Consider the following 115343-nt stretch of genomic DNA (forward strand, 5'->3'; position numbering starts at 1 on the left):
CCCACAAAATGAGGCCAACCAGTCCGGGGTAATAAATCAATTTGGCACTGGCTTATCAAGCACCCTGTTGAGTTCTCAAAGAACAACCACACACCATCCGACAAACCCCCAACAAGAGGGCCCGTCATCCGGGGCATTTCGCTCCGCGTCCCGCCGCTCCCGCGCCGGGCACTCTTACTACGTTACCCGCCGATTTCCGCACTGTCAAACCGCTGTAACCCGGTTTCACACGCTTCCACCCATAACGCGGGCACCCCCGAATCCACCGGCTACCGCCGCCTTCATCAAAGGAATTCAGCAGACCGGCCGCCACGGTCACCCGCAAGCTCGCCCGGCACCCTGCCGACCGTCGACCATACCCGGCCGGTTCCGCCCCACCAAATCCGCCCTACAGCGAACCCGGGGCACCGCCCAGATTTTGAATCAGCGAAGCTCAGCCCCGCCGACCCGAAGGTCTCCGCCACGCTCCGGCCTCCAGGACTTTCGCCCCGTTTCGTCCGTTCCGCGCTGGCAGAGAGAAAGTTACGCGTCCCGCGGACCGATCGTCAAATCCGCGGGACGCGTCGCGCGTCACACCGTCGACAAACGACTATCGCCGCAGCTCAACGCCGGCGAAGGAGCGCTTGCCCCGGCGCAGCACCAGGTACCGACCATGCAGGAGGTCCTCCGTCGACACCGTGGCGTCCACCTCGGTCACCCGGTTGTTGTTGACGTACGCACCGCCCTCGGCGATCACCCGGCGGGCTTCCTTCATGCTCGGTACCAGCCCCGACTCCTTGAGCAGGCCGGCGACGTCCGGCAGTTCGTCGAGATGGACCAGCCCAGCCTCGGTGAGCGCGGCGCGCAGGGTCTCCGGCGAGAGTTCATCGAGCGCGCCCCGACCGAAGAGCGCCTGGCTGGCCGCCACCGCCTGGGCCATCTCCCGCTCCCCGTGCACCAGCGTGGTGAGCTCCTCGGCGAGTGCCCGCTGGGCCAGCCGGGCCTGCGGGCGCTCGGCGGTGGCCTTCTCCAGCTCCTCCAGCTCCTCGCGGGAGCGGAAGCTGAAGTAGCGCAGGTAGCGGGTCACGTCGCGGTCGTCGGCATTGAGCCAGAACTGGTAGAAGGCGTACGGGCTGGTCATCTCCGGGTCGAGCCAGACCGCGCCGGACTCGCTCTTACCGAACTTGGTGCCGTCGGACTTGGTGACGAGGGGCGTGGTGAAGGCCTCCACCGGTCCGGCGCCGCGGCGTCGGATGTAGTCCACGCCGGCGGTGATGTTGCCCCACTGGTCGGAGCCGCCGTACTGGAGTTGGCAGCCGTGCCGGCGGTGCAGCTCGAAGAAGTCGTTCGCCTGAAGCAGCTGGTAGCTGAACTCGGTGAAGCTGATGCCGGTCTCCAGCCGAGCCTTGACCACCTCGCGGGCCAGCATCTTGTTCACCGGGAAGTGCTTGCCGACGTCCCGGAGGAACTCCACCACGGACATCTCGCCGGTCCAGTCCAGGTTGTTGACCAACCGGGCCGCGTTCTCCCCCTCGTAGGAGACGAAGGGCGACAGCTGGTCACGAATGCGCTGAACCCAGCCGGCGATCACCTCCGGCGGGTTCAGGTTGCGCTCGGCGCTCTCCTTCGGGTCGCCGATCTGGCCGGTGGCGCCGCCCACCAGCAACAGCGGCCGGTGCCCGGCCAGCTGGAGCCGACGGCCCATCACGACCTGCATCAGGTTGCCGACGTGCAGACTGGGCGCCGTCGGGTCGAAGCCCACATAGAAGGTGGTGCTCCCGCCGTCGAGCAGCTCACGCAGCTCGTCGAGGCCGGTCGAGTCCTGGATCAGGCCCCGCCACAGCAGGTCGTCGGTCAGGGAGTCCCGCCCGTGCGGGAGGTTGCTGTCGGTCACGGTCACCAATTCTCCCCCATCTCCGGCCCTGGCCCGTACCGGGTTTGGCGAGGCTCGCGGAGACTAGGCTGGCGCTCCAACGAAGGTGAGAAGGAGGCGCCGTGGAGATGCCGGATCCAACCGGGGGCTTCGTCGCCCTGCTCGGCCTCAAGTTCGATGAGGTCAGCGGCGACCGGGTGGTCATCCGCTGGCAGGTCCGCCCCGAGCTGCACCAGCCATTCGGCATCCAGCACGGCGGGGTCTACTGCTCGGTGGTGGAGACCGCGGCGAGCGTGGGCGCCGCTGTCTGGCTGGCCGACCGGGGCACCGTGGTGGGGGTGTCGAACCAGACCGACTTCCTGCGCGCGGTACGCGACGGCGAGCTGACCGCGGTCGGCACCCCGATCCACCGGGGCCGCAGCCAGCAGCTCTGGCAGGTGGAGATCACCGACGGCGATGAGCGCCTCGTCGCGCGCGGCCAGGTCCGGTTGCAGAATCTCGCCCCCGCCGCCTGACCTCGAGTCAGCCGCGTGCGCCGTCGAGGAGCGGCTGCGCGTCGGGCACGTCCGCGGCCGGATCGGCACGGCGGCGCAGCCGTACCTCCGTGATGGCCCGGTGGTCGATGCGAGCGACCTCCAGTCGCCAGGCGTCGACCGTGACGTCCTCACCCGTGGCCGTGGGAATGTGCCCGAGACAGGCGAGGACCAGCCCAGCGATCGTGGTGTAGTCGCCGGCCGGGCGGCCCGGCAGCTCGACGCCGACGGCGGGCAGGTCGTGTACCGGAAAGGTGCCGGGCAGGCGCAGCGCGCCGTCCGGATCGGTGCGCACCGCGCGTACGTCCCGATCCGTCTCGTCGTAGATCTCCCCGACGATCTCCTCCAGGATGTCCTCGAGGGTGACGATGCCGTCGACCGCGCCGCGTTCGTCCACCACCAGCGCGATGTGCTGGCGTTCGGCCTTGAACTGGCGCAGCGCGTCGACCACGGGCAGCGAGTCGGGCAGCAGCATCGGGGGGCGTACGCACTCGTCGACCGGCCGGTCCGCCGGCACACCGACGAGGTCCCGCAGGTGGATCACGCCCACCGCGTCGTCCAGCCCGCCGTGACGGACGACCGGCGCGCGGGAGTGGCCGGTGGCGGCCAGGACCAGCCGGGCGGCCTCCGCGGTCGTCCCGCTGTCCAGGCAGAAGACCTGCAACCGGGGCACCAGCACGGCCCGCAACCGCCGGTCGGCGATCTCCACGGCGCCGGCGATGATGGTCTGCTGCTCCTTCGTGAAGCCGTGGTTGCCGGAGACGATGTCCCGCAGTTCGTCCGGGCTGATCTCGTCGCGCTGCGGGCTCGGGTCGAGCCCGACCAGCCGTACGACGAGGTCGCTGGTGGCACCGAGCGCCCAGACGGCCGGGCGGGTGAGGCCGGCGAGCAGGTCCAGGGGACGGGCCACCAGCAGCGCCCACCGTTCGGCGGACTGCATGGCGATCCGCTTCGGGGCCAGCTCGCCGAAGACCAGGGTGACGAAGGTCAGCGCGAGGGTGACCACCACGATGGCGACCGGCTCGGCCGCCGCGCCGAGCGGCCCGAGCAGCGGGATCAGCGGGCGTGCCAGCGAGACGGCCGCGGCGGCCGAGGCGAGGAAGCCGGCGAGCGTGATCCCGATCTGGATCGTGGCCAGGAAGCGGTTCGGGTCGGTGGCGAGCCGGGCCAGCACGCGCCCGGCTCGGCTGGCGCGTTCCAGCCGCTGGATCTGGCTGTCCCGCAGCGAGACCAGGGCCATCTCACTGCCGGCGAAGGCGGCGTTCAGCACGACAAGGACCCCGACCAAGGCCAGTTGGCCCCAGTAGCTCTGCACGCCCGGCTCTCCCTCGCGCGACCGCGCCGGACTCCACCGGCGCCACCGCCCGGCGGACCCGGTCGGCGTACGCGCATCTGTGCCCAGCGGGCGGGGCCGTGAATCCTCGCCGGGCGGGTACGGATCCGGGCGACCGGCGGCTCAGGAGCCGACCGGCAGGTCGAGGACGTACGCGTCGCCGGTGCGGCGGAAGCCGAGCCGGTGGTAGTACGGGGCGACCATGCCGGGCGGGCTGACCACCCGGCGGAAACCCCGGTCGGTGAAGAGGCGGCTCTGCCGGTACACGAACTCTCCCGGCGTGAAGTCGCGGAACCGCTGGGTGACGTAGTCCAGGTCGATCTGGGCGACGTCGTGCGCCTCGGCGTGTGCCAGCACCACACCGACCACCTCGTCGGCGCGGACCACCAGGAACGCCGATCGCTCCGCCGTGCCGGTCGGCCGGTCGTCGCCGGCCGGCCAGCGGAAGCCGGGGTTGAACTTCGCGATGTCCACAGCGTGCACCCGCAGGGTGTGGGCCAGGAACTGGTCGTGGACGCCGACCTCGACGACCTGGTAGGTCGTCTCGTCGTGCCGGGTGGCGAGCATCCGGCGCAGGTACCAGACGTTGATCACGGCGAGTACGACGTTGAGCCCGACCATGGGCCATACCCGGAGGGCGGCGTTGTAACCGATCAGGATCAGACAACCGATCAGGTTCAACGCACGCAACCGCAGGACGCTCGTCTGCAGCAGGGACCAGACCAGCACCGCGGAGCCGACCCAGCCGAAGAGTTCCAGCCAGTTCACCCCGCGAGGGTAGTGGTCCTCCAGCTGCGGGTGTCCGGCGGGCGCGCCGCCGTCAGGCGTTCAGTTCCAGCACGTACTCCTCGACGTCGCCGCCACGGCCGGCGGCGTAGGCGTGGTCCTCGCCCCGGATGACGAACCCGCACTTGCGCAGCACCGCGAGGGAGCCCAGGTTGTCCTTGGCGGCGCGGGCGTGCACCGGACGCTGTGGCAGCTCGCGCAGCAGGCTGCCGAGCGCGCGGGTGGCGTACCCCTGGCCCCAGTGCCGCCTGTCGATCCAATAGCTGACCTCCGTCTGCTCGCCGACGGGGAAGGCGAGCACGTGACCGACCACCTGCCCGTCGACGGTGACCGTCCGCGAGACGATCCCGGGGTCGGTACGCACCCGGCGCCAGTGGTCGGCGAAGGCTCGCCGGTCGGCGGGGTCGTCGGCCGTGAAGGCCGCCATCCGGATCGCCTCTGGATCCAGTTGGTGGCGGTAGAACTCCGGCAGGTCGTCGTCGCGCACGGGACGCAGGCGCAGCTCAGCGGTCACGCGGAGAGGATAGGCCCGCGGCCGGGAACCCGGGGCGCGGGTGCCGTGGGCACGCCGGCGGCGGCCGTGGCCGGCCGGGCGGGTGGTGATCCCCTCATTCGACCGCAGCGGGCGCCTCCGGGGACAGGATGTTGGACCGGGGTCACACGGACGCGACGCCCGAGCTGTGGTGGTCGGGTGCGGCGGTACCTTCGGGCGGTCGCGCAGCAGCACGGCGACCAGACGCGTAATGCGTGAGGACAGCGGGCCGAGCCGGGTGATCCGGGACCAACGGCCCGCGATCCGGGACGAGCTGCCCTGACCGACCGTCGGCCGGCGAGGAAAGCTCGAACCGGACGAAGGAGGTAGGCATGACCATCAACACCGGAGCCCCCGTCGTGGTGGGTGTGGACGGTTCCGACGCTGCCCTGGACGCGGTCCGGGTGGCCGCCCGGGAGGCCGAACACCGGCACCGTCCGCTGCGGATCGTCCACGCGTTCAGCTGGCCGCTCACCGTTGCCGATCTCGGCCCCGCGCCGTTCGCCGCGGAGACCGCCGGACTGCGCGATGAGGCGGAGAAGTTCGTCGCCCAGGCCGTGGCCGAGGCCGGCAAGGTGACCCCGGACGTTCCGGTCACCGGCGCCGTGGTCGACGGAGCGGCGACCCCGGTTCTGCTCGACGAGGCCCGCGACGCCGCGCTCGTGGTGCTCGGGCACCGTGGCCTGGGCGGTTTCGCCGGTCTGCTGATCGGGTCGGTCACCGTCCAGGTGTCCGCCCGGGCGCAGTGCCCGGTGCTCGTCGTACGGGGTGAGCCTCGCGCCGACGGCCCGGTAGTGGTGGGCGTGGACGGGTCCGAACTGTCCATCGAGGCGGTCGACTTCGCGTTCGAGGAGGCGGCTCGCCGGGGCACCTCGCTGGTCGCCGTGCACGCCTGGCTGGACCCGGTCGTGCTGTTCCCGGGAGCTGTGGTTCCGCCGGCGACCGACCTGGCGGCGTACGCGGACGACGAGCGACGGGTGCTCGCCGAGTCCGTGGCCGGTCACGCCGAGCGCTACCCGGAGGTGTCGGTCCGGCACGAGCTGGTTCACGGCTCCCCTGCGCAGGCGCTCATCGAGCAGTCCCGCGACGCCCAGCTGGTGGTCGTCGGCGCGCACGGTCGCGGCGCGCTCGGCGGCCTGCTGCTCGGCTCGGTCAGCCACGCGGTCCTGCACCACACGCAGTCGCCGGTGGCGATCGTGCGGCACGCGCGTACCGGCGAGGGGTCCTGACGCGGGTGGCGGCAGGTACCGCCGACCGTTCCTGACTGCGGCCGCGCCGACCGGTTTCCCGGTCGGCACGGCCGCTCGTCGTCGTGGCGTGCGCGCGACGTGCGATGGCCGGCCACCGTGGCCTGGTCTCGGCGGGTCGGTGCAGGTCTGGCGTGTCGCGGGTGCGACTTGGGCGGCAGCGGCGCCGGGCGGGTGGGAAACGCCCCGGGCGGGTACGCCGACGCCGACAATGACCTGGTCGAGCGTTGGGAGGCCCGCATGAACCGACCCGTCGTGGTGGGGGTGGACGGCTCCCCGGCGAGCCTCGTCGCGGCCGAGGAGGCGGCCCGTGCGGCGGTGCGACGGCAGCTTCCGCTGCACCTGGTGCACGGCTACCTGCATCCGCTCGGGTACGGGGCACCGCTCAACCCGTACGACCTGGGTGTGCCGGCGCCGACCGAGGCCGCCCAGCAGATGTTGGAGCAGACGGCGGCGGAGCTGGCCGGCGACCAGCCGGGGCTGCACGTCGAGGTACGGCAGGTGGCCGGTGGCCCCGGCGCGGCTCTCGTCGAGGAGTCGCACCGCGCGGAACTGGTGGTGGTGGGCAGCCGGGGTCTGGGCGGCTTCACCGGTCTGCTGCTCGGCTCGGTGGGCACGCAGGTCGTCGCGCACGCGCACTGCCCGGTGCTGGTGGTACGCCCGGCCGACGGGCCGGTGCCCGTGCTGGGACCGGTGCTCGTCGGCGTCGACGGATCCGAGTCCGCGTCGTTGGCGGTCCGCTACGGCGCCGACGAGGCCGTCCGGCGCGGCGCCGAGCTCGTGCTCGTACACGTCACGGGAGACGATCACACCGATGCCGTGCGGGCGCAGGTCCCGCGGGCGGGCGGGGCGACGCACCCGGAAGATGAACCGTTGCTCGCCACCGCCGTCGCCGCGGCCCGGGTCGAGCACCCCGACCTGACCGTCACGGGCCGGGCGGTCCGCGCGCCGTCAGCCGAGCAGGCGCTGATCGAGGCGAGCCGGGACGCGGCGCTGGTGGTGGTGGGCACCCGGGGCCGGGGCGGCTTCGTCGGCATGCTGCTCGGCTCGGTGAGCCAGGCGCTGGTGCAGCACGCCCACTGCCCGGTGCTCGTCGCCCACCCGTAGGGTCGGGCGGGCTGACGAGCGTTGCGCGGTCGCCCTCGACGTACCCGTCGGCGGCGCGGCCCCGCTCAGGACTCGCGCCGGTTGAGCAACTCCTCGAAGCTGGTCGTCAGCGCGAACGGGTCGGACGGCCCGGTGGACACCGGCCGCCGGTGCATCTGTTCGGCGAGTTCGGCGGCGGCCCGCTCGATCCGGGATCGCAGCGCGGCGTCGGCCGTCCCGCTCGCCCAGTCCTCCGGGGCGGCGAAGACCGACGTCGGCACCACCACCGCGTGCAGGTAGGCGAAGAGCGGTCGCATCGCGTGCTCCATGGCCAGCGAGTGACGGGCCGTGCCACCGGTCGCGGCGATCAGCACCGGCCGGTCCGTCAGCGCGTCCGCCTCGATCAGGTCGAAGAAGGACTTGAACAGCCCGTTGTAGGACGCGTTGAAGATGGGCGTGACCGCGATCACCCCGTCGGCGCCGGTCACCGTGTCGAGCACGGCGCGCAGCGACTCGGCGGCGAAACCGGTGATCAGATTGTTGGCCACGTCGTGGGCGTGCTCGCGCAGGACGACGTGACGCAGCTCGACGGTCTCTCCCCGGCCGGCCAGCTCGTCGCGCGTGGCGGCGGCGAGCTGGTCGGCGAGCAGGCGGGTGGAGGACGGCTGGCTGAGGCCGGCCGAGACCACCGCGAGGGTGCGCTGGGTCATCGGTTCGCCTCCGGCGCCTTGCCGGTCACGTCGTCGACGGCGTGGACGGTGGTGTCCTTGGCTCCGCCCGCCTTGGCGACGAGCGAGGCGTGGGTCGGCGCCACCGGCACGTGCGCCGGACGCAGCGAGTCGAACTCCTTACGCAGCACGGGGATGACCTCCTCGCCGAGGATGTCGAGCTGCTCCAGCACGGTCTTGAGCGGCAGCCCGGCGTGGTCGATGAGGAAGAGCTGACGCTGGTAGTCGCCCACGTAGTCGCGGAACGACAGGGTGCGTTCGATGACCTGCTGCGGGCTGCCGACGGTCAGCGGGGTCTCCGTGGTGAACTCCTCGAGCGACGGCCCGTGCCCGTAGACCGGGGCGTTGTCGAAGTACGGCCGGAACTCACGCACCGCGTCCTGCGAGTTCTTCCGCATGAAGACCTGCCCGCCGAGGCCGACGATGGCCTGGTCGGCGGAGCCGTGGCCGTAGTGCTCGAAGCGCTGCCGGTAGAGGTTGACCAACCGCTGGGTGTGCTCCTTCGGCCAGAAGATGTGGTTGTGGAAGAAGCCGTCACCGTAGTACGCGGCCTGCTCGGCGATCTCGGGGCTGCGGATGGAGCCGTGCCACACGAACGGCGGTACGCCGTCCAGCGGACGCGGCGTGGAGGTGAACGACTGCAGCGGGGTGCGGAACCGTCCCTTCCAGTCGACCACGTCCTCCCGCCACAGCCGGTGCAGCAGGTCGTAGTTCTCAATGGCGAGCGGGACGCCGTTGCGGATGTCCTGACCGAACCACGGGTAGACCGGGCCGGTGTTACCGCGCCCCATCATCAGGTCGACCCGCCCGTTGGACAGGTGCTGCAGCATCGCGTAGTCCTCCGCGATCTTCACCGGGTCGTTGGTGGTGATCAGCGTGGTCGCGGTGGAGAGCAGCAGCCGCTCGGTACGTGCCGCGATGTAACCGAGCATGGTCGTCGGCGACGAGGGCACGAACGGCGGGTTGTGGTGCTCGCCCGTGGCGAACACGTCGAGCCCGACCTCCTCGGCCTTCAACGCGATGGCCACCATCGCCTTGATCCGCTCACTCTCGGTCGGCTCCCGACCGTTGGTCGGATCGACAGTCACGTCACCGACGCTGAAGACTCCGAACTGCATGACATGCTCCTCGGGTTGTTGGCCGCGGCCCGGCGGCCGTTACGCACCCGACAACATACTTGACGACTCAATAATTCCAACAATGGACCACCATCGTGGCGGCCGTCACCCCACCGGTCGCGGACCCTTCCGGGCCAGGGACTACCCCGCCCGAAGCCGTCCACGCGGCCCGCCCAGCACCGCCGGAGGCCGGGCTCCTCTTCCCCCGGTACCCTTGCCCCACGATGACGTACCCCTGGCTTCAGGCACCCGCCGCACAGGTCGCGACGACCGCCCGAACCCTGCTCGGCTGGACCGTGTCGGCCAACGGCGTCCGGATCCGGCTCACCGAGGTCGAGGCGTACGCCGGCACCGGGGAGGACCCCGCCTCACACGCCCATCGAGGGCCGACTCCGCGCAACGAGGTCATGTTCGGACCGGCGGGACACATCTACGTGTACTTCGTGTTCGGTATGCACTGGTGCATGAACATCGTGTGCGGCCGCGAGGGTGAGGCCGCGGCCGTCCTGCTGCGCGCCGGAGCCGTGACCGATGGGCTGGAGATCGCCCGGGAGCGCCGCGGCAATGCCCCGGATCGCGACCTCGCTCGCGGGCCGGCACGGCTCGTCACGGCGCTCGGACTCGGCCGCGACGCCAACGGCACGTCAGCCCTGGACGGCTCCGGGCCGATGCTCCTGACCCCGCCGCCGGCACCCGTCGACCCGTCCCTGATCGCCGCCGGACCGCGCGTCGGTGTCGCCGCGGCGCACGACACGCCCTGGCGGTTCTGGCTGGTGGGCGAGGAGAGTGTGAGCCCGTACCGCCGCCACGTCCCGCGCCGCCGCCCGTCCACCCTGCCGGTCTGACCTGCGGACCGCTGCGACCGGAGGCGTGCCGGCCGGAGTCGGACCGGCACACCCGTCGTACCCGGCATCGCCGACACGTCCACGCCGCGCCGCCCGCGGTGCGGGTGGTGGCCGCGCGCCCGGCCACCACCTCGCCCGTCAGTGCACCGGCTCGGGCTGGCCGGCCGGACCGAGGGGGGCGCGACCGACGCCCTGCCGCGGAGCCGCGCCCGCCGGCGGGGCGGTGAGCAGCTCCGCCGCCAGGGCGGACGCGGTGCGTCCCCGCCGCTGCGCCTCCACCTCCGGCGACACCTCGAAGGGCGCCCGGAACGGAAGGTACGCGGAGAGGAAGTCCGCCAGCATCGCCTGCTGCTCGGAGTGCAGGACCTCGCTCGAGTCGGTGTCGTTCAGGCAGAACACGTCGCAGTGCCGTCGGGACAGCAGCGCGGCCAGCTTCACCGGAGTGGAGGGGTGCGCCAGGTCGGCGTAGGTGTACCGGATGGAGCCGGGAACCGAGGTGCCGGAGAGGTACGACCAGTAGTGCTGCAGCGAGGACGGGATGGACAGGTCCTTCGGGTGCCGGAACTGGTGCTCGGCGGTGGCCAGCACCTCGTCCGGCAACTGCCGCTCGATGTCCTCCAGCACACTGCGGCGCAGCGGGTACGGCACGTGCCGCATCTTCTGCGAGATGGTGCGCCCGAAGCGCTCCTCGATGTGCCGGCGGTTGTTCTTACCGGCGGCCGTGACCGGGGCGTCGTGCACGGTGGCCGGGCCGACGTCGAGCTGGGCGGGTGAGGGGAAGAACTTGGCGATCCCGTTGGCGTGGAAGAACGCCGTCGGCACCAACGGCCGGCCGAAGAACATGTCGTCGTTGACGTAGATGAAGTGCTCACTGAGCCCGGGGATGCGGTGCAACCGGGACTCGATGGCGTGCGAGTTGAAGGTCGGCAGCCGCCCGGTGTCGGCGAAGATCTCCCGGTGCCGCACCACCCGGACCATCGGGTGCGTGACGTCCAGCCACGGCGGGACCTGATCGTCCGTGACCAGGTAGACCTGCCGGACCCAGGGCGCGTACGCGACAAGCGACCGCATGGAGTAGCGCAACTCGTCGCGGCTGACGTAGCGCGCGTCGTTCGCGGCGACCTCGTTCATCTCGGCCGCACCGTGCTCACGCAGTGCGCGGTTCTTGCGCTCGCGCCAGTCGCTGTCGTCGCCGTCGACCCAGGTGTAGACCACGTCGATGGGGAAAGTGACCTCGTCGTAGGAGAGACCGGCGAACTCGGCCCGGCTCCGGCAGGTGGTGTCGTCACCGGCGAAGCGGCTCAGCCGCCGGGTCGGCACGGCGACGGTGGCGCCGGCCGTCGGCAGGGCCGCGGCGATCCGGTTGGGACGTGGCGCCACGATGTGCGGGATCGGGTACTCCTCGGCCGGCGCGTCCGGCCAGAACTCCACGTCGCAGGCGAAGGCGCGACCGAGGACGGTACGGCCGAACGGGTCGGTGACCGCGGCGAAGACCTGCGCGACACCCCCCTGCCGGCCCGGCCGTGCGCGATCGGGGAGGCGGACCGTCACGCCGTCCTTCGCGCTCACCGTGGCCAGCGCCCGCAGCGCCGCGTCCCGATCCTGCTCCCGTACGGCGACCGCACTTCGGCGCTCGTTCAGCGTCGGCACCGCGAAGTACGAGACCCCGGCCTCGTCGAACGCCGCGGTCACCAGGTCGAGGTTGTGTAGCCACCGCTCGGCGGGCGTCGCCGCCGCGACCACCCGCGCCTGGACCTGCCCCGCGCCATCGCGTACCGTGCGCAGCTTGCCCAGTGGGGTGCGCGTCCCGCGCGAGGAGATCCGGGTCAGTCGACGCACCAGCCAGAGCTGCCGCTGCGGCGGCAGGACCTGGAGCATCCGGAGCCGGTGTTCCTTCGGCAGCATCCGGTAGACACGTAGCGCTATCAACGCACGGCCTCCCGTCGCAAGCAGGCCGTAACCGGCCGGCCGGCGCCGCGACCGATCACCGGTCGCCTGCTGAGGTGCCTGTGGTTCACCTTGCCCCCGTCTCCCTCTGCCGCCCGACAACCGGGTCGGCGTGCGGTGGAAATTCCTGCCCGGCCTGCGGCTCGTCGTCCTGCGGGCGGCCGGACGGTCGGGTATCCACGAAAGTAACAACTAATTCAGCTGTTGGCTGCCATCCGATCACCGGGTGTTTCCGGCCGGATGGCGGACAGATTACCCAGCCTGGTCCGGACAGACCCGTCCCGCTTCGGTGACCTGGTAGATCCGGATGTCGTCGACCCGGTGCACCAGCGTCAAGCGGTCGCTCCGGTCCAGACGCGACTGTCGATAGTGCGCCCGCCAGCCCGGGTAGTTCCCGCTGCCGACGATCACGTACCCGATGGCGAGCCGGCGAACGGCACAGCCGGCGGCTGGCGCGTCGGCGTTGTTGACCAACCAGCGCCAGGCACGCCAGCGGTCCTCCCAGTTGTCCGCGACCGCCTTCTCCAGCGGCGGGATACCGAAGAGCAACGGCGTGCCGTAGTCGGCGTACGACCACGTCATGAACTGCCGGTGCCGGTCGTAGGCGACGACCTGGCCGGGCTGCACCCGGCCGTCGAGCCACTCGAACGCGCGGCTGTAGGAGTCGCCGACCGGGGCCCGTCGCTTCACCTCACCGCGCAGCGGGTGCCAGGTGCCCGGCACCGCGGCGAGCAGCGCCAGGCTCAGCACCACCGCGGCGGCGACAGCGGCGCCGGGCGTCAGGTTGCGGATGGGCCGCCGCAACGCCGTCACCCGCCCGCCGAGCAGGGCGAGCAGACGACGCAGGCCGAGCCCGAGCACCACGGCGCCGGCCACCGTCGCCACCCCGTACACCGGGAAGATCATCGACCAGGGGCGTGCGGGATCGCCGTACCAGAGGGCGGCCAGACTCTGCACGAGCGCGGCGTTCGAACTGATGGTGACGATGCCGACCAGCGTGAAGACCAACCCTGCCACCAGCCACGGCCGTGCCCAACGCAGCGACCGGAGTACCAGGGCCAGCGGCGAGGCGAGCAGGCACGCGACGGTGATCCAGAGACCTATCCGGACGCTCAACGGCCAGGGCGCGACGTGCTCGGTGCCCGGCGTCGGGAAGCCCAGCAGGACGTACCGCTGCGGATCCGTCAACCAGAACTGGACAGCCTCGCCCCACCGGCCGAGCAGCTGCGGCTTCTCGGTCAGGCGCTCGCCGCCCGCGCCGACGATCGTGCCCAGCAGGGGCGCGAGCGTGCCGGCCCCGGCGACCACCATCGCGACGGCGGCCGCCCCGACGGTCCGCCACCGCAGGCGTTCTCGCAACGCCACGGCCAGGCCGAGCGCGAGCACGCCGATGAAGAGCACGTCGTAGGAGTGCATCATGACGACCCCGGCACCGCCCAGGCCGGCGAGCAGACCCATCCGCACCGGATGCCGGCCTCGCAAGGCCAACGCGATCAGCAGCGCCAGCCCGCCGGCCAGGCACGGCGCCGCCTGCTCGGTGATCCGGCCGGAGAGCAACGACACCCACATCGGGCCGATGAACACCGGCGCGGTGGCGGCGGCCGCCGCGACGACCGGGCGCCCACCCAGCGCCCGGACGCAGGCGTAGATGCCGGCGGCCAGAGCGAACGGCCCGACCAGCAGTGCCCAGGTGGTCATCACGGTGCTCATGCGACCGCCGGAGAGCTGTGTCGCCTGGGCCCAGGCCACGTTGGCGGCCAGCGGATAGAACTCGCAGGAGGTCACGGTGTCGGTCGAGCCGGAACTGCACGCGGCGGTGATCGCGGTGGTGCCGGTGTCCAGGATGCGACGGCTCAGGTAACCGTGGTTCATCGCGTCCCACCCGGGCGGGGCGGCGAGCCGGCCGACGATCAGCCAGCCGTAGCCGGCGGCGATCACCGCCGGCACGGCCAACCCGACGACGTCGGCCAGACGTGGGCGGACCGACGGCAGCCGGAAGCGGGCCCACCGGGACCGCGCACCGCGGTCGGCGCCGTCCTCGACGAGGCCGCGACCGAGCAGCCGCGACAGCGTGATCGCCGCGCCCGCCAGCACGAGCTCGGCGACGAGTACGGCCGCGGCGCTGTCGGGCAGGCCGAGGGGCCGTAGCCAGGCCATGGCCACGGAGATCAGGCCGAGGGTGAGCGCCGGGGACGCCGCCCAGGCCGCCCAGCGGTACCGCCCCGGCGGCAGGGCGAACCCCAACAGGGCTCCCGGTACGACGGCGACCAAGAGCGCAACGAGGCTGGTCAACTGCGGTGCCCTCCCCCGTTTGAACAAGCGCCGCGCAAAAGCCCGGTAAGCATAGGGGAAACGATCGGTTAATGCGGCCCCACCACCCTGCCTGCTCGGTCCCGGCCCGTCCCGCCGTCCCGATCTTCAACAATCTGTTGACAAGGAAGTGTTAAAGGGGTTCCAATGGACGACATGGCCACGCTGAACAACGATCCGTTCACCGCTCCGGACGCTGCCCAGGCTCGCGCGCACCGCAACTACGCGGCGCTGCTGCGAATCGCGGAACGGCACGCGGGCACCGACGCCAGCCGCCGGCGGTACGCCCACCCCGACGTCCCGGACGCCTACGAGGCGGCGACCCTGGTGATGGCTCTCGCTGGCGGTGCGGAGCTGGAACCGGGTGAGGAACCGGTCGACCAGGCCGACCTGATGGCCGCGCTCACCCTGATCCCGCACGTTCGAACAGAGGTGGACGTGCTGGAGACCGGCCTGTTGCAGGCGGCCCGCGGCCGCGGAATGACCTGGCAGGCCATCGCCTTCGGGCTCGGCCTGGGCAGCGCGCAGGCCGCGCAGCAGCGCTACGACCGCCTCACCGCACGCACCGCCGACTAGTTACATACGCCCGGAGCTTCAGCCGGCACTTTCAGGCCAGGTTCCATCGAGCCCGCAGTGGGATCAACAGTGGGAGCCGACCCGACGGGAGAGCGTGATGCGACGCGAGGAGATGCTGGCGTACTGCCTGGCGAAGCCCGGTGCGTGGCTGGACCAGCCGTGGGAGGACGACGAGGTGGTCAAGGTGGGCAGCCGGATCTTCGCGTTCCTCGGCTCCCCCAGCACCGACCCCACCTTGGGCGTGAAGTGCGGCCCGAGCCGGGAGGTGGCCGACGAGTGGCTGCACCGGCACCCGGCGGACGCCCGGGTGATGCCCTACATCGGACGGTCCGGCTGGAACACCCTCCGGCTCGACGGCGGGATCGACGACGAGGAGCTGATCGAGGCGGTCGACGCGTCGTATGACGCGGTGGTGGCGAAGCTGCCGAAGCGGGAACGGCCGACCGGCTGAACGGCCCCGGCACCGAGCGGATTCAGGGAAGCTGCCGCCCCGGCGAACGCTGGGGGCGGCAGCTTCCCTGATGTCATGCGGATCCGGGCAGCCGGGCTCAGCGGGGAACGACCCGCTCGGCGGCCCACTCCCGCCAGCCGGCCAGCTTGTCGGCAGCGGTGGCGAGCTGGTCGGCCACCGGCCCTGGGCCGGTGGAGCCGGGCGTGGTCCGGGCCGCGAGCGCCGAACGGACCGAGAGCACGTCACGCACCGACGGGTCGAGGTGCTCGCTGACCGCGGCCAGGTCGGCGTCCGAAACCTCGTCCAGCGCGCAGTCGCGGGCCACACAGAGCGCGACCAGCCGCCCGGTGATCTCATGCGCGTCGCGGAACGGCACACCCCTGCGGACGAGCCAGTCGGCGACCTCGGTGGCCAGCGAATACCCCACCGGAGCGGCGGCGACCAGCCGGTCGACCCGTACCGTCATCGTGGAGATCATCCCCGCGAGGGCCGGCAGCAGCAGCTCAAGCGTGTCGACCGCGTCGAAGGCCGGCTCCTTGTCCTCCTGCATGTCCCGGTCGTAGGTCATCGGCAGGCCCTTGAGCATGGTGAGCACGCTCATCAGCCCGCCGACCAGCCGGCCGGACTTACCGCGGGCCAGCTCGGCGATGTCCGCGTTCTTCTTCTGCGGCATGATCGAGGAGCCGGTGGCGAACGCGTCGTCCAGCTCCACCCAGCCGAACTCCTGCGACGTCCAGAGCACCACCTCCTCGCCGAGGCGGGACAGGTGCACCCCGATCATCGCGGTGACGAAGAGAAACTCGGCGACGAAGTCCCGGTCGGCCACCGCGTCCATCGAGTTGGCGAACGACGTGCGGAAGCCAAGCTCCTTGGAGACCGCCACCGGATCCAGCGGCAGCCCCGAGCCGGCGAGCGCGCCCGCGCCGAGCGGGCTGATCGCGGCCCGCTCGTCCCAGTCCCGCATCCGCTCCAGGTCCCGCAGCAGCGGCTGGACGTGGGCGAGCAGCCAGTGCCCGAAGGTGACCGGCTGCGCGTGCTGAAGGTGCGTCATGCCCGGAGCGGCCGTGTCCACGTGCCGCTCGGCCTGCTCGACCAACGCCTCCGCCAGCTCCACCAGCCGGGCGGCCACGCCCCGCGCGTGGTCGCGCAGGTAGAGCCGCAGGTCGGTGGCGACCTGGTCGTTGCGCGACCGGCCGGCGCGAAGCTTCCCACCCAGGCTGCCGAGCCGCTCCAAGAGGCCGCGCTCCAGCGCCGTGTGCACGTCCTCGTCGTCCACCGTCGGGCGGAACTGCCCCGAGGCGCAGGCCGCCTCCAGGTCGTCCAGCGCCGCGAGGATCTTCCCCAACTCCTCCGGGTCGAGCAGGCCGGCGCCGGCCAGGACCCGGGCGTGCGCCCGCGAGCCGGCGATGTCGTACGGGGCCAGCCGCCAGTCGAACTGCACGCTCACCGACAGCCGGGCCAGAGCCTCCGCGGGGCCGCCGGCGAACCGGCCGCCCCACAGGCTCGTCCGATTCGTGGCCGCGCTGTTCTCGGTCAGGCTCTTGTCGTCCACCGGACCCATTGTGGCAGTGCTCACCTTTCGCTCCCGACTGCGGGGCTCACTCGCTGCGCTCGCTCACTCCTCGCGCTCGCAACGCTCACCTTTCGCCGAGCCGGGCGTCCCGGGCCGCGGCCATCCGGCTGGGCAGACCCCACAGCTGCACGAAGCCCTTTGCGAGGGACTGGTCGAACGTGTCGCCGGTGTCGTAGGTGGCCATGCCGAAGTCGTAGAGGCTGGCCTCGGAGCGCCGGCCGGTGACGGTGGCCCGACCGCCGTGCAGAGTCAGCCGCACCTCGCCGGAGACGTGCCGCTGGGCGTCGTCGATGAACGCGTCCAGCGACCGCTTCAGCGGCGAGAACCAGAGGCCGTCGTAGACGAGCTCGCCCCAGCGCTGGTCGACACCGCGCTTGAACCGGGCCAGGTCCCGCTCGACCGTCACGTTCTCCAGCTCCTGGTGGGCCGTGATCAGCGCGATCGCGCCGGGCGCCTCGTACACCTCGCGGCTCTTGATGCCCACGAGCCGGTCCTCGACCATGTCGAGGCGGCCGACACCCTGCTCTCCGGCGCGACGGTTCAGTTCGAGGATCGCCTGGTACGGCGTGACCGTCTCGCCGTCCACCGCGACCGGCACGCCCGCGTCGAACGTGATGACCACCTCGTCGGCGTCGCGGGGCTCACTCGGGTCGGCCGTGTAGGAGTACAGGTCCTCGATCGGCCCGTTCCAGATGTCCTCCAGGAAGCCGGTCTCCACCGCACGGCCGAACAGGTTCTGGTCGATGGAGTACGGCGACTTGGCCGACACGTCGATCGGCAGGCCCTTCTCCTCCGCGAACGCGATCGCCTTGTCCCGGGTCCAGGCGAAGTCCCGGGCCGGGGCGATGATCTTCAGGTCAGGCGCGAGCGCGCCCAGGCCGACCTCGAAGCGCACCTGGTCGTTGCCCTTGCCGGTGCAGCCGTGCGACACGATCGTGCCGCCGTACTTGCGCGCCGCGGTGACCAGGTGCTTGACGATCAGCGGCCGGGACAGCGCGGACACCAGCGGGTAGCGGTCCATGTAGAGGGCGTTGGCGCGGATCGCCGGCAGGCAGTACTCGGCGGCGAACTCGTCGCGCGCGTCGACCACCTCGGACTCCACGGCGCCGCAGTCCAGGGCGCGCTGCCGGATGACGTTCATGTCCTCGCCGCCCTGGCCGACGTCGACCGCGACCGCGATCACCTCGGCGCCGGTCTGCTCGGCCAGGTACGGAATGGCGACGGAGGTGTCCAACCCCCCGGAGTACGCCAGGACGACCCGCTCGGTCATGGTGTGTTGCTCCCTTCAACGTTCTCTTCGCGGCGGGCCCAGCCGGCGAGCTTCTCGCCGAGCGTGGCCCCACCGTCGGCCTCGCGGGCCACGACGAGGATGGTGTCGTCGCCGGCGATCGTGCCGACGACCTCGGGCAGGCCCGCTCGGTCCAACGCGCTGGCCAGGTAGTGCGCTGCGCCCGGCGGGGTCCGCAGCACGGCGATGTTGCCGCTGGAGTCGACCCCGTTGAGCAGCTCGTGCAGCAGCCGCACCAGGCGGGCCGGGGCAGCCTCGGCGTCCCGAAGCGGCCGGTGGCCGTCCTCCGGGATCATGTAGACGCCGCGTCCGTCGCCGCCGCGCACGGTCGCCGCGCCGAGCTCCTTCAGGTCCCGGGAGAGGGTCGCCTGGGTGACCTGGATCCCGTCGCCGGCGAGCAGGTCGGCCAGCTCGGGCTGCGAGTGGATCGCCTTGTCCCGGATCAGCTCGACGATGCGGGCGTGCCGGGCGGCGCGGGTCAGCGGGGCGGTCATGTGGTCTCCCTGGTCACGGTGGCGTCGGGCGCCGCCGCGTCCGGGGCCAGGGTCGTGGCCTCGATGAGGAACGTGAGCAGCGCCTTCTGGGCGTGCAGCCGATTCTCCGCCTGATCGAAGACCGCGCTCTGCGGGCCGTCGAGCACCTCGTCGGTGATCTCCTCGCCCCGGTGCGCGGGCAGGCAGTGCAGCACGATCGCGCCCGGCGCCGCCTGGGCGAGCAGCTCGGCGTTGACCTGGTACGGCAGGAACGGCGTGATGCGGTCCAGCCCGTCGTCCTCCTGCCCCATCGAGGTCCAGGTGTCGGTGGCGATCACGTCGGCCCCCTTGACCGCCTCGGCCGGGTCGGTCAGCACACTCACCGAACCGCCGGTGCCGACCGCGATCTCCGCGGCCCGGGCCACCACCACGGGGTCGGCGGAGAACCCGACGGGCCCGGCCACCCGTACGTGCATGCCGGCGGTCGCTCCGGCGAGCAGGTACGAGTTGGCCATGTTGTTGGCCGCGTCGCCGACGTACGCGAGGGTCCGGCCGGCGGTGCCGCCGAAGCGTTCCCGGACGGTGAGCAGGTCGGCCAGGAGCTGGCACGGGTGGTAGCCGTCGGTGAGCGCGTTGACCACCGGCACGCTCGCCCCGGTGGCGAGCTCGGCGATGCGATCGTCGCCGTAGGTACGCAGCACGATCGCGGCGACGTAGCGGGAGAGCGCCCGCGCGGCGTCGGCGAGGGTCTCGCCCCGGCCGAAGTGGGTGCCCTGCGTGTCCACGATGAGCGGGTGACCGCCCAGCTCGGCGATGCCGACGTCGAAGGAGGTCCGGGTACGCAGGCTCTGCTTGTCGAAGAGCACCGCCACCGAACGGGGCCCGGTCAGCGGCTGGTACCGGAACCGGTCCGCCTTCATCCGGGCGGCGAGCTCCAGCACCGTCGCCTGCTCGGCGGGGCTCAGGTCGTCGTCACGCAGGAAGTGCCGGATCATGCGGTCGTCTCCGGGGCGGTCGTGGTGGTCATCGGGGAGACCGTCGAGGGGGCGAACCCGGACGGAGAACGGTCCGCAGCGGCGGCGGGCGCGGTGGTGTCGAGGGCGGCGGGAAGGGCCGCCAGGAACGCGTCCACCTGCTCCGCGGTGAGGATCAGCGGCGGGGCGAGACGGACCACGTCCGGCTGCACCGGGTTCACCAGGAAGCCGGCCTCGCGCAGCGCCTCGGCGAGCACCCGCGACACCGGCGCGGTGAGCACCACGCCGAGCAGCAGGCCGGCTCCGCGTACACCGGAGACGAGCGGGTGACCGAGCGCCTCGACACCCCGGCGCAATCGTTCGCCGACCCGCTTGACGTGGTCGAGCAGGCCCTCGTGCGCGATGGTGCTCACCACCGCGAGCGCGGCGGCGCAGCTGACCGGATTGCCGCCGAACGTGGTGCCGTGCGAGCCGGGAGTGAGCAGCTCGGCCGCGCGGCCGAAGGCCAGCGTCGCGCCGAGCGGCAGCCCGCCGCCGAGCCCCTTGGCGAGCGTGACCAGGTCCGGTTCCACGCTGTCGGCCTGGTGGGCGAACCAGTGCCCGGTACGCCCGATGCCGGTCTGCACCTCGTCGAGCACCAGCAGCGCGCCGTGCCGAGCGGTGATCCGCCGGGCTGCGGCGAGGTAGCCGGCCGGCGGCACGACGACCCCGTTCTCACCCTGGATGGGCTCCAGGATCACCATCGCGGTGGCGTCGGTGACGGCCGCCTCCAGCGCGGCCACGTCGCCGTACCCGACATGGGTGACCTCGCCGGGCAGCGGGCGGAACGGGTCGGACTTGGCCGGCTGTCCGGTGAGCGCGAGCGCACCCATGGTCCGGCCGTGGAAGCCGCCCGACGTGGCGACCACATGGGTACGACCGGTCAGCCGGGAGATCTTGAACGCCGCCTCGTTGGCCTCCGCGCCCGAGTTGGCGAAGAAGACCCGGCCGGGGCGCCCGGCGAGCGCGAGCAGCAGCTCGGCCAGGGCGACCGGTGGCTCGGCGACGTAGAGGTTGGAGACGTGGCCGAGCGTCGCGACCTGCTTCGACACGGCGGCCACCACGGCGGGGTGGGCGTGACCGAGGGCGTTGACCGCGATACCGCCGACCAGGTCGACGTACTCCCGGCCGTCCTCGTCGACCACGACGGCGCCGGAGCCGGCGACCAGGGCCAGCGGCGGAGTGCCGTAGTTGTCCATCATGGACTGACTCCACCGCTGCACCAGCGCGCTCATGACTCGATCACCATCGTTCCGAACCCTTCCGACGTGAAGACCTCCAGCAGCGTGGAGTGGGCGACCCTGCCGTCGACGACGTGCGCGGCGGGCACTCCCCCGCGCACCGCCCGCAGGCACGCCTCCATCTTGGGCACCATCCCCGACTCGAGCGTGGGCAGCAGCTTCGCCAGGTCGTCGGCCTCGATCTCGGAGATCAGGCTCGTGGTGTCCGGCCAGTTCGCGTAGAGGCCGGCGACGTCGGTGAGCACGACCAGCTTGCGGGCCTCCAGCGCGACCGCGAGCGCGGCGGCGGCGGTGTCCGCGTTGAGGTTGTGCAGCACCCCGTCGGCGTCCGGCGCGACGGTCGAGATCACCGGGATCCGCCCGGCCGCGATGAGGTCGGTGACCGCGGAGACGTCGACCGACTCCACGTCACCCACCTGGCCGACGTCGACCGGTTCGCCGTCCACGTACGCCGGGCGGCGCACCGCCGTGAACAGCCCCGCGTCCTCGCCGGAGAGGCCGACCGCGAACGGACCGTGCGCGTTGATCAGCCCGACCAGTTCCCGCCCGACCTGACCGACCAGCACCATCCGGACGACCTGCATCGCCTCGGGGGTGGTGACCCGCAGTCCGCCGCGGAACTCGCTGACGATGCCGAGCCGGCCGAGCATGGCCGAGATCTGCGGTCCGCCACCGTGCACGACGACCGGCTTCAGGCCGACGTAACGCAGGAAGACCATGTCGGCCGCGAACGCGCGCTGCAGTTCGGGATCGACCATGGCGTTGCCGCCGTACTTGATCACGACGGTGGCGCCGGAGAAGCGGGCCAGCCACGGCAGCGCCTCGATCAGCGTGGCGGCCTTGGCCTGGGAACGGGTGAGGTCGGCGGAGAGGGTCATGCTCCTACCCGCCTTCCGTTCGCGACTGCCTGGCTCTTCGCTGCGTTCCTCGCGCTCACGACGAGTAGGCCGAGTTCTCGTGGACGTACGCGTGGGAGAGGTCGTTGGTCCAGACGGTGGCCGCGGCGGTCCCGGAGCGCAGGTCGATCCGGATGGTCACGTCCCGCCCGGTGAGGTCGACCTTCGACCGGTCCTCGGCGGCGGCGCCGTCCCGGCACACCCAGACCCCGTTCACCGCGACGTCGATGCTGTCCGGCTCGAACGCGGCCGCGGTGGTGCCGACGGCGGCGAGGATCCGTCCCCAGTTCGGGTCGTTGCCGAACAGCGCGGTCTTGACCAGGTTGTTGCGGGCCACCGCGCGGCCCACCTCGACCGCGTCGTCCTCGCTCGCCGCGCCGAGCACCTCGATGGCGATCTGCTTGGTGGCGCCCTCCGCGTCGGCGATGAGCTGCTGTGCCAGGTCGTGGCAGGCGGCGGTGACCGCGGCGGCCAGCTCACCCGGAGCGGGCGTGACACCCGACGCACCGCTGGCCAGCAGCAACACGGTGTCGTTGGTGGACATGCAGCCGTCGGAGTCGATCCGGTCGAACGTCACCCGGCAGGCCTCGCGCAGCGCGGCGGTCAGCGTCTCGGAGTCGGCGACCGCGTCGGTGGTGACGACGCACAACATGGTCGCCAGGGCCGGCGCGAGCATGCCCGCGCCCTTGGCCATGCCTCCGACGGTCCATCCGGCGCCCTGCGTCACTGTCGTCTTCGGCCGGGTGTCCGTCGTCATGATCGCCTCGGCGGCGGGGGCACCGCCGGCCGGCGACAGCGTTCGCACGGCGTCGTCCACGCCGGCGAGCAGCGCGGTCATCGGCAGCCGCTCACCGATCAGGCCGGTCGAGCAGACCGCCACCTCACCCGCCCCGAGGTCCAGGGCCGGATCGGCGGCCGCGAGGGCGGCGGCGACGTGCTCGGCGGTGGCGTGCGTGTCCTGGAACCCGGCCGGGCCGGTGCAGGCGTTCGCGCCACCCGAGTTGAGCACGACGGCGCGGACGGCCCCGCCGTGTACGACCTGCTGGGTCCAGAGCACCGGCGCGGCCTTCACCCGGTTGGCGGTGAAGACACCGGCCACGGCCGCGTCCGGGCCGTCGTTGACCACCAGCGCCACGTCCGCGGCGCCGCCGGCCTTGAGCCCGGCGGCGACGCCCGCCGCCCGGAATCCCTGCGGAACGGTCACGCTCATGGGGTCACCCCGTACACCGACAGGCCGGCGGTCTCCGGCAGGCCGAACATCAGGTTGGCGTTCTGCACGGCCTGACCGGCCGCGCCCTTGCCGAGGTTGTCGAGCGCGCTCACCACGATCAGGCGGCGGGAGTCGACGTCGACGGTGGCCTGCAGGTGGCAGGAGTTGGAGCCGAGCGTGGCGGCCGTGTGCGGCCAGCGCCCCTCGGGCAGCACGTGCACGAACGGCGCGTCGGCGTACGCCTCGGCGAGCACCGTCTGCGGGTCGACCCCTTGGGCGGGCAGCGCGGTGACCGTGGCGAGGATGCCACGCGGCATCGGGGCGAGCACCGGGGTGAGGGAGAGGCCCGTCGCGCGGGTCGCCTGCTTGATCTCGGGCACGTGCTGGTGGGTGCCGACCCGGTAGGGCGACAGGTCGCCCATCACCTCGCTGGCCAGCAGGTGCGCCTTGGCACCCCGACCCGCGCCGGAGGTGCCCGAGGCGGCGACCACGACCACGTCGTCCGGCCGGGCGGCGCCGGCGGCGATCAGCGGGGCGAGCGCCAGGCTGATGGCGGCGGCGTAGCAGCCGGTGTTCGCCACCCGCGTCGAGGAGGCGATTAGCTCGCGCTGCCCGGGCAGTTCCGGCAGGCCGTAGGTCCACTGGCCCGCGTGCGTGCCGCCGTAGTACTGCGCCCACTGGTACGGGTCGGCGAGTCGGTGGTCGGCGCCGAGGTCGACGATGCGCACCTCGGCCGGCAGTTGGGCGGCGAGCGCGGCCGACTCGCCGTGCGGCAGGGCCAGGAAGACCAGGTCCGCGTCCGCGAGGGCTTCCGGCCCCGACGCGCCGAGCACCAGGTCGAGCCCGGCCAGCTGCGGATGCACCACGTCGACCCGGTGCCCGGCCTGGCTGTGCGCGGTGGCGGCGACCAGCTCGAACTCCGGGTGCCCGGCGATCAGGCGCAGCAGCTCGCCGCCGGCGTAGCCGCTCGCTCCCCCGACCGCAACTCGGATCCCCATACTCACCTCCGCATGACTATGCACTCAACCTAGCAGCGGTGATCGGTGGCCGCAAGTTCATGCAGTCTATTGCATGAGAATTACCCACCGGGACTGCGGGCGAACGACAGCGAGACCGACAACCGATACATCGACTGCCATAATTGGATCGGCGTGGTGCGGGGCCCGGAGCCGAGCCCTCGGGGGTGCGCAGCGGAGGTCGCATGGGGCTGATGTTCAAGATCCTCGGTCCGATCCGGGCACTGCGTGACGGTCGCCCGCTGCGGCTTCCCGGCGGCCGCCCCACCGCGCTCCTGGTCACCCTGCTGCTGCACACCGGGGCGGTGGTGCCCGTCGAACGGCTACGCCAGGAGCTGTGGGGCGGTCGGGCCCCCGCCTCGGCGGTGGCCAACCTGCGTACCCACGCCAGCCAGTTGCGTCAACTGCTCGCCGCACCGGACGAGTCGCCCCGGCTACACGGCGGACACGGTGGCTACCGGCTCCGGGTGGACCCGGGCGAGCTGGACGCCGCCGAGTTCGAGCGGCTGGCCACCGAGGGGCACGCGGCCCGCGTCGACGGCCGGCTCGACGTCGCGGCACCCCTGTTCGAGCGGGCGCTGTCCCTCTGGTCCGCGGCGGAGCCGCCCCCGGCGGCGTACGGGCCGACGACCGCCGCGGCCTTCGACCAGCTGCGCGAGCGGCGGGCCGCCGTGCGCGAGACGTACGCCCAGTGCCGGCTCGACCTCGGCGACCCGGGCAGCCATCCACTGCTCGCCCTGCTACGGCGGCATCTGGCGGAGAATCCGCTGCGCGAGCCGGCCTGGGCGCTGCTGATGATCGCCCAGTGCCGGGCCGGCGACCGCGCCGCCGCCCTGCACACGTACCGGGCCGCCTGCCGGGCACTCGCCGGCGAGCTGGGCGTCGGCCCCGGCCCGGAGCTGACCGAGCTGTACGCGGCCGTCCGGCGGCACGACACCCGGCTGCTGGCGAGCCGGCCGGCCGCCCGCACCCGGGACCGCCCGGCGGATCCCCGGCCGGTGCTGGTGCCGCACGAACTCCCCTGCCCGACCACACCCTTCGTCGGCCGGCGCACCGAGCTGGCCCAGCTGCGTGTCGCGCTGACCACGGTGGGCGACACTCCCCTCACCATGGCGGTCTACGGGATGCCCGGCGCCGGCAAGTCCGCGCTCGCGCTGCGTGCCGCAGCCGAGACCCTGGACGCGTTCCCGCACGGTCAGCTCCACCTCGACCTGGGCGGATCGGTGGACGGGACGGCACTGTCGCCGCTCGACGTGGCGATGCGCGTGCTCCGGCCGTTGCGAGCCGCCACCCCGGGGCCGGACGACCTCGCCGAGGCGCGGGCCCGGATCCGGTCGTCGCTCTTCGACCGCCGGGTGCTGCTGGTGCTCGACAACGTCGCCGACCCCGCCCAGGTCGACGGTCTGCTCCCGGCACGCGGCGGCTGCGCCCTGCTCGTGACCAGCCGCTGCCCGGTGTCCGACACGTTCACCCGGGCGCTGCGGCTGGACCCGATGCCGCCCGGCGAAGGGCTCGCGCTGCTGCGGGCCACCGCCGGGGACCGCCGGGTGGATGACGAGCCGGAGGCCGCCGCGGCTGTCGTCGCGCTCTGCGAGGGACTGCCGTTGGCACTGCGTACCGCAGCCCGCCGACTCGCCGAATGCCCGCACTGGTCCATGGCGCGGCTGGCCCGGCTGCTGCGCGACGAGCGCCACCGGCTGGCGGAGACCGGCCTGCGCCCCCGGCTGACCGCGAGCTACCGCCGGCTGGGCGCGGCGGCACCGGTGTTCCGCCGGCTCGGCGACGCCCCCGCCGGGACGGTCACCCCGGAGCTGGCCGCCGCGCTGACCGGGGCGCCGACCGACGAGACCGTACGGGCGCTCGACCAGCTCGTGGCGGCGCAGCTCGCCGAGCCGGCCGGGCCGGGCCGGTACCGCATCGGGGACCTGGTCCGGCTCTACGCCGCCGAGCTGGGCGCCACCGAGCCGACGGGGACCGGCAGCACGCCGGTGACGGTGGCGGACGGCCGCTGAACCGCGGCGCTCCGGCCGGCCGGTCGAAGACCCGGCCGGCCGGTGAGCACCACGCGCCCGACGGGTTCCGACACCACACGCCGCCACCGGCTGCGGGTCAGACCGCCGTGGGGCTGTCCTCGCGGTAGCCCCGTGCCTGCAGGGTGAAGAGCCGGGCGTACCCGCCGCCGGCGGCGAGCAGCTCGTCGTGCGGGCCGCACTCGGCGACCCGGCCGTCGGCCAGCGCCACGATCCTGTCCGCGTCCCGCACCGCGTTGAGGCGATGGGAGATGAGCAGGCTGGTACGCCCACGGCGCAGCTCGCGCAACCGGGTGTGCAGGTCGTGCTCCGCCTCGGCGTCGAGTCCCGAGCTCGGCTCGTCGAGGATGAGCAGGTCCCGGTCGGCCCGCAGGAAGCCGCGGGCCAGCGCCACCCGCTGCCACTGCCCGCCGGAGAGGACCACGCCGGCCTGCGCGTCGTCCCGGTCCGGACCGTCGAAGAAGATCCGGGTGAGCAGGGTGTCGTAGCCGCGCGGCAACCCGGTCAGGGTCTCGTCGACGCCGGCCTGCCGAGCGGCGGCGCGCACCCGGTCGGGCTCGTCGCGGGCGGCGAGGTCCCCCACCGCGATGTTCTCCGCAGCGGTCAGGTCGTACGGCATGAAGTCCTGGAACACCGCGCCGAGCCGCTCACGCAGCGCCGCCGGGTCGAACTCCCGCACGTCGACCCCGTCCCACCGGATCGTGCCGCGCTCCGGGTCGTAGAACCGGCAGAGCAGCTTCACCAGCGTGCTCTTGCCCGCCCCGTTGAGCCCGACCAGCGCAGTGGTGGCGCCCGCCGGGAGGAACAGGTCGACCCCACGCAGCACCCACGGATGCCGTGGTGAGTACCGGAACCAGACGTCACGCAGCTCGATGCCGTGCCGCAGCGGCGGGACCGGCCGGGCCGCGGCGGGCACCGGCAGGTCGGGTTCGGCCCGGACGACCTCGTCGTAGTGGTCGAACAGGAGCAGCGCCCGGTGGATCGCGCCGAGCTGACCGACCAGACTGCCCAGCGCGCCCTGCACCCCGGGTACGGCCGCCAGGTAGATCACCACATCGCCGGCGGTGAGGCGGCCGGCCGCGGCGGCCGTCACGGTGTAGACGACCCCGGCACCGGCCACCGCGGCGCCGAGCAGCCCGAGCAGGCCCTGGGCGCGCAGCTCGCGGCGGTCCAGCCGCTGCTCGACGCCGTGCATGCCGCGCAGCTCGTCGAGCATCCGGTCGCCGAAGAACCGGCCGAGACCGAAGAGCCGGACCTCCTTGGCGGCCGGCACACCCACCAGCAGCTGGGCGAAGAACAGGTCACGCCGCTGGAAGTGCTCCAGGTGCAGGACCATCGCGGCCCGGGCACGGTTGAGACGCAGCTGGAGCCAGAGCGTGGGCAGCGCCGCGACCAGCACCAGCAGACCGACCACCGGGCTGAGTGCCAGCAGCACGCCGAGGAAACCGCCGAGTGCGAGCACGCTCTGCACCGCGCCGAACGCGTTCCCGGTGAGCTGGGTGGGACCGAGGTGCCCCGTCTGCTGGGCCGCCTGCAGCCGGTCCTGGAACGCCGGGTCCTCGAGCCGGACCAGGCCCACCAGGCGCAGCACCGCGTCGTGCAACCGGCGGCGCACCAGCCGGCTCACCGCCCGGATCCGCTCCTTCTCCACGTACGTCCGCAGGTGCGGCAGGACCACGCCGGCTGCCGCCACCAGCGCCAGACCGACGCCGAGCAGGACCAGCGACACTCCCGCCCGCCCCGCACCGGTGAGTACGTCCAGCACGAGCTTGGTGAGCGCGGCGACGAGCACCGGCGTCACGCCGGCGAGGATCGCCAGCAGCAGGTCGACCACAGTCCCCCCGGGCGCTGCGCGCCAGGTCAGACCGAGGGCCGCGCGGGCGTGCCGGGCGGCCCGGCGCGGAGTCAGGCGGGGGCCGGTCACCGAGCCACCGGCAGGTCCAACCGGGCGATGCCGAACGCGGTCGACGCGACGATCCCGCGCTCGTCGAGCAGGCCGAACGCGGGATACCCCTTGACCCCGAAGGCGAGCGGAAGCGGGCCCGTGCCCGGCTCGACGAAGACCGTCGCCAGGCCCGCGAACTGGGCGGCGTACGGCTCGGTGTCCGGGCCCTTGCCGACCACCACGATCCAGACGTGCTCGGCGCCACCGGGCATGGTCCGGGCCCGCTCGATCAGAAGAGGCAGCTGCTCCTCGCAGTGCTCACAGGCCGGCGAGAGGAACGCCACGAGCGTCATCGGCGGGATGTCGGCACGCGTACGCAACTCGCCGTCCAGCGTGGTCGAGACGAACTCCCCGGGGATCGAGCCGACCTCCGACATCACCTCCGGCGGCTGTGCCTGCCGGTCACTGAGCAGGTCGGTGTGCTCGCGGAGCCGGCGGATCACGCCGAGCAGCAGCACCAGGTTGAGCAGGCCGAGCGCGGCGACGAGGACGACGGCGACGGTCAACAGCGCCATGAGGGCTCCTTCGGATCGCGGGGTCAGGAACGGCCGGCCGGGCGGGTCGCCCGGGGCGAAGCGGGGGCGAAGAGGGCCACGAGGTCGTCGAGGCGCACCACCACTGCGGCGAGCGGAACGGCCACCCCGGCGGCGAGCAGAGCTGCCGCCGGCGGCAGCGACGGCCCGGCGGTTGCCCAGCCCGACAGCCCGAGCAGGGCCACCACGGTGAGTGCGAGGTTCCGCGCCACGTGCCGGGGACCGATCGGCGCGTCGGCCGCGCCGAAGCAGCGACAGGCCGGGCGTGCCCCGCGACGCAGGGCGCCGACGATGGCCGCGGTGAGCACGCCGAGCAGCCCGGCGGCGAGCACCAGCCCGGCGGGTGCGGTGGCCGGGACGGCGAGTAGCGCCACGACCGCCGCCTCCGCGGCGACCGCCAGCCGGGCGACCGGCGACGCCCATCGCGCCGGCACACCGAACTGGCCGACCGAGCCGACGAACTCGGCGAAGCCGGCGCGGGTACGCAACTTGCCGACCACCGCGGCGACGAACACCAGGGCCAGTAGCAACCGCGCGGCCAGTTCCACCGCTCGCATCCGTCTCCACCTCCTCAGCGTGGGGAGGCCCAGGCTAGGAGGGACGGATACAGCACTGATACATCGACGCGCGCCGGTTCCCGCGTCGGCTGTAGGTGCGGTGTACGGGGCGGCCGTAGCGTGCCGGCATCGATCGACGACCCGTCGGAAGGAGGTGAACGGATGTTCCGTCGACTTGAGGGCCTCGGCGAGCGGCTGCTCGGTGTGTTCGTGCCGAAGGTGACCGCCGCGGCCGGCTGTCCGCCGGACCCGTGGTGCGCGGTATGCGGCACCTGCTACTTCAAGCGGTGCAGCTACAGCGGCTCCTGCGCGGTGAACTGCGGAGGATGCGGCTACTACTGCTCGGCCGGTGCCAGCACCATGACCTCACTGTGCTGATCGCCCCCGGGTGTGCCGCGTGGCCGGTGACCGGCCGCGCGGCACGTCCGTCTCAGGGCCGCAGACGCGGCCGGATCACCACCCCGAGCAGATCCGGCTCCGGGATGTACCCACACTCACGCGAGTCGTAGCTGAACGGCGGGTTGTCGCCGAGAACGACCAGGTGCCCCGGCGGCACCTCCCGCTCCGGGCGCTGCCCGAGCAGCGGTACCCGGTCCACCGGCACCGGGTCGCCGGGCACCGCGTACGCCCGCTTGATGAGCAGGCCCGGCTCGCCGTCACCGGGCCGGGTGGGGTGGCCGCCGGTCATCGCCGCCGGCGCCACCACCACGACCACGTCACCGGAACGGACCCCGGCCAGCGGCACCCGCCGGGCCAGCACCCGGTCGCCGGGGCGCAGCGTCGGTTCCATGCTGCGGCCCACCACCGAGACCAGCATCAGGTGCCGGCGGGCCCAGAGCAGGCCGGTGGTGGCCGCCACGAGCACGACGGCCACCACCACCCAACCGATCACCGGCACCGGATCAGGCGCCGCGCAGGGTGGCGCCGAAACGTTCGGCGGCCACGGCCACCGCCGCGTCCCGGGCGGCCACCGCCTCCTCCACCGTGAGCGTGCGATCCGGCGCGCGGAAGGTCAGCTTGTACGCCAACGACTTGCGCTCCGGCCCGAGCTGGTCGGAGGTGTAGACGTCGAAGAGGCGTACGTCCTCGAGCAGCTCGCCGGCACCCTCGACGAGTGCCTGCTGCACCTGCGCCGCCGGTACCGACCCGTCCACCACCAGCGCCACGTCGATCAGCGCCGGCGGGAAGCCGGACACCGCCGGGGCCGACAGCACCGGCGCGGCGGGCAGCAGGTCGAGGTTCAGCTCCACGGCGCTGGTACGGCGGGGCAGCTCCAGCGCCGCGAGCACCGTCGGGTGCAGCTCGCCGGCGTGCCCGACCACGAGGCCGTCGACCAGCAGCTCGGCGCAGCGACCCGGATGCCACGGCGCGTACTCGGCGGCCCGCACCTCGACCCGGTCGGTCGGGATGCCGGCGGCGGCCAGCACCGTCCGCCCGGCCTCGACCGCATCCGCCCACCCGGCCGCGCGCCCGCCGCCCCACCAGCCGGACAGCTCGATCTCGCCGGTCAGCACGGCGGCGAGGTGCCGGGGCTGCGCGGGCACCACCGCGTCGGCGGCGGCGAACTCCGCGTCGGTCGGCCGCCGGTCCACCCCCATCGCCGGCGGGCTGCCCACGCCGGGCCGCGGGTGGAAGACCGCCCCGATCTCGTAGAGCGCGAGATCGCGGTGGCCCCGGCCGAGGTTGCGCTTGAGCACCCCGAGCAGGGGGCCGAGCAGCGTCGTGCGCAGCATCGGCTCCTCGTCGGAGAGCGGGTTGGCCAGCCGCACCGCGGGCCGGCGCGGGTCGTCGGCCGGCAGGCCGAGCAGGTCGGGAAGCTCCGGCGAGACGAACGGGTGGGCGAGCACCTCGACGTACCCACGGTCGGCCAGCGCCCGGGCGATCGCCCGGCGCCGGCGCTGCTGCCAGGTCAGGCCGCGACCGGCCGGCGCCACCGGCAGCACCGACGGCACCTTGTCGTACCCGTCGAGGCGTACCACCTCCTCGACCAGGTCGGCGGGGTCGGTGAGGTCGGGACGCCAGCTCGGCGGGGTGACGGTGAGCGCCACCCCGGCGCCGGCGAGCACACCGACCGAGCCCGGGTCCTCGGCGAGCCGGTCGGCGCCCTGCGCCACCGTGCAGCCCACCTGCTCCAGCAGGGCCACCACCCGCGCCGGCGGGTAGTCGACGCCGATCCGCCGGGTCGGCAGGTCCGCGGCCAGAGTGATCGGGGTACGCGGGACCACGTGGTCGAGGTCCAGGATCCCGTCGCCCACCGTGCCGCCGCCGTACTCGGTGAGCAGCCGCACCGCCCGCTCCAGGGCGACCAGCGGCAGGGCCGGGTCGACGCCCCGCTCCCAACGCTTGGCGGCCTCGCTGAACAGCTTGTGCCGGCGGGCGGTGCGTCCCACCATCACCGGGTCCCAGTGGGCGGCCTCGAACAGCACGTCGGTCGTGCCGGTGACGACCTCGCTGGTCTCGCCACCCATCACCGCGGCGAGCGAGATCGGCCCGCTGTCGTCGCAGATCACCATGTCCTCGGCGGCGAGGACACGGTCGACACCGTCCAGGGTGGTCAGCTTCTCCCCCGCCTCGGCGCGGCGGACCACCAGCGGCCCGGTGATCCGGTCGGCGTCGAAGGCGTGCATCGGCTGACCCAGCTCGAGCATCACGTAGTTGGTGATGTCGACCGGCAGCGAGATGCTCCGGATCCCGGCGGTGGTGAGCCGCCGCTGCATCCAGGCGGGCGTGGGCGCGCTCGGGTCGACGCCGCGGACCAGCCGGGCGGCGAACCGGTCGCAGCCCACCGTGTCCCGCACCTCGACCGGGTACGCCGGCTGGGGCGTGCCGCCGGGCGCGGGCGCCAGGCCCGGGTCACGGAACGGCACCCCGAACGCGTGCGACAGTTCCCGGGCCAGACCGCGCAGGCTCAGCGCGTACCCCCGGTCCGGGGTGATGTCCAGCTCGAGCACGACCTCGTCGAGGCCGACCACCGGTCGGGCGTCGTCACCGGGCTTGGCCGGGCTCTCCCCGGGCAACACCAGGATGCCGTCGTGGTCGTCGCCGATGCCCAGCTCACGGACCGAGCAGATCATGCCGTTGGAGACCCGCCCGTACGTCTTGCGCGAGCCGATGGCGAAGCCACCGGGCAGCACCCCGCCGGGGAGGATGACGACCACCCGGTCACCGGGGGCGAAGTTGCGCGCACCGCAGACGATCTCCTGCGGCTCGCCGGTGCCGTTCGCGGCCCCGACGTCGACCCGGACGAACCGGATCGGCTTCTTGAAGCCGGTCAGCTCCTCGATCTCCAGAACCTCACCGACCACCAGCGACCCGGTGACGTTCTCCCGCAGGTCGGTCACCGAGTCGACCTCGATGCCGAGGTCGACCAGGGCCTGCACCAGGTCACCGGTGGACAGGTCGGCGGGGAGGTCGACGTACTCCCGCAGCCAGCTGACAGAAACTCGCATGACTCAGACCACCGTCTCCGTAACTCGTGCCCGCATCGCCTACGCCTCGGTCCCGAGCGCCCGGCTGAACCGGACGTCGCCCTCGAAGAGGTGGCGGATGTCGCTGACTCCGTGCCGGACCATCAGGGTCCGGTCGATGCCCATGCCGAACGCGAAGCCCGAGTAGACCTCCGGGTCGATCCCGCAGGCGCGCAGTACCCGGGGGTTGACCATCCCGCAACCGCCCCACTCGACCCACTGCGGGCCGTCGCGGTGCTCCGGGAACCACACGTCGAACTCGGCCGACGGCTCCGTGAACGGGAAGTAGTGCGGCCGCCACCGGGTCTTCGCGTCCGGGCCGAAGATCGCCTTGGCGAAGTGGTCGAGCGTGCCGCGCAGGTGCGCCATGGTGATGCCCTTGTCCACCACCAGGCCCTCCGCCTGGTGGAAGACCGGGCTGTGGGTGGCATCCACCTCGTCGGTGCGGTAGACCCGGCCGGGGCAGATCACGTAGATCGGCGGCTTGCGGCTGAGCATCGTCCGGGTCTGCACGTTCGACGTGTGCGTACGCAGCACCAGGCCCGACCGGTCCGCGGGGTCGACGTGGAAGGTGTCCATCAGCCCGCGCGCCGGGTGGTCGGCGGGGATGTTGAGCGCGTCGAAGTTGACCCACTCGAGCTCGACCTCGGGCCCCTCGGCCACCTCGTAGCCCATTCCGACGAACAGGTCGCTGATCTGCTCCATCAGCGTGCTCAACGGGTGCCGCGCGCCGCGCGGCTGCCGGTCGTACGGCAGCGTCACGTCGACGCGCTCGGCGACCAGCACCCGCTCGGCGTGCTCGCGCTCCAGCGCCTCGGCCCGGGCGGCATACGTGGTCTCGATCGCGCGGCGGGCCTCGTTGACCCGCTTACCGGCGTCGGCCTTGGCGGCCGGCGGCAGCGCGCCGATCTCCCGGCGGGCCAGGGACACCGGCGCCCGGTCACCGAGGTGCGCCGGGCGCAGCGCGGTCAGCGCGTCCGGGTCGGTGGCCTCGGCGAACGCCTTCTCGGCGTCGGCCACGGCCGCGGCCAGAGCGGCGGGGTCGAGCAGGGCGACCTGCTTCGGGTCGTACGGATCGTTGCGGTAGGTCATGGCGTACGGGTACTCCCTCACGGCGGCGCCGACCCTCGGAGGGTGGCTAAGCGAGTCTACGGACGCGCGGCTTCGCCGCAGCCCGCCGGTGGGAGTTACGCAGGGAGCAGGGTCAGGCCCGCCGCCCGCCGGCACCGGCGGGCTGGCTAAACGAACGCCGTGGCGCGTTCATGGACGGCTGGTCTCCCCGGTCGTGACGTCCGCGCGACCGGAGCCCGGTCGGCGCTGTGCTTTCGCTGAAGAGTACAGGCAGACGGCCGCGGCCGCAGCCAGGTTCAGGCTCTCGGCGCGCCCGTGCAGGGGCACCCGGACGCGGGCGTCGGCGGCCTCGGTGAGCGCCTGCGGCAGCCCGTGCGCCTCGGAGCCGAACAGCCAGGCGGTGGGCGCGGCGAGCCGGCCGGCGTCGGCCAGGTCGTCGAGGTCCTCCTCGCCATAGCCGGTGGTGGCGAGCACCGCGAACCCGGCGGCGCGCAACGCGGCGACCACCCCGACCGGATCGTCGGCGCGGACCACGTCGACGTGGAACAGACTGCCCGCCGAGGCGCGCACGCACTTGCCGTTGTACGGGTCGACGGCGTCTCCGGCGAACACGACCGTGCCCGCCCCCGCCGCGTCGGCGGTACGCAGCACCGTGCCGGCGTTACCCGGGTCGCGGATCTCGGCGAGCACCGCGACCAGCCCGGGCCGGCGGTCGAGGGCCCGGTCCAGCGGTACGTCGAGGTGCCGGCAGACGGCCACCAGGCCCTGCGGGGCCACGGTCTCGGCGAGCGCGACGAGCGCGTCGTCGGTCACCTCGGAGACCGGCACGTCACCGCCGGCGGCCAGGGCCGCCAATTCGGCGTACCGGTCGAGGGCGGCCGGAGTGCCGAAAAGCTCGGTGACCACGCCCGGCACGGCGAGCGCCTCGCGCACCGCCTGCGGGCCCTCGGCGAGGAATCGGCCGGTGGCCTCGCGGTCGCGGCGCCGGTGCAGCCGGCGGGCGGCGACCACCCGGGGCGTACGCGGGGTGAAGAGCATCTTCTCCTCGATCCTTGCAGCGAGGCGCCCCCCGTCGGGGTCGACGAGGGGCGCCTCAGACGCAGGGGATCAGGCGGCCTGAGCCGCCGCACCGCCGGTGCCCTCGGCCGCGACCGCGGCCCGGGCCAGCTCGACGATCGCCGCGAACGCGGCGGCGTCGTTGACGGCCAGGTCAGCCAGGATCTTCCGGTCGACCTCGATGCCGGCCAGCTTGAGGCCCTGGATCAGGCGGTTGTAGGTCATCCCGTTGGCGCGGGCGCCCGCGTTGATCCGCTGGATCCAGAGCTGCCGGAAGTCGCCCTTGCGGTCGCGACGGTCCCGGTAGGAGTACTGCATCGAGTGCAGCACCTGCTCCTTGGCCTTGCGGTAGAGGCGGGAGCGCTGACCGCGGTAGCCGCTCGCGGTCTCCAGCAGGGTACGGCGCTTCTTCTGGGCGTTCACAGCCCGCTTGACGCGTGCCATCTCAACTCCTTCTTACGTCGGGTGGCGCGCGTCAGCGGCCGAGCAGCTTCTTGATGCGCTTCACGTCGGCCTTGGCCAGCACGACGGTGCCGGTCAGCCGGCGGGTCTGGGTGGAGGGCTTCTTCTCCAGGTTGTGCCGGAGGCCGGCCTGCTGGGCAACGATCTTGCCCTTGCCGGTCACCTTGACCCGCTTGCCCATCCCCGTGTGGCTCTTCATCTTCGGCATGTGGAACGTCTTCTCCCCTGTTACTCGCCGCTGTTGTCGGCGACTGCGCCGGTCTCACCGGCTGCTGCGGTCTCGCCGGCCTCGGGGGTGGCAGACCCTTCGGCCCGCTCCCGGGGCGCCCCGCCACGGGAGGCCGTCGCGGCGACCGCGGCTGCCTTGGTGGCGCGGTGCGGCGCGAGCACCATGATCATGTTTCGGCCGTCCTGCTTCGGAGCGGCCTCGACGTACCCCAGCTCCGAGATCTCCGACTCGAGCCGACGCAGGAGCCGGTAACCCAGCTCCGGCCGACTCTGCTCGCGACCGCGGAACATGATCGTCACCTTGACCTTGTCGCCGGCCTTGAGGAACCGCACCACGTGACCCTTCTTGGTCTCGTAGTCGTGCGGATCGATCTTCGGCCGGAGCTTCATCTCCTTGATGACGGTCTGCTGCTGGTTACGCCGCGCTTCGCGCGCCTTCAGTGCGCTCTCGTACTTGAACTTGCCGAAGTCCATGAGCTTGCACACCGGCGGGCGCGCCATCGGCGCAACCTCGACCAGGTCCAGATCGACGTCCGCGGCCAGCTGAAGGGCGCGCTCCAGTGGGACGATGCCCACCTGCTCACCCTCGGGGCCGACCAGTCGGACCTCACGTGCCCGGATCTGCTCGTTCACGCGTGGTTCGACGCTGATGGGGCCTCCTCGAGTCGAGTGTTTGCCAGGTGCCGACCCTGCGGCTCCCGGGCGGGAGCCGACCCGGAAAGCAGAAGGCCCCGGCACATGCCAGGGCCTGCTCGACCGGTCGGCACGATCAAATGATCGCGCATCCGGCGCCGGGACATGCCCGGAACCGGTGACCGGACCCGGCCACCGTAGCGGCGACTCGGGTGGGAGCAGGCGCTCCACTTTCATGGCCGCCCGATCTATGCGGACAGCCTGGTCGACTCGACAACACTACACCCTCCCCACACCCCCACCCAACCGCCCCCGGGCGGACCGGCGCTCTTTCACGGAAAGAGTGCCCATTCGACGCGAATTGGCCACTCTTTCCGTGAAAGAGCGGCCAATGCCGGTGAGGGTGGGGTGGCGGGGTCAGCGGTTGGGGGCGCTCTCGGTCAGGCGGTCCAGGTGGGCCTGGTGCAGGCGACGCAACGCCCGCACCCCCTCGACGGCCAACTCCTTGTCGGCGGCCTGCAGGGCGACCATCGGCATCAGGTCGTCGTCGTGCAGCTCCAGACTGGCCCAGGGCGCGCCCCGGTCGAAGCGGATGCCGCGTACGACCTCCCACGGCAGCTCGTACGAGCCGACCAGGTTGCGCACCCGGACACCCCGCGCGTCGGCCTCCACCCGGGGGCGGGTGAACAGCAGGATGCCGAGCGCGCCGAAGATGCCGAGACCGACCATGGCGAGCTGGTCGCCGCGCTGGAAGGTGCCGTAGCCGTCTCCGGTCGGGCCGTGCAGGGAAGTCGCCACCACGGAGAAGACCACCAACAGGACGGCTGCGGATGCCCAGCAGATCACCCGGATGCGCCGGGGCCGCAGACGGATCAGCTCGGGTTCGCTCACCCCACCAGTCTGCCACCCGCCTCCGGCACGTCCGCCGCCGCCACGCTGCCCGAGCCACGACGGACCGGACGGTGACCGCCCGAGCCGGCTGCGGCGGCGTCAGCGCCGGCGGGTACGGCGACCTGCGACGACTACCGCGAGCAGGGTCAGCCCCGCCCCGACCAGCACGGCGGGCTCGGCGCCCGGGCCGCCGGGCAGAAGCTCGTCCAGCAGCAACGCCCCGCCGAGCTGACCGGCCACCAGGGCCAGACCGGTGCGCAGCACCCCCGCCGAGCGGACCCCGACCACCAGGCCGGCCACGATGCCCACGCCGAGCAGGCCGCCGGTGTAGAGGTACCAGGCGTCCGGCCAGCTGGCGGGCGGCGCGGTGAGCGCGCCGGCGACGGCCGCCACGAGCAGCACCACCGGTGTGCTGACCACGAAGTTGACCGCCACGCCGGCGGCGGCCGAGCCGGCCGCGGAGACCCGACCGTTCAGCGCGGACTGCAGCGCCACCCCGACCCCACCGGCGACCGCGAGCAGGACCAGCCCGACGGCCAGCTCTCCCACCGGCTGACCGAACTGGGCCAGCGCCACCGCCGCCACGCCGAGCAGCCCGCCGGCGATCCGGGGTCCGGTGAGCGCCAGTCGGCCGACCGGGGCGAGGCCGGCCCGGTCCACCGCCAACCCGCCCAGGCTTCCCCCGGCGACCTGGGCGATGGTGAAGACGGCGACGCCGAGCACCGGCACCACGTACGCGCCGAGCACCACGATCGCCGCGCCACCCAACCCGCCCAGGTAGGACCACCAGGGCAGCCGGGCCCGGCGCAGCGCGGCGAGCCCGGTACGCATCGACGGCAGGACCACGAGCCCGAGGGCCACCAGCAGGGTGCCGCCGAGGTTGTTGACCACCGCGGCGAGGGTCGGTTCGCCGACCCGGGCGCCCAACTCGCCGTTGGCCGCGCCCTGCGCCGCCGAGGCGACGCCGGCAACGGCCACGAGGGAGAGGGCCACCCATACCGGCAGGGGTCTCGTGGCTGGCGGGACCGGTCGCGGCGGAGCGACGCCCGGGGTGGCCGGGCGCGAACCGGACCCCGCCGGCCGCACGGGCTCCCCTCCGGGCGACCGTGGACCGGGCTGCGCCGGAGGCGACGCCGCTGCGGGTTCCGGGCAGGGCGGGGCCGGCTCCGGCACGGCCGCCGGAGGCGTCGCCGTCACAGCCGGCAGGCGTGGATGTTGGTGACGAGGATCGCCCGGGCGCCGAGCTCGTAGAGCTCGTCCATGATCCGGTGTACGTCGTCGCGGAGCACCATCGCCTGCACCGCGACCCAGCCCTCCCGGTGCAACGGTGACACCGTCGGCGACTCGATGCCCGGGGTGAGCGAGCTGGCCCGGTCCAGCAGGCCGGCCGGCACGTCGTACGCGAGCATCACGTAACGGCGGGCCACCAGCACCCCGTGCAGGCGACGCAGCAGCTGCTCGGCCTGCGAGTGCGCCGGGGCGCCGGCGCGGCGTACGAGCACCGCCGACGAGCGCAGCAGCGGCTCGCCGAAGACGACGAGGCCGGCCTGGCGCAGGGTCGCACCGGTCTCGACCACGTCCGCCACCACGTCGGCGACACCCAGTCGTACGGCGTTCTCCACCGCGCCGTCGAGCCGGATCACGTCGGCCTTCACATCCAGCTCGCTGAGGTGCCGCTGGACCAGCCCCGGGTACGCGGTGGCGACCCGGTGCCCGCCCAGGTCCTGCACGGAGTCGATGTCCTCGGGGCGGGCGGCGAACCGGAAGGTGGCCTGGCCGAAGGCGAGGTCCATCACCTCCTCGGCCACCGCGCCCGAGTCGATGAGCAGGTCCCGGCCGGTGATGCCGAGGTCCAGGTCACCGGAGCCGACGTAGGTGGCGATGTCCTTCGGTCGCAGGTAGAAGAACTCGATGTCGTTGGGCTCGTCCCGGCAGACCAGGTCCTTCGGGTCGGTGCGCTGGCGGTAGCCCGCCTCGCGCAGCATCTGGGCGGCCGGCTCGGCGAGGGTGCCCTTGTTGGGAATGGCGACACGCAGCATGACGGAGTGCTCCTAGCAGTCGGTTCTGGTCGACGACGGGACGCACTCACAGATGTCGGTAGACGTCCTTCAGTTCGAGCCCGGTGGCGAGCATCAGCACCTGGGTCTGGTAGAGCAGCTGGGAGATCTCCTCGGCGGCCCGCTCCCGGCCCTCGTGCTCGGCGGCCATCCACGACTCGGCCGCCTCCTCGACGACCTTCTTGCCGATGAAGTGCACGCCCCGCTCAAGGGCGGCGACGGTGCCCGAGCCGGAAGTGCCGGCCGCGGCCTTGGCCTGCAGCTCGGCGAACAACTCCTCGAACGTCTTCACGCCGCGATTCTTCCAGCTTCCCGGACCGGTGGCGCGCCCCGGGTCGAGGCACGGCGTTTCCTACCGCCTTCGGAGCCGGCGGCTCGGACCCGGCCGGCGTCAGCCCGCCGTCGACGCGAGAAAATCCCACACCACCTGGTGGAACTCGGCCGGGCGGGCGGTGTGCACCGCGTGCCCGCCGTCGATCCGGGCCAGGCGGGCGGCGGGAATCCGGTCGGCCATCCGCGCCAGCTCGCGCTGCGGCAGATGACTGGCGGCCCCGCCGGCGACCAGCAGCGTCGGTGACGTGATCTGCGTCAACCTCTCCCACCAGTCGGGAGGCGGGTCGTTCAACTCGGCCACCACCGCGGTCCGGGCCGCCCAGTCGTAGGGCGGCTCCACGGCGGGCCGGTCGGGCAGCCGCAGGCCCAGCGGCACCGGTGGCGGCGGCTCCGCCAGCACCAGCGCGGCGACCCGCTCCGGGTGCGCCTGCGCGAGCAGGTACGCCGCCACCGCACCGGAGGAGTGACCGAGCAGGGTGACCCGGGGCAGCGCGAGGGCGTCGAGGAACGCCAGCACGTCGTCGCGTAACAACTCCAGCCCGTACCGGCCGGGACGGTCGGTGGCTCCGAAACCGCGCAGGTCCGGGGCGTACGTCCGGACGCCGTCGAGCGCGCCGGCCAGCCCGGACCAGGTCGCGCCGGTCGTCGCACCGCCGTGCAGCGCGACCAGCGGTCGCCCGTCGGCCGGGCCCCAGACGCGGTACGCCATGCGCAGGCCGGGCAGCTCAACGTGCTCGATGCGGCTCACCGGCGGATTTTGTCACGCCGCAACCGGGACGCCGACGAGTGGCGGCCCCGGGGTTGATGTTCCCCCGGGGCCGCCACTCGTGTCGTTGGCGCTCAGCCGGTAAAGCCGACCCGGTGGCCGTTGGCGACGCCGACCGACCGGACGGCCAGCGCCGCGTCGAGCGCGGCGACGGTGGCCGCCCAGCCCTTGTCCTCCGCCGAGCCGGGCAGGCCGGCCCGGTCCCGGGCCTGCTCCAGGTTGTCCACGGTGAGCACACCGTGCGCGACCGGCTTCCCCTCGTCGAGCGCGACCCGGGTCAGTCCGTCGGTGACCGAACGGGAGACGTACTCGAAGTGGGCGGTGGCGCCACGGATCACCACGCCGAGCGCGACCACCACGTCGAAGCGACGGGCCATGGCCTGCGCCACCACCGGGATCTCGACCGAGCCGGCGACCCGGGCGACCACCGCACGGGCACCGCAGGCCTCGGCGGCCGCGACCGCCCGCTCGACCATGTGGTCGGTCAACTCGCCGTGCCAGCGCGCGGCGACCACACCCACCGTCATTCCGGTCGCGTCAACGGGCGCCGTCGTGGGCTCCCCGAATCCCGCCATGTCTATGCTCCGATCTCGTCGCCGGCGGACACCTTGCCGACCGGCGCCTCGGTGACGTCGTCCAACTCCAACAGGTGTCCCATCCGGTCCCGCTTGGTACGCAGGTACCGCACGTTCTCCGGGTGGGGACGCACCGGCAGCGGTTCCCGGCCGGTGATCGTCAGGCCGTACCCCTCCAGCCCGGCCCGCTTCGCCGGGTTGTTGGTGAGCAGCCGCATGGACCGCACCCCGAGGTCGTAGAGGATCTGCGCGCCGGTGCCGTAGTCCCGGGCATCGGCCGGCAGGCCGAGGTCCAGGTTGGCGTCCACGGTGTCCCGGCCCAGGTCCTGCAACTGGTAGGCCTGAAGCTTGTGCAGCAGCCCGATGCCCCGCCCCTCGTGGCCGCGCATGTAGAGCACCACTCCGCGCCCCTCGCGGGCGACCCGCGCCAGCGCGGCGTCGAGCTGCGGACCGCAGTCGCAGCGCAGCGAGCCGAAGACGTCTCCGGTGAGGCACTCGGAGTGCACCCGGACCACGACGTCCTTCCCGTCGCCGATCTCGCCGTACACCATCGCGACGTGCTCGGCGGCGTCGTGCGTGCTGCGGTACCCGATCGCCCGGAAGACCCCGTGCCGGGTCGGCATCCGCGCGTCGGCGACCTGCTCGATCTGCTTCTCCGTCCGCCGCCGGTACGCGATCAGGTCGGCGATGGTGATCATCGTCAGCGAGTGCTCGGCGGAGAACTTCTCCAGGTCCGGCACCCGCATCATGGTGCCGTCGTCGTTGACCATCTCGCAGAGCACGCCGGCCGGGTGCAGGCCGGCCAGCCGGGTGAGGTCGATGGCCGCCTCGGTGTGTCCGGGACGGCGCAGCACCCCGCCCTGCCGGGCCCGCAGCGGCACCACGTGCCCCGGCCGGGCCAGGTCGGCCGGGCCGGTGCTCGGGTCGGCGAGCAGCCGGATCGTGTGTGCCCGGTCGGCCGCCGAGATGCCGGTGGTGACGCCCTCCCGGGCGTCCACGGTCACCGTGTACGCGGTGCCCCGCCGGTCCTGGTTGGTGTGGTGCATCGGCGGCAGGTCGAGTCGGTCGGCCTCGCTCTCGACGAGCGGCACGCAGATGAAACCGGAGGTGTGCCGGACCATGAACGCGACCAGCTCCGGAGTGGCCAGCTCGGCCGCGAAGATCAGATCGCCCTCGTTCTCGCGGTCGGCGTCGTCTACCACGACGACGGGCCGCCCCGCGGCGATGTCCGCGATCGCCTGCTCGATGGTGCCAAAGGTGGTCATGCCACGGCCTCCGGGTAGGTGGACGGGATCGAAGAGCGGACCGGCCGCAGCGCCTGCGACGTACGCCACCGGCTGGCGACGCCCCAGGCGCAGAACGCGCCGTAGTTGAAGTACTCGGCCGCCCGATCGCCGGGCAGCCAACTCTGCGCGCTCATCAGCCGGCCTCGCCGGGTGAGCCGACCCCGCCGGGGCCGGTGATCGAGACGCCGGGCAGCGCCCCGGGCTCGCCGGTAGCCAGCCGGTCGCCGAGCAGCCGCTCGACGTACTTGGCCACCACGTCCACCTCGAGGTTCACCGGGTCGCCCACCTCGCGCGCGCCGAGGGTGGTGAGCTTCAGCGTCGTGGGGATCAGCCCCACCGAGAACCAGTCCGGGCCGACGGCGGCCACCGTCAGCGACACGCCGTCGACGGTGATCGAACCCTTCTCCACCACGTACCGGGACAGGTGCGCGGGTAGCCGGAAACGGACCGTCTCCCACTGCTCCGCCGGCTCCCGGGAGAGCACCTCGCCGACCCCGTCGACGTGTCCCTGCACCAGGTGCCCACCGAGCCGGCTGCCCAGCGTCGCGGCGCGCTCCAGGTTCAGCGGGGCGCCGGGGCGCAGCGTGCCGAGCGCCGAGCGGCGCAGGGTCTCGCCCATCACGTCCGCCGTGAAGACGCCCGCGTCGACGTCGACCACCGTCAGGCAGACGCCGTTGACGGAGATGGAGTCACCATGCCGGGCGTCGGCGGTGACCAGCGGGCCGCGGACGGCGACCAGCGCCGAGTCTCCCGCGGTCGCCGTCACAGCGACCACCTCACCCAACTCTTCGACGATGCCGGTGAACATGTCAGCCCTCCCTCTTACGGGGCAGCGCGGTGATCCGTAGATCCGGACCGATCTGCGTAACGTCGATCAACTCAAGATCGATGGCCTCAGCGATGGTCGTCACACCCGCGTCGATGAGCGCGGCCGGTCCGGCGCCGAGCAGCCGGGGCGCGACGTACCCGACGATCTTGTCGACCAGCCCCTGCGCCAGGAACGCACCGGCCAGCCGGGGCCCGCCCTCCAGCAGCACCGCCCGCACGCCGCGCTGGTGCAACTCGGCGAGGAGCGCCGGCAGGTCGACCCGGCCGTCCTTGCCGGCGCCGACCTCCGCCACGGTGGCGATCCAGGTCCGGGCCGCGCCGTCGCGGACCCGGGCGTCGGCGGGGGTACGTCCCTCGCTGTCCACCACCACGCGCAGCGGCTGGCGGATGGCGAGGCTGCCGTCGCGCAGGTTCCGGGCGGTGAGCCGGGGGTCGTCGGCGAGCACGGTGCCCACCCCGGCGACGACCGCGTCGACGGTGCCACGCAGCGCGTGCACGTCGATCCGGGCGGCTTCCGAGGTGATCCACATGCTGGTGCCGTCGGCCGCCGCCGAACGCCCGTCCAGCGTCGCGGCGTACTTCCAGATCACGTACGGCCAGCCCCGGCGCATCGAGGTCAGCCAGGCGATGTTGCCGGCCTCCGCCTCGCTGGTGCGTACGCCCAGGTCGACCCGGACGCCGGCGGCGCGCAGGGTGGCGGCGCCGCCCGAGGCCACCGGGTTCGGGTCGGGCACGGCGATCACCACTCGGGCGACCCCGGCCTGGATGAGCGCGAGACTGCAGGGGCCGGTGCGACCGGTGTGGTCGCAGGGCTCCAGCGTGACCACCGCGGTGCCGCCCCGGGCGCGTTCGCCGGCCTGCGCGAGCGCGACGATCTCGGCGTGCGGCCCGCCCGCGTACGCGTGGAAGCCCTCGCCGACGACCTCGCCCTCGGCGTCGAGCAGCACGCACCCGACCACCGGATTGGGGCTGGTCGTGCCGAGTCCGCGCGCACCGAGTTCGATCGCACGACGCATCGCCTCGTCGACGGAGACGCTCGCCATTCGCCTTGTCCCTGCCTTCTCGCTCGCCGGTGGCGCGCGGGCGGGGTCGGGAGGCGGCATCGGGCCGCGGGCGTGCGGCGGCGGAGATCCGGGTACGGCACAGCCGACCCGCAGGGGTGACAGGGCACGCCGAGGTCGGCGGCCGGGCACACCCGTCCGTCCCGCGCGCTGTCTCCCATCCGGACTGTCTGGGGCGGGATGTCCCGCTCCCAACCGTCGGCCCCGGATTCACACCAGGTCCACCGGGCGGCAGAGCCGACCGGGTCGCGGGCTGACCACGGTCTCGCCGTGGATCACCGCCGGTTCGGAATTTCACCGAGTCCCGCCAGCGCGTGGTGGGTACAGGGAAGTCTTACACGCCGACCGGCTGCAGCCGCCACCTGGGCGAGGTAGTTCACACCCGGGCCGGCTCAGGTGACTCCACGTCGCCGGTCGACCGCCACGTACGACCCGGGTTGTCCCTTGGCCACCGACTTCATCTCGCTGGCGACCGCGATGGCCTCGAGCGGGTCGGTGAAGCGTTTGCCGGCGTCGGAGAGGGAAACGCCGATCGAGAGGGTGACCAGCGCGGCCCGGCGGATGTTGCCCCGCCGGTCCTTGAGCTCGACGTAGCCACGCTCCCGGTCGATCGGGTCGTAGAGCGAGTCGGCCGCCTTCTCGAAGTCCACCACGGCCTGCGAGGTCAGCGGCCGGATCTGGTCCGGGGCGCAGACGATGACGAAGTCGTCGCCGCCGACGTGACCGAGGAACGCAGGTGGCAGCCCGACGGAGACCACCGCCCGGTGCACGCTACGGGCCAGGGCCGAGATGAAGTCGTCGCCCCGGACGAAGCCGTACCGGTCGTTGACGCTCTTGAACCGGTCGATGTCGATGTATCCGACGGCGTAGTCGGCGCCGCTGCGTACCCGGTCCGAGATCTCCCGCCGGATCCGGCTGTTCCCCGGCAGGCCGGTCAGCGGCGAGACCTCCCGGAACTCCTTGTTGCGGCGCAGCGTTGAGCTGACCCGGGCCACCAGCTCGGCGGTGTCGAACGGCTTGACCAGGTAGTCGTCGGCACCCGCGCTGAGGCCGTGCACCTTGTCGACGGTCATCCCCTTGGCCGTCAGCATGATCACCGGCAGCGCCGAGGTCATCGGGTCGGCGCGCAGCCGCCGGGTCAGCTCGAGCCCGTCGATCCGGGGCATCATCAGGTCGACCACCGCGAGGTCGGGCCGCTGCCGCTCGATCACCTCGAGCGCCTCCTGGCCGTCGGCGGCGTGGATCACCTCGAAGCCGTGCAGCCGGAGGTTGAACTCGACGAAGCGTGCGATGTCCTCGTCGTCGTCGACGACGAGGATGACGTCCGGTCGCTCCTCCGCCGGGTCCACGTCAGGCCCCGGAGGTCGCGCGTTCCGCGAGGGCCCGCAGCCGGCGTACGGCCTCGGCGGGATCGTCGGCGCCGTAGACCGCGGTGCCGGCCACGAAGGCGTCGGCGCCGGCCGCGGCGGCCTGCTCGATGGTGTCGGCGGCGATCCCGCCGTCCACCTCGATGCGCAGCTCCAGGTGCCCGGCGGCGACGTGCCGGCGGGCGGCGCGCACCTTCTCGAGCAGTTGCGGAATGAAACGTTGCCCGCCGAAACCGGCCTTGATCGTCATGATCAGCAGGGTGTCGAAGCTCGGCAGCAGGTCGAGGTACGGCTCGATCGGGGTGTCCCGGTCGATCGCCAGCCCGGCCTTCGCCCCGGCCGAGCGCAGGTCCTTGGCGAGCGCCACCGGGTCGTCGCACGCCTCGGCGTGGAACGTGACGTTGTACGCCCCGGCGTCGGCGTAGCCGGGTGCCCACCGTCGCGGATCCTCGATCATGAGGTGCACGTCGAACGGCAGTTCGGTGGCCGCCCGGAGGCTCTGCACCACCGGCAGCCCGATGGTCAGGTTCGGCACGAAGTGGTTGTCCATGACGTCGACGTGCAGCCAGTCGGCGGCACCTTCGACGGCACGGACCTCATCGGCGAGGTGGGCGAAGTCGGCGGCGAGGATGCTCGGCGCGACGATCGGCGGCGGTACGGTCACCGGGCAAGTGTACGAACGTCGCCGCCGGTCACCGCCACCACGGCAGCTTCCGGGACGGAGCGCGACCCGGCAGCTACCGCCGGTGCCGAGCCGGCCGGCCCGGGCGCTTTCCGGACGGACCGCAACTCGCGACCGGCCGATCGGCGCGAACCCGGCGACACTCCACTCCGGACGGTGACGCATCGCCCGGGTCCTCGGCGCGCCCGCCACGGACGAGCCCGACGGGCGACCGGGATGCGGCGTTTCCTGCGCACCGACGACCGGAAGCTCACCCGGTCGATGTGCGGGGTGGGGCCACAGGGACTACCAGCGATCTGAGTGCCGGTGCCGTATGCTCCAGCGCCGTGGCGCAACCGGTCGATGATCGCCGGTGAGCGTGACCACGGTCGGCGGGGAGGTCGGCGGATGCGACGGTGGTGGACGGTGGCCGTGGTGAGCACGGTGGCGGTGCTGGGGCTCGCCGGGTGCGCCCCGGCCGGTCTCGACGCGGAACTCACCGATGACTGGCCCACCTTCGCCGCGGCCGAGGCGTTCGTCCCCGAGCCCGGAGTCTGCCACCTCGCCATCTCCGATGTCGGCTATCTCAGCGCCTACAACCCGGTGGACTGCGCTGAGCCGCACCGGACGGAGACGCTGCACGTCGGCACGCTCACCGGTACGGGCGCGAAGCGGAGCACGCCGCCACCGGCCGGCTCGGTGGGCATGCGCGCCGCGCGCACCGAATGCGACCGGGAGGTCAACAAGGCGGTCGGCGCCGACTGGCGCTCCGGCCGGCTGAACGTCGACGTGGTCTTCCCGTCACCCGCGGCGTGGACCGGCGGGGCCCGGTGGTTCCGCTGCGACGCCAGCGAGATCGCGAGCCTCGACAAGCCCGACATCGACCCACGTTCGGGGAGCCTGCGGGACGCCCTGAAGGGCACGTCCAAGCTGGCGTACGGCTGCTTCGACCCGAAGCTGGTCAAGGATGACATCGAGGAGATGGTCCCGAAGGCCTGCACCGCCAAGCACCACGCCGAGTTCGTCGGGGTCTACCAGGCGCCGGACATCAGCTACGACGAGTTCACCCGCACGACCCTCAGCTTGCACAAGGCGTGCCGGAAGCTGATCGCCTCGTACGTGAAGGTGCCGAACGACTCCGACGTGCAGTACCGGGCCGGGACGATCTTCTACCACCCGCTCGAGGAGGCCTGGAAGAACGGCAACCGTGGCGTGCAGTGCTTCCTCTGGGTCAGCGACCGTACCCTCACCCGCTCGATGAAGGGCGCCGGCAACAAGGGCCTCCCGGTCCGCTGACCGCTGCCGCCCCTACCCGGAACCCGGCCTCTTTCACGGAAGGAGTGGCCTGCGCAGGCGCGGAGGCCACTCCTTCCGTGAAAGTGCGCGTCAGGGAGTGCGCGGCGGGGTCAGCCGCGGCGGAGGACGGCCAGGAACATCGCGTCGGTGCCGTGCCGGTGCGGCCACAGCTGCACGGTCGGGCCGTCGCCGAGCCCCGGCATGCCGGCCGGCAGCAGCGGGCGGGCGTCGACGAAGTCGACCGGAACACCGGAACGCCGGGCCGCCTCGGTCACCGTCACGTGCGTCTCCACGGTGTGCGGCGAGCAGGTGACGTAGGCGACGACGCCGCCGGGGCGGACCGCACGCAGCGCCGCCCCGAGCAGCTCGCGCTGCAGCCGGGTCAGCGCGGAGAGATCCGACGGTTGCCGCCGCCAGCGGGACTCCGGGCGACGCCGCAACGAGCCCAGGCCGGTACAGGGGGCGTCGACCAGAACCCGGTCGAAGTGCTCCTCCGGCAGCTTCGCGTCCTGCCCGACGGTACGGCCGTCCGTGTGCAGCACGGTCACCAGCAGATCCCGGGTGGCCTGGGCGACCAGCCGGGCCCGGTGCTCGGCCACCTCGACGGCGGTCAACCGGGCGCCACGCTCGGCGGCGATCGCGCCGAGCAGACCGGCCTTGCCGCCAGGCCCGGCGCAGAGGTCGAGCCAGCGACCGTCCGGGCCGTCCAGCGGCGCGAGCGTCAACGCGGTGGCCACCAGCTGCGAGCCCTCGTCCTGCACATGGGCCCGCCCGTCGGCCACCGCCGGAAGGTCACCGGGGGCGCCGCCGCTCAGGTAGACGGCGTACGGCGAGAAGGCGCCCGGCGCGCCACCGACCTCGTCGGCCAGCTCCACCGCGCCGACGCGCCCCGGGCGGGCGCACAGGTGCACCGGGGGCCGCTCGTTGTCCTCGATCAGCAGCCGGGTCGTCTCACCGAGGTCACCGCCCAGCGCCTCGGCGAACGCCCGCACCACCCACTGGGGGTGGCTGTAGGCGAGCGCCAGGTGCCCGATCGGGTCGCTCTCCATGCTCGGCGCGAGCCGCTCCACCCAGGCGTCGGCGTCCCGCTCGGCGACCTCCCGCAACACCGCGTTGGCGAAGCCGGTGGCGCCCGGCCCGACCATGCGGACCAGGTCGACCGTGGAGGAGACCGCCGCGTGCGCCGGCACCCGGGTGTGCAGCAGTTGGTACGCCCCGAGGCGCAGCGCGTCCCGCACCGGCGGGTCGATCCGCTGCACGTCCCGCCCGGCCGCCGCCGTCAGGATCGCGTCCAGGGTGCCGAGGTGGCGCAGCGTGCCGTACGTCAGTTCGGTGGCGAACGCCGCGTCCCGGCCGGTCAGCCCCTCCTCCCGGAGGATGGCCGGCAGGACCAGGTTGGCGAACGCGTCGTCCCGGTGCACCGCGGCGATCGCCTCGTACGCGGCCTGCCGCGGGCGGTCCACGGCCGGCCGGCCGCCGCGGCCGGCGCGCCGGTCCGTACCGGCGCGCGCGGACCAGCGCCCGCCGGGGGTCGGTCGCCCACCGCCGGGCCGGTCACGTCGCCCGCGTGCGCCCCACTGGCCATCGCCGGGGCTGGCCGGGCGGAGGTCGGACCGCTCGTCGGGCGACCCCTCGTCGCGCACCGGTCCAGGGCTGCTCATGCTAGATCCTCTCCGGCCGCGACCCGGGCACCGCGTGCCCAGTCGGTCGCCGGCATGGCCCGCTTGCCCGCGGCCCGCACCTCGCCCAGCCGTACCGGGGTGGTAGCGGTGCCGACGAGCACGCGCGACTTCTCGACAAGCAGCTCACCAGGCTTCAGCGCGGGGGCGTCCGGCACCGGGACGACCGGGCCCAGCTTGATCCGCTCGCCGCGGAACGTGCTCCACGGACCGGGCGCCGGGGTGCAGGCACGGACCCGCCGGTCCACCGCGAAGGCCGGGTCGGTCCAGCGCACCCGGGCGTCGTCCACGGTCAGCTTCGGGGCCAGCGACACCCCGTCGGCCGGCTGCGGCTCGGCCCGGGCACTGCCGTCCTCGATCGCGTCGAGCACGGCGACGAGCAGACCCGAGCCGGAGACGGCGAGCCGATCGAGCAGGTCACCCGAGGTGTCGGTCGGGCGGATCTCGTCGGTCAGCGTGCCGTAGACCGGCCCGGTGTCCAGCCCTTCCTCCAACTGGAAGACGCTCGCCCCGGTCAGCTCGTCGCCGTGCAGCACGGCGTGCTGCACGGGCGCCGCGCCGCGCCAGGCCGGCAGCAGGGAGAAGTGCAGGTTGACCCAGCCGTGCCGGGGGATCTCCAGCGCGGCCGGCGGGACCAACGCCCCGTACGCGACCACGGGCACGCAGTCCGGCGCGAGCTCGCGCAGACGGGCCAGGAACTCGGGCTCGCGGGGACGGGCCGGCGTGAGCACCTCGACGCCGTGCTCGTCCGCCCACGCCCCGACCGGAGATCGGGACAGGCCCCGCCCGCGCCCGGCGGGCGCGTCGGGGCGGGTGACCACGGCCACCAACTCGTGCCGGGAGGCGGCGACGGCGGCCACCGACGGGACCGCGACGGCCGGCGTGCCGGCGAAGATCACACGCACCGGCCGATCACCCACCCAGACCGAAGGGGCTGCCGGCCGAGCCGTGCGGGTTGAGCTTGACCACCGGCGGGGCGGCGGGGTCGTACCACTCCGCCTGGCGGATCGCCTTCATCGCCTCCTTGCGCCCGGCCTGGTCGAGCCGGTCGACGAAGAGCACGCCGTCGAGGTGGTCGGTCTCGTGCTGCACGCAGCGGGCCATCAGCCCGGTGCCGACGATCTGCAACGGGTCGCCGTAGCCGTTGAAGCCCTTGGCGATCACGTTCTGCCGGCGCTTGGTGTCGAAGTAGAGCCCGGGGATGGAGAGGCAGCCCTCCGGGCCGTCCTGCTCCTCCTCGTCGGGAAACTCGAGTACCGGATTGACCAGGTGGCCGAGGACGTCGTCGACGTCGAAGGTGAACACCCGCAGACCCACCCCGAGCTGAGGCGCGGCCAGGCCGGCGCCGTTCTGCTCACGCATGGTGTCGGTCAGGTCGGCGATGAGCCGGCGCAGCTCGACGTCGAAGTCGACCACCGGGTCGGCCGGCGTGCGCAGCACCGGATCCCCGAACAGACGGATGGGCTGGACGGTCACGCGGGACGGCTCCTTAGGGTGGGACGATCATCGAGGCCGTACCAGTCTACGGAGTGCCGCGGGCGGACCCGGCCGGCGTACGATGATCGATCGGCGCGGGTGTGCAAAGCGTCACGCGCGACGGCGCCGGACGTGGGAAGCCGTCGATCCGGGCCGCCGCTACGGGAGCCGGGCGGCCGTGCCTGCGTCAGGTGCCGTGCCCCGGCTCGCCGGCGAGTACCGCGTCCCCGCCGAGCAGGGCGTGCTCGGGCAGCGGCAGCTCGATGCCGTGCGCGGCCTCCCAGTCGTAGACCTTGCCGGGACTGACCTGCGCGGTGAAGTACTCCACGGCGCTCATGCCGCCGACGACCGGCTCGTCCACCTCGGCGACGAGCTGCGCCGGTACGAGGTGGAAGCCGCTCTGCAGCGCGGCGCTGAGCCGCCGGTGCCCGTCCACCACGAAAAAGTACTCACCGGTGTAGCCGATCCGCAGCGGCTCCATCGCCTCGTCGCCCGCACCGGCCACCTCGCCCACGAACTCCGAGTCCCAGAGTCCGCGCAGGGTGGCGATGTCCTCGGTCGGGTAGACCCGGGCCGGGTCGAGCAGCAGCAGCGGCGGCCCGTCCCGCAGCACGTCGGCGCCGAGCGTCCCCTCGTACGCCGCGATCACGTGCTCGATCACTTCCTCGGGCGTGGCCCGGGTGGTGTCGCAGATGAGGTCGTAGTTGCGCAGCCGGGCCTTGTCCACCCCGTAGCGGATGATGAACCGGCCCCGCTCGCTCTCGCTGCGCTCGCGGAGCTTGGCCTTGGCCTCCTGCTGCGAGGTGTAGCTCTCCGCCGGCCCGGATGGGCGGGCGAGCACCCGGCGGGCGGCCTCGCCCGGCTCGGTGATCATGTGCACCTTGAGCGCGTCGGTGAAGAAGTGCCAGGCCAGGCGGGAGTCCATGACGAGGCTCTCACCGGAGGCGGCGATGTCGCGCTGGAGCTGGTCGACGTAGCCGTCGACCGCCTGGTCGAGTTCGGCGTGCAGGTTGAGCTGGAGGGCGGTCATCTGCCGCTCCTGCGCCATCTGCCGGTACAGGTCGCCGACGCTGACCCGGCGCAGGCCCAGCCGCTTGGCAATCTCGATCGACACGGTGCTCTTTCCGCTGCCGAGGTCACCGTTGAAGACGATCGACTGACGAACGGTCACGACTGGTCCACCCCTGATCACCGGAGACTCGAACTCATCGTCCTGGCGTGGCCTCGACGCATTCCCCCATCGTCGTGCCATGGTCCGCCCGGCATGACGGGCGATGCTACCACCCGATAATCAGGCTCCCGCCGGACGCGGCGTGCGACATCGCCTGCCCCACCCTCCTGCGCACTTTCACAAAAAGCGTGGCCGTTCAGCGCCGAATGGCCGCACTTTCCGGGAAAGAGTGCCCCAACGGGGGGCGGGAGGGGGTTAGAAGAGGTCGAGGGGATCGACTTGAAGGCGGACCGGGTCGGCGGCCTTGCGGGCGCTGCGCGCGCCGACCGCGGCGTGCAGCGCCCCGGCCAGCGCGGCCGCCCGTGCGCGGGGCACCCGCACCAGCATCCGCTCCCGCTCGCCATCGGCCGGCACCGGACCGAGCACCTCCGCGTCGTCGGGCAGCCGCGCCTCGTCGAGCAGGTCCGCCACGGCCGCGGGCAGCCCGGTCACGCTGGCCATCCGGACGGCGGGCGGGAAGCCCAGCTCACGCCGCTCGGCCAACTCGCGGGCCGCGAACCAGCCGGCGTCCCATCGCAGCAGCGCCTGCACCGGCGCGAGCGCCCCGTCGGCAACCACCACCACGCGGCCGCCGGCTCCGGCGGGCCGGGCCAGCGCCGCCGCCGTCAGCCAGCGCCGCAGCGCCTCCTCCCCGGCGCGCAGGTCGGCCCGGGTGAGCAGCGCCCACGAGTCGAGCAGCAGCACCGTGCCGTAGCCGCCCTCGGCCACCGGTTCGGCGCCCGGCGTGGCGATCACCAGACCCGCCCCGCCGGGCACGGTGGCGAGCACCTCGTCCCGGCCCGACGTGCGGACCGGCACGCCGGGAAACGCCCGTCCGAGTTCCTCGGCGGTGCGTCGGGCGCCGGTGACCGCGGCCCGCAGCCGCCGGCCACCACATTCGGGACAGGTGTACGCCGCGGCGACCCGGCCGCACCAGCGGCAGGCGGGCGGCGCCGTCGCTGAGGGCAGCGCGAGCGGACCCGCACAGTGCGGGCAACGGGCCGGCGTGCGGCACTGCGCGCAGGAGAGCGAGGGCAGGTAGCCGCGGCGCGGCACCTGCACCAGCACCGGCAGGTCGGCGCGGAGTGCCTCCCGGGCCGCCGTCCAGGCCAGGCTGGGCAGCCGCGCCGTGGCCGCCCCTGGGTCGCGGGCCAGCTGCGGGTCGTCGCCCGTCGGCGTGATCGCGGGCGTACGCGTCCGCACGGTGGCCCGATCGGCGACCACCTCCCGCGCCCACCCGGTCTCCAGCAGCAGCTGCGCCTCGGCCGTGCGGGCGAACCCGCCCACCAACGCTCCGGCCCCGGCCAGCTGGGCCCGGGTGAGCAGCACCTCGCGGGTGTGCGGGTACGGGGCGCGTGGTTCGGCGTGCAGGTCGTCCCCGTCGTCCCAGATCGCGACGAGGCCCAGCCGCTCGACCGGGGCGAACATCGCGGCCCGGGTGCCGATCACCACCGGCACGTCACCGCGCCGCGCGGCGAGGAAGGCCCGGTAACGGCGGGCCGGGCCGAGCGCCGCCGAGAGGCAGACGTGCCGCCCCGGGCCGAGCACCGCGCCCACCGCCGCGTCGAGGCGGTCGAGGTCGCGGTTGTCGGCGACCACCACCACGGCGCCCCGGCCGCTGGCGACGGTCGCGGCGACCGCCTCGGCGTAGCGGGTCGCCCAGTCCTCCCCCGCCAGCGCGGACCAGACCGCCCGGGGCGCCCGCCCGTCGGCCAGTGCCCGCAGGTAGGCCGGACCCGCCGGGTAGTCGCGCCACCCGCCGGGCCCGGGATCCGTCGGGGGTCTGCGCTGGCCGGGCGGTACCGGCGCGGACACGGCCGGCGCGGGCCGGCCGGTCGCGGGCTCTCCGGGGCCGTGCGGGCCCGACGCGGGCTCGGGCGGGCCGGACGCGGGCGGGGCCGACGCGGGCTCGGGCGGGGCCGACGCGGGCTCGGGCGGGGCCGGCGCGAGATCACGCGTCGGCGGCGCCGGCGTGACGTCCGGGGCCGCCTCGGGCTCCGGCACGGCCGGCGGGGTCGTCACCGGCGCGCCGAGGCCCTCCGGGCGCGCCTCCTTCTCCACCCGGGCGTGCCGCGGCGGTACGGCCAGCCGGAGCACGTCGGCGAGGCTGCCGGCGTACCGGTCGGCCACCGCCCGGGCCAGTCGGGCCACCTCCGGCGACAGCACCGGCTCCGGGGAGACGACCTTCTCCAGGTACGCCAGTCGGGGGTGGTCGGAGCTGTCGACCCGTTCCAGGAGCCAGCCGTCCACCAGCTGCCCGGCGAAGCGGACCTTCACCCGGGTGCCCGGCACCGCCTGCTCGTCCAGCGCGGCCGGGACCAGGTAGTCGAAGAGCCGGTCCAGGTGGGCCAGGGGGACATCCACGCAGACACGTGCGACCGGCGACCCGTCAGCGGGTCGCCGGTCGCTGCGCGTGGTGCTGGTCAGGCTCCCGCGGCCGACTTGAGGTCGGCTGCCCGCTCGGTGCTCTCCCAGGTCAGCGCCGGCAGCTCCCGGCCGAAGTGGCCGTACGCCGCGGTCTGCTGGTAGATCGGGCGGAGCAGGTTCAGGTCCCGGATGATCGCGGCCGGGCGCAGGTCGAAGACCTCGGTGACGGCCTTCTCGATCGAGGCCACCGGCACGGTCTCGGTGCCGAACGTCTCGATGAAGAGGCTGACCGGGTGCGCCTTGCCGATCGCGTACGCGACCTGCGCCTCGCAGCGCTCGGCGAGGCCGGCGGCGACGACGTTCTTGGCAACCCACCGCATCGCGTACGCGGCCGAGCGGTCCACCTTCGAGGGATCCTTGCCGGAGAACGCCCCGCCACCGTGGCGGGCGTACCCGCCGTAGGTGTCGACGATGATCTTGCGACCGGTCAGGCCCGCGTCGCCCATCGGGCCACCGATCTCGAACCGGCCGGTCGGGTTGACCAGCAGCCGGTAACCCTCGGTGTCCAGGCCCAGGCTCTCCAGCTCCGGGGCGATGACGTGCTCGCGGATGTCCGGGGTGAGCAGCGACTCCAGCGAGATGTCCGCGGCGTGCTGGCTGGAGACCACCACGGTGTTCAGCCGGACCGGGCGCAGCCCCTCGTACTCGATGGTGACCTGCGTCTTGCCGTCCGGCCGGAGGTACGGGATCGTGCCGTCCTTGCGCACCGCCGCCAGCCGACGGGCCAGCCGGTGGGCGAGGGCGATCGGCAGCGGCATCAGCTCCGGCGTCTCGGAGCAGGCGAAGCCGAACATCATGCCCTGGTCACCGGCGCCCTGCGCGTCCAGCGCGCTCTCCGACGCCCCGGTACGCAGCTCGAAGGCGTTGTCCACGCCCTGCGCGATGTCCTCGGACTGGGCGCCGATGGAGACGTTGACGCCGCACGACGCGCCGTCGAAGCCCTTCTTCGACGAGTCGTAACCGATGTCGAGGATGGTCCTGCGGACGATGGTCGGGATGTCCGCGTACGCCTTGGTGGTCACCTCGCCGGCGATGTGCACCTGGCCGGTGGTTATGAGGGTCTCCACCGCGACCCGGCTGCGCGGGTCCTGGGTGAGCAACGCGTCGAGGATGCCGTCGCTGATCTGATCGGCGATCTTGTCCGGGTGGCCTTCCGTGACCGATTCGGACGTGAAGAGGCGGCGTGTCACGGCACTCCTAAGCGTGTGAAAGTCGTTCGGCGGAAGTCTAGTCACCACGGTCCGTGGCGGCGGAGTCGGTCGCGTCCGATTCCACCCTCACGGGCGACCGGACAACCGCGTCACGACGAGGTCCCAGACGCCGTCGGCGAGGTCCCCCTTGGACTGTTCGGGCATCGGGGTGACCGAACCGTCGGCACCGATGACGGTCGCCGCGTTGGTGTCGGCGCCGAAGACCTTGTCCGTACCCACCTCGTTGATGACGATGAGATCGGCTCGCTTCCGGGCCAGCTTGGCTCGGCCGTTCGCCTCGGCGTCACCGGTCTCCGCGGCGAACACCACCAGCACCTGATCAGGCCGGCGACGCTCGCCGAGCTCGGCGGCGATGTCCGGGTTGGTGACGAGCTCGATGGTGGGCGCGCTGCCGTCGTCCGCCTTCTTGATTTTGCCAGGCGCGTAGACGGCCGGCCGGAAATCTGCCGGAGCCGCAGCCATCACCACCGCGTCGGCCTCGGCTGCCGCCTTCAGCGTGGCCTCCCGCAGCTCCGCCGTCGTGCCCACGCGGACCAGATCGACTCCCGCCGGGTCGGGCAACGACACGTTGGCCGAGATCAGGGTGACCTGGGCGCCGCGAGCCACCGCCGTGCGGGCGAACGCGTAGCCCTGCTTGCCGGAGGAACGGTTGCCCAGGAAGCGGACCGGATCCAGCGGCTCACGGGTGCCGCCGGCGGTGACCACCACCCGGCGCCCGGCCAGGTCGGCGGGTGCGCCGACGCCCCGCGCCAGCACCCGGCGGGCGACCGCGAAGATCTCGGCCGGGTCGGGGAGGCGACCCTTGCCGGTGTCGACGCCGGTCAGTCGCCCGACCGCCGGCTCGACGACCAGCACGCCCCGGGCGCGCAGCGTGGCTACGTTCGCCACGGTGGCCGGGTGCTCCCACATCTCGGTGTGCATGGCCGGCGCCAGCACCACCGGGCAACGAGCGGTGAGCAACGTGTTGGTGAGCAGGTCGTCGGCGAGGCCGTGTGCGGCCTTGGCGAGCAGGTCGGCCGTGGTCGGCGCGACCACGACGAGGTCGGCGTGCTGGCCGAGGCGCACGTGCGGCACCTCGTGCACGTCGGACCAGACGTCGTCGGCGACCGGCTGCCCGGAGAGCGCCGCCCAGGTCGGCGCCCCGACGAAGCGGAGCGCCGACGCGGTCGGCACGACCCGGACCCGGTGGCCCGATTCGGTGAAGAGCCGCAGCAGCTCACACGCCTTGTAGGCGGCGATGCCGCCACCGACCCCGAGGATGATCTCGGCGGACATCGCGGTGCGGTGGTACTACGGCTGGTCGGTCGGCTCGGCGGTGAGCAGCCCGGCGTTGATCTCGCGCATGGCGATGGAGAGCGGCTTCTCCTGCGGGGTGGTCTCGACCAGCGGGCCGACGTACTCCAGCAGGCCCTCACCGAGCTGGCTGTAGTACGCGTTGACCTGGCGGGCCCGCTTGGCCGCGAAGATGACGAGCGCGTACTTCGACGTCGTCTTCTCGAGGAGTTCGTCGATCGGCGGGTTGGTGATGCCCTCGGGGTTGGTGGCGATGGATCCCACGAATTACCTCTGCGTCTGTCGAACCGCCCAAGCGGTGCGGACTGGCGACCGCGGCCGACTCGCGTGAACCGCGGCCGACTCCGGACCGCGCGGGCGCGAGAGGCTCCTAGCCCCGCACGCGCGGGCCGGCCGGAGTCGGATAAGAAGAACCGAGAAAGCCTACCAGCTCATCTGCGACGCGATCGGTCAGGTCGTGCGTGAGGGCGAGTTCGAAGGCGGCGGCGACGGCCGGATCCGGCCGGTGGTTCGGCGGGGCGAGCAGTACCAGCCGGGTGTCGGCGAGGCGTTCCCGGACGGCCAGGGCGCCCGGGATGTCGAGCGGCAGTAACACCGGCTGCCCGGCGGCGAGCCGGGAGCGCAGCGGTTCGTACGGGGTGCCGCGCCGGTACGGGCCCGCCCGGGACCACTCCAGCAGGCCACCCACGGCGATCAGCCGGTCGAACCCGGCGGGGGTCAGGAAGACGCGGTCCACCCCGTCGACCTCGCCGTCGCGGCGGGGTCGGGTGGTCGCCGGAACCGGCCGCCACACAGCGGGCGAGCGCGCCCGGACGAGCTCGACGACACTCTCCCGGCCCATGCCCGACGGGCCGGCCAGGACAGTGAGCCAAACCGCCGGACGCGCCCCGCCTTCCGTGCTCACTGCTTGTTTCTACACGCTACCGCGCTCAGTTGGCGGCGAACTCTCCAAGCAGTGCCTTGCGCTGCTGCTCGCCGAGGCCCCGCAGGCGGCGGCTGTCGGCGATCTTGAGCTTCTCCATGATCTGGGTGGCCCGGATCTGGCCGATGCCCGGCATCGCCTTCAGGACGGCCGACACCTTCAGCTTGCCCACGACGTCGTCGGACTCGGCCCGCTCGAGAACGGCTCCGAGGGTGGTCTTGCCCTGCTTGAGCTGCTCCTTCAGCTCAGCACGGGCCTTGCGGATCTCCGCGGCCTTCTCCAGCGCGGCAGCGCGCTGCTCGGGGGTCAGTGACGGGAGCGGCACCAGTTCTCCTCAGGTCCCTATAGCGGCGGGCGGGACGCACCACCGCACTGTGAAACGTGGTGTCGCTGTGAACCAAGGGGTCCGTGGTTCCCAGCGCGGGGAAAACTAGCGGTCGCCGGACGTTTCGGCAACGTGGACGCGCGATGATCATCGCAAAGTGACCGAGCCGTCAGTCAGCCGGCGACGGGTACGACGGCCTTGCACGCGGCCAGCGCGCGGTCCGCCGCGGCACGCAGCGCGGCCACGTCCGGGCCCGCGCCCAACACCTCGCGGGAGTACGACGGGAGCACCGCGGGCAGGCTCGCGCCGAAGACCGTACGCAGATCGGCGGCGGTCGCGCCCTGCGCGCCGAGGCCCGGCGCGAGCAACGGACCGCCGACCCGGGACAGGTCGTGACCGGTGTCGCCGATGGTCGCCCCGACCACGAGCCCGAAGCTGCCGAGCGGCTCCGCACCGGCGTTGAGCTGGGAAATCTCGTCGATCACGGTCTGCGCGACGGTCCGTCCGTCGGAGGTGCGGGCATGCTGCACCTCGGGTCCCTCCGGGTTCGAGGTGAGGGCGAGCACGAAGACGCCGCCGCCGTGCTCGGCGGCGAGCTCGAACATCGGGGCCAGCGAACCTACTCCCAGGTAGGGGCTCGCGGTCACCGCGTCGACATACAGCGGCCTGGATGGATCGAGGTACGCCTCGGCGTAGGCGCGGACGGTCGATCCGATGTCGCCACGCTTGATGTCGAGGAGAACGAGCGAGCCGCGATCCCGCAACTGTCGGATAGTTGACTCAAGAATCGCGACACCTCGGGCACCGAATCGCTCGAAGAATGCCGACTGAGGCTTGACCACCGCAACCCGGTCACCGAGGGCGTCAACGACGGTCCGGGCGAACCGGTCGAGCCCGTCCACGTCGTCCGACAGCCCCCACCGAGCCAGCAGTCCCGGGTGCGGATCGATTCCGACGCAGAGCGGCCCCCGCTCGGCCACGGCCCGGTGCAACCGGGCGCCGAAGGTCTCCATCCCCTTGCTTCCCCTCTCTCGTGGTCCCCACGGACGGCACGATGCCGCCCGCGTACGCCTCTCCGCCGGCTCGGCGGACCCGCATCGCGCCCCCGCACCGGCCACACTGCTCCACGGCCGCTGCAGCGGCCCGCACGACCGTTCACCGGCCCGTGCGGCGTCCGGGCCGCCACGCACCCGCTCAACCCGGCCGCCACCGCCTCCACGACGGCCGCGAAACCCGGGCGGGCTCACGAGGCGGCACGGTGGACAAGAACCCCGACCGGGCGCTGCCGGAGCCGCTCGCCGGCCATCGCCGTCGCCCGCCCCGCCGTTAGACCGCCGGCCACCGCGGTCGCCCGCACCGCCGCCGCTCGCCGCCACCGCGGTCGCCAGCCCCGCCGCTCGCCGGCGACGCGGCGGGTCGGTTGCCAGAAGCCCGGGCGCGCCCGCCCTGCCGGGCGTAGCCGTGAGCCGCGCGTTCCGTCGGCGGACCTCCGGAGGGCGAGCCGCCGCGCAACGGCGTACGACGATCCTGGCGCGGTCGACAACGGCTCTGCCGACCGACAGCACATCCGGTGTCCCGCCGGCCGGCACGGCGGCGATCACGATTCCGGGCCGGCCACCGCCCGGACCGACCCGCACCGGCGCGAGCCGGCCCGGGCCCGGCGTTCGTCCGCTGGACGCGAGCCGGCCCGTGCCCGATGCGAGCCGGCCCGCACCCCGCACGAGCCGAATCCTGCGGGGCGCGAGCCGGGCAACGTACGGCGCGAGCCGGAGTCCGGGGGTCACCCGGCGGGGCACCGGCGTCGCGCCCGCGCTCATCGAGCCGGCAGCCGCGCCGGTGTCGCCGCGCGCACCGCGGCACGGACCAGGGCGGGGCCCCGGTAGATGAAGCCGGTGTAGAGCTGGACCAGGCTGGCGCCGGCGTCGAACATCCGCGTCGCGTCGTCCGGGTCGAGGACACCGCCCACCCCGATCACCGGCAGCCGTCCACCCGTCTCGCGATGCACGAAGGAGACCACCTCCCGGGCCCGCGCCCCGAGCGGCCGCCCGGAGAGACCGCCGGTCTCCGCGCCTCGCGCCCGGTCGGCGTCGGCCAGGCCGTCCCGGGCGAGAGTGGTGTTGGTGGCGATCACCCCGGCGGCGCCCCGCGCGAGGCAGACCTCCAGCAGTTCGGCGATCGCCGGTTCGGTGAGGTCCGGAGCGATCTTCACGAGCACCGGCTTCTCCCCCACCAACGCGGCGAGCAGCGCGTCCAGATGGGACCGGTCCTGTAGGGACCGCAGACCCGGGGTGTTCGGTGAGGACACGTTGACCGCGAAGTAGTCGCCGTACCCTTTCAGCGCCTGGTAGGAGGCGAGGTAGTCCTCGACGGCCTCGTCCAGCGGGGTCACCTTGGACTTACCGAGCGAGATCCCCAGCGGCACGCCGAGCGGTCGGGGCAGCGCCGCCAGGCCGGCCGCCAGAGCCTCGGCCCCGGAGTTGTTGAAGCCCATCCGGTTCACGATCGCCTCGCTGTCGCGCAGCCGGAACAGCCGGGGCCGGGGGTTGCCCGGCTGGCCGTGGGCCGTCACCGTGCCGACCTCGACGAAGCCGAACCCCAGCGCGGGCCACGCGGGCAGCGCCACACCGTCCTTGTCCATCCCGGCGGCCAGGCCGACCGGGTTGGGGAACTCCACCCCGAACACGGTGCGCGGGGCGCGCGCCGCGTACCTGGCCCGCATCGCCGCCAGCAACGCCGGCCGGCGGGACACCACGGCCAGCCGGCGCAGCGTCCACTCGTGCGCGGCCTCGGCGTCCCCGCCCCCGATCCGGAACAGCACGGGTCGTACGACGCGCTCGAACATCACCACGCCGAGCCGCCCACCGCTCGGTCGATCATGAAGTTGTTGCCAGCGCCCACGGCGTGTCGTCGCAATGACTTCATGATCGACGTGTGCTCCGGGTCGGGAGCGACGCGGCGGGTCACTGGGCCGCCCGCAGGGCGGCGTGCAACTCCTGGAGGGGACGGACCCGCATGTCGCCCCGGATGCGCGCCTCGATGCCCATGACCGCGGCCGCCGCGCCGGGCACCGTGGTGATGCACGGGATGTCCGCGGTGACCGCCGCGCTGCGAATCTCGTAGCCGTCGGAGCGGGCGCTCGCGCCGGAGCCCTGCGGGGTGTTCAACACCAGGGCCACGTCACCGCCGAGGATCATCGAGACCGCGTCCTCGCCCTCGCCCGCCTCGTAGTGCTTGCGGATCTGCTCGCACGCGATGCCGTGGCGGCGCAGCACCTCGGCCGTGCCGGTGGTGGCGACGATCTCGAAGCCCAGGTCGGCCAGCCGCTTGATCGGGAAGATCATGGCGCGCTTGTCCCGGTTGGCCACCGAGACGAAGATCCGGCCACCGGTCGGCAGCGAGCCGTACGCGGCCGACTGCGACTTGGCGAAGGCGTGACCGAAGTTCGTGTCGATGCCCATCACCTCGCCGGTGGACTTCATCTCCGGGCCGAGCAGCGAGTCGATGCCCTTGCCGGTCGGCGTACGGAACCGCTTGAACGGCAGCACCGCCTCCTTCACCGCGATCGGGGCGTCCGCCGGCATCGTGCCGCCGTCCCCGGTCTCCGGGAGCAGCCCCTCGGCACGCAACTCGGCGATCGTCGCGCCGAGCGCGATCCGGGCCGCGGCCTTGGCCAGCGGCACGGCGGTCGCCTTCGAGACGAACGGGACGGTACGCGAGGCCCGCGGGTTCGCCTCCAAGACGTAGAGCACGTCGTCCTTGAGCGCGTACTGCACGTTCAGCAGGCCGCGTACGCCGATGCCCCGGGCGATCGACTCCGTGTACCGGCGTACCTCGGCCAGGTGTGAGCCGGCCAGGGTGATCGGCGGCAGAGTGCAGGACGAGTCTCCGGAGTGGATACCGGCCTCCTCGATGTGCTCCATGACACCGCCGAGGTAGACCTCACCGTCGGCGTCGCAGAGCGCGTCCACATCGATCTCGACGGCGTCGTCGAGGAACCGGTCCACCAGCACCGGATGGTCCGGTGAGATGTCGGTGGCCCGCCCGATGTAGCCGCGCAGCGTCGCGTCGTCGTAGACGATCTCCATGCCTCGCCCGCCGAGCACGTAGGACGGGCGGACCAGCACCGGATAGCCGATCTCGTCGGCGATCGCCTTCGCCTCGTCGTACGAGGTCGCCAGGCCGTACGACGGCGCGCGCAGCCCGGCCCGGGTCAGCAGGGCGCCGAAGGCCCCCCGCTCCTCGGCCAGGTGGATCGACTCCGGGGAGGTGCCCACCACGGGTACTCCGGCGTCCTTGAGCCGCTGTGCCAGTCCCAGCGGGGTCTGCCCGCCCAGCTGCACGATCACGCCGACCACGCCCGGCCCGCCGGCCGCCTTGCCGGAGGTGTCCTCCGCGTGCCAGACCTCCAGCACGTCCTCGAAGGTGAGCGGCTCGAAGTAGAGCCGGTCGGCGGTGTCGTAGTCGGTGGAGACGGTCTCCGGGTTGCAGTTGACCATCACGGTCTCGTAGCCGCCGGTGCCGGCGCCACCCGCCGGGGCGGCACGCAGCGCCTGGACGGCGTGTACGCAGGAGTAGTCGAACTCGATGCCCTGCCCGATCCGGTTCGGTCCGGAGCCGAGGATCAGCACCTTCGGCCGCGCCGACCCGACCACCTCGGTCTCCAGGTCGTACGACGAGTAGTGGTACGGCGTGGTCGCCTCGAACTCGGCCGCACAGGTGTCCACGGTCTTGTACACCGGCCGGATGTCGAGCCGGTGCCGCAACGTCCGTACGCCGTCCTCGGCGGCCAGCTCGGGACGCAGTGCGGCAAGCTGCCGGTCGGAGAGGCCGGCCCGCTTCGCGCGGCGCAGCAGCTCGGCGTCGAGCACCGGCGCCGCCACGATCTCCGCGCGCAGCTCGACCAGGCCGGCGATCTGGTCCAGGAACCACGGGTCGATCCCGCCGGACGCGGCGGCCACCTCGGCGATCGAGGCGCCCAGCCGCAGCGCCCGCTCGACGGTGTAGAGCCGCCCGTCGTGCGGCGTACGCAGCGCGGCGAGGGTGTTCTCCTTGGTGGCCCCGACCGGGTCCGGCACGCTCCAGAAGCCGCCCGCCTTGGTCTCCATCGAGCGCATCGCCTTGTTCAGCGCCTCGGTGAAGTTGCGCCCGAGGCTCATCGCCTCGCCCACCGACTTCATGGTGGTGGTCAGCTCCGCGTCCGCGCCCGGGAACTTCTCGAACGCGAATCGCGGGATCTTGACGACCACGTAGTCAAGCGTCGGCTCGAACGCCGCCGGGGTCTTCAGCGTGATGTCGTTGGGGATCTCGTCCAGGGTGTAGCCGATGGCCAGCTTCGCGGCGATCTTCGCGATCGGGAAGCCGGTCGCCTTGGACGCCAGCGCCGAGGAGCGCGACACCCGCGGGTTCATCTCGATGACCACGATCCGCCCGTCGGCCGGGTTCACCGCGAACTGGATGTTGCAACCGCCGGTGTCCACCCCGACCTCGCGCAGCACGGCGATGCCGAGGTCACGCAGGCGCTGGTACTCCCGGTCGGTGAGCGTCATGGCCGGGGCCACGGTGACGCTGTCGCCGGTGTGCACGCCCATCGGGTCGACGTTCTCGATCGAGCAGACCACCACCACGTTGTCGTGGCGGTCGCGCATGAGTTCGAGCTCGTACTCCTTCCAGCCGAGCACGCTCTCCTCGATGAGCACCTCGTGCACCGGGCTCGCGGCCAGGCCGTCACCCGCGATGCGCTCCAGGTCCTCCTGCGTGTGCGCCATGCCGGAGCCGAGGCCGCCCATCGTGAACGACGGCCGGATCACCACTGGCAGGCCCAGCTCGGCGACGGTCTCCCGAACCTCGTCCATGGAGTGGCAGACGCGCGAGCGCGGCACCAGCGTCGACGGGTCCTCGTAGCCGAGGCGGGCACCCGCCTTCGCCACGATGTCCTTGAACAGCTGCCGGTCCTCGCCGCGGTTGATCGCATCGATGTTGGCCCCGATCAGCTCGACGCCGTACTTCTCCAGCACGCCGGCCTCGTGCAGGGCGACCGCGGTGTTCAGCGCGGTCTGCCCGCCGAGGGTCGGCAGGATCGCGTCCGGACGCTCCTTGGCGATGACCAGCTCGACGAACTCCGGGGTGATCGGCTCGACGTACGTGGCGTCGGCGAACTCCGGGTCGGTCATGATCGTGGCCGGGTTCGAGTTGACCAGGCTGACCCGGATCCCCTCGCTGCGCAGCACCCGGCACGCCTGGGTGCCGGAGTAGTCGAACTCGCAGGCCTGCCCGATCACGATCGGCCCCGAGCCGATGACCAGGATGTGCTTCAGGTCGCTCCGCTTGGGCATCAGTTTCCGCCTTCGCTCTGGTTCCGGTAGAGGGCACGGCCCTCGCTGCGCCCCTGACCGAGGGCACGGCCCTCGATCAACTCGGCGAAGCGGTCGAAGAGGTAGTCCGCGTCGTGCGGACCCGCCGCCGCCTCCGGGTGGTACTGCACCGTGAACGCGGGCACGTCCTTGGCCCGCAGCCCCTCGACCACGTTGTCGTTGAGGCAGACGTGTGAGACCTCGACGCCCCCGAACTCGGTGTCGATCACCTGGTCGGGGACCACCGCGCCGGAACCGGCTCCGGGCACCTGCACCGCGCTGAGCTCCTGTTCGCGGCCCGGCCAGGCGACCGCGAAGCCGTGGTTGTGGCTGGTGACCTCGACCTTGCCGGTCGACCGGTCCAGCACCGGCTGGTTGATGCCCCGGTGGCCGTAACCGAGCTTGTAGGTGCCGAAGCCGAGCGCCCGGCCGAGGATCTGGCTGCCGAAGCAGATGCCGAAGAGCGGGATCCGCCGGTTCAACACCTCGCGGGCCAGCGCCACCGGACCGTCGGCGGTCGCCGGGTCACCCGGTCCGGGTGAGAAGAAGACCGCGTCCGCGCCGGTGGCGAGCAGGTCGTCGATCGTGGACGTGGCGGGCAGCACGTGCGTGGTGACCCCGCGGGCCGCCAGCCGGCGCGGCACGTTGCGCTTGATGCCGAGATCCAGCGCGGCGACCGTGAACCGGTGCTCCCCGTCTGCCTTCACCACGTACGGCTCGGCGGTGGTCACCTCGGCGGAGAGGTCGGCGCCGACCATCTCCGGAGCCTGGCGGACCCGGGCCAGCAGGGCCCGCGGATCCTCCTCGACGCTGGAGATGCCGACCCGCATCGCTCCGCGCTCGCGCAGGTGCCGGGTCAGCGCCCGGGTGTCCACCCCCGCGATACCGACCACACCCTCGGCGGCGAGCCGGTCCTCCAGCCCGCCGCTGGCACGCCAGTTGGAGCCGATCCGAGCCGGGTCACGCACCACATACCCGGCGACCCAGATCCGGGACGACTCGTCGTCCTCGCCGTTGACGCCGGTGTTGCCGATGTGCGGCGCCGTCTGCACCACCACCTGACGGTGGTAGGAGGGGTCGGTGAGGGTCTCCTGGTAGCCGGTCATGCCGGTGTTGAAGACCGCCTCGCCGAAGGTCTCCCCGACGCTGCCGTACGCCTCGCCCTGGAACGTCCGCCCATCCTCGAGAACCAGGATCGCCGGCCTGCGCTTCACCATGCCGCATTCCCTTCGGTCCGGACTGCGGGGCTCCGCTCCGCTGCACTCCTCGCTCGGATCATTTGACAGCCTTTCCGTCCAGAACCGTCGGCTCACCGCGCAGGAAGGTCGCCACGACGCGACCCGGCAGCGACATGCCGGCGTACGGGGTGTTGCGGCTCAGACTGGCCAGCTCACCGGGCTCGACCACGCGGCGCGCCGCCGGGTCGACCAGGGTGAGGTTGGCCGGCACACCGGGTGCCGGGTCAAGCCCGTGGGACTCCAGCCCGGCGATCCGGGCCGGGGTGCGGGACATGCGCTCGGCGATCAGGTCCCAGCGGGGGCCGAGCACCTCCAGCGCGATCGACAGCGCCGTCTCCAGGCCGAGCATGCCCGGCCGGGCGTACGCCCACTCGCACTCCTTGTCCTCCACCGCGTGCGGCGCGTGGTCGGTGGCGACGATGTCGATCACGCCGTCCACCAGCGCGGCGCGCAGCGCGGTGACGTCCTCGTCGGTGCGCAGCGGTGGGTTGACCTTGTAGACCGGGTCGTACGTCTCGGCCCGGACGTCGGTGAGCAGCAGATGGTGCGGGGTCACCTCGGCGGTGACCCGTACGCCGCGGGCCTTGGCCTGGCGCAGCACCTCCACGCTGCCGGCGGTGGAGACATGGCAGACGTGCAGGCGGCTGCCGACGTGCTCGGCGAGGAGCACGTCGCGCGCGATGATCGCCTCCTCGGCCACGGCCGGCCAGCCGGTGAGCCCGAGGCGCGTCGAGACCGCACCCTCGTGCATCTGCGCGCCCTCGGTGAGGCGCGGCTCCTCGGCGTGCTGGGCGATGACCCCGTCGAACGCCTTCACGTACTCCAACGCGCGGCGCATCAGCCGCGGGTCGGCCACGCAGTGCCCGTCGTCGGAGAAGATCCGCACCCGGGCCGCGGAGTCGGCCATGGCGCCAAGCTCGGCCAGGCGCTCGCCGGCCAGCCCGACGGTGACCGCGCCGATCGGCTGCACGTCGACCAGGCCGGCCTCACGGCCGAGCCGCCAGACCTGCTCGACGACGCCGGCGGTGTCGGCGACCGGGGAGGTGTTCGCCATCGCGCAGACCGCCGTGTACCCGCCGAGCGCCGCCGCGCGGGAGCCGGACTCGACCGTCTCCGCGTCCTCGCGTCCCGGCTCGCGCAGGTGGGTGTGCAGGTCGACCAGGCCGGGCAGGGCGACCAACCCGGCGGCGTCGATCACGGTGGCGCCGTCGGCGGCCAGGTCGGCGCCGGTCTCGGCGACCACGCCGTCGCGGATCAGCAGATCGGTCGGCTCGGCGCCGAGCAGGCTGACCCCCTTGATGAGGTACGCGGTCATGCGTTGTTCCCCCCGAGCAGCAGGTAGAGGACGGCCATCCGGACGGAGACCCCGTTGGTGACCTGTTCGACGATGGTGGAGCGGGCCGAGTCGGCCACCTCGGGCGTGATCTCCATGCCCCGGTTCATCGGTCCGGGGTGCATGACGATCGCGTGCTCGGGCAGCCGGCGCATCCGCTGCCCGTCCAGCCCGTACCGGCGGGCGTACTCGCGGGCGGAGGGGAAGTAGGAGTCGGTCATCCGTTCCCGCTGCACCCGCAGCATCATCACCACGTCCGACGTCGGCAGCACCGCGTCGAGGTCATAGCAGACGGTGATGTCGGGTGACTGCGCCGCGCCGCCGCCCGAGGTGTTCGCCGCGGCCGCCCTGGTCGCCCAGTCGACCGGGATCAGCGTGGGCGGACCGACCAGGGTCACCTTCGCGCCGAGGGTGGAGAGCAGCAGCACGTTGGAGCGGGCCACCCGGCTGTGCAGCACGTCGCCGACGACGGTCACGGACAGCCCGGCGAGCCGCCCCAACCGCGAGCGCATGGTGTACGCGTCGAGCAGCGCCTGGGTGGGGTGCTCGTGGGTGCCGTCGCCGGCGTTGACCACCGAACCGTCGACCCACTCGGCCAGCCGGTGCGGGGCACCGGAGGCGGGGTGCCGGACGACCACCGCGTCGGCGCCCATCGCCTGGAGGGTGAGCGCCGTGTCCTTCAGGCTCTCACCCTTGGCGACGCTGGAGCCCTTGGCGGAAAAGTTGATCACGTCGGCGCTGAGCCGCTTCGCGGCCGCCTCGAACGAGATCCGGGTCCGGGTGGAGTCCTCGTAGAACAGGTTCACCACCGTCCGCCCGCGCAGCGCGGGCAGCTTCTTGACCTCGCGGCCGGCGACCGTGGCCATCTCGGCAGCGGTGTCCAGGATCCGGGTGGCGGTGGCGGCGTCCAGGTCGGCGCCGGAGAGCAGGTGCCGGATCATGAGGTGGTACCTCCGTAGAGCTTGACCCCGTCCGTGCCGTCGGTCTCGACGAGCGTCACCTTGACGCTCTCGGCCAGTGAGGTCGGGATGTTCTTGCCCACGTAGTCGGCGCGGATGGGCAGCTCCCGGTGGCCGCGGTCGACCAGAACGGCGAGCTGCACCGAGGACGGGCGACCCACGTCGTTGAGCGCGTCGAGCGCGGCCCGGACCGTCCGGCCGGAGAAGAGCACGTCGTCGACGAGGATGACCCGCTTGCCGTCGATGCCGCCGGGCGGCAGCTCGGTGGGGCCTATCGCGCGGGTGGCGTGCCGGCGCAGATCGTCGCGGTAGAGAGTGATGTCGAGCACACCGACCGGTACGGCCACGTCCTCGAAGGTGCTGATCCGGGCGGCGAGCCGTCGTGCGAGCGGGGCGCCCCGGGTGGGAATGCCGAGCAGGACGGTGTCAGCGGCGCCCTGGGTCTTCTCCAGGATCTGGTGGGCGATGCGGTCGACCACGCGCTGAACGTCGGCGCTGGCGAGGATCACCTTCACCGAGGGTTGCCGGGCAGGTGGTGATTCGGCAGCCGGTGGGCAGGCCACGGCAGACCTCCTTCCCCGCCTCACGGGACGGGTCGTTAAAGGACGTCGGACGCCTCCGTCGCTGGCCGCGGACGGCCCACGCGAAGGCTTCACGCCACGTTACCAGTGGTCACCGGGCCGGCCGCCGCCGGCCACTGACCACCGGATCAGCGTTGCGGAACGGCGAGGACTTTCCCGCACGCTCCCCAACGGTAAGGTCACGAACACTTGACCAGTTGTCGCAATCCCCGTACCGTCACGCTCCGTAGCGAATCGCTGGGAGAACCCCCGCAGCACTGGGAGTGTCCGAATGCCCTCTGAATACGCCAAGTCTCTGGGCGCCCGCCTGCGCTCGATCCGCCAGCAGCAGGGGCTGTCCCTGCAGGGGGTGGAGGAGAAGTCGAACGGGCGGTGGAAGGCCGTGGTGGTCGGCTCGTACGAGCGCGGTGACCGGGCCGTCACGGTGTCCCGCCTGGCCGAGCTTGCCGACTTCTACCGCGTGCCGGTGTCCGAGCTGCTGCCCGACGGCAGCGGGGTCCGTCACGAGCCCACCAGCAAGATCGTGTTGGACCTGGAGCGGCTCTACGACGAGGCCTCCGAGGACCTGGCCTACGTCGCCCGCTACGCGCGCGCCATCCAGCAGCAGCGCGGCGACTACAACGGGCGGGTGCTCTCGATCCGCGCCGACGACCTGCGCGCGCTGGCGATCGTCTACGACGCCTCGCCGTCCGGTCTGATCGAGCGGCTCACCGAACACGGCGTGCTCGTCGCCGACCCTCGGGCGTTCTTCGCCTCCTGATCACCTGACCAGCAGAAAGGGCCCGTGCCGTACGGCACGGGCCCTTTCTGTTCCGCTGTCCGGTGCGGCGTTCCACGCTGTTCCGCCAGTCCGCGCCGGATTCCGGGTTCGCGCCGGCCGGAGCCCGAACGGCTTCCCGGCCCGAACGGTTCGTTCGAACCGTTCGGCCGGGAGTCGTTCAGCGGGTGGCGTACTCCGCGATCCGACCGAGTACCCCGTTGAGGAAGCGCGGGGAGTCGTCGGTCGACATCTGCCGGGCCAGCTCGACGGCCTCGCTGATCGCCACGGCGTCGTCGATCTCGTCGAGGTAGAGCAACTCGTAGACGGCGATCCGGGCGAGGTTGCGGTCGACCGCGGGCATCCGCTCGAGGGTCCAACCCTCGGCGTAGCTGGCGATCAGCTCGTCGATCCGGTCAAGGTGGTCGGCGACCCCCTCGACCAGCCCCACCGCGTAACCCAGGTGCTCCGGGTGCGGCCGCTCGATCCGCTCGAGGTAGCCGGCCAGCACCTCCACGGGCGGACGGTCGCGCAGGTCGGCCTCGAAGAGCACGTCCAGTGCCCGCTTACGCGCCTTGCGGCGCGCCGGCATCTGCTGCTTGGGACCCTCGGCCATCAGGCGCGGCCGAGGTAACGGCCGTCCCGAGTGTCGACCTTGATCTTCTCGCCGGTGGTGATGAACAGCGGCACCTGGACGGTCGCCCCGGTTTCGACGGTGGCCGGCTTGTTGCCGCCCGTGGAGCGGTCGCCCTGCAGACCCGGCTCGGTGTAGGTGACCTCGAGCACGACGCTGGTCGGCAGCTCGATGTACAGCGGCACGCTCTCGTGGGTGGCGACGGTCGCCTCGGCCTCGGGCAGCAGGTAGTTGGCCGCCTCGCCGACGGTGCCGCCCGGGACGGTGATCTGGTCGTACGTCTCCAGGTCCATGAAGACGTAGTCCTCGCCGTCGGCGTAGAGGTACTGCATCGTGCGCTTGTCGACGGTCGCCGTCTCGACCTTGGTGCCCGCGTTGAAGGTCTTGTCGACCACCTTGCCGGAGAGCACGTTCTTCAGCGTGGTGCGCACGAACGCACCACCCTTACCAGGCTTGACGTGCTGGAACTCGACAACGGACCAGAGCTCCCCGTCGAGGTTGAGTACCAGGCCGTTCTTCAGGTCGTTGGTGGTGGCCATTTCCTGCCTTGATCATCAATTGGCGGACAGACCTGGAAAGTCTACTAGTCCCGCCAGCGCAGGGCCTCGCTCCACCCGGCCCGTGGCCGCGCTCGCGGTTCCCAGCCCGCCCGGCCTGGCCCGATCCCGCCTACACCCCGTGATCAACGTCACTCCGCGTGCCCCACCGCGCTCCGCCCGGCACCACCCGCCGCTCCCTTTGCTCTGCACCCGCCGACGCGCCAGTAGCGGACGGTGACTGCCCATCGACAAGCCAGCTCCGACCCACCTGGGCGAAGCACCAGGTCATCGGGGTGGTGCGGATAGGGGTGCAGAGCAAAGGTGGCGAAGCATGGGTCGGGGCAGCACGGCGATCGTCACACAACGTGAAGACGCACGGTTGTCGCGGTGGGTGACGGTGCGCCTTGCCGGGGCCGGGGGCCGAGGGAAGCCGGGAGCCGGGGGCCGGGGGCCGGGGGCCGGGCAGAGCGTCAGCGGGTGCCGGCGCTGGCGGCCAGGTGGTGCAGGGCCAGGCGGTACCCGTCGAGGCCCAACCCGCAGATCACCCCGGTCGCCACCGCGGAGACCACCGAATGGTGCCGGAACTCCTCGCGAGTGTGGATGTTGGAGATGTGCACCTCGATCAGCGGCCCGCGCAGCATCGCGCAGGCGTCGCGGACGGCGTACGAGTAGTGCGACCACGCCGCCGGGTTGAGCACCACTGCGGCGCCCTCGTCCGCGGCGGCGTGCAGCCAGCCGAGCAGCTCGTGCTCGGCGTCGGTCTGCCGCACCGTGACGTCGAGGCCGAGCTCCCGGCCCGTCGACTCGCAGAGCGCCACGAGGTCGGCATAGGTGCTCGCGCCGTACACGTCGGGCTCGCGGGTGCCCAGCCGGCCGAGGTTCGGCCCGTTCAGCACATGGACCTTCACGGCTGCGCCACCTCCTCGTAGGCGGCGTGCAGCAGGGCGTCGTCCGGGCCCTCCAGGATCGCCGGGCGGGCCAGCCCGTCCAGCACCACGAAACGCAGCCGGCTCCCCCGCGCCTTCTTGTCCACCCGCATCGCGGCCAGCAGCTGCGGCCAGGCGTCCGCCGGGTAGCTGGTGGGCAGGCCGAGCGCGGCCATCGCCGTACGGTGCCGGCGGGCGGTGGACTCGTCGAGCCGGCCGGCGAGCCGGGCCAGCGCACCCGCGTAGACCACGCCGACGGCGACCGCGTGCCCGTGCCGCCAGCGGTAGCCTTCCACCTTCTCGATCGCGTGCGCCAGCGTGTGGCCGTAGTTGAGCACCTCGCGGACGCCGGACTCGCGCAGGTCACCGGAGACCACGTCGGCCTTCACCCGGATCGCCCGCTCGATCAGCTCACGGGCCACCGCCCCGGTCGGGTCGACGGCCGCCGCCGGGTTCGCCTCGACCAGGTCGAGGATCACCGGGTCCGCGATGAAGCCGCACTTCACCACCTCGGCGAGCCCCGCCGCCAGGTCGGCCGGCGGCAGGCTGTCCAGGGTGGCCAGGTCGCAGATCACCCCGACCGGCGGGTGGAACGCGCCGACCAGATTCTTGCCCGCGGCGGTGTTGACACCGGTCTTGCCGCCCACCGCGGCGTCGACCATGCCGAGCAACGACGTGGCCACCGGTACCCAGCGCACGCCACGCAGCCAGCAGGCGGCGACGAAGCCCGCCAGGTCGGTGACCGCGCCACCACCCACCCCGATCACCGCGTCGGTACGGGTGAAACCGGCCTCGCCGAGCCGGTCCCAGCAGTCCGCAGCGACCTCGACGCGCTTGCCCGCCTCGGCGTCCGGCACCTCGATCGGCAACGGCGTGATGCCGGCCGCCCGCAGCCGCTCGCCGAGCGCATCGGTCAGTTCCTTGAGCGGTGGGGCGTGCAGCAGCGCCACCCGGGTCGCCCCGGGCAGCAGGCCGGGCACCGTGTCGAGCAGGTCGCGTCCCACCAGCACGTCGTACGACTGCTCGCCGCCGACCGGGATCCGGGTCACCTCGTCCATCGCGGGCAGCCTAGTCGAGCCGACCGGCGACGGCGACGTCAGCGCTGCTTGAGCAGCGCATGGATCTCTGCCGCGATCTCCGCCGGGCTGCGCCCGTCGGTGCGCACGGTCGCCGTGGCGACCTCCTCGTAGAGCGGGCGGCGCTGGTCCATCAGGTGCTTGAGGGTCGCCCGGGGATTGATCGCGAGCAGCGGGCGACCGGCGCCGAGCCCGACCCGCTTGACCGCGTCCGGCAGTTCGACGGAGAGGAACACCACCGGATGGCCCACCAGGGCGGCGCGGGTCTCCTCGGCGAGCACAGCACCGCCACCGAGCGCCAGCACCCCCGGGCAGGAGGCAAGCGCCGCGGCCACCGCGGCGCGTTCGAGCGCACGGAAGTGCGCCTCACCCTCGTCGATGAAGATCTCCGGGATCGGCTTGCCGGCCATCCGCTCGATGTCCACGTCGGTGTCGCGGAACTCCACCCCGAGTCCGGCGGCGAGCGCCTGCCCGACAGTTGTCTTGCCCGAGCCGGGCGCGCCGACCAGCACGCAAACCGGCCGGGTCACCCCGGCTGCCGCCGCCCCGGTCACCGGATCACCAGCGCGTCCAGGTAGCCGCCCAGGTTGCGGCGGATCTCGGCGACGGAGTCGCCGCCGAACTTCTCCAGGGTCGCCTCGGCGAGCACCAGGGCGACCATCGCCTCGGCCACCACAGCGGCGGCCGGGACCGCGCACACGTCCGACCGCTGGTTGATCGCCGTGGCCGGCTCGCCGGTGGTGACGTCGACGGTGGCCAAGGCCCGGTTCAGCGACGAGATCGGCTTCATCGCGGCCTTGACCCGGAGCGGCTCGCCCGTGGTGATGCCACCTTCCAGCCCACCGGCCCGATCGGTGACCCGTCGTACGCCGGTGGCCGTACCGATGATCTCGTCGTGCGCGGCGGAGCCCCGCGACCGGGCCTGCTGCCAGCCGTCGCCGATCTCCACACCCTTGATCGCCTGGATGGACATCAGCGCGGCGGCGAGCCGGGCGTCGAGCTTGCGGTCCCACTGCACGTGGCTGCCCAGGCCCGGCGGCACTCCGTAGGCCAGCACCTCGACCACGCCCCCGAGGGTGTCGGCGTCCTTCTTCGCGGCGTCGACCTCGGCGACCATCCGCGCGCTCGCCTCCGAGTCGAGGCACCGCAGCGGGTCGGCGTCGATCCGCTCGGCGTCCTCCGGGCGCGGTCGCAGTCCGGGCTTTGCGGCCACCGAGCCCAGCTCCACCACGTGCGAGACGATCTCGATGCCGAGGGTCTGCTTCACCAGCGCCTTGGCGACGGCGCCGACCGCGACCCGGGCGGCGGTCTCGCGGGCGCTGGCCCGCTCCAGGATCGGCCGCGCGTCATGGTGGCCGTACTTCTGCATGCCGGCGAGGTCCGCGTGCCCGGGTCGGGGGCGGGTGAGCGGGGCGTTGCGTGCCTGCCCGGCCAGCTCCTCCGGGTCGACCGGGTCGGCGGCCATGACGGTGCGCCACTTGGGCCACTCGGAGTTGCCCACCCGGATGGCCACCGGGCTGCCGATGGTGAGGCCGTGCCGCAGGCCGCCGATGATCTCGACCTCGTCCTGCTCGAACGACATCCGGGCGCCCCGGCCGTAGCCGAGCCGGCGGCGGGCCAGCTCGGTGGAGATGTCGCCGGTGGTCACCTCGACCCCGGCGGGCACCCCCTCGAGCAGCGCGACGAGGGCGGGTCCGTGCGATTCACCTGCGGTCAGCCAGCGCAACACAGGCGCAAGTTTGTCACGCCGTGTGGTCGGTCCGGTGCGGTGCCCACCCCGTCCCGCCCTGCGGACGGTGGTGTCCGCCGACCGGTCGAGGCGCGCCGACCCGCCCCGACCGGCCAGGCTCAGATCCCCCGGCCGCGCCGGTGCAGGGTACGCAGGACGGCGTCGGCGCGGACCACCCGGCCGGCCACGGCCAGGGCCAGGTAGGCCCGCGGTTCGCGAGGGTTGCGGCGCAGCGTGCGACGGGCCCAGTGCAGCGCCCCGCGCCGGTCCCCGGAGGCGGCTCGGGCGAAGGCGATCTGCCCGGCCACCCGGGCTTCGCCGGCGGGCTGGCCGGCGAACTCGGGGTAGCGGTCCAGCAGCCACTGCAACGCGGCGGAGATGGTGTCCCACCGCTGGGCGAAGTACGACCGTTTGTGCCAGCGCACCAGCACGTACGGGGTGCGCAGGTTGACCAGCGGGGCACTGCGCGCGGCCCGGAGCAGGAACTCGTAGTCCTCCGCGTAGCTGCCCGGTATCTGCTCGTCGACCAACCCGAAACCATCGCGCAGCGCGGCCGCGCGGATCAGGAACGTGGACGGATGCAGCTCGGTCATCCGGTCCCGCAGCAGGTCCGCGAGGGTGACCCGATCCCGGTCGAGCACCCGGTCGACGGTGTGCCCGTCGTAGCTGACCCGGATGCCGCAGCTCACGAAGTCGGCCTCCGGCGCGGCGGCCATCGCCGCGATCTGGGCGCCGAGCTTGCCGGGCAGCCACTCGTCGTCGTCGTCGCAGAACGCGATCAGCTCCCCCTCGGCCGCCAGGGTGCCCGCGTTACGCGCCCCGGCCAGCCCTGGCGTCCGCTCGTTGCGGATCACCCGGACCCGCCGGTCGGGCCGCGACAGGCCCTCCAGCGACCGGTCCGGCTCGGACTGGTCGTGGACCACCACCACTTCCATCGGGCCGGGGTGCTCCTGCTCCAGGACGGCCCGCACCGCGGCCCGGAGCAGCTCCGGCCGGTCCCGGGTGGGCACCACGACGCTGACCGAGGGGGCCGCCGTCATCGGTCCGTCTCCTCACCGCGGGCCGACCGCGCCCGCACCCGCCACCAGCGCCGCCGCCGCGCGGCGGCGGCGACCAACTCGTCCACGATCTGGCCGACCCGGGCCACCGCCGCCTGCTGCGCGTCGGACGCTGCCGCGTCGGCGGCGACCGCGAACCGGGCCGGGTCGGCCAACCCGGCGGCGAGCGTGTCGCGCAACTCCTCGCGGGACTCGCAGAGGGCCACCATGCCGGCCGCGCCGAGCCGGCGCGCGAAGAGCTGCTGGTGGTCGTCGACATGCTCGCCCAGGAACGGGTCCCGTGGGACCACGATCGGTAGGTGCCCGTGTCGGCGGGCCTCCAGGATGGTGGCCGGCCCACCGTGGCAGACCACCAGGTCAGCGCCGGCCATCGCGCGCTGGAGCGCGTCGTGGCCGAGGAACGGCACCGCACCGGGCACCTCCGGAGCCCGGGTGTGCCCGTGCTGAACAATGAGACCGACGTGGTCGGCGGCCTCCACGTGCCACTCCTCCAACCAGCTCACCAGGCGGTCGAAGGGGTGCTTGTCGGTGCCGACGGCGACGAGGAGCTGGAGCCGTGCGGAGTCGGCGCGGTCGCGTTGCCGGGGCACGAGCACCGGATCCGGGCGGCCGACCGGCCGGGCGACGTGCGGTGTGCTCCGGCCCGGTGCCGACCGGTGCGCCGGGGCGGTCCCGGTGCTCGCGTCCCCGCTCACAGCAGCGTCCCCACGACCGTGGCCTCCGGGTACTGGCGCCGCTGCTCGTCCCACTGCACCAGCATGGCGGAGAGGAACGGCCGGCAGAGCCGAGCGGTGAGCGTCGGCGTGTCGATCCGGTCGTACACCTCGATGTAGACGGTCGGCACGCGCCGCAGCCGGGCCAGTACGACGAACGGCACGGCGACTCCCGCGCCCGTGGTAACCACCGCGGCGACCCGACGGCTTCGCAGCACCCGCCAGGCCAGCACGGCGTTGCGCAGCAGGTTCGGCACGTTCCGGGTGGTCGGATGGTGCGCCGGCACCAACTCCTCGCCGGCGAGCAGCGACACCGCCTCGGGCGTGTCGAAGGTGACCCAGCATCGGCGCCAGTTCTCGTACCAGGGGCGCAGTGTCAGCAGTTGGGCCAGGTGTCCACCGCTGGATCCGACCAGCAGGAGGACCGGCGGCCCTCCGTCCTCGTTGTTCACGTCCACGCGACTCCCCACAGATTCGCTTGGATTTCGGCCGGCGCCACGCGGAAGCAGATCACGGTTCGACCGGCCGGTGTATAGGGCGACTGGGTGATCGATCGATGTTCCGCCGGTGGCCACGGAGCCACCGGCCGCGGCGGTCCATCGACCGCCATCACGACGAGCAATTCTTCCGTCACGCTACGCCAATGGTCAACGTCCGTCGGCGCGCCGAACCGCCCGGATCAGACGCTATGTCGTTTCTCGATGACGTCCAGCAGCGCCGGATGCAGCGCGGTGTTCCAACCCGCCCCGGCATCGGCCAGCCGGAAGGTCCGCAGCCACATCTCCACCAGGTACGCGTCGGCCACCGCCCGGCGCTGCGCCGGCCCGAGCCCGAACTGGTCGCCGTACCGGGCGAGCCGGGTGTCGACCGCTCCGGCCGCGGCCGCGGCCGGCTCGCCGCGCAGGACCAGCGCCCGCTGGAACGCGTCGTGCGCCAGGTCGAAGCCGAGCGGGACGTCCGGTCCACTGTGCTCCCAGTCCCAGGCGACCAGCTCACCGGCGTGCCGCCCCAGGTTCCACGGCACCCAGTCGCCGTGCCAGTGCCCGAACTCGAGCGCCGTGCCGCCGTGCCGCCGGGACAGCGCGGCCACGGCGGCGACAGCACGTCGGCCGGACGAATCGGCGCGGGCCGCCCGAGCCGCCCCGGCGGCCAGCCGGTCGAGGAACGACGAGCCGGCCAGCGGCCGGGACGGCGAGGCGGGGCGGCCCCGGCGAGCCACCGCGAGCAGCGCCGCGATCCGCGGCGGATCGTTGACCGGGACCCCGCGTACCCGGGGTGGCAACGGCTCGACCACCGCGACGACCTGCCCGGCCCATTCGATCTCGGTGAGCAGCCGGGGCGTCACCGGATGGTCGGGCACCCCGGTCAGCTCGGCCAGCTCGCGCAGCGCTGCGGCCTCGGCGGACACCAGGGCCCGGGTCGCACCGTTCCAGCCGATCTTCGCGTACCCCTGGGGCCGGCCGTCGCCGGTGAAGAGCGCGAGGGTGGGCTTGTGGTTCGGGTCGAGCGGGCGCACGCCGCAACCCGCGTGCAGCGGACCGGCGGCCAGGTCCACGGCGAGCCGCTCGGCCAGCAGCAGCTCACCCGCGTCCGAACCCGCCGGCACCGACACGGTGAGGGTGGGAAAGGCCGGACCTGCCGCGCCCACCCGGGACAGCCCGCCGAGCGCGGCCCGTACCGCGCGCACCCGCGGCGGGCGCAACGCGTTGTACGCCAGCAGCGCCGCCGCGGTGGCCCGTGGCGCGCCGAGCGGCAGCAGGAACCGGGGCCGGGACAGCGACGGGACGACCGCGTACCGGGCGGCCACCCGGTGACCGGCCGGCGCCGCGCCCACGGTGAGCGCGACCCGCTCGTCGCCGAAGACCGCCCGCGTCACCCAACCGAGGCCGTCGCCGCGGGACCGGGGGTCGCGGATCGTGGTGACCGTGGCCGTCACGCCGCCCGTCCCGGCCAGTCGAGGTCCAGGCCGAGCCGCTGCCGCAGCGCGTCGTTGTACGGCAGGTAGTACGCCGTCAACTCCTCCCGCACCTCCGGCTCCAGCGGCGCGGACCGCCGGTCGTTGTAGACCTTGAAGTCCGGCAGGTCGTACGGGGGCAGCCCGAGGAAGTCGAGCGTCCGGCGATAGGTCGCTCGGGCGTCGCGGTAGAGGTCCTCGCTGGGCAGGAAGAGGAACTGGCTCCGGTCGAACCGCTCCAGCCAGGGCTCCAGGTGCTCCAGGTAGCGCCCCCGGGTCCGGTAGCTGTACCAGTCGTAGCGCTCGCTGTGGTATTCCGGCTCGGCGACCAGCCGTTCCCGCTCCCCCGCGATGCGCTCGTCCTCGGCGGCGAGGGCGTCGGCGAACTCCAGCGGTTCGATGCCGTGCGTACGCCGCTCCTTCCAGTGCGAGTACGCCCGCTCGACGGGGTCGCGCAACAGCACGATCAGTCGTACCGACGGCATGAGCGCGGCAACCCGCTGCGCGGCCAGCGGATGGAACATGTACAGCGGGGCCGCCTCGCCGACCCGCACCGGCCCGCCGTGCCGGCTCGCCAGGGCCGCCCGCTGCCGTTGCGTGGGGAAGTGCGACCGGTACCAGGCCTCACCCCGGTGCCAGTGCTCCTCGAAGTAGTGCGACGCCTTCGTGTTCCACGCGGGAAAGAGGCGCGGCACCAGCGGGTGCTGGATCAGGTAGTTCCACAGTGACGTGGTGCCGCCCCGCTTGGTGCCGATGATGAGGAAGTCCGGTAGTGGTCGCCGGTCGCTGGTCCGTACCCCGTAGTCGACCAGGGACTCCTTCACCCGATTGGTCACCTGGGTCGGCACGAGCTGCTTCACCCGGTCGCGGATGGACGGCACGACGTACCTCACCTGCCCTTCGTAGCCGCGGCGGCACCGGCGTCGTCCGACGCCACCGGCCGCCCGCGGATCTGTCCCATGGTCACCCGGATGCGCCGTCGCACCCTGGGCATCGTCAACATGCCGACGCAGCCGACCGCCAGCACGGCCAGCGCCACCGCCAGCCCGGGAATGCCCCGCCCGGCGGCGAGCAGGCCGACCAGCGCGGCGCCGCCCACCCCGGCGAGCGTCCCGACGGCCGCCCGCAGCAGCCCTGTGTCGACCAGCGGACGGCCGACGACGACCCGGGCGAACCCGGCCGCCGTGAGGTTCTCGGTGGCGATGCCGGCCGCCCAGGCCAGTGCCGCGCCGGTGGCTCCGTGCGCCGGGATGAGCCACAACCCCAGCGAGACGGTGATCAGTAGACCGGCCAGTGCGGCGGTCAGATGCAGCCCGCTGCGCCCGCCCATCAGCAGGAGGCTCTGCACGTTGCCCACCCCGGTGTTGATCAGCATGGCCAGGGCGAGCACGGTCATCGCGGGCGCGCCGGCGCTGAACTCGGGGCCGAAGAGCTGCAGGAAGGCCGGCCCGAAGACGGCCAGCAGCAGATAGACCGGCCACGAGAGCACCAGCGCCCAGGTGGTGAGCTGCCGGTGCACCGCCGCCGCGGCGTCCCGCTCACCGGCGCCCAGCAGCCGCGACAGCTGCGGTGACACCGCCACCCGCAGCCCCTGCATCGCGAGCTGTCCGGCCAGGATGTAGCGGCCGACCGCTCCGAACACGCCCGCGTCGGCCTGCCCCGCCAGTACCGAGGTGAGCAGCACCCCGACCCACATGCTGCCCGCGTCGATCGCCGCCGAGGCGGCGCGGGGCAGCGCGAAGCTCCAGAACCCCGTCCAGTCAGCCCGCCGCGGCCGCAGCGGCGCGCCCCGCCCGAGGCCGAGGGGACCGGCGACCAGGGCGAGGCAGACCAGCAGGGCCAGCGCGGCCGGCACCAGCCAGCCCCCCATCCCGGCGACGAGACCGCCACCGGCCAGGGCCGCGGCGCCGACCAGCACCGGCCGGGCGACCGGCAGGAGCAGGAACTGCACCCCGACGTACGCGCGGATCGGCCGTACGCAGCGCAGCGCCGCGAGCAGCAGGGTCATCCCGACCACCACCGGCACCGCCGCGAACGTGAGCGCCAGCAGCGGCGGACCCGCGACGCCGGAGCCGCCCAGCAGCCGGGGCGCCAACGTTCCGGCGGTCATCACCCCGACGCCGGCGACCAGCACCGCGACGGCCAACGGCGGAATCAGCGCGACCGGAAGCACACGTGCGGCGTCCCCGCGCACCCCCGCCCGCCGCCGGGGCAACGCCCACATCAGCCCGGTCTCCGCGCCGAGCGTGCACACGGCGGTGGCGACGGTGACCACCCCGATCGCGGCGAAGAACGCCCCCGAGCCCACCGTGCCGTAGCCGCGGGTGATCACCACGGCGAGCACGAAGCCGAAGAGTCCGCTGGTCGCGGCTCCGATCAGCCCGGCCGCTCCGCTGCGGGCGCTCTGCCGCGCCTCCGTCGCGCCGTCGGCCCCGCCGCCCGGGGCGCGCTCCCGGCCGGCGTCGACGGCCGTCACGCCGACACCGCCACGGGCTGCCCGGCGGCGGGCGCGAGACCAGCCGTCCACGCTCTCTCCCGCGCGGCCAACGCCATGGCGAAGGTGCTGGCGAAGAACGCGACAGCGAGGTTCTGGTTGGCCATGCCGTAGAACGGGATCTGCACGAGGCAGACCACCGGCACCACCGCCAACCACTGGCCGGCCGCGGACGTGGCCCGGCCACAGATCACCGCGGCGGCGACGAACCAGGCCAGGAAGCAGAGCAGCGCGGGCACACCGTGGCTGAACAGCACCATCCAGAGCTGCCCCTGGGTGCCGATCGGGGCGTCCGCCGAGACGGTGTCCACGTTGACCGGGGCGCCGTAGCCGAGCCAGGGTGAATCCCGCACCCGGCGCAGCACCTCCAGGTAGAGCGAGAGCCGGTCGGCGTTGGTGTCACTCGACTCGACCCGCTGGTTGATCAGGTCTGCGATCGGGATGAACAGCGCGGCGATCGCTCCGATCACCACCACGCCGACGATGGACGCGGCGACCCGGACGTTGCCGCGGAGGCTGGCCCGGACGCCGAGCACGGCCAGGCCGACGCCGAGGCTGAGGAACATCGCCCGGTTCAGGGTGAGGAACGCCGGCGGCAGCGACAACGGCAGGGAGACGAGCAGCGCAAGACGCAGCACCCCGTGGCGGCGCAGCATGGTGAAGGCGACCGCGCAGGGCAGTGTCATCGCGTACGCGCTGCCGTAGTTGTTGGTGTACGCGAAGGGCGCCGCCGGCCGGTAGATCGGATTGAGCGAACGCGCGCTGTATTCCGCGGTGGTCAGGTGCACCATGTCCTGGATGAACGGCGTCCGGACGACTCCACCGGGCAGCAGCACCTCCACCGGTGTGGTCATCGCCAGCCGCGGCACCAGCACGGCGAGCCAGCCCAGCACGACTAGCGCGAACCAGAACGCGGCGAGCGGGGTGAGTACCCGTACCAGGTCGGACCGTTCCCGGGCGGCGGCGTAGACGTACGCCCCGACGACCAGCGCGGTGACGTAGAACGCGAGCCGCAGGGCGAAGGTGAGCACCGACGCGGCCGACTGAACCTGGGTGACGCTCGCCGCGACGATGGCCAGGAAGAGCAGCCAGACGCCCGACGCCGGGGGCAGCGGCACCCGCCCCCGGGTCAGCAGCAGGGCGAACAGCAGCGCGCCGAACAGTGGCCAACCGAGGTAGAAGGCACCCGCCAGCCACCAGACCGGCACCAGCCCGAACATCATCGCCAGCGGCCAGAGCGGCAGCAGTGGAGGCGGGGGCAGCGGCGACGGGTCGGGTGATCCGGCCCGGCCCGGCTGCGTCCCACCCGGGTCGCTGGTCGCCGGGGCGCGGGTGGCCACGGGTCAACCCCGGCCGCTGCGGGTGAGTACGAACCCGAGCGGGGTGACGCCCGCGGCCCGCAGCCGCTCGACCAGCCGGCGCAGGTCGCCCTGCCGGGTCCGGTCCCGCTCCACCACCACCACGGCCGTGCCCTGCCGGGCGATCGCCACACCACGCTCGTCCGACTCGGCAGGCGGGGCGTTGTAGAGCACCAGACCGTGGTCCGCGCCCTGGCGCCAGCTGCCGAACCGCACGCTGCCGATGCCCACCGTCACCTCCTCGGCGTCTGTCGCTCGACCGTTCACACCGGCCCCGGTGGACCCGACCCGGGGAAGGGTGAGGGTGGAATCCGGGTCGGACGACGGGCGGGCCGCGGGCGGGTGCGGTGACGGCCGCCGGGCCGTCCCGGGCTCCGCCGCCGGGCCGGTCGCCACCGCGGCTCCGGCCACCCGCGGCTTCGGGACGATCGGCCGGGCCGGATCGGCGACCGCCGGCAGCCGCCCCCGGTCGGCGAGCACGGCGGCGCGCAACTGCTCGACCCGCCCGTTGTCGTCGGCGACGTACACCTCCCGCCCCTCGGCGGACAGCGCCACCGCCAGGCCGGCGGTGAGCGCCGTCGGGTCCTCCCGGGCGGCGAGCAGGGCGACCCGGGCGGGCTGGCGGACCCGCTCGGCGATCGCCATCGCCACGTAACGCACGTCGGCGTCGACCGCGCGCCGCCGGCCGCGGAACCGCTGCCGCCGCACGGTGCCCAGCATCGGCAGACCGGTGGTGTCCCGGGCGTCCACCACAGACCGGACCCGCCGGTCCACCGACTCCCAGACGTACGCCAGCACCACCCCGAGGAGAACTCCGCCGAGCAGACCGGCGATCAGGAAGAGCGGCCGGTTCCCGGCGGAGGAGGCCAACGCCGGCTCGGCGGACTTGGTGACCCAGCCGGGGTTCACGTCGACGGCGGCGATCTCGGTACGCGCGGCGTTGAGCTGGGTGAGCTGATTGTTGATCCCGCCGAGTTCGGCCACTGCGGCGTCCGCGGCGGCGGTGCCCCGGGCGCCGTTGGCCCGCCGCTGCACCGCCTGTTGCTGAGCGACGACCTTGGCGATGCTCTCGTCGTACGAGCGCAGCATCTCGGCGCGCTGGTTCTCGTACATGGCGCGCCGCACGTCCAAATAGGCCTGGGCGGCCAGGTTGACGGCCTGCACCGCACGATCGGCGTTCGGCGCCTGGTAGACGAAACGGAGGATCTGCCCGCCGGTGGGAACCTCCACCTCGAGCGCGTCGCGGATGACGCTCGGGTCCCCGCCGACCGAGTCGGCGAGTCGCTGCACCACCTCGGTGCCGGTGGCGATGCCGCTCTCCACGTTCATGTTCACCGCGCGGTCGGCGGCCGCGCCGCTCGGGGTGAACGCGTCGGTGACCACCGGTCGTACCGCCACCACCGCGCTCGCGGTCACCTGCGGCGGCACCAGCAGCAGGTAGCCGAACGCGGCGAGCAGGCCGAGCGCCGCCGCGCCCGCGACCAGCCGCGCCCGGTGCAGCGGTACCCGGAGCAGATCGGTCAGGGTGATCGAACGGCTCGACCCGGTGCGGGGCGATCCGTCGGCGGGCCAGGAGCCGGGCGTCGCGTCAGTCATCGAACTTCTTCACAGTCTGTTGTGGATTGCCGACGACCACGACACCGGGCGGCACGTCACCGCGTACCACTGTCGCGGCGCCGACCACGGAGTCGCGGCCGACCCGCACGCCCTTGAGCACCAGCGCGTGCGCTCCGATCCAGACGTTGTCCTCCACGACGATCGGAGCCCGGGTGGCCGGCGTAGGCGGGTCGTGCCGCTGGCCCGGAGGCAGGTTGTGGAAGTCGTTGTCCAGCAGTTCGCAGTCGGAGAGCAGGCAGCGGTCGCCGACGGTCACCGAGGTCCAGGTGCCGATCCAGGTGGCGTTCAACAGGCAGTCCGCGCCCACCCGGACCTCGCCCGGGCCGGCGAAGCGGACCAGCTTGTTCACCCGGGTACGGTCGCCGATGCTCACCCGCACGCCACGCCGCAGGCGGATCCGGCCCCGGATCTCGACGTCCCGGCCGAGGGTGAGCCGGCGGTAGCGGAGCCGGTACCAGGAACGTTTGGCCGCGAAAACCGCACGCACCAGACGTCCACCGCGAAAGCCACCGGCGCCGACCAACGACCCCTCCCCACGTTCCGCGCGGTCGGCGGCGGTCGCCCGCCGCCGACCCGAGGTGAACAATCTACCGACTGTTGGTTACGAACTGTTGATCCTCACTGCACGGAGAAGAATGTCGACGGTGTGGACCAGCTCAGTCCCGGCGCCGCCGGCGCGATCACCGTGACGGCCGTCCCGTCCACCGCCGGTGCCGCCGCCGGGTCGAACGGAACGCTGCGCAGCGTCCCGTCGGTGGCGCCGTAGACGATCCGACCGCCGACCCAGGCCATGCCGCGGACCGTGGACCAGGTCACCCCGGTGGTGGGCAGGGTGAACTCGGTCGCGCCGAGGTAGTTGCCGTCGATCTCGAAGTAGCGGTAGTAGAGGGCGTTGGCGCCGGTACGCGTGTAGTAGAGCCGCCCGTCGAGGTAGAACGCTCCGGTCATCGCCGCCGCGTTGAACCAGTCGTTGTAGCCCGAGGCCTCCCAGGGCGCGCCGATGGCACCGCCGTTGAACAGTGAGATGTCGATCCGGCTGCCGGTGGGGGTGCCGCCGACCGTACGCGACCAGTAGATCCGGTCGGCGACCCGCCAGGTCGCGCCGGCGCCGACGTAGTTGGGCTGGCTGACCGTCGTGGGCGTGCCGAGGCTGGAGCTGTCGAACGGCACCTTGGCCAGCGTCGCCGCCCCGGTGCCGAGGTAGAGGTTGCCCGTGGTCTCGGTGGGCGGGTTCTTCGGGGTGATGGTGCGCCCGCCGGCGAGCGGGAACATGCCGAGCCGGCCGTGGTACTCCTCGCCCATGCCGTCGGAGTTGTGCCCGAAGTAGAGCCCGTCGGAGCCACGCCACAGCACCGGCACGGCGGAGCCCCACGAGCTGGCGCCGGAGGGCAACGACGATCCGCCGCTGCGCCGCGGGTTCCAGTTGACCGGCAGGCCGGTGGCCGGGGTGACCGCTGCGATGCCGAGCCGGTCGATCGCGCCGGGACCGGCGTCGTCACTCCGGTTCGGGTTGTTCAGCCAGCGGAAGTGCCCGCCGAGGTAGATGACGTTGTCCGCGACCTCTACCGAGGTGATGGTGTCGTTGCCGGTGAAGTCGACCCAGGTCGCGAGCTGTCCGCTGCCCCGGGCGGCGGTCTCGAAACGGACCAGCGCGTCGCAGTACGCGGCCGGCCAGCCGCCGCCTCCGTTGCTCCCGACCACGAACCAGCTGCCGTCGCCGCCGAACCTGATGTCCTGCACGTAGTGCACGAACGTGGCGGGCGCGGCGCACGGCGGCGCGTACTTCTCCGTGCTCCAGTCGATCACACTCGGCGTGCCGGTCAGGTCGACCAGGCCGATCTGGTTTCGGGGCAGCCCGTCGAGGTAGAGGAAGTTGCCACCGACGACCAGGGTCCCGCCGTCGGGCGAGACGTCGATGGTCCAGACGTACGACGAGGTGTCGTGCCGCCCGGTGGTGGCGTCGATGGTGAAGGTGGGGTCGATCGCGCCCGTGCTGGCGTTCAGCCGGGCGAGACCGGCGTGCGCGGTGCCGTTCAGCCAGTTGAACGCGCCGGCCACGTAGAGCTGGTTGCCGTACAACGCCAGGTCGCGCACGTTACCGCCGTCGGAGCGGCCGACCCAGCTGTCGACGATCTCGCCGGTGGCCGGGTCGAGGGCCACCAGGTTCTTGCGGGAGACGCCGTTGACGTTCTTGAAGGCGCCGCCGACGATGAGCGTCCCGCCCGGGCCGGCGACCAGGGAGTTGACCGCGCCGTCCAGCACCGGCAGGAACGTGGTCGAGATCGTCCCCGTGGTCCGGTCGTACGCGAAGAGGTAACGCCGGACGGTCCACGCGGCGGCGGCGGTCTGCCGGATCTGGGTGAAGCTCCCTCCGACGTAGACCATGTTGCCGACCTGGGCGAAGGCGCGGGTCTCACCGTCGCGGGCGTGCGGGGTGTTGTTGGCGGGGTTGGCCGAGACCAGGGTCTCCGGCTCCGGGGCGGGTACGACGGCCGCCGCGGCCACGGTCGGCACGGCCACCAACGCGGCGACGGTGGTCAGTGCGACCGCCCCCGCCCAGATGCGAAGTCTTCCGGCGGGACGCCGGCGGATCGGGAGCTGTGGCACGCTGCGCCTCCAAGGTGGATGACAACGCGCGTAGCGTGCCCCGGCGAACGCGCTGAGCGACATCCGCCAATTGGGCGGTCGGTGAATCCGTTACCTGACAGAACCCGGAGGGTCGGCGTGCGGTTTCCCCGGGCCGGGCCGGTCACCCGTCGGGGCTTCGGTCATCAGCGGCTCCCCCGGGTGGGTTGCCGCAGATAGCCGTCCTGCCCGGCACGGGTGAACCCGGCCAGCGCCGCGGCGTCGTGATTCATCGTCATGTTGCAGGTGGGGGTGGTGGTGGTCATGCCCGGTGAGTTGAAGTAGATCGCTGCCTTGATCTTCGGGTGCGCCTTGAGCGCGGCCGGGAACTCCTCGAACCACCGCCGCTTGGCGCCCGGGTCGGCGGCGTCGAAGTTGGTGCCGAACTCGGCCAGCATCCGCGGCTTGCCGGCGCCGATGCCGTGCTCGTCCAACCAGCGGTAGAAGTTGCCGATGGTGTCGCTGGGGCTCTTCCACACCTTGCTGCCGTTGCAGACGTGGAAGTTGTACGGGTCGTACGCCACCCAGTCGACGTACCGGTCGCCGGGGTAGAGGCCGGCGTACCGGTCGTAGTGCCCCGACCAGCCCATCATCGTCCACACCCAGACCGCGTTGTCCGCACCGGCGGCGGCGAACCGGTCGTGCACGTACCGCCAGGCGCGGACGAACTCGGCGTCGCTGCCCTTCTCCGGCTCGTCCTCCGGCTCGTGGTCGAAGCCCAGGAAGACCGGCCCGCCGGCGTCCCGGATCCGCCCGGCGACCGCGTCGATCGTCGCGTCGTACCGGCCACCGTAGACGTCCGCCCAGGTCAGCACCTTGCCGGTGGAGAAGATCCGCGACTCCCAGGCGAAGAACATGAGTCGCCCGTCGCGCATCTGCTCGCGCTGGTAGGTGTCCGGGAAGGCGCCGTTGCTACCGGCGTTGGAGAAGTCGTGGTAGCGGTGCACGATGTCGAACTTCCGCCCGACCTGCTCCTCCACCTCGGCGACCGCCTGGCCGTGGTCCCAGCCGTCGGCGGCGCTGGTCGGCGAGTACATCCCCCACCAGGCACCGCAGGAGGGTACGAGCTCGGGCGACACCTCGCCGCAGCGGCCGGCGCCGGTGGACGCGCTCGGCGTCGGGCGCGGGGCGGGCCGGCTGGGGCTCACCGTCGGCGACGGCTTCGCCGGGGTGCTCGGTGCCGCGCTCGGTGTCGGCGGCGCCGGGCGGGCGGTGCTCGGGGTGGGTGCCGGCCGGCCGCCGAGGTCGTAGGTGATCAGCAGGCGGGGGCGCAGTTCGGGATCGCGGTTCTCGGCGGACGCCCAGTAGATCCGGGTCTCCAGACCGGTCTGCGCCAGCGAGACGGTGACGCTGCCGTTGCCGGTCACCAGCCGGGAGACGTCCCACTCGTTGAAGCCGGATCGCACGCCGGTCACGGTGTCCACCGCGGGGCTCGGAGCCACCGGGGCCGGGCGGGCGGCTGCCGCGTCGACCGGTGAGCCGTGCGCGGTCACCGTGGCGGTGAACGTCCGCCAGGAGTGCACCCGCAGGGTGGCCCGGACGTTGACCGCCGTGGCGGGGAGGGTGGTCACCGCGAACCGGATGACCGCGTCCCGGGTGCCCCGGTTGTTGCCGTCGCAGCGGGCCGGGCAGGTGGCGAGGGTGCTCTTCACCGCGTTGTCGCCGTCCTGCGGCACCCGGGTGGCCGTGGTGTCCGCCACCGGCTGGATCGCCAGGTCGTCCGCGGCGAGCAACGGCATCATCGTCGCCACGATGCCGGCGACCACCGATGCGCCGATCACGCCGAGCGCGAGGGCCTTGCGCCGGGGACGGCCGCTACGGGGAAGACGGTGCACTCCGTGCCTGCTCACGGGAACTCCCTGCGTCTACTTCGGTAACGGAGAGCAGCGTATCGATGACACGGACAGTCCGTGAGCAGGTCGGGCGGACCTAAGGGCTTCTTAACTGTCGGCTAAGGCAGGCCACAACGCCAACGCCGGCCGTCGACGGTCCTCACTGCCGGCGGGCGTCGGTCTTCACTGCCGGCGGGCGTCGGCGAGCGCGACGGCCATCGCCTCGCGCGGGGCCGGCACGCCGGTGAACTGCTCGAACTGACCGACCGCCTGGGCCAGCAGCAGGTCGAGCCCGGAGACGACCCGGAAGCCGACCGCCGCCGCGGCGGCGGCCAGCGGGGTCGGCCACGGGTCGTAGAGCGCGTCGAAGAACACCGCCTCCGGCCGCCGGGCGACCGTCTCGGCGAGCGGGTCCGCGACCCCCTTCGGCACCGTCGAGATCACCACGTCGGCGTGCAGGCGCGCCGCGGCCTCCGCCCAGCCGGCCCGCAGCATCGGTACGCCGACCGCGTCGGCCACCGGGCGCAGTTCGTCGACGGCGGCCTCGCGGCGAGCCACCACCGTCACCGCGCGGGCGTCGAGGCGGGCCGCCGCGGCGAGCGCCGCCCGGGCGGTCCCGCCCGCCCCGAGCACGGTCACCGTGGCGCCGGGGCGTACGCCCGCCCCGGTGAGCACCTCGATCATGCCGGTCACGTCGGTGTTGTCCGCGTACCAGGAGCCGTCCGAGCGGCGTACCAGCGTGTTCGCCGCGCCCACCGCGACCGCGACCGGCGAGGCGGCGTCGGCCACCGCGAGCGCCGCCTCCTTGCCCGGCATGGTCACCGACAACCCGGCCCACTCCGGGCCGAGGCCGGCGACGAGGCCCGGCAGCTCGGACTCCGTGCACTCGATCCGGGTGTACGACCACCCGGCCAGCCCCGCCGCCGCGTAGCCGGCGTTGTGGATCACCGGGGAGAGGGAGTGCGCGATCGGTTTGCCGAGCACCGCCGCCCGCCGTCGCACCGTCATCAGATGATCCCGGCCTCCCGGGCCTTCTCCATGTTGCGTTCGTGCTCGGGGTAGGTCTCCGCGAAGGCGGAGTGCCCCTCCTTGTCGACCGCCACGAAGTAGAACCACTTGCCCTTCGGCGGGTCCATCGCCCCCGCCATGGCCTCCTTGCCCGGGTTGTTGATCGGCGTCGGCGGCAGCCCGCGCAGCTTTCGGTTGTACGGGTTCTTCGGGTCGTCGAGCTCGGCCGCGGTCATGTCGGCCGACCGCTTCGTCGGCTTGCCGATCAACTCCAGGTAGTAGTTGACCGTGACGTCCATCTCCAGACAGTTGCACGGGAATTCGCCGTAGACCCGGTTGTAGGCCACCCGGGCGACCTTGCCCAGGTCGTCCTTGTTACCCGCCTCGGCCTGCGCCAGCGACGCGACGACCAGCGCCTCGTACGGGGCGATCTCTCGCTCGCTCTGCACCTTGTCCGCGAACTCCATCTGCCCGGAGACGGTCAGGAAGTTCTCCACCATCATCGACAGGATGGTCTCGGCCGTGGCCTTCGGCGGGATCTCGTACGTGTCCGGGTAGAGGAAGCCCTCGATCGACGGGGTGACCTTCTTCTTGTCGCTGCGCTTGAACCACCAGTCCGGCACGCCGAGCCCGATCGGGTCCTTCGCCGCTGTCTCGAAGTCCTTCACCGGGATCTTGGTCTTCTCGGCGAGCAACTTGAAGATGCTCTTGGCGGTCCGTCCCTCCGGAATGGTGATCCCGTTGACGATCTTGTTCTTCAGGTCGAGCATCGCGGTGACCGCGTGCGACCCGCTCATCTCCTTGCGCAGCTTGTACAGGCCCGGCTGGATGTTCTTGCTGCGCGCGTTCTCCGCCGCGGCCTCGATGAACGCCTTCGGGCTCTTCACCACCCCGGCGGTGTAGAGAGCGTCCGCCATGTCGGCGAGCAGCGCGCCCTGCTTGATCTCGACGGTGACCTCACCGGTGCCGGCGCCGTCGTAGTCGGGGGTGACGAAGTAGTTCTGGATCCGGTCGAAACCGTAGAACGCTCCACCGCCGATACCACCCAGCAGCACCATGGCCAGTAGCAACGCCAGGACCGTCTTACCCCGGCCACCGCTCTTGCCGTTGCGTTTGCGGACGAAGCTACGCCGGTGCCGGCCCTTCTCCCCCCGCTCCGCCTCGTCGAAGCCCAGGTCGAGATCGTCGATCATTACGTCCGCCTCCGCTGCGCATCCAGCCAGCTCTGCAGAATCTCCACCGCGGCGGCCTGGTCGACCACCGCACGTTGACGCTTGCCTCGGACGCCACGCTCGGCCAGCCTACGAGAAGCCACGACCGTTGACATCCTCTCGTCGGTGAGCGTTACCGGTACCGGCGCTATTACACCGGCCAGCCGGTCAGCGTACGCCTTCACCTGCACCGCCGCCGGTCCGTGCCGACCGGCGAGATTGACCGGAAGGCCCACGACCACCTCCACCGCCTCGTGCTCGACGACCAGCGCGGCCAACTCCACCAGGTCGGTGGGGGTCGCGTCCGGCTCGGCCGTGCGGTCCCGGGCGACGGTGACCAGTGGAGTGGCCAGCACCCCGTGCGGGTCGGAGCGGGCGACGCCGATCCGCACCTGACCGACGTCAACGCCGAGACGGACGCCCCGCGACAACTCGGTCACGCACGATCACCTCCCCGGTCACGACGAACCGGGGTGGACCTGCTCGTCCACCCCGGTCCCCGATGGTCGCCGGTCACGCCTCGGCGATCGCCTTCTCGACGGTGAGCAGCAGGTTCGGTGCCTCGGCCGCCGGCAGCCCGCCGCCCTGAGCCAGGTCGGGGCTGCCGCCGCCACGGCCCGAGAACGCCGCCTTCACCAGGTCGGACGCGGCCAGGCCCCGCGCGCGGGCCGCCTGGTTCACGGCGACCACCAGCGACGCCTTGCCGTTGCTGCGGGCCGCCACCGCGACCACCGCCGGGCGGGCCGGATCGATCTTGCCGCGGATCTCCTGGGCGAGGGTCCGCACGTCGTTACCGGCCGCGCCCTCCGGCGCCTCGGTGCCGACGTACGCGACCCCGCGCACGTCCTTCGCCTGCGCCGCCAGCGCGCTCGCGCCGCCCAGCACCAGCTGGGCGCGGAGCTTCTCCAGCTCCTTCTCCGCGTCCCGCAGCTGCGTGACGGTCTGCTCCACCCGGTCGGCGACCTGCTCGGACGGCACCCGGTAGAGCTCGGCGAGGCGGGAGACCAGCAGGTGCTCCCGGGCCAGGAAGTTGAACGCGTCCATCCCGACCAACGCCTCGACCCGGCGTACGCCCGAACCGATGGACGACTCGGAGAGGATCTTCACGAGACCGAGCTGCGCGGAGCGGGCCACGTGGGTGCCACCGCACAACTCCCGGGCGTAGTCACCGACCTCGACGACCCGCACCTGCTCGCCGTACTTCTCGCCGAAGAGCGCCATCGCGCCGATGCGGCGCGCCTCGTCCAGCGAGGTGATGAAGGCGTGCACCTCCAGGTCGGCCAGCAACACCTCGTTGACCTGCTGCTCCACGTCCCGCAGGACGCTCGGCGCCACCCCCGTGGGGGTGTTGAAGTCGAAACGCAGCCGGCCCGGCGCGTTCAACGACCCGGCCTGGGTGGCCGACTCACCGAGGAAGTTGCGCATCGTCTGGTGCACCAGGTGGGTCGCGGTGTGCGAGCGGGAGATGGCCCGCCGCCGGCTCGTGTCGATCTCGGCGTACGCGCTCTCACCCGCACGCACCTCGCCCCGGACCACCCGGGCGCGGTGCACGATCAGGCCGGGCACCGGCTGCTGGACGTCCAGCACCTCGAGCTGACCGCCACCGACGGTGATCAGGCCCTGGTCCGGCTGCTGACCGCCACCCTCCGCGTAGAACGGGGTGGTGTCCAGCACCAGCTCGACGGTGTCGCCCTCGACCGCCGCGCCCAGCGGGCCGCCCGCGCCGAGCAGCGCCCGGACCCGGGACTCGCGGGACACCTCCTGGTAGCCGGTGAACTCCACCGGACCGTCCGCGTCGAGCACCGCCCGGTACGCCGACAGGTCGGTGTGTCCGGTCTTGCGGGCCTGCGCGTCGGCCTTCGCCCGGGCCCGCTGGTCGGCCATCAGCCGGCGGAAGCCCTCCGCGTCGACCTGCAGCCCCTGCTCGGCCGCGATCTCCAGGGTCAGGTCGATCGGGAACCCGTACGTGTCGTGCAGCTGGAACGCCTTCTCACCGGTCAACGCGGCGCCACCGGCGCTGCGCGTCTCGGCGATCGCCGCGTCGAGGATCGTGGTGCCGGCACGCAACGTGGACAGGAACGCGTCCTCCTCCGCGTACGCGTAGTCGGCGATCCGGTCGAAGTCGGTCGCCAGCTCCGGGTACGACGGGGCCATGCAGTCCCGAGCCACCGGCAGCAGCTCCGGCAACGCCCGGTCCTGCCAGCCCAGCAGCCGCACCGCCCGGATCGCCCGACGCATGATCCGGCGCAGCACGTAGCCCCGCCCCTCGTTCGACGGCGTCACGCCGTCGCCGATCAGCATCAACGCGGTGCGCACGTGGTCGGCGATCACCCGCAGCCGCACGTCGTCCGGGTGCGACTCGCTGGCCACGTGGCTCGAGCCCGCGCCGTAACGCTTGCCGGTCAACTCGGCCGCGCGGTCCAGGATCGGCCGGACCTCGTCGATCTCGTACAGGTTGTCGACGCCCTGCAGGATCGAGGCCATCCGCTCCAGGCCCATGCCGGTGTCGATGTTCTTCGCCGGCAGCTCACCCAGGATCGGGTAGTCCTCCTTGCCGACGCCCGGGCCCCGCTCGTACTGCATGAAGACGAGGTTCCAGAACTCCATGTAGCGGTCCTCGTCGACCGCCGGGCCGCCCTCCTGGCCGTACTGGGGACCCCGGTCGTAGAACAGCTCAGAGGAGGGGCCACACGGGCCGGGAATGCCCATCGACCAGAAGTTGTCCGCCTTGCCACGGCGGACGATCCGCTCGGCCGGCACCCCCACCGACCGCCAGATCTCGAACGCCTCGTCGTCGTCCAGGTAGACCGTCGGCCAGATCCGCTCCGGATCGAGACCGAAACCGCCCTCCGCCTGGGACTTGGTGACCAGGTCCCAGGCGAGCGGGATCGCTCCGTCCTTGAAGTAGTCACCGAAGGAGAAGTTGCCGTTCATCTGGAAGAACGTGCCGTGCCGGCTGGTCTTGCCGACCTCGTCGATGTCGGGCGTGCGGATGCACTTCTGCACACTCACCGCCCGGCGGTACGGCGCAGCCTGCTGCCCCAGGAAGTACGGGACGAACTGCACCATGCCGGCGTTGACGAACAACAGGTTCGGGTCGCTGATGGCGGGCAGCGGAGCGGACGGCACCACGGCATGGCCGTTCGCCTCGAAGTGCGCGAGGTACCGCCGCTTGATCTCCGCCGTCTTCATCGCTGGTGTTCCTCCGGAAAGATCTCTCGGTCGCCGATCCGCGGGTCCTCCCGCAGGTCGGCGAACTGGTCGTCGAACGCCTCGCCGTGGGCGAACGCCTGGTGAATCTCCTGCTCGCGTTCGGCCATCCCGACCCGGACGTCCGCCACGAAGCTACGCAGCGATCCGGCCAAGCCGCCAGCAGATTGTGACAGCGTGCTCGCGATACCGGCGGGGGTGTACGACTGCGCGGTGCGGGTCACCTTGCGGACCACCAGCACACCGACGGCCACTCCGATCCCCAGCCAGAACAAACGTCTCATTTCTCCGCCCCCTCCGGTCGCGCTCGGCGCTCAGCGCTCGGCACGGCGCGTGGCCCGCCGCTGCTGCTTGACGATGTCGCGCACCTCACGTTCGGTCTCCGCGTGCCGGCGCGCCGCGGCCGCCTTGCGTACGCCGTAGCCGAAGGCAGCCACCTTGACCAGTGGGTTCGCGGCGGCGGCGGAGACCACGGCGACCAGGTTGGCGACGTTGGCGGTGACGTTCTGGGCGTGGCCGGTCATCGTGTCGACCTTGGCCAGCTGGAGGTTGACCCCGTCGAGGGAGGTCTGCACCTGCTCAAGGGTGGTGTTGACGTTCCGCACCGTGGTGTTCACGTCGCCGAGCAGCGGCCCTGTCCGCTCGCTCAGGTCGTTGATCATCCGGGTGGTGGCGTCCACGGTGTGCCGCAGCCGCAGGATGGGCAGGGTCAGGATCAACACCAGCATCGCGAACGCGATCGCTGCGATCAGCGCCGCGATCTCCAAAATGCCCACGCCTGTCCTCCTCAAGCAGAACTACACCGAACCGGACGACCCCGGAAACGCGCGACCGTCGTGCCCGCACCGCCGCTCCACCACCGATGCCGGTCAGCGGGCGCGGGCGGGCCTGCCAGCCCCAGACCCTACCGTCCGTGATGGAAATCGGCTCACGACGGTGAGGAGGTCGGCTCGCCGAGCGGGTCGCCGGTCAGCGTCGGTAGCGGCTCCTCCCCGGTCAGCGTCGGCTCAGTGCTGGGCAGAGGCCGCGTCCGCTCGTCGTCGATCGCGTTACGTACCTTCACCGACACCAACGATCCGGTGCACGTCTCCGCAGCGGTCGACGGGTCGGGAGACGGCACGATCGCCGGCGCACCGTCGACGGGCGGTGGCACGCAGGCCGGCGCTCGTACCCAGAGGTCCAGGGTGAGCTCGTCCTTGCGCCAGCAGGTGTAGCTGCCCTTCTCCTCCTCCGCCGGGCACATGGCCACGTGCCACGGGCGCCAGCCGTCCTGCCGCAGCGCGGCCTCGTACACCTTCGCCGTGTCCTCGGGAGACCGCTCCGACGTGATGGTGCGTTCCCGCAACCGGCACTCGATCAGGCACCACCGGCTGCCGCTGACGTCGTCCACCGTCTTCGCCGTCGCCCAACCCGGCACGTCCAGCGCGTCGAGGGTGTCGAAGACCGGGTCACGACTGAGCGTACGGAAGCCGAAGTAGAGCGGCACCGCCCCGAGCAGCACCAGGCTCACCAGTGCCAGCGCGATCATCCGCAGCCGCCGGCGTTCGCGCATCTGGCGACGCAGCTCCGAGCGGGCGCCTCGCAGCCCGCCGGCCGGCGCGCCGGCCTCGCCCGGGTCGGCGGTGTCGGGCAGCGACGGAACGTCCACCGGTCGGGGCGCCGCGACGTCCGGTTCCGGACCGGGCGGTGGTACGACAGCCGCGGCCCGCGCCGTCACGGGCGGCTCCGCCGGGTGGGCGGAAACCGGTGACACGCCGGACGGTTCGGGACGGCCCGGATCCCGCTGTGGTGGCAGGGCGCGACCGGCGGCCCGATCGTCGGGCCCGACGGCGGCAGAGCGGCCGGCCACGGCACGGCCCTGATCGTCCGGACCGCCGGGTGGCCTACCAGGACCGTCCGGACCGGACCGTCCGGCCGGAGCCGGACCTGGGCGCGGGGACCCGTCGGGGCGGGCGGCACCACGGGCGGGGCCGTCCGGGCCGGGACGGGCCGCCCCACGAACCGGGCGGGGCGCGACGTCCTGGCCGGGTACGGCCTCGGGGCCGGGCCCGGGACGGGCCGCCCCACGAGCCGGAACCTCCGGACCCGGCCGCGGACCGACCTCCGGACCAGACCCGGGACGAGCCGCCCCACGAGCCGGAACCTCCGGACCCGGTTCGGGGCGGGCCGCGGCGCGGCCCGATGCCGAGGCGGCGGGTGTCTCCGAGGTGGGTTGGTAGGTCGCCGGCCGGCCGGCGACCGGGGAACGGCCGGGCCGGGCACCGCGTGGGTCGTCGACCGGGCGGGGTGGCGCCACGGCGCGGCGGGCCGTCGGCTCGTCGGGCGCCGAGTCGTCCGGCGCGCCGTGGCGACCACCGGCGGAGCCGTCGACGGGGACGGCGGCGCTCGTGCCGGCCGGCCGTTCACCTGTCGGTTCGTCACCGGGTGGCACAGCGGCGCGGGTACCGCGACGCCCGGTCGGCCGCGCCGGTGGCTGGTCCTGAGCGGGGGGCACGAGGCCGGGTGCGGGTCGCCTGCCGGTGGAGCGCTCCGACGACGGCGGTGCGGAACGCGCCGCGCCGCCGGTTTCGATGACCGGCAGCTTCGGGTCGGTGTGCGGCAGCCGTCCGGCCTGCCGGAGCCAGTCGGCGGGGCGCTCAGGGCGTTCGCCCCGAGCGGCCGTGCCCTCCGGTTCGGCACGACGGCCGGTGGCCGGGCCTGCCTCCTCCGGGGCCCTCCGGCGGCCGGGGGCCCGGTCTGCCTCGTCCTCCGCCGCGGTCCGGCGACCGCGGACGACGCCGTCGGCCTCGTCCGGGCCTTGCGCCGGGTGCGCGGCGGTCGCCGTCTCCTCCGGGGCCGCCCGGCGGCGGCGCCCGCCACCACGGCCGGACGCCGGCTCGGCGGCGCCGGGGCCGGCAGCCACCGGCTGGTCACCCCTCGTCGGCTCGCCGGGCTCGGGCGCACGTCGGCGACCGGTCGGCGTGGACGCCTCACCGGCGGCCGGTACGGCACCCGGCGGGACGGGTGTCTCCGGTGCCACCGCCGGCCGGCGCCGCGGGTCGGCACGGCGATCGCGTGCCACTGCCGGCCCGGGTCCCGGGTCGCCTGCCGTCGCTGACGGCTCAGCAGTACGGCCGGGCGCGCCGGTGGGCGCGACGCCGACCGGACCGGCGCCCCGGCCCGGGTCGGTCGGGTCGACGGCCGCCCGCCCGCCCGCGGGGAACTCCCCGGTGGGTTGGGCCGGCTCCGGGCCGGTACGCCGCCGCGGCGGCGTCGTTCCCGGCCGACGCCCGACCGGCGCACCCGAGGTCGGGGTCCCGGGAGCCGCGGGCTCACCGGGGACGGGGTGGGCCGCGGGAGCGGCGGGGCCACCGGGGACCGCGGCCGCGGCACCGAAGCGTCCGGTACGGCCGCCGGTCGGGCCCATCGGCCCGGTCTGGTCGCCGCCGGCAGGGGGGCCGCCGAAGGGGGCGGTCGGAGTGCCGGGGACCGGACGGGCCTGCGGACCGGCAGGGTCAGCCGGGCTCGGCCGGGACGCCGACGGGCGGGGCTGCGGGTCGGTCGGACCACCGGCGTTCGGACGCGGACCGGGGCCGGGAATCGGTGCGGGACCGAGTCCCTGCTGGTCGGCAGCACCCGGCCCGGGAACAGGCTGGTACGGCGCGGCCGGTCCTGGATTCGCTGGTCGCGGCGCGGCCGGCGCGGGTCCTGGCTGATGCGGTGCCGTCGGCGCGGCGGCCGGCTGCTGCGGCGCCGGCGCACCAGGCCCGCCGGACGGTGCCACGGGCGGTCGCTGCTCCGGCCGCCGGGCCGCTGTGGTCGGCTCCGGCGAGCCCGGCCACGGCCCGTCCACCGGGCGCGGCCGGGCACCAGGGCCGTCCGGGCCGCTTCGACGCACGGGAGGCGCGGCGGGCGCCGCCGGACCGCCCGCGGGTGGCGGGACGCCGGGTCCGGGACCGGCCGGCGCCGGTCCGGCGCCGCGAGGTGCGGCCGGCGGAACCGCGTCCGCCCCCTCGGGGCCCAGTTCGGTGCGCTGCTGCTTGGCCGACCGCAGGTCGTCGATCCAGCCGAACTCCTCGCCGCTGACCGGCTCCTCAGGTTCGGCCTCGGCTCGGTTCCGTCCCCAGCGGCGGCCCTTGGCGCGGGGATCGCGCCGCTCGTCCGGGCCGTCCTCCGGTCGCTCCGCACCACGCGATCTCACTGCTGACCCTCTCCGGCGGCAATCCTGCCGCCATCCTTCTCCGCGCCGGCTTCAGGCGGACCCGCCGTTCGGTCGCCGTCGGCCGCCGCAGCGGTCTGGGCCGGTCCGCTCGCCCGCGTCGCCGCGTCGGAGGTCTCCGCGGGATCGTCCGGCGCCTGCTCCGACGGGGGCGGACGGCCGCTCGACGTGTCCACCCGGGCCGGCACCTCGGCCGGTGCGGCTGACGCGTCCGCCCGCGTCCCGGGCGCCTCCGGTCGCGGCGACGCATCAGGGCGGGTCGCCGGGGCGGGCAGGCCGCGCACGATGCGGCGCAGCAGCGGCAGCCGGGCGGCCACCGCCCGCTCCCCGCCGTGCTGGGTGGGCTGGTAGTAGTCGGTGCCGACCAGGTCGTCGGGCACGTACTGCTGGGTGAGCACGCCGCGCTGGTCGTCGTGCGGGTAGCGGTAACCGGCGCCGTGCCCGAGACCGCGAGCGCCGGCGTAGTGGGCGTCGCGCAGCCCGCGGGGCACCGGACCACCACGGCCGGCCCGTACGTCGGCCATCGCCGCTCCGATCGCGGTCGTCGCCGAGTTCGACTTCGGCGCCGTGGCCATGTGGATCACCGCCTGGGCGAGATTGAGCTGCGCCTCCGGCAGACCCACGTACTCCACGGCGTGCGCGGCGGCGGTCGCCACACTCAACGCGCTGGGATCGGCCATGCCGACGTCCTCGCTCGCGAAGACGACCAGGCGGCGGGCGATGAACCGGGCGTCCTCACCGGCCACCAGCATCCGCGCCAGCCAGTGCAGCGCTGCGTCCACGTCCGAGCCGCGCATGCTCTTGATGAAGGCGCTGATCACGTCGTAGTGCGCATCACCGTCCCGGTCGTAGCGGACCGCCGCCACATCCACCGCCTGCTCGGCGGTGGCGAGGTCGATCCGTCCGGTGCCCAGCGCGCCCGCCGAGGCCGCCGCAGCCTCCAATGCGGTCAGCGCCTTGCGTACGTCGCCGGCGGCGAGCCGGACGAGGTGGTCCTCGGCGGCCGGCTCCAGGACGAGCGCGCCGCCGAGACCCCGCTCGTCGGCGACCGCTCGGCGCAGTAGTCCGCGGACCGCCTCGTCGTCCAGCGGTTGCAGGGTGAGCAGTACGCACCGGGACAGCAGCGGCGAGATGACTGAGAAGTAGGGGTTCTCGGTGGTGGCCGCGAGCAACGTGACGGTGCGGTCCTCGACGGCGGCGAGCAGCGAATCCTGCTGGGTCTTGCTGAACCGGTGCACCTCGTCGATGAAGAGCACGGTCTGCGGACCGCCGCTGCGACGCTGCCGGCGGGCCGTATCGATCACCGCCCGGACGTCCTTGACCCCGGCCGAGAGCGCCGACATGGCGACGAACCGGCGGTCGGTGGCCCGGGCGACCAGGTGCGCGATGGTGGTCTTCCCACTGCCCGGCGGCCCCCAGAGGATGACCGACATCGGCGCTCCGCCGGAGACCAGCTGCCGCAGCGGCGCACCGGGCGCGAGCAGGTGTTCCTGCCCGACCAGCTCGTCGAGGCTCGCGGGGCGCATCCGGACGGGCAGGGGCGAATCCGGCCCCACCTCGGTGAACCCGTCGGCAGCACCGGAACCCGCGGGGGCGCTGGGCGCTCCGGCGGGTTCGCCGAGGGAGAACAGGGCATCGGACTGCATCACGAGAACAGTACCGGGCCGGGTCCGGGGCACCGGAATCGCGCCGCGGGCCCGGCCGGCGATGATCGGTTCCGGTCAGCCACGGCCCGGCCGACGGCCCCGGTACCAGCGTCCGCCGCCGGGGCCACGGCCGACACCGGCCAGGTAGAGCGCGAGCAGTAGCAGGCCGATGAGTACGAGGGTGTTCCAGTTGAACAGGTCCGGTGCGCCGAAGTTGGTGTCCATCAGGTCGAGCAGCAGGGCGAAACCGAATACGATCGCCGCGAGAATGGCGAGCATGACGTCCTCCGGTGGGGGTTCCCAGTAGGTTGACGCCGGATGTACCCGATCGGACCGCTCGCCAATCTCCACCGTGGACGACCCGCCCTCGTCCGGGCACCGGCGGCAGCGGCGGGCCCGATCCCTCCTAGGCTTGGGGCATGATCATCGCCGACCAGGTGCTCGACGGTCGGGCCGCCGTCCTGGCTGCCACCGGCCACCACCCGTACGCCCGGCACGTGCTTCCGCCGGAGATGCAGCCGCGCGGCTACCAGCGCGACGGCGCGGTGGTCTGGGTGCTGCCGGCGGGGCAGCGGCCGACCGTGGCGGCCCTCGGCGCGGCCCGGCCCGCCCTCGATGTCTGCGCCGACCTGGTCGCCGAGGGCGTGCTCGGGGCGGGCCAGTGGCTGAACCTGCCCGGGCTCGACCCGGCCGACCTGGCCGGCCGGCTGAACGTGGCCCAGCGCGACGAGTGGCTCTTCCTCTGGACCACGGCGGCGCCGCCGCGCCAGCCGGGCGAGGAACGGGTGGTACGCCTCACCGAGGCCGATCACCCGGCGCTCACCGCGTTGATCGACGAAGCCTTTCCGAGCACCACCTCCCGGCCGGGCGACGCCGGGGTGGTCGGCTGGTACGGCATCCGGGACGGTGACCGCCTCCTCGCCTGCGGCGCGGACCGCACCCGTGGTGACGTCGGGTTCCTCGCCGGGCTGACCGTCGCCCCGCAGCAGCGCGGTCTCGGCCTCGGCGCGGCGCTCACCGCCGCGATGACCCGCGCGATGCTCACCCGGTACGCCCACGCCGCGCTCGGCGTCTACCCGGTCAACGTGGGCGCGATCCGGCTCTACCGCCGGCTCGGCTTCACCAACACGGCGACCCGCAACTCCGTCCGCCTCGCCTGAGCCGCCTGCGAGGGCCCACGTGGATTATGATCGACTCGGGTCCCCTGATGTCGGGCCATCCTCGTGGGGCGCGGAGGGACACCGCGCCTTCGATGAACCCGAGTCGATCAGCCCGACCGGCTCTGCCTCAACCCGCCGAACCGGCCACCGGGGCCCCGTCGCCCGCTGACGACCGGACGTCGGCCGGGCTACCGGGCAGCTGAGCCGTGGGGTCAGGCGCCGCAGGCGTGGGTCCGGCCGTGGCCGCTGCGCCCGCTTCCGCGGCGGTTCGCCGGCCGGCGAGCCAGGCCGGCAGGTAGAGCGGGGCGGCGACGGCCAGCACGACCGCGCCGACCAGCATCGCGGTGCCGACGCTCGAGAAGTCGGCGAGCGCGGTGAGCAGCACGGCGCCGAGCGCGAATCCGGGCTGACCCATCAACGAGTTCAGCGAGATCACGCTGGTCCGGTAGGGGCCGTCGACCTGCCGGTGCAGGAGCCCCACGTGCAGCGGGTTCGACGCGCCGTGCACCGTGTAGCAGGCCAGGTACGCGACGAGCACCCCGACCGGTCCGGCCAGGAACCCCATGCCGACGACCGTCACCCCCTGGGCGATCCGCAGCAGCGCGGCGCCCGGGGCCGCACCCGGCCAGCGCATCAGGAGCGGGGTGAGCGCCGCGCCGGCCGCGGAGGCCAACCAGGCCGCCGAGCTCGCCGGTCCGAGCAGCGCCGCCGCCCGGTCCGCGTCACCGACCACCTCGGAGAGTCGTACCGGCAGCAGCGACTCGAACGTGACCATGCCGAAGCCCCAGAACAGCTCGACAGCCACCAGGGCGAGCAGCACCCGCGATCGGCGCAGCAGGCCGACCGCCTGCACGATCATCCGGGGAGCCTCGACGATCGACGCCCGTAGCGCGCCGCCTCCCCGCGCGGGCCGAACCTCCCTCAGCAGCATCAGCAGTGCCCCGATGGCCACCACCTGGAGCGCGGCGGCGACCAGCACCGGCACGGTGAGCGCGCTGACCGGCCCGATCGGGCCGAGCGCGATCAGGCCGCCGCTGAGGAGCGCTCCGGCGCTGATCGCCACGCCGACCACGGTGCCGGCGTACCCGAGGCCCGGCTCGTAGGCGGCCTCGGGATCGGCGGCCAGAGTGGCGTCGACGTACCAGGACTCGAGTGGACCGCTGTCCAGCGCGCGAAAGACGCCCTGCAACGCCCACACCAGGAAGAAGAGCGCGAACGAGTCGGCCACCGCGAAGACCAGCAGGGAGATCAGGCCCAGCAGCCAGGCCGTCACGAGGACGGGCCGCCGGCCGAGGACGTCAGCGAGCCCGCCGGTGGGCAGTTCCAGCGCCAGTACGACCACCCCCTGGGCGACGCTGACCAGCCCGATCTGGGACAGCGACAGCCCACGTTCCTGCATCAGCAGGATCATCACCGGGATGGTCAGGCCGCTGGGCAGCCAGCGCAGCCCGTGCAGCAGCAGGAAGCGGAACCGGACCTGGCGTACGGACAACGCGCTCATCGCCGGCCCTCCACCCGGGGGAAGGCGGACAGGAAGATGTGCACCTGCTGGGCGTCGGGCCCGTCGCTCGGCGGCTCGTCGTGGTAGCGCATGACCACCTGCCACAGCTCGTCGTTGAGCGCCCGCAGCCGGGCCGGCGAAAGCGTCAGCACCATGTCGCTCAGGCTGGCCGCGTCCCGCCACTCCCGCGACTGGTCCTCGGCGGCCGCCATCCACCGCTGCGCCTGCTCGGCCATGAGCTGGACGTGGTTCGCCTCGATCCACCGCGCCGCCGCCCGGGCGTCCGGGTCGTCGTCGAACTCGGTGGCCTCGAAGTTGCTGATGTCGTGCAGGGCCCGCCACCACCGCTGACGGCCGGTGCCGAGGTCCGGGTCCTCGGCGACCAGCCCCACCTCGGCGAGTTGCCGCAGGTGGTAGCTGGTCGCACCGGTGTTGGTGTCGAGCTTGTCGGCCAGCGCGGTCGCCGTCGCCGGCCCGTCCACCCGCAGCGTGCCGAGCAGACGCATCCGCAACGGATGGGCGAGGACACGGACCTGCCGGGCGTTGAGCTGCACCTGCCGCGGTGGCTGCCGATCAGTTCCGGGAGTGTCAGGCATGCATGCACAATATCTGTGCACAATTTCTGTGCACAAGATGTTTGCATAGAAATTGTGCGCTCATCGCGAATCGACGGTGATCCCGCGGGACGTCCCGCGCGGCGGTGGGTCCGATGGTCCGCCGGTCAGGCGGCGAGCAGTTCGCGTACGCCACGCAACCGCGTACGCAGCAGGCCCACGGCGCGGGCGGAGTCGAGCCGTACGTCGGTGGGGCGCAGCACGCCGGCCTCGGCGCCGGTGGTGGTCTTCATGACGGTCGGGTCGAGCCCTTCCCGGCGGGCCACCAGCAGGCCGAGCTCCGCGCGGCTGACGGCGTCCGGGCCGGCCACGTTGATCGGGCCGGTGTAGTCGGTGCCGGCCAGCTCCAGCACGGCGCCGGCGAGGTCGACGACGTCGATCGGGCAGCGGAGTTCGTCGGTGAACAGGGCGGCCCGCCCGGCGAGCGCGTCCCGGCAGAGCTGGATCTGCTTGCTCCGCTCCCCCAGGATCAGCGAGGTGCGCACCAGCGCCGCGGCCGGATCGATCGCCCGGACGGCGGTCTCGGCCGCCGCCTTGGCAGCCCCGTACGGGAAGATCGGGCTGGGCGGCTCGTCGTCCCCGTACGGCTCGGAACGGCCGGCGTGCAGCGCGTCGCTGGAGATGTGCACGAGCCGCGCGCCCGCCTCGGCCGCCGCGTAGGCGATGTGCGCCGCCCCGTCGGCGGTCACCGCCCAGTCCCCGTACCGGTAGGGCGTGCCGATGACCACCGTGGGCCGCACCCGCGCGATCAGGTCCCGGACGGCGGCCCGGTCGGTCACGTCGAGCCGGCGCGCCTCGACGCCGGCCATCCCGACGGCACCCGAGTGGTACGTCCCCACCACACGCTCACCCGCCGCGACCGCCAGCCGGCAGACCTCCGCACCCAGGAACCCACTGCCCCCCACCACGAGTACTGTCACGCCACACCCTCCTCAGCCGAGGTGATCAAGAGGTTTGCGTCATCCTGACACGCGATCATGACGCAAACCTCTTGATCACCAACGCCGGTCCGGGGGGGTGGGGTGGGGTGGGGTCAGGTCGGGTCGGCGACCGGGGCGGCCGGGCCGGCGGTGCCGCTGTGCGGAGCCGCCTGCGGCTTCGGCTTGGCGTCGATGCCCGCCTCGGTCCGCTGCTGCGCGGTGATCGGCGTCGGCGCGCCGGTGAGCGGGTCGAAGCCACCCCGGGTCTTCGGGAAGGCGATCACCTCGCGGATCGAGTCCGCACCGGCCAGCAGCATGCAGACCCGGTCCCAGCCGAACGCGATGCCGCCGTGCGGCGGGGCGCCGTACTTGAACGCCTCCAGCAGGAAGCCGAACTTGTCCTGCGCCTCCTCGGGAGTGATGCCGAGCAGGTCGAAGACCCGCTGCTGCACGTCGCCCCGGTGGATACGGATCGAACCGCCACCGATCTCGTTGCCGTTGCAAACAATGTCGTACGCGTACGCCAGCGCCCGGTCCGGTGCCTCCTCGAACCGGTCCACCCACTCGCCGTTCGGCGACGTGAACGGGTGGTGCACGGCCGTCCAGCCACCCTCGTCGTCGCGCTCGAACATCGGCGCGTCGACCACCCAGCAGAACGCCCAGGCGCTCTCGTCGACCAGCCCGGACCGCTTGGCGATCTCGATCCGGGCGGCGCCGAGCAGCTCCTGCGCCTCCCGGATGTTCGTGCTCGCGGCGAAGAAGATCGCGTCGCCGGGCTTCGCGCCGACCGCGTCGGCCAGCCCGGCCAGGTGCGCTGCGGAGAGGTTCTTCGCCACCGGGCCGCGCGCCTCACCGGTCTCGGCGTCCAGCACCACGTACGCCAGGCCACGGGCGCCGCGCGCCTTGGCCCAGTCCTGCCAGCCGTCCAGCTCCTTGCGGGTCTGCGACGCGCCGCCCGGCATGACCACGGCGCCGACGTAGCCGCCCGCGTCGATCGCGCCGGCGAACACCCGGAACTCGGTGCCGCGCAGGTAGTCGGTCAGCTCGGTCAGCTCGACACCGTAACGCAGGTCCGGCTTGTCGGAGCCGTACCGGGACATGGCGTCGTGCCAGGTGATCCGCGGGATCGGCCGGGCGATCTCGTGACCGGCCAGCTCGGACCAGAGCTTCGCCACGATCGCCTCGCCGAGGTCGATCACGTCGTCCTCGGTGACGAACGACATCTCGATGTCGAGCTGGGTGAACTCCGGCTGGCGGTCGGCGCGGAAGTCCTCGTCCCGGTAGCAGCGCGCGATCTGGTAGTAGCGCTCCATGCCGCCGACCATGAGCAGCTGCTTGAACAGCTGCGGCGACTGCGGCAGCGCGTACCAGCTGCCCGGCTGGAGCCGCACGGGCACCAGGAAGTCGCGCGCGCCCTCCGGGGTGGACCGGGTCAGCGTCGGCGTCTCGATCTCCAGGAAGTCCCGCTCGTGCAGCACGGTGCGGGCGAGCTGGTTGGCCCGCGAACGCAGCCGCATGGCCTTCGCCGGGCCGCCGCGCCGCAGGTCCAGGTAGCGGTACTTGAGCCGGATGTCGTCGCCGGCCTCGACCTGGTCGTCCACGGGCAGCGGCAGCGGCGCGGCCTCGGAGAGCACCTCCAGCTCGACCGCGGTCACCTCGATCTCACCGGTGGGCAGGTCCGGGTTCTCGTTGCCCTCCGGGCGACGGGTCACCTCGCCGGTGACCTTCACACAGAACTCGTTGCGCAGCGCGTGCGCGTCCTCCTCGCGGAACACCACCTGGACCACGCCGGAGCCGTCGCGCAGGTCGACGAAGATGACACCGCCGTGGTCGCGCCGGCGGGCCACCCAGCCGGCGAGCGTCACCGTGGTGCCGGCGTCCGTCGCGCGCAGGCTTCCGGCGTTGTGGGTACGGATCACGGCTGGCAACTCCTCATCGTGGAACAGTCCTCACCGGCATTCTGTCAGGGGCGGCCGTCGTTCCTCCGACCACCCGGCCCGCCGGTGCGAATCACCGGTGGATGGACCGGCGAACCCGGGCCGGCGAGACGCCGAGCCGATTACCGTGGCCGAATGCGCGTCGTACCGACGTGGGCCGTCGCCACCGCGGCGGCGGCACCTGTGCTGCTGGTGACCGGTTGGACGGTCGCGGGCGCGCGGCAACCCAGCGGCTACGACCCGGTCCGGGACACCATCAGCGAGCTGGCCGGGCCGGATGCCGCCGACCGCTGGATCATGACCGGCGCCCTGGTGTTGTTCGGCTCCTGCTATCTGGCGATCGCCGCCGTGCTGCACGCGGCCGGTCTGCCCAGCCGTTTCCTGCTCGCCGTCGGCGGGGTGGCCACAATCGCGCTGGTCGCCTTTCCCCGGCCGAGCGTCGGTGGTTCGCTCGGTCACGGCACCGTGGCGACCGTCGCCGTCCTCGCGCTGGCGCTCTGGCCGGCCGGTACGGCGCTGTGGCTGCCCCGCGGCCCGGTCGTCGGGCACCTGGCGCGCCCGGAGCCGCCCTGGGCGTTCCGCCGGGCGGTCGGGCTGAGCGCCACCGGGCTGCTGCTGGGCCTGGTCGGCTGGTTCGCGCTCGAGGTGAACGTCGGGTCCCGGACCGGGCTGGCGGAGCGCATCACGGCGCTGGCCGTCGCGCTCTGGCCGTTGCTGGCGGTGCTATCCGCCCGGCGGGCGCAGCTCGCTGCCTCGGCCGGAGTCGGGTGAGGGCGCAGCTCGCCGCCGCGGCCGGAGTCGGGTGAGGGCGCGGCCGGAGTCGAGTGGGCGGGTCGCCGGCCGGGCCCCGCTGGCTCGGGTGCGGCGTGGACACACGACGCGGGCCGCCGGATGACTCCGGCGGCCCGCTGGCGAGGTGACGGTCAGATGATGCTGACGCCGTAGACGCTCAGCGCCTCGGTGACCGGCTGGAAGTAGGTGGTGCCGCCGGTGCGGCAGTTGCCGCTGCCACCGGAGGTCAGGCCCAGCGCAGTGCTGCCGCTGAAGAGCGAGCCGCCGCTGTCGCCCGGCTCGGCGCAGACGGTGGTGCGGATCAGGCCGGAGACGCTGCCCTCGGCGTAGTTGACGGTGGCGTTGATCGCGGTCACCGAGCCGCTACGCAGGCCCGTCGTGCTGCCGGAGCGCTGCACCGACTGGCCGACGACGGCGTTGCCGGCCCCGGTGACGTCCCGGTAGCTGCCGTTGTAGAGGTAGACGTTGCCGGCCGCGTTGGCGGAGTTGCTGTGCCGGACGATGCCGTAGTCGTTGCCCGGGAAGCTGGAGCCGGCCCGGGTGCCGAGCAAGCTGGTCTGCGAGGAGTTCGAGTACCAGCTGGACGAGATGTTGGTGCAGTGCCCGGCGGTGAGGAAGTAGTAGACGCCGCTGCTGCTGCGGACGTTGAAGCCCAGCGAGCAGCGGCCACCGCCACCGGCGTAGATGGCCTGGCCGCCGGAGATCCGGGTGCTGAGCACGCCGGCCTCGGACTCGATCCGCAGCGCGCCGTTGGCCCGCGCCGCGGCGGCCTTGACCCGCTCCAGCTTGGCGCCGGTCACGGTGCTGTCGACGGAGATGACGACCTGGTTGCTCACCGGGTCGGTCCACCAGGCGGTGCCCGGAATCTTCACGCTGCTCTCCAGGTCGGCGGTCACCCGGTTGAGCACGTCGGCGCCGCGCTGGACGAACTGCGGGGTCGCGCCCGCAGCGCGGACCTCGCGCGCGGCCGCCTCGTCGGTCACGGTGACGACCATCTTGCCGCTGGCATCGGCGTACGTGCCGGCGGAGCGGGCGCCGAGCCGCTCGGAGAGAGTGGCGGCGGCGTCGGGGGAGGCGACGGGGGCTGCCTGGGCGGGCGCGCCGATGAGCGAGCCGACGACCAGGGTTCCGGCCACGGCGAGGGTGGCGGCGCGGCGGAGCGTGGACCTCGTGGGTCGCATGAACAACCTCCAAAGAGGGGGCGACGGCCCTCGCCGGGGGCGGCGGGGCCCGGAAGGGTCCGGCCGAACTGGGGGAACCGGCCGAACGCAATGAAGTATTCACATGCTTAAGATCCTTAACAAGACCGGCCAACGCCCTTCCCGCGGCGGTGACGGCAGGCCCGAACCGGAAGCGTTGTGAACACAGATGACCATCTATACGATCTGGTCACCGCACGGTTTCCCCCCGGCTACCGCGATCCGGAGGCCCTCATGTCCCCCATCCGGCGCCTGCTCGCCCCACTCGCCGCACTCACCGCCCTCACCCTGCTGCCCGCCGCCCCGGCCGTCGCCGACCCCGGCCCACCGCCCAGTTCCATGGCCAGCCTCGGCGACTCGATCACGCGCGGGTTCAACGCCTGCGGGTGGTACGTCGACTGCACCTCACGGTCGTTCAGCACCGGCAACGACTCCGCGGTCAACAGCCACTACCTGCGTATCCGCACGGCCAACCCGGCCATCAACGGCAACAACCACAACGACGCCCGCTCCGGGGCGAAGTCCGCCGACATGTACGGACAGGCCGGCACCGCCGTCGGCCAGGGCGTCGGCTACGTCACCATGCTGATCGGCGCCAATGACGCCTGCACCGGCTCGGAGTCGAGCATGACCCCGGTGAGCACGTTCCGGGCGAACATCGACTCGGCGCTGAACCGCCTCCGGGCCGGGCTGCCGAACGCCCGGGTGTTCGTGATCAGCATCCCGGACGTGCACCGACTCTGGTTCGTCGGCAAGGGCAGCGGCAGCGCCCGTACGGCCTGGTCGCTCTTCGGCATCTGCCAGTCGCTGCTGGCCAACCCGACCTCCACCGCCCAGCCCGACGTCGATCGGCGCAACCGCGTACGCCAGCGGGTCGTCGACTACAACACCCAGCTCGCCCAGGCATGCGCGGCGTACGGCCCGAACTGCGACTTCGACGACAACGCGGTGTTCGGCTACCCGTTCACGCTCAACCAGCTGTCCGGCTGGGACTACTTCCACCCGAACGCCACCGGCCAGCAGGCGCTGGCCAACGTCTCGTACGCCGCCGGCTTCGCCTGGTAACCCCACCCCCACCTAACCGCGCCCCTCTCACCCCCACCCCGGCGAGCCGGGGTGGGGGTGAGGCGGTGCCGGGGTGCGGGTCGACAGCCGGGGACCGCCGAACGACGTACGGTCCGCTCAGCTCACCAGCGGCTTCAGGTCGGCGGCCGGTGGTGTCCAGGTGTCGGCCGTCGCCGCGACCTGGTCGCCGGAGCGGATGTCCTTCACCTCGTCGCCCGCGCCCTCCGCCCCCGGGAACCAGACGTACGGGATGCGGCGCCGCTCGGCGTACCGGATCTGCTTGCCGAACTTCGCGGCACTCGGCGACACCTCTGCCGGGATGCCACGTCGGCGCAGCGCGTCGGCGACCCGGTTGCTGGCCGCTCGCTGCTCCTCACTGGTCACCGCGACCACGACACAGGCCGGCACGTCCCGCGAGATCGACAGGGCGTCGGTGCCGAACAGCAGCCCGAGCAGCCGGGTGACCCCGATGGAGATGCCCACACCGGGGAACCGGACCGCGCCGGAGCTGGCCAGGTTGTCGTACCGGCCCCCGGAGCAGATCGAGCCGTACCGCTCGTAGCCACGCAGCTGGGTCTCGTAGACCGTCCCGGTGTAGTAGTCGAGGCCCCGGGCGATGCGCAGGTCGGCCACGCAGAGCCCCGGCGAGTGCTCGGCGGCGGTCTCCACCACCCGCACCAGCTCCTCGATCCCCTCGTCCAGCATCGGGTCACTCACCCCGAGGGCGCGCACCGCGTCGGCGAAGGACGCGTCCGGGGCGGAGATCTCAGCCAGCGCCAGGCACGCCTTGGCCTGCGCCTCGCTCGCCCCGGCGGTCTGGGCCAGCAACTCCGCGACCTTCGCCGGGCCGATCTTGTCGAGCTTGTCGACCGCGCGCAGCGCCGCCTCCGGATCGGTCAACCCGATGCCCCGGTAGAAGCCCTCGCAGATCTTGCGGTTGTTGACCTGGATCCGCACCTCCGGGATCGGCAACGACCGCAGCGCGTCCCCGATGACCAGCGGCATCTCCGCCTCGTGGTGCGCCCCGAGGTTGTCCCGGTCGACGATGTCGATGTCGGCCTGGACGAACTCGCGGTAGCGCCCCTCCTGCGGCCGCTCCCCCCGCCACACCTTCTGGATCTGGTAGCGCCGGAACGGGAACTGCAGCTTGCCCGCGTTCTCGAGCACGTACCGGGCGAACGGCACGGTCAGATCGAAGTGCAGACCGAGCGCGTCGTCCCCGGCCGGGCCCTGCTCGTCGTCGTGCAGCCGCCGGATCACGTAGACCTCCTTGGAGGTCTCCCCCTTACGCAGCAGCTGGTCGAGGGGCTCGACCGCGCGGGTCTCCAACGGTGCGAAGCCGTACAGCTCGAACGTGTTCCGGATCCGATCGAGCACGTACTGCTCGATCATCCGCTGCGACGGCGTCCACTCCGGGAAGCCGGAGATGGGCGTGGGCTTGCTCATGACGTACTCCTTGACTCGCGCGCGACGCGCGGCCGGTCGATGCCCGCGCCGCGGCGCGGGTGCGGATCAGAGGCCTCGGGCGGGTGCGGCCGGGCGCGCGTCGCCGGACTCCGCCACCTCGATGAGGTACGGGTTGCTCGCGCGCTCGCGGCCGATCGTGGTCGTGGGGCCGTGGCCGGGCAGTACGACGGTGTCGTCCGCCAGCGGGAGGATCTTGTCCCGCAGGCTGGTGAGCATCGCCGGCATGCTGCCGCCCGGCAGGTCGGTGCGACCGATCGAGCCCGCGAAGAGCACGTCACCGGAGAGGCAGATCTCGTCCGCCTCCCAGCGCGAGCCGGCACCGGGCATCCGGAACAGCACCGACCCGCCGGTATGGCCCGGGGCGTGGTCGACGGTGATCTCCAGGCCGGCCAGCGCCAGCGTCGCGCCGTCGGTCAGCTCGGCGACATCATCCGGCTCGGAGTAGGTCAGCCGACCGCCGAAGAGCGCCGTGAGGTCGGCCGACAGGCCCTTGGCCGGGTCGGCCAGCATCTCCCGGTCGCCCGGGTGGACGTACGCGGTGATCCCCCGCGCCCCGCAGACCGGCGCCACCGAGAAGGTGTGGTCGAGGTGGCCGTGGGTAAGCAGCACGGCGGCCGGATGCAGGCGGTGCTCGGCGAGTACGGCGTCGAGCCGGTCGAGTACGCCGATGCCGGGGTCGACGACCACGCACTGCTCCCCCGGCGCCGTGGCCACCACGTAGCAGTTGGTGCCGAAGGCGTCGGCGGGAAAGCCGGCCACGAGCACGTCCGCTCCCCTTCCGTCGACATGAGGTCCGTCCCTGATCAGCCTAACCGGCCGCGCGCGGCATATTCGCCGGACCATCCGTCGCGCCCGCCCCGCGGGACACAGTGACGTGCTCCGATAAACACAGCCAGGACCTCGTACACCACGTACACAGCCGGTGGCCGTACACTCTGGCGAGCGTGTGGCGTGGCGCACTGCCCCACACGGGCGTGCGACGTCCACGGCGCCGGCGACGACCAGGGTAGAGGAAGGGGAGCACGGGTGGCTTCCAGCAGGGACCGGCAGCGCAAACTGGCACGGGCCAAGCTCGACCGCCAGATGGCTCGTCGGGCGGCGCGGGTCAGGCGGCGGCGGCAGATTCAGGCGGGCGTGGGTGCCGCGCTGATACTCGCGCTGATCGTGGTCGGCTCCGCCTGGGCGCTCGGTGCCTTCGACTCCGAGCCGAAAGAGAACACCGCCGCCGAAGAGGTCTGCCTCTGGACGCCGCAGGACGGCACCGCCAACACCAACCTCAAGGACGTGGGCACCCCGGAGACCACCGGGCTGCCCACCGACGGCACCAGGGCGATGACGGTCACCACCAACCAGGGTGCGCCGATCACCGCCGAGCTCGACCTGGCCACGGCCCCCTGCGCGGCGGCGAGCATCGCCCACCTGGCCAGCCGGTCGTTCTACGACAACACCAAGTGCCACGAGATCACGGCCGAGGGTGCGCTGCGCTGCGGTGACCCGAGCGGTACCGGACTGGGCGGCCCGACCTACTCGTTCTACAACGAGAACGTGCCGGACGCGCCGGCGCCGAGCCCGTCGGCCAGCCCGACCGGGAAGCGGCAGCCGGCGTACCCGAAGGGCACCGTGGCGATGATCTCCAGCCCGCCGGGCGCCAACGGCAGCCAGTTCCTGCTCTTCTTCAAGGACTACGACCCGGACGAGCCGACCTACCCGATCATCGGGAAGGTCACCGGCGGACTGGACGTCCTCGAGAAGATCGGCAAGCTCCCGACCGTGGACAATGGGGCGGGGGCAAAGGTCAAGCCCCAGACGGACGTGGTGCTCCAGAGCCTCACCGTCGGCGAGCCGACGACCGGCGCGCCGGCCGCCTCGCCGTCCGGCGCGGCCACCCCGCCGCCCAGCCCGAACGCCGGCTGAGCGACCCCCAGGCAGCACAACGGCACCCGCGCACCGAAACAGACAGCCCAGGAGGATTCAGGCGTGACGTCCACCAGAGAGCGGCAGCGCGCGGCGGCACGCGCCCGGCTCGAGAAGGAGATGGCCGAGCGCGCGGCCCGGGCCCGCAAGCGCCGGCAGACGCAGGCGATCGTCGGGGCGAGCCTCGCCCTGCTGCTGGTGGTGGCCGGCACCGTCTGGCTGGCCACCAGCCTGGGCGGGGACGACGACAGCGCCGGCACCAACACCGCGGCGGCCGACCAGGTCCAGTGCGCATACGTCGAGATCCCCTCCGACCAGCGGATCAAGGAGATCAAGGACGTCGGACTGCCGGCCAACCAGCAGTCGAACACCGGCATCCAGACGATGACGATCGACACGAACCTGGGGCCGATCACCGCGAAGATCGACCGGTCCCTCGTGCCGTGCACCGCTGGCAGCTTCACCCACCTGGCGGAGAAGAACTTCTTCGACAACAGCAAGTGCCACCGGCTGGTCACCGAGGGCATCAAGGTCCTCCAGTGCGGTGACCCGAGCGCGACCGGCAAGGGCTGGCGGGAGACCGACGGCACCGGCGGCCCCAGCTACCGCATGGCCGAGGAGAACCTGCCGACCGACAAGCGGCCCCCGTACCCGGCGGGCGTGATCGCGATGGCCAAGTCGCAGGACCCGGGCAGCACCGGCAGCCAGTTCTTCATCGTCTACGGCGACTCGCCGCTGGACCCGAGCTACACCGTGCTCGGCACGATCACCGGCGGAATGGACATCGTCAACGACGTGGCCAAGGCCGGCGACGACGGCGCCTTCGCCCAGCAGGCCGGTGGCGGTCACCCCAAGAAGGAGATCGTCATCAAGAAGCTCACGATGAGCGCCCCGCAGGGCTGACCCGCACACGTACCGAGAAGCGCCCGCCGGTTTCACCGGCGGGCGCTTCTCGTTGTCCAGGCGCCTGGTCCGAGGGCCGGGGGCCGGAGAGCGAGGGCCAGTGGGGTCTGGCGGACGGGTGATCGACTCGGGCTCCATGAAGTCGGGGTGTCCGGACCGCTGGGACACCCCGACTTCATTGATGTCGAGTTGATCAAGGCACCGTCGGCGTGATCATGGCCCACGGGGGGTCTACCTCACACCGCCGGGGCCCTCCGGGCCAGGCCTGTCCCCCGTCCGGGTCGACGTCCCGGTCAGGCGCCGGAGGTGACCCGGTAGGCGTCGAAGACGCCGTCGACCTTACGAACCGTGGCCAGCAGGTGGCCGAGGTGCTTCGGGTCGGCCATCTCGAAGCTGAACCGGCTCACCGCCACCCGGTCCCGGGTGGTGGTGACGGTGGCGGAGAGGATGTTGACCCGCTCGTCGGAGAGCACCCGGGTCACATCGGCGAGCAGCTTGTGCCGGTCCAACGCCTCGACCTGGATGGCCACCAGGAACGTCGAGGCGGAGGTGAGCTTCCAGCTGACCTCCACCACCCGCTCGCTCTGCGCCTTCAGGTCCTCGGCGTTCGCGCAGTCGTCCCGGTGCACGCTCACCCCGCCGGAACGGGTCACGAAACCGAAGACCGCGTCCGGCGGCACCGGGGTGCAGCAACGCGCCAGCTTGATCCAGACGTCGCTGACACCGCGTACGACCACACCGGGGTCGTGGCTGCTCGCCCGGCTGCGCGGCGGTCGGGTCGCGACGGCGGTCTCGGCGATGTCCTCCGCCGCGCCCTCCTCACCGCCGTACGAGGCCATCAGCTTCTGCACCACGGACTGGGCGCTGACCTGGCTGTCACCGACCGCCGCGTAGAGCGAGGCGACGTCGGCGAGGTGCAGGTCCCGGGCGATCGCCATCAACGCGTCCGAGGTCAGCATCCGCTGCAACGGCATGCCCTGCTTGCGCATCGCCTTGACGATCGCGTCCTTGCCGGCCTCGATCGCCTCCTCGCGGCGCTCCTTGTTGAAGTACTGGCGGATCTTCGTACGGGCACGCGGGCTCTTGACGAAGCCGAGCCAGTCCTGCGTCGGGCCGGCCGTGTCGGACTTCGACGTGAAGATCTCGATCACGTCGCCGTTGGACAGCGTCGACTCCAGCGGCACCAGCTTGCCGTTGACCCGCGCCCCGATGCACTTGTGCCCGACCTCGGTGTGCACCGCGTACGCGAAGTCCACCGGCGTCGACCCGGTCGGCAGCGGGATGACGTCACCCTTCGGGGTGAAGACGTACACCTCCTGACTGGACAGGTCGAAACGCAGCGCGTCGAGGAACTCGCTCGGGTCGGCCGCCTCCCGCTGCCAGTCCAGCAGCTGGCGCAGCCAGGTCATCTCGTCGATGTGCGCCGGCGGGCCGACCACCGGGACGCCCTTGTGCTCCTTGTACTTCCAGTGCGCGGCGATACCGAACTCGGCCGTGCGGTGCATCGCGTACGTGCGGATCTGCATCTCCACCGGCTTGCCGGTGGGCCCGATGACCGTCGTGTGCAACGACTGGTACATGTTGAACTTGGGCATCGCGATGTAGTCCTTGAACCGGCCCGGCACCGGCTGCCAGTTCGCGTGGATGACGCCCAGCGCCGCGTAGCAGTCGCGCACCGTGTCGACCAGGATCCGTACGCCGACCAGGTCGTAGATGTCGTTGAAGTCGCGACCCCGCACGATCATCTTCTGGTAGATCGAGTAGAGGTGCTTCGGCCGGCCGGTCACCTCCGCCTTGATCTTGGCGGACTTCAGGTCCGTCCCGACCTTCTGAGTGACCTGGCGCAGCAGCGCCTCCCGCTGCGGCTGGTGCTCCCCGATCAGCCGGTTGATCTCCTCGAACCGCTTCGGGAACAGCGTGCCGAAGGCCAGATCCTCGAGCTCCCACTTGATCGTGTTCATACCCAGCCGGTGGGCCAGCGGAGCGAGGATCTCCAGCGTCTCCTTCGCCTTCTGCTCCTGCTTCGGGCGGGGCAGGAAGGTCAGCGTCCGCATGTTGTGCAGCCGGTCGGCCAGCTTGATCACCAGGACCCGCGGGTCCTTGGCCATCGCGACCACCATCTTGCGGATGGTCTCGGCCTTCGCCGCATCGCCCAGCTTGACCTTGTCGAGCTTGGTGACGCCATCCACCAGCAACGCGACCTCGCCGCCGAAGTCGGCGCGCATCTGGTCGAGCGTGTACTCGGTGTCCTCGATCGTGTCGTGCAGCAGCGCGGCGACCAGCGTGGTCGTGTCCATCCCGAGGTTGGCCAGGATGGTGGACACGGCCAGCGGGTGCGTGATGTACGGGTCGCCGGACTTGCGGTACTGCCCGGAGTGCCAGCGGGCCGCGGTGTCGAAGGCGCGCTGAAGCAGTCGCGCATCGGCCTTGGGATGGTTCTCCCGGTGCATCGCGATGAGCGGCTCGAGCACCTCGCTGACCTGGGAGGTCTGCCAGGGCGCGTTGAACCGGGCCAGCCGCGCCCGCACCCGGCGCCCGGTGGGCGCGCTGGCCAGCGCGAACCCGGCGCTCGGCACCGGCTCCCCCGGACCATCGCCCCGTACCGGGCCCACCAGGTCGGGACGGACCACACCGGGCCGAATCACCCCGTCGGGGCCGATCGCGCCAGTGCCAGAACTCGTCACCCGGGCCGTCGCGTCACCGTTCCGGTCGGTAACCGAGCCGTCCGCATCGCCTGTCGGGTGCACCGTGCCCTCCATCGGAGGGACGACATCGTGGGACACCGGCCTCCTTACCGCTCGCCGGGATCACGCCGACCGCACGGCCGGCCTGGTCGCGTACCGCCGGACGGATCACCGTCGGCGTCAGCAAAGGGCAATGCTACTCGCACAGACGGTGTCCTGCCGCTCCGCCGGACGGACCGCGCCACGCCCATCCGGCGGCCCGGGCCGTCAAACGGTCAGCAGGGCATGGACCGGACGTGGGGCGAGCCGCTGCCGCCCGCCGAGGAAGGACAACTCCAGCAGCACGGTGAAGCCGGCGACCGTGCCGCCGGCCCGCTCGACCAGGTCGAGCGTCGCCGCCGCGGTGCCGCCGGTGGCGAGCACGTCGTCTACCACGAGCAC

105 protein-coding genes and 1 riboswitch (1 of these 106 running past the window's edge) are annotated in these 115343 nt (G+C 72.9%); of the genes, 15 read left to right on the plus strand and 90 right to left on the minus strand.

Going from position 1 to position 115343, the window contains the following annotated elements; all coding sequences use genetic code 11:
• Positions 1-589: 589 nt before the first annotated feature.
• Positions 590-1873 carry a tyrosine--tRNA ligase gene (gene tyrS / locus BXA10_RS22650; RefSeq protein WP_076472931.1) on the minus strand — a complete coding sequence of 428 codons (1284 nt, stop codon included), beginning with the start codon at positions 1871-1873 and terminating at the stop codon, positions 590-592.
• A gap of 107 nt (positions 1874-1980) precedes the next feature.
• On the opposite strand from tyrS, the gene BXA10_RS22655 reads away from it, so the two are divergent.
• Positions 1981-2367 carry a PaaI family thioesterase gene (locus BXA10_RS22655; RefSeq protein ID WP_425436108.1) on the plus strand — a complete coding sequence of 129 codons (387 nt, stop codon included), beginning with the start codon at positions 1981-1983 and terminating at the stop codon, positions 2365-2367.
• 7 nt (positions 2368-2374) lie between these two features.
• Here BXA10_RS22655 and BXA10_RS22660 read toward each other — a convergent pair whose 3' ends face one another.
• The 3 genes from BXA10_RS22660 to BXA10_RS22670 all read right to left on the minus strand — a co-directional run bounded on the left by BXA10_RS22660 (position 2375) and on the right by BXA10_RS22670 (position 5018).
• Positions 2375-3700, minus strand: coding sequence for a hemolysin family protein (locus tag BXA10_RS22660; RefSeq protein ID WP_076472837.1), 1326 nt, complete (start codon positions 3698-3700; stop codon positions 2375-2377).
• Positions 3701-3841: 141 nt separating this feature from the next.
• On the minus strand, positions 3842-4486 hold the full coding sequence (locus BXA10_RS22665) for a hypothetical protein (RefSeq protein ID WP_076472838.1): 645 nt from the start codon (positions 4484-4486) through the stop codon (positions 3842-3844).
• A 52-nt stretch (positions 4487-4538) separates the two neighbouring features.
• Complete coding sequence (locus BXA10_RS22670; RefSeq protein WP_076472839.1) at positions 4539-5018, minus strand: GNAT family N-acetyltransferase; 480 nt, start codon at positions 5016-5018, stop codon at positions 4539-4541.
• A gap of 350 nt (positions 5019-5368) precedes the next feature.
• Between BXA10_RS22670 and BXA10_RS22675 the strand changes: the two genes are divergently transcribed.
• Together BXA10_RS22675 and BXA10_RS22680 are read left to right on the plus strand one after the other, a co-directional pair.
• Positions 5369-6265, plus strand: a complete 897-nt coding sequence (locus BXA10_RS22675) for a universal stress protein (protein ID WP_076472840.1) — start codon at positions 5369-5371, stop codon at positions 6263-6265.
• A 258-nt stretch (positions 6266-6523) separates the two neighbouring features.
• The gene (locus tag BXA10_RS22680; protein ID WP_076472932.1) at positions 6524-7390 is read left to right on the plus strand and encodes a universal stress protein; all 867 of its coding nucleotides are present in this window, start codon (positions 6524-6526) and stop codon (positions 7388-7390) included.
• A 65-nt stretch (positions 7391-7455) separates the two neighbouring features.
• Here BXA10_RS22680 and BXA10_RS22685 read toward each other — a convergent pair whose 3' ends face one another.
• Positions 7456-8079, minus strand: coding sequence for an FMN reductase (locus tag BXA10_RS22685; RefSeq protein ID WP_076472841.1), 624 nt, complete (start codon positions 8077-8079; stop codon positions 7456-7458).
• Positions 8076-9215: an LLM class flavin-dependent oxidoreductase gene (locus BXA10_RS22690; RefSeq protein ID WP_076472842.1), complete on the minus strand. Its 1140-nt coding sequence runs from the start codon at positions 9213-9215 to the stop codon at positions 8076-8078. Before BXA10_RS22690 ends, BXA10_RS22685 begins: the two co-directional genes overlap by 4 nt.
• Positions 9216-9439: 224 nt before the next feature.
• Between BXA10_RS22690 and BXA10_RS22695 the strand changes: the two genes are divergently transcribed.
• On the plus strand, positions 9440-10060 hold the full coding sequence (locus tag BXA10_RS22695) for a DNA-3-methyladenine glycosylase (RefSeq protein WP_076472843.1): 621 nt from the start codon (positions 9440-9442) through the stop codon (positions 10058-10060).
• Positions 10061-10198: 138 nt separating this feature from the next.
• On the opposite strand, the gene BXA10_RS22700 is transcribed toward BXA10_RS22695, so the two are convergent.
• Both BXA10_RS22700 and BXA10_RS22705 read right to left on the minus strand, forming a co-directional pair.
• The gene (locus tag BXA10_RS22700) at positions 10199-11989 is read right to left on the minus strand and encodes a stealth family protein (RefSeq protein WP_245828378.1); all 1791 of its coding nucleotides are present in this window, start codon (positions 11987-11989) and stop codon (positions 10199-10201) included.
• A 270-nt stretch (positions 11990-12259) separates the two neighbouring features.
• Positions 12260-14299, minus strand: coding sequence for a DUF6541 family protein (locus BXA10_RS22705; protein WP_139338096.1), 2040 nt, complete (start codon positions 14297-14299; stop codon positions 12260-12262).
• A gap of 165 nt (positions 14300-14464) precedes the next feature.
• On the opposite strand from BXA10_RS22705, the gene BXA10_RS22710 reads away from it, so the two are divergent.
• Positions 14465-14893 carry a DNA-binding protein gene (locus BXA10_RS22710; RefSeq protein WP_245828381.1) on the plus strand — a complete coding sequence of 143 codons (429 nt, stop codon included), beginning with the start codon at positions 14465-14467 and terminating at the stop codon, positions 14891-14893.
• Between the two features lie 97 nt (positions 14894-14990).
• On the plus strand, positions 14991-15344 hold the full coding sequence (locus tag BXA10_RS22715; RefSeq protein WP_076472845.1) for an MmcQ/YjbR family DNA-binding protein: 354 nt from the start codon (positions 14991-14993) through the stop codon (positions 15342-15344).
• Positions 15345-15441: 97 nt separating this feature from the next.
• Here BXA10_RS22715 and argH read toward each other — a convergent pair whose 3' ends face one another.
• The 8 genes from argH to argC all read right to left on the minus strand — a co-directional run bounded on the left by argH (position 15442) and on the right by argC (position 24036).
• Positions 15442-16905 carry an argininosuccinate lyase gene (gene argH, locus BXA10_RS22720; RefSeq protein WP_076472846.1) on the minus strand — a complete coding sequence of 488 codons (1464 nt, stop codon included), beginning with the start codon at positions 16903-16905 and terminating at the stop codon, positions 15442-15444.
• 76 nt (positions 16906-16981) lie between these two features.
• The gene (locus tag BXA10_RS22725) at positions 16982-18187 is read right to left on the minus strand and encodes an argininosuccinate synthase (protein ID WP_076472847.1); all 1206 of its coding nucleotides are present in this window, start codon (positions 18185-18187) and stop codon (positions 16982-16984) included.
• On the minus strand, positions 18184-18699 hold the full coding sequence (locus BXA10_RS22730; protein ID WP_076472848.1) for an arginine repressor: 516 nt from the start codon (positions 18697-18699) through the stop codon (positions 18184-18186). Before BXA10_RS22730 ends, BXA10_RS22725 begins: the two co-directional genes overlap by 4 nt.
• A complete protein-coding gene (gene argF, locus BXA10_RS22735) occupies positions 18696-19673 on the minus strand; it encodes an ornithine carbamoyltransferase (RefSeq protein ID WP_076472849.1) in 978 nt (325 codons plus the stop codon). The genes BXA10_RS22730 and argF overlap by 4 nt, the downstream gene beginning before the upstream one ends.
• On the minus strand, positions 19670-20926 hold the full coding sequence (locus BXA10_RS22740) for an acetylornithine transaminase (RefSeq protein WP_076472850.1): 1257 nt from the start codon (positions 20924-20926) through the stop codon (positions 19670-19672). Before BXA10_RS22740 ends, argF begins: the two co-directional genes overlap by 4 nt.
• On the minus strand, positions 20923-21810 hold the full coding sequence (argB, locus tag BXA10_RS22745; RefSeq protein WP_076472851.1) for an acetylglutamate kinase: 888 nt from the start codon (positions 21808-21810) through the stop codon (positions 20923-20925). Before argB ends, BXA10_RS22740 begins: the two co-directional genes overlap by 4 nt.
• A 55-nt stretch (positions 21811-21865) precedes the next feature.
• A complete protein-coding gene (argJ, locus tag BXA10_RS22750; protein WP_076472852.1) occupies positions 21866-23038 on the minus strand; it encodes a bifunctional glutamate N-acetyltransferase/amino-acid acetyltransferase ArgJ in 1173 nt (390 codons plus the stop codon).
• Positions 23035-24036, minus strand: coding sequence for an N-acetyl-gamma-glutamyl-phosphate reductase (gene argC / locus BXA10_RS22755; RefSeq protein WP_076472853.1), 1002 nt, complete (start codon positions 24034-24036; stop codon positions 23035-23037). The genes argJ and argC overlap by 4 nt, the downstream gene beginning before the upstream one ends.
• A gap of 203 nt (positions 24037-24239) precedes the next feature.
• Between argC and BXA10_RS22760 the strand changes: the two genes are divergently transcribed.
• Entirely contained in the window at positions 24240-26066 is a 1827-nt protein-coding gene (locus BXA10_RS22760; protein ID WP_076472854.1) for an AfsR/SARP family transcriptional regulator, read from the plus strand.
• A 97-nt stretch (positions 26067-26163) separates the two neighbouring features.
• On the opposite strand, the gene BXA10_RS22765 is transcribed toward BXA10_RS22760, so the two are convergent.
• The 3 genes from BXA10_RS22765 to BXA10_RS22775 are packed head-to-tail and all read right to left on the minus strand — an operon-like array spanning position 26164 to position 29119.
• Positions 26164-28008 carry an ABC transporter ATP-binding protein gene (locus tag BXA10_RS22765; RefSeq protein ID WP_076472855.1) on the minus strand — a complete coding sequence of 615 codons (1845 nt, stop codon included), beginning with the start codon at positions 28006-28008 and terminating at the stop codon, positions 26164-26166.
• Positions 28005-28544: a TlpA family protein disulfide reductase gene (locus BXA10_RS22770; protein ID WP_076472856.1), complete on the minus strand. Its 540-nt coding sequence runs from the start codon at positions 28542-28544 to the stop codon at positions 28005-28007. The genes BXA10_RS22765 and BXA10_RS22770 overlap by 4 nt, the downstream gene beginning before the upstream one ends.
• 23 nt (positions 28545-28567) lie before the next feature.
• Positions 28568-29119, minus strand: a complete 552-nt coding sequence (locus BXA10_RS22775; protein ID WP_076472857.1) for a MauE/DoxX family redox-associated membrane protein — start codon at positions 29117-29119, stop codon at positions 28568-28570.
• A 162-nt stretch (positions 29120-29281) separates the two neighbouring features.
• On the opposite strand from BXA10_RS22775, the gene BXA10_RS22780 reads away from it, so the two are divergent.
• Positions 29282-29497, plus strand: coding sequence for a hypothetical protein (locus BXA10_RS22780; protein ID WP_076472858.1), 216 nt, complete (start codon positions 29282-29284; stop codon positions 29495-29497).
• A 52-nt stretch (positions 29498-29549) separates the two neighbouring features.
• On the opposite strand, the gene BXA10_RS22785 is transcribed toward BXA10_RS22780, so the two are convergent.
• The 19 genes from BXA10_RS22785 to rpe all read right to left on the minus strand — a co-directional run bounded on the left by BXA10_RS22785 (position 29550) and on the right by rpe (position 45864).
• Entirely contained in the window at positions 29550-30017 is a 468-nt protein-coding gene (locus BXA10_RS22785; RefSeq protein ID WP_139338097.1) for a S26 family signal peptidase, read from the minus strand.
• Positions 30018-30021: 4 nt separating this feature from the next.
• The gene (gene pheT / locus BXA10_RS22790) at positions 30022-32568 is read right to left on the minus strand and encodes a phenylalanine--tRNA ligase subunit beta (RefSeq protein ID WP_076472859.1); all 2547 of its coding nucleotides are present in this window, start codon (positions 32566-32568) and stop codon (positions 30022-30024) included.
• A gap of 39 nt (positions 32569-32607) precedes the next feature.
• Positions 32608-33678: a phenylalanine--tRNA ligase subunit alpha gene (gene pheS, locus BXA10_RS22795; protein WP_076472860.1), complete on the minus strand. Its 1071-nt coding sequence runs from the start codon at positions 33676-33678 to the stop codon at positions 32608-32610.
• Between the two features lie 168 nt (positions 33679-33846).
• Complete coding sequence (locus BXA10_RS22800; RefSeq protein WP_076472861.1) at positions 33847-34695, minus strand: TrmH family RNA methyltransferase; 849 nt, start codon at positions 34693-34695, stop codon at positions 33847-33849.
• A gap of 69 nt (positions 34696-34764) precedes the next feature.
• Positions 34765-35157, minus strand: coding sequence for a 50S ribosomal protein L20 (gene rplT, locus BXA10_RS22805; protein WP_076472862.1), 393 nt, complete (start codon positions 35155-35157; stop codon positions 34765-34767).
• 31 nt (positions 35158-35188) lie between these two features.
• A complete protein-coding gene (gene rpmI, locus BXA10_RS22810; protein ID WP_007458415.1) occupies positions 35189-35383 on the minus strand; it encodes a 50S ribosomal protein L35 in 195 nt (64 codons plus the stop codon).
• A gap of 20 nt (positions 35384-35403) precedes the next feature.
• Positions 35404-36036, minus strand: a complete 633-nt coding sequence (gene infC, locus BXA10_RS22815; protein WP_076472863.1) for a translation initiation factor IF-3 — start codon at positions 36034-36036, stop codon at positions 35404-35406.
• Positions 36037-36453: 417 nt separating this feature from the next.
• Positions 36454-36927, minus strand: a complete 474-nt coding sequence (locus BXA10_RS22820; RefSeq protein WP_076472864.1) for a PH domain-containing protein — start codon at positions 36925-36927, stop codon at positions 36454-36456.
• Positions 36928-37026: 99 nt separating this feature from the next.
• Positions 37027-37920 (minus strand): DMT family transporter, encoded by an 894-nt coding sequence (locus BXA10_RS22825; RefSeq protein WP_245828382.1) that lies wholly within the window; start codon positions 37918-37920, stop codon positions 37027-37029.
• A gap of 200 nt (positions 37921-38120) precedes the next feature.
• On the minus strand, positions 38121-38966 hold the full coding sequence (gene hisG, locus BXA10_RS22830) for an ATP phosphoribosyltransferase (RefSeq protein WP_076472865.1): 846 nt from the start codon (positions 38964-38966) through the stop codon (positions 38121-38123).
• Positions 38967-39012: 46 nt separating this feature from the next.
• Positions 39013-39276 carry a phosphoribosyl-ATP diphosphatase gene (locus BXA10_RS22835; RefSeq protein ID WP_076472866.1) on the minus strand — a complete coding sequence of 88 codons (264 nt, stop codon included), beginning with the start codon at positions 39274-39276 and terminating at the stop codon, positions 39013-39015.
• A gap of 99 nt (positions 39277-39375) precedes the next feature.
• Positions 39376-40065, minus strand: a complete 690-nt coding sequence (locus BXA10_RS22840) for an alpha/beta fold hydrolase (RefSeq protein ID WP_217696832.1) — start codon at positions 40063-40065, stop codon at positions 39376-39378.
• Positions 40066-40157: 92 nt separating this feature from the next.
• Complete coding sequence (gene ribH / locus BXA10_RS22845; protein WP_076472867.1) at positions 40158-40658, minus strand: 6,7-dimethyl-8-ribityllumazine synthase; 501 nt, start codon at positions 40656-40658, stop codon at positions 40158-40160.
• Between the two features lie 2 nt (positions 40659-40660).
• Positions 40661-41923, minus strand: coding sequence for a bifunctional 3,4-dihydroxy-2-butanone-4-phosphate synthase/GTP cyclohydrolase II (locus tag BXA10_RS22850; RefSeq protein WP_076472868.1), 1263 nt, complete (start codon positions 41921-41923; stop codon positions 40661-40663).
• On the minus strand, positions 41920-42078 hold the full coding sequence (locus BXA10_RS31620) for a hypothetical protein (RefSeq protein ID WP_175649277.1): 159 nt from the start codon (positions 42076-42078) through the stop codon (positions 41920-41922). The genes BXA10_RS22850 and BXA10_RS31620 overlap by 4 nt, the downstream gene beginning before the upstream one ends.
• Positions 42078-42752 carry a riboflavin synthase gene (locus BXA10_RS22855; protein ID WP_076472869.1) on the minus strand — a complete coding sequence of 225 codons (675 nt, stop codon included), beginning with the start codon at positions 42750-42752 and terminating at the stop codon, positions 42078-42080. Before BXA10_RS22855 ends, BXA10_RS31620 begins: the two co-directional genes overlap by 1 nt.
• A gap of 1 nt (position 42753) precedes the next feature.
• Positions 42754-43815 (minus strand): bifunctional diaminohydroxyphosphoribosylaminopyrimidine deaminase/5-amino-6-(5-phosphoribosylamino)uracil reductase RibD, encoded by a 1062-nt coding sequence (gene ribD / locus BXA10_RS22860; RefSeq protein ID WP_076472870.1) that lies wholly within the window; start codon positions 43813-43815, stop codon positions 42754-42756.
• A gap of 163 nt (positions 43816-43978) precedes the next feature.
• A riboswitch (FMN riboswitch) is annotated at positions 43979-44149 on the minus strand.
• A gap of 76 nt (positions 44150-44225) precedes the next feature.
• Positions 44226-45182: a response regulator gene (locus BXA10_RS22865; RefSeq protein WP_076472871.1), complete on the minus strand. Its 957-nt coding sequence runs from the start codon at positions 45180-45182 to the stop codon at positions 44226-44228.
• A 1-nt stretch (position 45183) separates the two neighbouring features.
• Positions 45184-45864 carry a ribulose-phosphate 3-epimerase gene (gene rpe, locus BXA10_RS22870; RefSeq protein WP_076472938.1) on the minus strand — a complete coding sequence of 227 codons (681 nt, stop codon included), beginning with the start codon at positions 45862-45864 and terminating at the stop codon, positions 45184-45186.
• Between the two features lie 405 nt (positions 45865-46269).
• On the opposite strand from rpe, the gene BXA10_RS22875 reads away from it, so the two are divergent.
• On the plus strand, positions 46270-47157 hold the full coding sequence (locus BXA10_RS22875) for a septum formation family protein (protein WP_076472872.1): 888 nt from the start codon (positions 46270-46272) through the stop codon (positions 47155-47157).
• Between the two features lie 110 nt (positions 47158-47267).
• Here the strand turns inward: BXA10_RS22875 and BXA10_RS22880 are convergent, their stop codons facing one another.
• The 17 genes from BXA10_RS22880 to pyrR form a co-directional block, all read right to left on the minus strand.
• Positions 47268-48818, minus strand: a complete 1551-nt coding sequence (locus tag BXA10_RS22880; protein WP_076472873.1) for an RsmB/NOP family class I SAM-dependent RNA methyltransferase — start codon at positions 48816-48818, stop codon at positions 47268-47270.
• Entirely contained in the window at positions 48815-49741 is a 927-nt protein-coding gene (gene fmt, locus BXA10_RS22885; protein ID WP_076472874.1) for a methionyl-tRNA formyltransferase, read from the minus strand. Before fmt ends, BXA10_RS22880 begins: the two co-directional genes overlap by 4 nt.
• A 7-nt stretch (positions 49742-49748) precedes the next feature.
• Positions 49749-50312 carry a peptide deformylase gene (def, locus tag BXA10_RS22890; RefSeq protein ID WP_076472875.1) on the minus strand — a complete coding sequence of 188 codons (564 nt, stop codon included), beginning with the start codon at positions 50310-50312 and terminating at the stop codon, positions 49749-49751.
• Positions 50313-50499: 187 nt separating this feature from the next.
• On the minus strand, positions 50500-51483 hold the full coding sequence (locus tag BXA10_RS22895; RefSeq protein ID WP_076472876.1) for an AAA family ATPase: 984 nt from the start codon (positions 51481-51483) through the stop codon (positions 50500-50502).
• Positions 51484-51738: 255 nt separating this feature from the next.
• The gene (locus BXA10_RS22900) at positions 51739-53886 is read right to left on the minus strand and encodes a primosomal protein N' (RefSeq protein ID WP_076472877.1); all 2148 of its coding nucleotides are present in this window, start codon (positions 53884-53886) and stop codon (positions 51739-51741) included.
• A 59-nt stretch (positions 53887-53945) separates the two neighbouring features.
• Positions 53946-55139: a methionine adenosyltransferase gene (metK, locus tag BXA10_RS22905; RefSeq protein WP_076472878.1), complete on the minus strand. Its 1194-nt coding sequence runs from the start codon at positions 55137-55139 to the stop codon at positions 53946-53948.
• 87 nt (positions 55140-55226) lie between these two features.
• A complete protein-coding gene (coaBC, locus tag BXA10_RS22910; RefSeq protein WP_076472879.1) occupies positions 55227-56435 on the minus strand; it encodes a bifunctional phosphopantothenoylcysteine decarboxylase/phosphopantothenate--cysteine ligase CoaBC in 1209 nt (402 codons plus the stop codon).
• A gap of 15 nt (positions 56436-56450) precedes the next feature.
• On the minus strand, positions 56451-56717 hold the full coding sequence (gene rpoZ / locus BXA10_RS22915) for a DNA-directed RNA polymerase subunit omega (RefSeq protein ID WP_013285517.1): 267 nt from the start codon (positions 56715-56717) through the stop codon (positions 56451-56453).
• A 106-nt stretch (positions 56718-56823) separates the two neighbouring features.
• Positions 56824-57357, minus strand: a complete 534-nt coding sequence (locus BXA10_RS22920; RefSeq protein ID WP_076472880.1) for a nucleoside/nucleotide kinase family protein — start codon at positions 57355-57357, stop codon at positions 56824-56826.
• 25 nt (positions 57358-57382) lie between these two features.
• Complete coding sequence (gene mihF, locus BXA10_RS22925; RefSeq protein WP_076472881.1) at positions 57383-57700, minus strand: integration host factor, actinobacterial type; 318 nt, start codon at positions 57698-57700, stop codon at positions 57383-57385.
• A 173-nt stretch (positions 57701-57873) separates the two neighbouring features.
• On the minus strand, positions 57874-58713 hold the full coding sequence (pyrF, locus tag BXA10_RS22930) for an orotidine-5'-phosphate decarboxylase (protein ID WP_076472882.1): 840 nt from the start codon (positions 58711-58713) through the stop codon (positions 57874-57876).
• Positions 58714-59513: 800 nt separating this feature from the next.
• Positions 59514-60545, minus strand: a complete 1032-nt coding sequence (locus BXA10_RS22935) for a quinone-dependent dihydroorotate dehydrogenase (RefSeq protein ID WP_076472939.1) — start codon at positions 60543-60545, stop codon at positions 59514-59516.
• Positions 60546-60660: 115 nt separating this feature from the next.
• Positions 60661-64032, minus strand: a complete 3372-nt coding sequence (gene carB, locus BXA10_RS22940; protein WP_076472883.1) for a carbamoyl-phosphate synthase large subunit — start codon at positions 64030-64032, stop codon at positions 60661-60663.
• Entirely contained in the window at positions 64032-65264 is a 1233-nt protein-coding gene (gene carA, locus BXA10_RS22945) for a glutamine-hydrolyzing carbamoyl-phosphate synthase small subunit (protein WP_175649281.1), read from the minus strand. The genes carB and carA overlap by 1 nt, the downstream gene beginning before the upstream one ends.
• Before the next feature lie 61 nt (positions 65265-65325).
• Complete coding sequence (locus tag BXA10_RS22950) at positions 65326-66603, minus strand: dihydroorotase (RefSeq protein WP_076472885.1); 1278 nt, start codon at positions 66601-66603, stop codon at positions 65326-65328.
• Positions 66600-67562 (minus strand): aspartate carbamoyltransferase catalytic subunit, encoded by a 963-nt coding sequence (locus BXA10_RS22955; protein WP_076472886.1) that lies wholly within the window; start codon positions 67560-67562, stop codon positions 66600-66602. Before BXA10_RS22955 ends, BXA10_RS22950 begins: the two co-directional genes overlap by 4 nt.
• Positions 67559-68143 carry a bifunctional pyr operon transcriptional regulator/uracil phosphoribosyltransferase PyrR gene (pyrR, locus tag BXA10_RS22960; protein WP_076472887.1) on the minus strand — a complete coding sequence of 195 codons (585 nt, stop codon included), beginning with the start codon at positions 68141-68143 and terminating at the stop codon, positions 67559-67561. The genes BXA10_RS22955 and pyrR overlap by 4 nt, the downstream gene beginning before the upstream one ends.
• Positions 68144-68432: 289 nt before the next feature.
• Between pyrR and bldD the strand changes: the two genes are divergently transcribed.
• Positions 68433-68921, plus strand: coding sequence for a transcriptional regulator BldD (bldD, locus tag BXA10_RS22965; protein WP_013285505.1), 489 nt, complete (start codon positions 68433-68435; stop codon positions 68919-68921).
• Between the two features lie 178 nt (positions 68922-69099).
• Here bldD and nusB read toward each other — a convergent pair whose 3' ends face one another.
• From nusB to BXA10_RS23100, 26 genes are all read right to left on the minus strand, one after another.
• Positions 69100-69510: a transcription antitermination factor NusB gene (gene nusB, locus BXA10_RS22970; RefSeq protein WP_175649282.1), complete on the minus strand. Its 411-nt coding sequence runs from the start codon at positions 69508-69510 to the stop codon at positions 69100-69102.
• A gap of 23 nt (positions 69511-69533) precedes the next feature.
• Complete coding sequence (gene efp / locus BXA10_RS22975) at positions 69534-70091, minus strand: elongation factor P (RefSeq protein ID WP_076472889.1); 558 nt, start codon at positions 70089-70091, stop codon at positions 69534-69536.
• 470 nt (positions 70092-70561) lie between these two features.
• Positions 70562-70999: a type II 3-dehydroquinate dehydratase gene (aroQ, locus tag BXA10_RS22980; RefSeq protein WP_076472890.1), complete on the minus strand. Its 438-nt coding sequence runs from the start codon at positions 70997-70999 to the stop codon at positions 70562-70564.
• Entirely contained in the window at positions 70996-72075 is a 1080-nt protein-coding gene (gene aroB / locus BXA10_RS22985) for a 3-dehydroquinate synthase (RefSeq protein ID WP_076472891.1), read from the minus strand. The genes aroQ and aroB overlap by 4 nt, the downstream gene beginning before the upstream one ends.
• A 38-nt stretch (positions 72076-72113) precedes the next feature.
• Positions 72114-72623 (minus strand): shikimate kinase, encoded by a 510-nt coding sequence (locus BXA10_RS22990; protein ID WP_076472940.1) that lies wholly within the window; start codon positions 72621-72623, stop codon positions 72114-72116.
• A gap of 20 nt (positions 72624-72643) precedes the next feature.
• Positions 72644-73822 carry a chorismate synthase gene (gene aroC / locus BXA10_RS22995; protein ID WP_076472892.1) on the minus strand — a complete coding sequence of 393 codons (1179 nt, stop codon included), beginning with the start codon at positions 73820-73822 and terminating at the stop codon, positions 72644-72646.
• Between the two features lie 119 nt (positions 73823-73941).
• Complete coding sequence (locus BXA10_RS23000; protein ID WP_076472893.1) at positions 73942-74862, minus strand: glycosyltransferase family 2 protein; 921 nt, start codon at positions 74860-74862, stop codon at positions 73942-73944.
• Positions 74859-75476: a glycosyltransferase gene (locus tag BXA10_RS23005; RefSeq protein WP_076472941.1), complete on the minus strand. Its 618-nt coding sequence runs from the start codon at positions 75474-75476 to the stop codon at positions 74859-74861. Before BXA10_RS23005 ends, BXA10_RS23000 begins: the two co-directional genes overlap by 4 nt.
• Positions 75477-75571: 95 nt before the next feature.
• Complete coding sequence (locus tag BXA10_RS23010) at positions 75572-76051, minus strand: glycosyltransferase family 28 protein (protein WP_076472894.1); 480 nt, start codon at positions 76049-76051, stop codon at positions 75572-75574.
• 221 nt (positions 76052-76272) lie between these two features.
• A complete protein-coding gene (locus BXA10_RS23015) occupies positions 76273-77529 on the minus strand; it encodes a hypothetical protein (RefSeq protein WP_076472895.1) in 1257 nt (418 codons plus the stop codon).
• Positions 77526-78428: a sulfotransferase domain-containing protein gene (locus BXA10_RS23020; protein ID WP_084753176.1), complete on the minus strand. Its 903-nt coding sequence runs from the start codon at positions 78426-78428 to the stop codon at positions 77526-77528. The genes BXA10_RS23015 and BXA10_RS23020 overlap by 4 nt, the downstream gene beginning before the upstream one ends.
• Positions 78429-78436: 8 nt before the next feature.
• The gene (locus tag BXA10_RS23025; protein ID WP_076472942.1) at positions 78437-80023 is read right to left on the minus strand and encodes a lipopolysaccharide biosynthesis protein; all 1587 of its coding nucleotides are present in this window, start codon (positions 80021-80023) and stop codon (positions 78437-78439) included.
• Positions 80020-81264 carry an O-antigen ligase family protein gene (locus BXA10_RS23030; protein WP_139338101.1) on the minus strand — a complete coding sequence of 415 codons (1245 nt, stop codon included), beginning with the start codon at positions 81262-81264 and terminating at the stop codon, positions 80020-80022. The genes BXA10_RS23025 and BXA10_RS23030 overlap by 4 nt, the downstream gene beginning before the upstream one ends.
• Positions 81265-81384: 120 nt before the next feature.
• Positions 81385-82995 carry a lipopolysaccharide biosynthesis protein gene (locus BXA10_RS23035; RefSeq protein ID WP_076472898.1) on the minus strand — a complete coding sequence of 537 codons (1611 nt, stop codon included), beginning with the start codon at positions 82993-82995 and terminating at the stop codon, positions 81385-81387.
• Positions 82988-83506, minus strand: a complete 519-nt coding sequence (locus BXA10_RS23040; protein WP_245828386.1) for an acyltransferase — start codon at positions 83504-83506, stop codon at positions 82988-82990. The genes BXA10_RS23035 and BXA10_RS23040 overlap by 8 nt, the downstream gene beginning before the upstream one ends.
• 128 nt (positions 83507-83634) lie before the next feature.
• On the minus strand, positions 83635-85578 hold the full coding sequence (locus BXA10_RS23045) for a delta-60 repeat domain-containing protein (protein ID WP_245828388.1): 1944 nt from the start codon (positions 85576-85578) through the stop codon (positions 83635-83637).
• A 209-nt stretch (positions 85579-85787) separates the two neighbouring features.
• On the minus strand, positions 85788-87491 hold the full coding sequence (locus BXA10_RS23050) for a glycosyl hydrolase (RefSeq protein ID WP_076472899.1): 1704 nt from the start codon (positions 87489-87491) through the stop codon (positions 85788-85790).
• A gap of 165 nt (positions 87492-87656) precedes the next feature.
• Positions 87657-88481: a shikimate dehydrogenase gene (locus BXA10_RS23055; protein WP_076472900.1), complete on the minus strand. Its 825-nt coding sequence runs from the start codon at positions 88479-88481 to the stop codon at positions 87657-87659.
• Entirely contained in the window at positions 88481-89674 is a 1194-nt protein-coding gene (mltG, locus tag BXA10_RS23060; protein WP_076472901.1) for an endolytic transglycosylase MltG, read from the minus strand. Before mltG ends, BXA10_RS23055 begins: the two co-directional genes overlap by 1 nt.
• Complete coding sequence (ruvX, locus tag BXA10_RS23065; protein ID WP_076472902.1) at positions 89674-90132, minus strand: Holliday junction resolvase RuvX; 459 nt, start codon at positions 90130-90132, stop codon at positions 89674-89676. Before ruvX ends, mltG begins: the two co-directional genes overlap by 1 nt.
• 73 nt (positions 90133-90205) lie before the next feature.
• On the minus strand, positions 90206-92884 hold the full coding sequence (gene alaS, locus BXA10_RS23070) for an alanine--tRNA ligase (RefSeq protein WP_076472903.1): 2679 nt from the start codon (positions 92882-92884) through the stop codon (positions 90206-90208).
• A complete protein-coding gene (locus tag BXA10_RS23075; protein ID WP_076472904.1) occupies positions 92881-93186 on the minus strand; it encodes a hypothetical protein in 306 nt (101 codons plus the stop codon). The genes alaS and BXA10_RS23075 overlap by 4 nt, the downstream gene beginning before the upstream one ends.
• 30 nt (positions 93187-93216) lie before the next feature.
• Positions 93217-93678, minus strand: a complete 462-nt coding sequence (locus tag BXA10_RS23080) for a DUF948 domain-containing protein (RefSeq protein ID WP_076472905.1) — start codon at positions 93676-93678, stop codon at positions 93217-93219.
• A 152-nt stretch (positions 93679-93830) separates the two neighbouring features.
• Positions 93831-94454: a hypothetical protein gene (locus tag BXA10_RS23085; protein WP_076472945.1), complete on the minus strand. Its 624-nt coding sequence runs from the start codon at positions 94452-94454 to the stop codon at positions 93831-93833.
• Positions 94455-97078: 2624 nt separating this feature from the next.
• On the minus strand, positions 97079-98746 hold the full coding sequence (locus tag BXA10_RS23095) for a replication-associated recombination protein A (RefSeq protein ID WP_076472907.1): 1668 nt from the start codon (positions 98744-98746) through the stop codon (positions 97079-97081).
• A gap of 75 nt (positions 98747-98821) precedes the next feature.
• Complete coding sequence (locus BXA10_RS23100; RefSeq protein WP_076472946.1) at positions 98822-99025, minus strand: hypothetical protein; 204 nt, start codon at positions 99023-99025, stop codon at positions 98822-98824.
• Between the two features lie 140 nt (positions 99026-99165).
• Between BXA10_RS23100 and BXA10_RS23105 the strand changes: the two genes are divergently transcribed.
• The gene (locus BXA10_RS23105) at positions 99166-99906 is read left to right on the plus strand and encodes a GNAT family N-acetyltransferase (RefSeq protein ID WP_076472908.1); all 741 of its coding nucleotides are present in this window, start codon (positions 99166-99168) and stop codon (positions 99904-99906) included.
• A 127-nt stretch (positions 99907-100033) separates the two neighbouring features.
• Here BXA10_RS23105 and BXA10_RS23110 read toward each other — a convergent pair whose 3' ends face one another.
• The 4 genes from BXA10_RS23110 to aspS all read right to left on the minus strand — a co-directional run bounded on the left by BXA10_RS23110 (position 100034) and on the right by aspS (position 104860).
• Positions 100034-101407, minus strand: coding sequence for an MFS transporter (locus tag BXA10_RS23110; RefSeq protein WP_076472909.1), 1374 nt, complete (start codon positions 101405-101407; stop codon positions 100034-100036).
• Positions 101404-102003, minus strand: a complete 600-nt coding sequence (locus tag BXA10_RS23115) for an ArsR/SmtB family transcription factor (RefSeq protein ID WP_076472910.1) — start codon at positions 102001-102003, stop codon at positions 101404-101406. The genes BXA10_RS23110 and BXA10_RS23115 overlap by 4 nt, the downstream gene beginning before the upstream one ends.
• Positions 102004-102128: 125 nt before the next feature.
• Positions 102129-102941 (minus strand): SDR family oxidoreductase, encoded by an 813-nt coding sequence (locus BXA10_RS23120; protein ID WP_076472911.1) that lies wholly within the window; start codon positions 102939-102941, stop codon positions 102129-102131.
• Between the two features lie 113 nt (positions 102942-103054).
• Positions 103055-104860: an aspartate--tRNA ligase gene (gene aspS / locus BXA10_RS23125; protein WP_076472912.1), complete on the minus strand. Its 1806-nt coding sequence runs from the start codon at positions 104858-104860 to the stop codon at positions 103055-103057.
• A gap of 153 nt (positions 104861-105013) precedes the next feature.
• On the opposite strand from aspS, the gene BXA10_RS23130 reads away from it, so the two are divergent.
• Complete coding sequence (locus BXA10_RS23130; protein ID WP_076472913.1) at positions 105014-105649, plus strand: DUF998 domain-containing protein; 636 nt, start codon at positions 105014-105016, stop codon at positions 105647-105649.
• Positions 105650-105801: 152 nt separating this feature from the next.
• Here BXA10_RS23130 and BXA10_RS23135 read toward each other — a convergent pair whose 3' ends face one another.
• On the minus strand, positions 105802-106851 hold the full coding sequence (locus tag BXA10_RS23135) for a S1 family peptidase (protein ID WP_076472914.1): 1050 nt from the start codon (positions 106849-106851) through the stop codon (positions 105802-105804).
• A gap of 252 nt (positions 106852-107103) precedes the next feature.
• On the opposite strand from BXA10_RS23135, the gene BXA10_RS23140 reads away from it, so the two are divergent.
• The gene (locus BXA10_RS23140; protein WP_076472915.1) at positions 107104-107934 is read left to right on the plus strand and encodes a GDSL-type esterase/lipase family protein; all 831 of its coding nucleotides are present in this window, start codon (positions 107104-107106) and stop codon (positions 107932-107934) included.
• Between the two features lie 117 nt (positions 107935-108051).
• On the opposite strand, the gene hisS is transcribed toward BXA10_RS23140, so the two are convergent.
• On the minus strand, positions 108052-109380 hold the full coding sequence (hisS, locus tag BXA10_RS23145) for a histidine--tRNA ligase (RefSeq protein ID WP_076472916.1): 1329 nt from the start codon (positions 109378-109380) through the stop codon (positions 108052-108054).
• A gap of 66 nt (positions 109381-109446) precedes the next feature.
• On the minus strand, positions 109447-110166 hold the full coding sequence (locus BXA10_RS23150) for an MBL fold metallo-hydrolase (protein WP_076472917.1): 720 nt from the start codon (positions 110164-110166) through the stop codon (positions 109447-109449).
• A 261-nt stretch (positions 110167-110427) separates the two neighbouring features.
• On the opposite strand from BXA10_RS23150, the gene BXA10_RS23155 reads away from it, so the two are divergent.
• Together BXA10_RS23155 and BXA10_RS23160 are read left to right on the plus strand one after the other, a co-directional pair.
• Positions 110428-111315 (plus strand): peptidylprolyl isomerase, encoded by an 888-nt coding sequence (locus tag BXA10_RS23155; RefSeq protein ID WP_076472918.1) that lies wholly within the window; start codon positions 110428-110430, stop codon positions 111313-111315.
• A 63-nt stretch (positions 111316-111378) separates the two neighbouring features.
• Positions 111379-112218 (plus strand): peptidylprolyl isomerase, encoded by an 840-nt coding sequence (locus tag BXA10_RS23160; protein ID WP_076472919.1) that lies wholly within the window; start codon positions 111379-111381, stop codon positions 112216-112218.
• A gap of 293 nt (positions 112219-112511) precedes the next feature.
• Here BXA10_RS23160 and BXA10_RS23165 read toward each other — a convergent pair whose 3' ends face one another.
• Together BXA10_RS23165 and BXA10_RS23170 are read right to left on the minus strand one after the other, a co-directional pair.
• Complete coding sequence (locus tag BXA10_RS23165) at positions 112512-115001, minus strand: RelA/SpoT family protein (RefSeq protein WP_425436106.1); 2490 nt, start codon at positions 114999-115001, stop codon at positions 112512-112514.
• Between the two features lie 168 nt (positions 115002-115169).
• Positions 115170-115343: the final stretch of an adenine phosphoribosyltransferase gene (locus BXA10_RS23170; RefSeq protein ID WP_076472921.1), read on the minus strand. Its footprint extends 393 nt past the window's final position; 174 of the gene's 567 nt are visible here — the last part of the coding sequence; its start codon lies off the right edge, out of view; the stop codon is at positions 115170-115172.

Source organism: Micromonospora avicenniae, from assembly GCF_900156065.1.
Taxonomy (GTDB): Bacteria; Actinomycetota; Actinomycetes; order Mycobacteriales; family Micromonosporaceae; genus Micromonospora; species Micromonospora avicenniae.

Bases quoted from the DNA above. Each gene is read 5' to 3' on its own strand.
- BXA10_RS22655 (WP_425436108.1), top strand. From the start codon at position 1,981: ATGCCGGATCCAACCGGGGGCTTCGTCGCCCTGCTCGGCCTCAAGTTC.
- BXA10_RS22675 (WP_076472840.1), top strand. From the start codon at position 5,369: ATGACCATCAACACCGGAGCCCCCGTCGTGGTGGGTGTGGACGGTTCC.
- BXA10_RS22680 (WP_076472932.1), top strand. From the start codon at position 6,524: ATGAACCGACCCGTCGTGGTGGGGGTGGACGGCTCCCCGGCGAGCCTC.
- BXA10_RS22685 (WP_076472841.1), bottom strand. From the start codon at position 8,079: ATGACCCAGCGCACCCTCGCGGTGGTCTCGGCCGGCCTCAGCCAGCCG.
- BXA10_RS22690 (WP_076472842.1), bottom strand. From the start codon at position 9,215: ATGCAGTTCGGAGTCTTCAGCGTCGGTGACGTGACTGTCGATCCGACC.
- BXA10_RS22695 (WP_076472843.1), top strand. From the start codon at position 9,440: ATGACGTACCCCTGGCTTCAGGCACCCGCCGCACAGGTCGCGACGACC.
- BXA10_RS22710 (WP_245828381.1), top strand. From the start codon at position 14,465: ATGGACGACATGGCCACGCTGAACAACGATCCGTTCACCGCTCCGGAC.
- BXA10_RS22715 (WP_076472845.1), top strand. From the start codon at position 14,991: ATGCGACGCGAGGAGATGCTGGCGTACTGCCTGGCGAAGCCCGGTGCG.
- argH (WP_076472846.1), bottom strand. From the start codon at position 16,905: ATGGGTCCGGTGGACGACAAGAGCCTGACCGAGAACAGCGCGGCCACG.
- BXA10_RS22725 (WP_076472847.1), bottom strand. From the start codon at position 18,187: ATGACCGAGCGGGTCGTCCTGGCGTACTCCGGGGGGTTGGACACCTCC.
- BXA10_RS22730 (WP_076472848.1), bottom strand. From the start codon at position 18,699: ATGACCGCCCCGCTGACCCGCGCCGCCCGGCACGCCCGCATCGTCGAG.
- argF (WP_076472849.1), bottom strand. From the start codon at position 19,673: ATGATCCGGCACTTCCTGCGTGACGACGACCTGAGCCCCGCCGAGCAG.
- BXA10_RS22740 (WP_076472850.1), bottom strand. From the start codon at position 20,926: ATGAGCGCGCTGGTGCAGCGGTGGAGTCAGTCCATGATGGACAACTAC.
- argB (WP_076472851.1), bottom strand. From the start codon at position 21,810: ATGACCCTCTCCGCCGACCTCACCCGTTCCCAGGCCAAGGCCGCCACG.
- argJ (WP_076472852.1), bottom strand. From the start codon at position 23,038: ATGAGCGTGACCGTTCCGCAGGGATTCCGGGCGGCGGGCGTCGCCGCC.
- argC (WP_076472853.1), bottom strand. From the start codon at position 24,036: ATGGGGATCCGAGTTGCGGTCGGGGGAGCGAGCGGCTACGCCGGCGGC.
- BXA10_RS22760 (WP_076472854.1), top strand. From the start codon at position 24,240: ATGGGGCTGATGTTCAAGATCCTCGGTCCGATCCGGGCACTGCGTGAC.
- BXA10_RS22770 (WP_076472856.1), bottom strand. From the start codon at position 28,544: ATGGCGCTGTTGACCGTCGCCGTCGTCCTCGTCGCCGCGCTCGGCCTG.
- BXA10_RS22775 (WP_076472857.1), bottom strand. From the start codon at position 29,119: ATGCGAGCGGTGGAACTGGCCGCGCGGTTGCTACTGGCCCTGGTGTTC.
- BXA10_RS22780 (WP_076472858.1), top strand. From the start codon at position 29,282: ATGTTCCGTCGACTTGAGGGCCTCGGCGAGCGGCTGCTCGGTGTGTTC.
- pheT (WP_076472859.1), bottom strand. From the start codon at position 32,568: ATGCGAGTTTCTGTCAGCTGGCTGCGGGAGTACGTCGACCTCCCCGCC.
- pheS (WP_076472860.1), bottom strand. From the start codon at position 33,678: ATGACCTACCGCAACGATCCGTACGACCCGAAGCAGGTCGCCCTGCTC.
- BXA10_RS22800 (WP_076472861.1), bottom strand. From the start codon at position 34,695: ATGCTCTTCACCCCGCGTACGCCCCGGGTGGTCGCCGCCCGCCGGCTG.
- rplT (WP_076472862.1), bottom strand. From the start codon at position 35,157: ATGGCACGCGTCAAGCGGGCTGTGAACGCCCAGAAGAAGCGCCGTACC.
- rpmI (WP_007458415.1), bottom strand. From the start codon at position 35,383: ATGCCGAAGATGAAGAGCCACACGGGGATGGGCAAGCGGGTCAAGGTG.
- hisG (WP_076472865.1), bottom strand. From the start codon at position 38,966: ATGCTGCGTGTCGCCATTCCCAACAAGGGCACCCTCGCCGAGCCGGCC.
- ribH (WP_076472867.1), bottom strand. From the start codon at position 40,658: ATGGCGGGATTCGGGGAGCCCACGACGGCGCCCGTTGACGCGACCGGA.
- BXA10_RS22850 (WP_076472868.1), bottom strand. From the start codon at position 41,923: ATGACCACCTTTGGCACCATCGAGCAGGCGATCGCGGACATCGCCGCG.
- BXA10_RS31620 (WP_175649277.1), bottom strand. From the start codon at position 42,078: ATGAGCGCGCAGAGTTGGCTGCCCGGCGATCGGGCGGCCGAGTACTTC.
- BXA10_RS22855 (WP_076472869.1), bottom strand. From the start codon at position 42,752: ATGTTCACCGGCATCGTCGAAGAGTTGGGTGAGGTGGTCGCTGTGACG.
- ribD (WP_076472870.1), bottom strand. From the start codon at position 43,815: ATGGCGAGCGTCTCCGTCGACGAGGCGATGCGTCGTGCGATCGAACTC.
- BXA10_RS22875 (WP_076472872.1), top strand. From the start codon at position 46,270: ATGCGACGGTGGTGGACGGTGGCCGTGGTGAGCACGGTGGCGGTGCTG.
- BXA10_RS22880 (WP_076472873.1), bottom strand. From the start codon at position 48,818: ATGAGCAGCCCTGGACCGGTGCGCGACGAGGGGTCGCCCGACGAGCGG.
- coaBC (WP_076472879.1), bottom strand. From the start codon at position 56,435: ATGTCCGCCGAGATCATCCTCGGGGTCGGTGGCGGCATCGCCGCCTAC.
- pyrF (WP_076472882.1), bottom strand. From the start codon at position 58,713: ATGGAGACCTTCGGCGCCCGGTTGCACCGGGCCGTGGCCGAGCGGGGG.
- carB (WP_076472883.1), bottom strand. From the start codon at position 64,032: ATGCCCAAGCGGAGCGACCTGAAGCACATCCTGGTCATCGGCTCGGGG.
- BXA10_RS22950 (WP_076472885.1), bottom strand. From the start codon at position 66,603: ATGACCGCGTACCTCATCAAGGGGGTCAGCCTGCTCGGCGCCGAGCCG.
- BXA10_RS22955 (WP_076472886.1), bottom strand. From the start codon at position 67,562: ATGATCCGGCACCTGCTCTCCGGCGCCGACCTGGACGCCGCCACCGCC.
- bldD (WP_013285505.1), top strand. From the start codon at position 68,433: ATGCCCTCTGAATACGCCAAGTCTCTGGGCGCCCGCCTGCGCTCGATC.
- nusB (WP_175649282.1), bottom strand. From the start codon at position 69,510: ATGCCGGCGCGCCGCAAGGCGCGTAAGCGGGCACTGGACGTGCTCTTC.
- efp (WP_076472889.1), bottom strand. From the start codon at position 70,091: ATGGCCACCACCAACGACCTGAAGAACGGCCTGGTACTCAACCTCGAC.
- aroB (WP_076472891.1), bottom strand. From the start codon at position 72,075: ATGGACGAGGTGACCCGGATCCCGGTCGGCGGCGAGCAGTCGTACGAC.
- BXA10_RS23000 (WP_076472893.1), bottom strand. From the start codon at position 74,862: ATGACGGCGGCCCCCTCGGTCAGCGTCGTGGTGCCCACCCGGGACCGG.
- BXA10_RS23030 (WP_139338101.1), bottom strand. From the start codon at position 81,264: ATGATGTTCGGGCTGGTGCCGGTCTGGTGGCTGGCGGGTGCCTTCTAC.
- BXA10_RS23035 (WP_076472898.1), bottom strand. From the start codon at position 82,995: ATGACTGACGCGACGCCCGGCTCCTGGCCCGCCGACGGATCGCCCCGC.
- BXA10_RS23055 (WP_076472900.1), bottom strand. From the start codon at position 88,481: ATGACGGTGCGACGGCGGGCGGCGGTGCTCGGCAAACCGATCGCGCAC.
- mltG (WP_076472901.1), bottom strand. From the start codon at position 89,674: ATGATCGACGATCTCGACCTGGGCTTCGACGAGGCGGAGCGGGGGGAG.
- alaS (WP_076472903.1), bottom strand. From the start codon at position 92,884: ATGAAGACGGCGGAGATCAAGCGGCGGTACCTCGCGCACTTCGAGGCG.
- BXA10_RS23075 (WP_076472904.1), bottom strand. From the start codon at position 93,186: ATGAGACGTTTGTTCTGGCTGGGGATCGGAGTGGCCGTCGGTGTGCTG.
- BXA10_RS23085 (WP_076472945.1), bottom strand. From the start codon at position 94,454: ATGCGCGAACGCCGGCGGCTGCGGATGATCGCGCTGGCACTGGTGAGC.
- BXA10_RS23095 (WP_076472907.1), bottom strand. From the start codon at position 98,746: ATGCAGTCCGATGCCCTGTTCTCCCTCGGCGAACCCGCCGGAGCGCCC.
- BXA10_RS23100 (WP_076472946.1), bottom strand. From the start codon at position 99,025: ATGCTCGCCATTCTCGCGGCGATCGTATTCGGTTTCGCCCTGCTGCTC.
- BXA10_RS23105 (WP_076472908.1), top strand. From the start codon at position 99,166: ATGATCATCGCCGACCAGGTGCTCGACGGTCGGGCCGCCGTCCTGGCT.
- BXA10_RS23110 (WP_076472909.1), bottom strand. From the start codon at position 101,407: ATGAGCGCGTTGTCCGTACGCCAGGTCCGGTTCCGCTTCCTGCTGCTG.
- BXA10_RS23115 (WP_076472910.1), bottom strand. From the start codon at position 102,003: ATGCCTGACACTCCCGGAACTGATCGGCAGCCACCGCGGCAGGTGCAG.
- BXA10_RS23130 (WP_076472913.1), top strand. From the start codon at position 105,014: ATGCGCGTCGTACCGACGTGGGCCGTCGCCACCGCGGCGGCGGCACCT.
- BXA10_RS23135 (WP_076472914.1), bottom strand. From the start codon at position 106,851: ATGCGACCCACGAGGTCCACGCTCCGCCGCGCCGCCACCCTCGCCGTG.
- BXA10_RS23140 (WP_076472915.1), top strand. From the start codon at position 107,104: ATGTCCCCCATCCGGCGCCTGCTCGCCCCACTCGCCGCACTCACCGCC.
- hisS (WP_076472916.1), bottom strand. From the start codon at position 109,380: ATGAGCAAGCCCACGCCCATCTCCGGCTTCCCGGAGTGGACGCCGTCG.